102 protein-coding genes, 1 tRNA gene and 3 pseudogenes (2 of these 106 cut by a window edge) are annotated in these 115,343 nt (G+C 61.8%); 66 read left to right on the top strand and 40 right to left on the bottom strand.

Translation table 11 applies throughout. From position 1 onward, the window contains the following. A protein-coding gene (locus LMTR3_RS12470) for a hypothetical protein (RefSeq protein WP_065745294.1) crosses the window boundary here: on the top strand, positions 1 to 224 show its 3' portion. It extends 40 nt beyond the left edge of the window; only the last 224 of its 264 coding nucleotides appear in the window; its start codon lies off the left edge, out of view; the stop codon is at positions 222 to 224. A gap of 7 nt (positions 225 to 231) precedes the next feature. Here the strand turns inward: LMTR3_RS12470 and LMTR3_RS12465 are convergent, their stop codons facing one another. Continuing rightward, complete coding sequence (locus tag LMTR3_RS12465) at positions 232 to 1,143, bottom strand: alpha/beta hydrolase family protein (protein WP_065745293.1); 912 nt, start codon at positions 1,141 to 1,143, stop codon at positions 232 to 234. Positions 1,144 to 1,328: 185 nt separating this feature from the next. Between LMTR3_RS12465 and LMTR3_RS12460 the strand changes: the two genes are divergently transcribed. Genes LMTR3_RS12460 through LMTR3_RS12450 form a run of 3 tightly spaced genes read left to right on the top strand, consistent with a single transcriptional unit; the run spans position 1,329 to position 4,866 of the window. Next, positions 1,329 to 2,717 (top strand): class II 3-deoxy-7-phosphoheptulonate synthase, encoded by a 1,389-nt coding sequence (locus LMTR3_RS12460; RefSeq protein ID WP_065745292.1) that lies wholly within the window; start codon positions 1,329 to 1,331, stop codon positions 2,715 to 2,717. A gap of 1 nt (position 2,718) precedes the next feature. Continuing rightward, positions 2,719 to 3,072: a diacylglycerol kinase gene (locus LMTR3_RS12455; RefSeq protein ID WP_065745291.1), complete on the top strand. Its 354-nt coding sequence runs from the start codon at positions 2,719 to 2,721 to the stop codon at positions 3,070 to 3,072. 45 nt (positions 3,073 to 3,117) lie between these two features. Beyond that, positions 3,118 to 4,866 carry an NAD+ synthase gene (locus LMTR3_RS12450; protein WP_065745290.1) on the top strand — a complete coding sequence of 583 codons (1,749 nt, stop codon included), beginning with the start codon at positions 3,118 to 3,120 and terminating at the stop codon, positions 4,864 to 4,866. 12 nt (positions 4,867 to 4,878) lie between these two features. On the opposite strand, the gene LMTR3_RS12445 is transcribed toward LMTR3_RS12450, so the two are convergent. Both LMTR3_RS12445 and LMTR3_RS12440 read right to left on the bottom strand, forming a co-directional pair. Next, positions 4,879 to 6,051 (bottom strand): DUF2865 domain-containing protein, encoded by a 1,173-nt coding sequence (locus LMTR3_RS12445; RefSeq protein ID WP_065745289.1) that lies wholly within the window; start codon positions 6,049 to 6,051, stop codon positions 4,879 to 4,881. Between the two features lie 170 nt (positions 6,052 to 6,221). Further along, complete coding sequence (locus tag LMTR3_RS12440) at positions 6,222 to 6,530, bottom strand: hypothetical protein (RefSeq protein ID WP_065745288.1); 309 nt, start codon at positions 6,528 to 6,530, stop codon at positions 6,222 to 6,224. 300 nt (positions 6,531 to 6,830) lie between these two features. Between LMTR3_RS12440 and cysS the strand changes: the two are divergent. From cysS to LMTR3_RS12420, 5 genes and pseudogenes are all read left to right on the top strand, one after another. Next, positions 6,831 to 7,970 (top strand): annotated as a pseudogene (gene cysS, locus LMTR3_RS12435) (cysteine--tRNA ligase); the annotation flags it as partial. A gap of 24 nt (positions 7,971 to 7,994) precedes the next feature. Beyond that, on the top strand, positions 7,995 to 8,519 hold the full coding sequence (locus LMTR3_RS40205) for a CysS/YqeB C-terminal domain-containing protein (protein ID WP_502686632.1): 525 nt from the start codon (positions 7,995 to 7,997) through the stop codon (positions 8,517 to 8,519). 117 nt (positions 8,520 to 8,636) lie between these two features. Next, positions 8,637 to 9,149: a GNAT family N-acetyltransferase gene (locus tag LMTR3_RS12430; protein ID WP_065745286.1), complete on the top strand. Its 513-nt coding sequence runs from the start codon at positions 8,637 to 8,639 to the stop codon at positions 9,147 to 9,149. Continuing rightward, positions 9,146 to 10,744 (top strand): citramalate synthase, encoded by a 1,599-nt coding sequence (gene cimA, locus LMTR3_RS12425; protein WP_065745285.1) that lies wholly within the window; start codon positions 9,146 to 9,148, stop codon positions 10,742 to 10,744. Before LMTR3_RS12430 ends, cimA begins: the two co-directional genes overlap by 4 nt. A gap of 128 nt (positions 10,745 to 10,872) precedes the next feature. Then, positions 10,873 to 11,250, top strand: coding sequence for a VOC family protein (locus tag LMTR3_RS12420; protein WP_065745284.1), 378 nt, complete (start codon positions 10,873 to 10,875; stop codon positions 11,248 to 11,250). Positions 11,251 to 11,261: 11 nt separating this feature from the next. Here the strand turns inward: LMTR3_RS12420 and LMTR3_RS12415 are convergent, their stop codons facing one another. Beyond that, complete coding sequence (locus LMTR3_RS12415) at positions 11,262 to 11,867, bottom strand: LOG family protein (RefSeq protein ID WP_065745641.1); 606 nt, start codon at positions 11,865 to 11,867, stop codon at positions 11,262 to 11,264. 212 nt (positions 11,868 to 12,079) lie between these two features. On the opposite strand from LMTR3_RS12415, the gene LMTR3_RS12410 reads away from it, so the two are divergent. The 13 genes from LMTR3_RS12410 to LMTR3_RS12350 all read left to right on the top strand — a co-directional run bounded on the left by LMTR3_RS12410 (position 12,080) and on the right by LMTR3_RS12350 (position 27,353). Next, positions 12,080 to 14,068 carry an ABCB family ABC transporter ATP-binding protein/permease gene (locus LMTR3_RS12410; protein ID WP_065745283.1) on the top strand — a complete coding sequence of 663 codons (1,989 nt, stop codon included), beginning with the start codon at positions 12,080 to 12,082 and terminating at the stop codon, positions 14,066 to 14,068. A gap of 57 nt (positions 14,069 to 14,125) precedes the next feature. Then, complete coding sequence (locus LMTR3_RS12405; protein ID WP_057842401.1) at positions 14,126 to 14,824, top strand: phosphatidylserine decarboxylase; 699 nt, start codon at positions 14,126 to 14,128, stop codon at positions 14,822 to 14,824. A gap of 73 nt (positions 14,825 to 14,897) precedes the next feature. Continuing rightward, on the top strand, positions 14,898 to 15,779 hold the full coding sequence (locus tag LMTR3_RS12400) for a CDP-alcohol phosphatidyltransferase family protein (RefSeq protein ID WP_065745640.1): 882 nt from the start codon (positions 14,898 to 14,900) through the stop codon (positions 15,777 to 15,779). Positions 15,780 to 15,907: 128 nt separating this feature from the next. Next, on the top strand, positions 15,908 to 16,627 hold the full coding sequence (locus LMTR3_RS12395) for an RraA family protein (protein ID WP_065745282.1): 720 nt from the start codon (positions 15,908 to 15,910) through the stop codon (positions 16,625 to 16,627). Positions 16,628 to 16,845: 218 nt separating this feature from the next. Then, the gene (locus LMTR3_RS12390; protein ID WP_065745281.1) at positions 16,846 to 17,814 is read left to right on the top strand and encodes a Bug family tripartite tricarboxylate transporter substrate binding protein; all 969 of its coding nucleotides are present in this window, start codon (positions 16,846 to 16,848) and stop codon (positions 17,812 to 17,814) included. 191 nt (positions 17,815 to 18,005) lie between these two features. After that, positions 18,006 to 18,779, top strand: coding sequence for a motility protein A (locus LMTR3_RS12385; RefSeq protein WP_065745280.1), 774 nt, complete (start codon positions 18,006 to 18,008; stop codon positions 18,777 to 18,779). A 33-nt stretch (positions 18,780 to 18,812) separates the two neighbouring features. Next, the gene (locus tag LMTR3_RS12380) at positions 18,813 to 19,640 is read left to right on the top strand and encodes an OmpA/MotB family protein (protein WP_028349766.1); all 828 of its coding nucleotides are present in this window, start codon (positions 18,813 to 18,815) and stop codon (positions 19,638 to 19,640) included. 158 nt (positions 19,641 to 19,798) lie between these two features. Then, entirely contained in the window at positions 19,799 to 21,700 is a 1,902-nt protein-coding gene (locus tag LMTR3_RS12375; RefSeq protein ID WP_065745279.1) for a potassium transporter Kup, read from the top strand. 156 nt (positions 21,701 to 21,856) lie between these two features. Continuing rightward, positions 21,857 to 23,782 carry a potassium transporter Kup gene (locus tag LMTR3_RS12370; RefSeq protein WP_065745278.1) on the top strand — a complete coding sequence of 642 codons (1,926 nt, stop codon included), beginning with the start codon at positions 21,857 to 21,859 and terminating at the stop codon, positions 23,780 to 23,782. Positions 23,783 to 24,244: 462 nt separating this feature from the next. Then, positions 24,245 to 24,544, top strand: coding sequence for a hypothetical protein (locus tag LMTR3_RS12365; RefSeq protein WP_245319836.1), 300 nt, complete (start codon positions 24,245 to 24,247; stop codon positions 24,542 to 24,544). 256 nt (positions 24,545 to 24,800) lie between these two features. Further along, the gene (locus tag LMTR3_RS12360) at positions 24,801 to 25,031 is read left to right on the top strand and encodes a hypothetical protein (RefSeq protein WP_065745276.1); all 231 of its coding nucleotides are present in this window, start codon (positions 24,801 to 24,803) and stop codon (positions 25,029 to 25,031) included. A 59-nt stretch (positions 25,032 to 25,090) separates the two neighbouring features. Further along, positions 25,091 to 25,993, top strand: a complete 903-nt coding sequence (locus tag LMTR3_RS12355; protein ID WP_176721865.1) for an encapsulin — start codon at positions 25,091 to 25,093, stop codon at positions 25,991 to 25,993. A gap of 100 nt (positions 25,994 to 26,093) precedes the next feature. Further along, positions 26,094 to 27,353 carry a patatin-like phospholipase family protein gene (locus LMTR3_RS12350; protein ID WP_065745639.1) on the top strand — a complete coding sequence of 420 codons (1,260 nt, stop codon included), beginning with the start codon at positions 26,094 to 26,096 and terminating at the stop codon, positions 27,351 to 27,353. Between the two features lie 75 nt (positions 27,354 to 27,428). Here LMTR3_RS12350 and LMTR3_RS12345 read toward each other — a convergent pair whose 3' ends face one another. From LMTR3_RS12345 to soxC, 9 genes are all read right to left on the bottom strand, one after another. Further along, positions 27,429 to 30,782 (bottom strand): AAA family ATPase, encoded by a 3,354-nt coding sequence (locus LMTR3_RS12345; RefSeq protein ID WP_065745274.1) that lies wholly within the window; start codon positions 30,780 to 30,782, stop codon positions 27,429 to 27,431. 257 nt (positions 30,783 to 31,039) lie between these two features. After that, complete coding sequence (locus LMTR3_RS38440) at positions 31,040 to 31,210, bottom strand: cupin domain-containing protein (protein ID WP_176721864.1); 171 nt, start codon at positions 31,208 to 31,210, stop codon at positions 31,040 to 31,042. 182 nt (positions 31,211 to 31,392) lie between these two features. Continuing rightward, on the bottom strand, positions 31,393 to 31,644 hold the full coding sequence (locus tag LMTR3_RS12335; RefSeq protein ID WP_065745272.1) for a hypothetical protein: 252 nt from the start codon (positions 31,642 to 31,644) through the stop codon (positions 31,393 to 31,395). Positions 31,645 to 31,833: 189 nt separating this feature from the next. Then, a complete protein-coding gene (locus tag LMTR3_RS12330; protein ID WP_065745271.1) occupies positions 31,834 to 32,526 on the bottom strand; it encodes a cupin domain-containing protein in 693 nt (230 codons plus the stop codon). Between the two features lie 179 nt (positions 32,527 to 32,705). Then, positions 32,706 to 34,016, bottom strand: coding sequence for a tetratricopeptide repeat protein (locus LMTR3_RS12325; RefSeq protein ID WP_065745270.1), 1,311 nt, complete (start codon positions 34,014 to 34,016; stop codon positions 32,706 to 32,708). Then, positions 34,013 to 34,888 (bottom strand): hypothetical protein, encoded by an 876-nt coding sequence (locus tag LMTR3_RS12320; RefSeq protein ID WP_065745269.1) that lies wholly within the window; start codon positions 34,886 to 34,888, stop codon positions 34,013 to 34,015. Before LMTR3_RS12320 ends, LMTR3_RS12325 begins: the two co-directional genes overlap by 4 nt. A gap of 82 nt (positions 34,889 to 34,970) precedes the next feature. Beyond that, positions 34,971 to 36,191 carry an MFS transporter gene (locus LMTR3_RS12315; RefSeq protein ID WP_065745638.1) on the bottom strand — a complete coding sequence of 407 codons (1,221 nt, stop codon included), beginning with the start codon at positions 36,189 to 36,191 and terminating at the stop codon, positions 34,971 to 34,973. Between the two features lie 65 nt (positions 36,192 to 36,256). Further along, positions 36,257 to 36,835, bottom strand: a complete 579-nt coding sequence (locus tag LMTR3_RS12310) for a c-type cytochrome (RefSeq protein ID WP_245319873.1) — start codon at positions 36,833 to 36,835, stop codon at positions 36,257 to 36,259. Beyond that, positions 36,807 to 38,045: a sulfite dehydrogenase gene (soxC, locus tag LMTR3_RS12305; protein ID WP_065745267.1), complete on the bottom strand. Its 1,239-nt coding sequence runs from the start codon at positions 38,043 to 38,045 to the stop codon at positions 36,807 to 36,809. Before soxC ends, LMTR3_RS12310 begins: the two co-directional genes overlap by 29 nt. 240 nt (positions 38,046 to 38,285) lie before the next feature. On the opposite strand from soxC, the gene LMTR3_RS12300 reads away from it, so the two are divergent. Further along, positions 38,286 to 39,032 carry an AraC family transcriptional regulator gene (locus LMTR3_RS12300; protein ID WP_245319835.1) on the top strand — a complete coding sequence of 249 codons (747 nt, stop codon included), beginning with the start codon at positions 38,286 to 38,288 and terminating at the stop codon, positions 39,030 to 39,032. Between the two features lie 21 nt (positions 39,033 to 39,053). Here LMTR3_RS12300 and LMTR3_RS12295 read toward each other — a convergent pair whose 3' ends face one another. Genes LMTR3_RS12295 through LMTR3_RS12285 form a run of 3 tightly spaced genes read right to left on the bottom strand, consistent with a single transcriptional unit; the run spans position 39,054 to position 42,025 of the window. Continuing rightward, positions 39,054 to 40,589: a tripartite tricarboxylate transporter permease gene (locus LMTR3_RS12295; protein ID WP_065745265.1), complete on the bottom strand. Its 1,536-nt coding sequence runs from the start codon at positions 40,587 to 40,589 to the stop codon at positions 39,054 to 39,056. Positions 40,590 to 40,592: 3 nt separating this feature from the next. Continuing rightward, positions 40,593 to 41,075 carry a tripartite tricarboxylate transporter TctB family protein gene (locus LMTR3_RS12290; RefSeq protein WP_065745264.1) on the bottom strand — a complete coding sequence of 161 codons (483 nt, stop codon included), beginning with the start codon at positions 41,073 to 41,075 and terminating at the stop codon, positions 40,593 to 40,595. Further along, a complete protein-coding gene (locus LMTR3_RS12285; RefSeq protein ID WP_065745263.1) occupies positions 41,072 to 42,025 on the bottom strand; it encodes a Bug family tripartite tricarboxylate transporter substrate binding protein in 954 nt (317 codons plus the stop codon). The genes LMTR3_RS12290 and LMTR3_RS12285 overlap by 4 nt, the downstream gene beginning before the upstream one ends. Before the next feature lie 420 nt (positions 42,026 to 42,445). Here LMTR3_RS12285 and LMTR3_RS12280 point away from each other — a divergent pair, with 420 nt between their 5' ends. The 11 genes from LMTR3_RS12280 (at position 42,446) to LMTR3_RS12230 (ending at position 56,066) form a co-directional block, all read left to right on the top strand. Beyond that, positions 42,446 to 43,987 (top strand): L,D-transpeptidase, encoded by a 1,542-nt coding sequence (locus LMTR3_RS12280; protein ID WP_065745262.1) that lies wholly within the window; start codon positions 42,446 to 42,448, stop codon positions 43,985 to 43,987. A 112-nt stretch (positions 43,988 to 44,099) separates the two neighbouring features. Continuing rightward, positions 44,100 to 45,023, top strand: coding sequence for a complex I NDUFA9 subunit family protein (locus LMTR3_RS12275; protein WP_065745261.1), 924 nt, complete (start codon positions 44,100 to 44,102; stop codon positions 45,021 to 45,023). Positions 45,024 to 45,163: 140 nt separating this feature from the next. Then, entirely contained in the window at positions 45,164 to 45,397 is a 234-nt protein-coding gene (locus tag LMTR3_RS12270; protein WP_065745260.1) for a metallothionein, read from the top strand. Between the two features lie 406 nt (positions 45,398 to 45,803). After that, positions 45,804 to 47,312: an amidohydrolase family protein gene (locus LMTR3_RS12265; protein ID WP_065745259.1), complete on the top strand. Its 1,509-nt coding sequence runs from the start codon at positions 45,804 to 45,806 to the stop codon at positions 47,310 to 47,312. 374 nt (positions 47,313 to 47,686) lie between these two features. After that, positions 47,687 to 49,657 (top strand): AMP-binding protein, encoded by a 1,971-nt coding sequence (locus LMTR3_RS12260; protein ID WP_065745637.1) that lies wholly within the window; start codon positions 47,687 to 47,689, stop codon positions 49,655 to 49,657. Then, positions 49,654 to 50,439, top strand: coding sequence for an ABC transporter ATP-binding protein (locus LMTR3_RS12255; protein ID WP_065745258.1), 786 nt, complete (start codon positions 49,654 to 49,656; stop codon positions 50,437 to 50,439). Before LMTR3_RS12260 ends, LMTR3_RS12255 begins: the two co-directional genes overlap by 4 nt. Positions 50,440 to 50,449: 10 nt before the next feature. Further along, a complete protein-coding gene (locus LMTR3_RS12250; protein ID WP_283809279.1) occupies positions 50,450 to 51,379 on the top strand; it encodes a branched-chain amino acid ABC transporter permease in 930 nt (309 codons plus the stop codon). 15 nt (positions 51,380 to 51,394) lie between these two features. Next, entirely contained in the window at positions 51,395 to 52,522 is a 1,128-nt protein-coding gene (locus LMTR3_RS12245) for a branched-chain amino acid ABC transporter permease (protein ID WP_065745257.1), read from the top strand. 131 nt (positions 52,523 to 52,653) lie between these two features. Continuing rightward, complete coding sequence (locus LMTR3_RS12240) at positions 52,654 to 53,973, top strand: ABC transporter substrate-binding protein (RefSeq protein WP_065745256.1); 1,320 nt, start codon at positions 52,654 to 52,656, stop codon at positions 53,971 to 53,973. Positions 53,974 to 54,050: 77 nt separating this feature from the next. Then, positions 54,051 to 54,890 (top strand): ABC transporter ATP-binding protein, encoded by an 840-nt coding sequence (locus LMTR3_RS12235; RefSeq protein WP_065745255.1) that lies wholly within the window; start codon positions 54,051 to 54,053, stop codon positions 54,888 to 54,890. Positions 54,891 to 55,037: 147 nt separating this feature from the next. Next, entirely contained in the window at positions 55,038 to 56,066 is a 1,029-nt protein-coding gene (locus tag LMTR3_RS12230) for a hypothetical protein (RefSeq protein WP_502686631.1), read from the top strand. Positions 56,067 to 56,105: 39 nt separating this feature from the next. On the opposite strand, the gene LMTR3_RS12225 is transcribed toward LMTR3_RS12230, so the two are convergent. The 3 genes from LMTR3_RS12225 to LMTR3_RS12215 form a co-directional block, all read right to left on the bottom strand. Next, entirely contained in the window at positions 56,106 to 57,125 is a 1,020-nt protein-coding gene (locus tag LMTR3_RS12225) for an N-acetylmuramoyl-L-alanine amidase family protein (protein WP_349643798.1), read from the bottom strand. A 303-nt stretch (positions 57,126 to 57,428) separates the two neighbouring features. Beyond that, positions 57,429 to 58,958, bottom strand: coding sequence for an SGNH/GDSL hydrolase family protein (locus LMTR3_RS12220; RefSeq protein WP_065745253.1), 1,530 nt, complete (start codon positions 58,956 to 58,958; stop codon positions 57,429 to 57,431). Positions 58,959 to 59,131: 173 nt separating this feature from the next. After that, positions 59,132 to 59,518, bottom strand: a complete 387-nt coding sequence (locus LMTR3_RS12215; RefSeq protein WP_065745252.1) for a transporter substrate-binding domain-containing protein — start codon at positions 59,516 to 59,518, stop codon at positions 59,132 to 59,134. A 588-nt stretch (positions 59,519 to 60,106) separates the two neighbouring features. Here LMTR3_RS12215 and LMTR3_RS12210 point away from each other — a divergent pair. The 3 genes from LMTR3_RS12210 (at position 60,107) to LMTR3_RS12200 (ending at position 63,091) form a co-directional block, all read left to right on the top strand. Beyond that, on the top strand, positions 60,107 to 61,831 hold the full coding sequence (locus LMTR3_RS12210) for a pyrroloquinoline quinone-dependent dehydrogenase (RefSeq protein WP_065745251.1): 1,725 nt from the start codon (positions 60,107 to 60,109) through the stop codon (positions 61,829 to 61,831). Positions 61,832 to 61,908: 77 nt separating this feature from the next. Continuing rightward, a complete protein-coding gene (locus tag LMTR3_RS36215; RefSeq protein ID WP_141686566.1) occupies positions 61,909 to 62,271 on the top strand; it encodes a c-type cytochrome in 363 nt (120 codons plus the stop codon). 37 nt (positions 62,272 to 62,308) lie between these two features. Then, on the top strand, positions 62,309 to 63,091 hold the full coding sequence (locus LMTR3_RS12200; protein WP_065745250.1) for a substrate-binding periplasmic protein: 783 nt from the start codon (positions 62,309 to 62,311) through the stop codon (positions 63,089 to 63,091). 198 nt (positions 63,092 to 63,289) lie between these two features. Here LMTR3_RS12200 and LMTR3_RS12195 read toward each other — a convergent pair whose 3' ends face one another. Further along, positions 63,290 to 64,666 (bottom strand): ABC transporter substrate-binding protein, encoded by a 1,377-nt coding sequence (locus LMTR3_RS12195; protein WP_065745633.1) that lies wholly within the window; start codon positions 64,664 to 64,666, stop codon positions 63,290 to 63,292. A 232-nt stretch (positions 64,667 to 64,898) separates the two neighbouring features. Between LMTR3_RS12195 and LMTR3_RS12190 the strand changes: the two genes are divergently transcribed. The 4 genes from LMTR3_RS12190 to LMTR3_RS12175 all read left to right on the top strand — a co-directional run bounded on the left by LMTR3_RS12190 (position 64,899) and on the right by LMTR3_RS12175 (position 70,627). Then, positions 64,899 to 67,091: a PAS domain S-box protein gene (locus LMTR3_RS12190; protein ID WP_084029548.1), complete on the top strand. Its 2,193-nt coding sequence runs from the start codon at positions 64,899 to 64,901 to the stop codon at positions 67,089 to 67,091. 785 nt (positions 67,092 to 67,876) lie between these two features. Then, positions 67,877 to 68,353, top strand: a complete 477-nt coding sequence (locus LMTR3_RS12185; protein WP_065745248.1) for a hypothetical protein — start codon at positions 67,877 to 67,879, stop codon at positions 68,351 to 68,353. A 262-nt stretch (positions 68,354 to 68,615) separates the two neighbouring features. Next, positions 68,616 to 69,905, top strand: a complete 1,290-nt coding sequence (locus LMTR3_RS12180) for a serine hydrolase domain-containing protein (RefSeq protein ID WP_084029547.1) — start codon at positions 68,616 to 68,618, stop codon at positions 69,903 to 69,905. Between the two features lie 242 nt (positions 69,906 to 70,147). Continuing rightward, on the top strand, positions 70,148 to 70,627 hold the full coding sequence (locus tag LMTR3_RS12175; RefSeq protein ID WP_065745247.1) for a Crp/Fnr family transcriptional regulator: 480 nt from the start codon (positions 70,148 to 70,150) through the stop codon (positions 70,625 to 70,627). Positions 70,628 to 70,702: 75 nt separating this feature from the next. Here the strand turns inward: LMTR3_RS12175 and LMTR3_RS12170 are convergent, their stop codons facing one another. After that, positions 70,703 to 71,320, bottom strand: coding sequence for a L,D-transpeptidase (locus LMTR3_RS12170; RefSeq protein ID WP_065745246.1), 618 nt, complete (start codon positions 71,318 to 71,320; stop codon positions 70,703 to 70,705). Between the two features lie 149 nt (positions 71,321 to 71,469). Next, positions 71,470 to 72,693 carry a vanadium-dependent haloperoxidase gene (locus tag LMTR3_RS12165; protein WP_065745245.1) on the bottom strand — a complete coding sequence of 408 codons (1,224 nt, stop codon included), beginning with the start codon at positions 72,691 to 72,693 and terminating at the stop codon, positions 71,470 to 71,472. Positions 72,694 to 73,337: 644 nt separating this feature from the next. Here LMTR3_RS12165 and LMTR3_RS12155 point away from each other — a divergent pair. Together LMTR3_RS12155 and LMTR3_RS12150 are read left to right on the top strand one after the other, a co-directional pair. Further along, complete coding sequence (locus LMTR3_RS12155; RefSeq protein WP_065745243.1) at positions 73,338 to 74,447, top strand: MBL fold metallo-hydrolase; 1,110 nt, start codon at positions 73,338 to 73,340, stop codon at positions 74,445 to 74,447. Between the two features lie 107 nt (positions 74,448 to 74,554). Further along, entirely contained in the window at positions 74,555 to 75,073 is a 519-nt protein-coding gene (locus tag LMTR3_RS12150) for an SCO family protein (protein WP_084029546.1), read from the top strand. A 68-nt stretch (positions 75,074 to 75,141) separates the two neighbouring features. Here LMTR3_RS12150 and LMTR3_RS12145 read toward each other — a convergent pair whose 3' ends face one another. Then, a complete protein-coding gene (locus LMTR3_RS12145) occupies positions 75,142 to 75,789 on the bottom strand; it encodes a vanadium-dependent haloperoxidase (protein ID WP_065745242.1) in 648 nt (215 codons plus the stop codon). A gap of 30 nt (positions 75,790 to 75,819) precedes the next feature. Next, complete coding sequence (locus LMTR3_RS12140; RefSeq protein WP_176721862.1) at positions 75,820 to 76,704, bottom strand: universal stress protein; 885 nt, start codon at positions 76,702 to 76,704, stop codon at positions 75,820 to 75,822. Positions 76,705 to 77,193: 489 nt separating this feature from the next. Between LMTR3_RS12140 and LMTR3_RS12135 the strand changes: the two genes are divergently transcribed. From LMTR3_RS12135 to LMTR3_RS12110, 6 genes are all read left to right on the top strand, one after another. Continuing rightward, entirely contained in the window at positions 77,194 to 77,412 is a 219-nt protein-coding gene (locus tag LMTR3_RS12135; RefSeq protein ID WP_065745240.1) for a hypothetical protein, read from the top strand. Between the two features lie 171 nt (positions 77,413 to 77,583). After that, complete coding sequence (locus LMTR3_RS12130; protein ID WP_065745239.1) at positions 77,584 to 78,630, top strand: cyclase family protein; 1,047 nt, start codon at positions 77,584 to 77,586, stop codon at positions 78,628 to 78,630. Positions 78,631 to 78,687: 57 nt separating this feature from the next. After that, positions 78,688 to 79,140: a GNAT family N-acetyltransferase gene (locus LMTR3_RS12125; protein ID WP_141686565.1), complete on the top strand. Its 453-nt coding sequence runs from the start codon at positions 78,688 to 78,690 to the stop codon at positions 79,138 to 79,140. Between the two features lie 198 nt (positions 79,141 to 79,338). Further along, entirely contained in the window at positions 79,339 to 79,617 is a 279-nt protein-coding gene (locus LMTR3_RS12120; protein WP_051379298.1) for a rhodanese-like domain-containing protein, read from the top strand. A 7-nt stretch (positions 79,618 to 79,624) separates the two neighbouring features. Beyond that, positions 79,625 to 80,797, top strand: a complete 1,173-nt coding sequence (locus tag LMTR3_RS12115; RefSeq protein WP_065745237.1) for an aminotransferase — start codon at positions 79,625 to 79,627, stop codon at positions 80,795 to 80,797. A gap of 3 nt (positions 80,798 to 80,800) precedes the next feature. Beyond that, a complete protein-coding gene (locus tag LMTR3_RS12110) occupies positions 80,801 to 81,907 on the top strand; it encodes a polyamine ABC transporter substrate-binding protein (RefSeq protein WP_065745236.1) in 1,107 nt (368 codons plus the stop codon). Between the two features lie 489 nt (positions 81,908 to 82,396). Here LMTR3_RS12110 and LMTR3_RS12105 read toward each other — a convergent pair whose 3' ends face one another. The 6 genes from LMTR3_RS12105 to LMTR3_RS12080 all read right to left on the bottom strand — a co-directional run bounded on the left by LMTR3_RS12105 (position 82,397) and on the right by LMTR3_RS12080 (position 88,846). Then, positions 82,397 to 83,332 carry a lipid A biosynthesis lauroyl acyltransferase gene (locus tag LMTR3_RS12105; RefSeq protein ID WP_065745235.1) on the bottom strand — a complete coding sequence of 312 codons (936 nt, stop codon included), beginning with the start codon at positions 83,330 to 83,332 and terminating at the stop codon, positions 82,397 to 82,399. Between the two features lie 22 nt (positions 83,333 to 83,354). After that, entirely contained in the window at positions 83,355 to 84,632 is a 1,278-nt protein-coding gene (locus LMTR3_RS12100; RefSeq protein WP_065745234.1) for a beta-ketoacyl-ACP synthase, read from the bottom strand. A gap of 88 nt (positions 84,633 to 84,720) precedes the next feature. Continuing rightward, entirely contained in the window at positions 84,721 to 85,917 is a 1,197-nt protein-coding gene (locus LMTR3_RS12095; RefSeq protein WP_065745233.1) for a beta-ketoacyl-ACP synthase, read from the bottom strand. Then, positions 85,910 to 86,383 carry a 3-hydroxyacyl-ACP dehydratase FabZ family protein gene (locus LMTR3_RS12090; protein ID WP_065745232.1) on the bottom strand — a complete coding sequence of 158 codons (474 nt, stop codon included), beginning with the start codon at positions 86,381 to 86,383 and terminating at the stop codon, positions 85,910 to 85,912. The genes LMTR3_RS12095 and LMTR3_RS12090 overlap by 8 nt, the downstream gene beginning before the upstream one ends. 10 nt (positions 86,384 to 86,393) lie before the next feature. Further along, a complete protein-coding gene (locus LMTR3_RS12085; RefSeq protein WP_028346689.1) occupies positions 86,394 to 86,687 on the bottom strand; it encodes an acyl carrier protein in 294 nt (97 codons plus the stop codon). A gap of 233 nt (positions 86,688 to 86,920) precedes the next feature. Further along, positions 86,921 to 88,846, bottom strand: a complete 1,926-nt coding sequence (locus LMTR3_RS12080; RefSeq protein ID WP_065745231.1) for an FAD-binding monooxygenase — start codon at positions 88,844 to 88,846, stop codon at positions 86,921 to 86,923. Between the two features lie 195 nt (positions 88,847 to 89,041). Between LMTR3_RS12080 and LMTR3_RS12075 the strand changes: the two genes are divergently transcribed. The 3 genes and pseudogenes from LMTR3_RS12075 to LMTR3_RS39975 all read left to right on the top strand — a co-directional run. Then, a complete protein-coding gene (locus LMTR3_RS12075; RefSeq protein ID WP_065745630.1) occupies positions 89,042 to 89,509 on the top strand; it encodes a MarR family winged helix-turn-helix transcriptional regulator in 468 nt (155 codons plus the stop codon). 214 nt (positions 89,510 to 89,723) lie between these two features. Further along, positions 89,724 to 89,876, top strand: a pseudogene (locus LMTR3_RS39980) (glyoxalase superfamily protein); the annotation flags it as partial. Positions 89,877 to 89,909: 33 nt separating this feature from the next. Then, positions 89,910 to 90,056: pseudogene (locus LMTR3_RS39975) on the top strand (ClpX C4-type zinc finger protein); the annotation flags it as partial. A gap of 532 nt (positions 90,057 to 90,588) precedes the next feature. Here LMTR3_RS39975 and LMTR3_RS12065 read toward each other — a convergent pair. Next, positions 90,589 to 91,056: a MerR family transcriptional regulator gene (locus LMTR3_RS12065; RefSeq protein WP_065745229.1), complete on the bottom strand. Its 468-nt coding sequence runs from the start codon at positions 91,054 to 91,056 to the stop codon at positions 90,589 to 90,591. Between the two features lie 98 nt (positions 91,057 to 91,154). Here LMTR3_RS12065 and LMTR3_RS39130 point away from each other — a divergent pair, with 98 nt between their 5' ends. Both LMTR3_RS39130 and LMTR3_RS12055 read left to right on the top strand, forming a co-directional pair. After that, positions 91,155 to 91,874: a hypothetical protein gene (locus LMTR3_RS39130; RefSeq protein WP_245319834.1), complete on the top strand. Its 720-nt coding sequence runs from the start codon at positions 91,155 to 91,157 to the stop codon at positions 91,872 to 91,874. A gap of 60 nt (positions 91,875 to 91,934) precedes the next feature. After that, entirely contained in the window at positions 91,935 to 92,258 is a 324-nt protein-coding gene (locus LMTR3_RS12055; RefSeq protein ID WP_065745228.1) for a YnfA family protein, read from the top strand. Between the two features lie 81 nt (positions 92,259 to 92,339). On the opposite strand, the gene LMTR3_RS12050 is transcribed toward LMTR3_RS12055, so the two are convergent. From LMTR3_RS12050 to LMTR3_RS12035, 4 genes are all read right to left on the bottom strand, one after another. Further along, the gene (locus LMTR3_RS12050) at positions 92,340 to 93,380 is read right to left on the bottom strand and encodes an alpha/beta hydrolase (RefSeq protein WP_084029607.1); all 1,041 of its coding nucleotides are present in this window, start codon (positions 93,378 to 93,380) and stop codon (positions 92,340 to 92,342) included. Positions 93,381 to 94,318: 938 nt separating this feature from the next. Further along, complete coding sequence (locus LMTR3_RS12045) at positions 94,319 to 94,669, bottom strand: hypothetical protein (RefSeq protein WP_065745227.1); 351 nt, start codon at positions 94,667 to 94,669, stop codon at positions 94,319 to 94,321. Between the two features lie 129 nt (positions 94,670 to 94,798). Next, a complete protein-coding gene (locus LMTR3_RS12040; RefSeq protein WP_065745627.1) occupies positions 94,799 to 95,383 on the bottom strand; it encodes a peroxidase-related enzyme in 585 nt (194 codons plus the stop codon). Between the two features lie 215 nt (positions 95,384 to 95,598). Then, entirely contained in the window at positions 95,599 to 97,362 is a 1,764-nt protein-coding gene (locus LMTR3_RS12035; protein WP_141686563.1) for an ATP-binding protein, read from the bottom strand. A 454-nt stretch (positions 97,363 to 97,816) separates the two neighbouring features. On the opposite strand from LMTR3_RS12035, the gene LMTR3_RS12030 reads away from it, so the two are divergent. The 10 genes from LMTR3_RS12030 (at position 97,817) to LMTR3_RS11985 (ending at position 108,624) form a co-directional block, all read left to right on the top strand. After that, positions 97,817 to 99,718 carry a putative bifunctional diguanylate cyclase/phosphodiesterase gene (locus LMTR3_RS12030; protein WP_065745226.1) on the top strand — a complete coding sequence of 634 codons (1,902 nt, stop codon included), beginning with the start codon at positions 97,817 to 97,819 and terminating at the stop codon, positions 99,716 to 99,718. Between the two features lie 86 nt (positions 99,719 to 99,804). Continuing rightward, a complete protein-coding gene (locus LMTR3_RS12025; RefSeq protein WP_065745625.1) occupies positions 99,805 to 101,064 on the top strand; it encodes an MFS transporter in 1,260 nt (419 codons plus the stop codon). Between the two features lie 162 nt (positions 101,065 to 101,226). After that, entirely contained in the window at positions 101,227 to 101,952 is a 726-nt protein-coding gene (locus LMTR3_RS12020) for a TetR/AcrR family transcriptional regulator (protein WP_245319833.1), read from the top strand. A 34-nt stretch (positions 101,953 to 101,986) separates the two neighbouring features. After that, positions 101,987 to 102,856: an amidohydrolase family protein gene (locus LMTR3_RS12015; protein ID WP_065745224.1), complete on the top strand. Its 870-nt coding sequence runs from the start codon at positions 101,987 to 101,989 to the stop codon at positions 102,854 to 102,856. Between the two features lie 14 nt (positions 102,857 to 102,870). Next, positions 102,871 to 103,878 carry a Bug family tripartite tricarboxylate transporter substrate binding protein gene (locus tag LMTR3_RS12010; RefSeq protein ID WP_065745223.1) on the top strand — a complete coding sequence of 336 codons (1,008 nt, stop codon included), beginning with the start codon at positions 102,871 to 102,873 and terminating at the stop codon, positions 103,876 to 103,878. Positions 103,879 to 103,934: 56 nt separating this feature from the next. After that, positions 103,935 to 104,660, top strand: a complete 726-nt coding sequence (locus LMTR3_RS12005; protein WP_065745624.1) for a PIG-L deacetylase family protein — start codon at positions 103,935 to 103,937, stop codon at positions 104,658 to 104,660. Then, the gene (locus tag LMTR3_RS12000; protein WP_065745222.1) at positions 104,657 to 105,349 is read left to right on the top strand and encodes a 4-carboxy-4-hydroxy-2-oxoadipate aldolase/oxaloacetate decarboxylase; all 693 of its coding nucleotides are present in this window, start codon (positions 104,657 to 104,659) and stop codon (positions 105,347 to 105,349) included. The genes LMTR3_RS12005 and LMTR3_RS12000 overlap by 4 nt, the downstream gene beginning before the upstream one ends. Positions 105,350 to 105,356: 7 nt before the next feature. Continuing rightward, positions 105,357 to 106,202, top strand: coding sequence for a substrate-binding domain-containing protein (locus LMTR3_RS11995; RefSeq protein ID WP_084029606.1), 846 nt, complete (start codon positions 105,357 to 105,359; stop codon positions 106,200 to 106,202). Between the two features lie 142 nt (positions 106,203 to 106,344). Continuing rightward, a complete protein-coding gene (locus tag LMTR3_RS11990; protein WP_065745623.1) occupies positions 106,345 to 107,295 on the top strand; it encodes a catechol 2,3-dioxygenase in 951 nt (316 codons plus the stop codon). Positions 107,296 to 107,415: 120 nt separating this feature from the next. Continuing rightward, positions 107,416 to 108,624 carry a cytochrome P450 gene (locus LMTR3_RS11985; protein ID WP_065745220.1) on the top strand — a complete coding sequence of 403 codons (1,209 nt, stop codon included), beginning with the start codon at positions 107,416 to 107,418 and terminating at the stop codon, positions 108,622 to 108,624. Positions 108,625 to 108,756: 132 nt separating this feature from the next. Here the strand turns inward: LMTR3_RS11985 and LMTR3_RS37450 are convergent, their stop codons facing one another. Beyond that, positions 108,757 to 109,068: a hypothetical protein gene (locus LMTR3_RS37450; protein ID WP_141686562.1), complete on the bottom strand. Its 312-nt coding sequence runs from the start codon at positions 109,066 to 109,068 to the stop codon at positions 108,757 to 108,759. Between the two features lie 390 nt (positions 109,069 to 109,458). On the opposite strand from LMTR3_RS37450, the gene LMTR3_RS11975 reads away from it, so the two are divergent. Then, on the top strand, positions 109,459 to 110,670 hold the full coding sequence (locus LMTR3_RS11975) for a transporter substrate-binding domain-containing protein (protein WP_245319832.1): 1,212 nt from the start codon (positions 109,459 to 109,461) through the stop codon (positions 110,668 to 110,670). Between the two features lie 345 nt (positions 110,671 to 111,015). Here the strand turns inward: LMTR3_RS11975 and LMTR3_RS11970 are convergent. Continuing rightward, a tRNA-Gln gene (locus LMTR3_RS11970) sits at positions 111,016 to 111,089 on the bottom strand. Between the two features lie 189 nt (positions 111,090 to 111,278). Next, positions 111,279 to 111,983 (bottom strand): TetR/AcrR family transcriptional regulator, encoded by a 705-nt coding sequence (locus LMTR3_RS11965; RefSeq protein ID WP_065745621.1) that lies wholly within the window; start codon positions 111,981 to 111,983, stop codon positions 111,279 to 111,281. Positions 111,984 to 112,124: 141 nt separating this feature from the next. Here LMTR3_RS11965 and LMTR3_RS11960 point away from each other — a divergent pair, with 141 nt between their 5' ends. Continuing rightward, positions 112,125 to 114,413, top strand: a complete 2,289-nt coding sequence (locus LMTR3_RS11960; protein ID WP_065745218.1) for an arylsulfatase — start codon at positions 112,125 to 112,127, stop codon at positions 114,411 to 114,413. Positions 114,414 to 114,588: 175 nt separating this feature from the next. Here the strand turns inward: LMTR3_RS11960 and LMTR3_RS11955 are convergent, their stop codons facing one another. Together LMTR3_RS11955 and LMTR3_RS11950 are read right to left on the bottom strand one after the other, a co-directional pair. Continuing rightward, positions 114,589 to 115,155, bottom strand: coding sequence for an invasion associated locus B family protein (locus LMTR3_RS11955; RefSeq protein ID WP_065745217.1), 567 nt, complete (start codon positions 115,153 to 115,155; stop codon positions 114,589 to 114,591). A gap of 56 nt (positions 115,156 to 115,211) precedes the next feature. Then, positions 115,212 to 115,343, bottom strand: the end of a protein-coding gene (locus tag LMTR3_RS11950; protein ID WP_065745216.1) for a multidrug efflux RND transporter permease subunit. Its footprint extends 3,015 nt past the window's final position; only the last 132 of its 3,147 coding nucleotides appear in the window; the start codon falls outside the window, past its right edge; its stop codon occupies positions 115,212 to 115,214.

Genomic DNA, 115,343 nt, shown 5'->3' with positions numbered 1-115,343 from the left:
TGCGCTACGCGTTGGAGACCACGCGCGCCACGGCAGCGTGCCCTTTCCACTGGGATGTGATTGTTCGCGTCGGCGATGACGCCGCCGAGAGTCATGCTTTCGAGCGCGCAAGAAAAATTGTCAGGAGCGATGGCACCCATTGGCCGGTGGAAGCTGTCAGGAGCGAGTTCGCGCGTCAGCTTGGCGAGGCCGCGGACGGCCAATGTCCCCGATGCGAGGGCTGATCGCAAGTTACGCGCGGACCTCCGCCTGGATCCATTCCGCGGCCCCGCTCCACAGCGTGTCGCGATGCTCGGGCCGGAAAAATCCCATATGCCCGATCTTGCTCACGCCGGTATCCGCAGGTCTCACCGTAATGACCTCAGGCGCGGTCGAGGTAAATCCCGAACACAACAATTCGACCGCCGGCGGCGTTGCCCAGGGATCGTCGGACATGCAGAGTGCACGCAACGCGCCTTGGTATTTCGGGAAATTCTGCACGGCTTCGAGCCTGGCATCGTCGAACAGATAGCGCGGGCTCATCACCCAGCCGACCCATTGCAAAAATGCATCCTTCGGCAGATCCATGCCGAGACCGGCCTTGCCGGGCATGTAGCCGAGCGCGCGGGTCAACGGGGCGCCGACAAAATTGAGCAGGGCATAGACGCGGTAGCGCTCCGGCGCCGTCATCAGTTTCCAGTAGCCGGCTTGTGCGGCGATCAGGAGTGCACGCGAAATCTCCGAATTGTTCGGCAACAGGCCGAGCGCCTGGCCGCCGAACGAATGCCCGACATAGGCGCAGGGCAGCGCCTTGTAACGCTCCCGCATCCAGGCGACCGCCGCGGTGATGTCCTGGGCTGCCCAGTCCGACATCGAGGCCTTGAAGCCGACCAGCGATTTCGGCCTGATGGAGCCGGTCAGTGCCTGCGGCCTGGAGTCGCCGGTGCCGCGATAGTCGTAGGTCAGAACCGCGCAGCCGCGGTGGGCGAGGTAACTGGCAAAACCGCGGTAGAGCTTGCGGGGAACGGCGGTCGCCGAATTGACCAGGACCGCATGGCGTTTGGCCCCGCGGGGCAGAAACAGCGTCGCGGCAAGGGGATATCCATCGGTCGCGGGCAACGTGATGTCGTCGCAAAATATGTCGTCCAGCCCCGGCTCGGCCACCGTGTTCTCCTGCCAGCTTTGCGAGCGGCCATAACAAATGCGAATTCGGATTTCGCCGCAAGAGCTTGTCAGGACTACCGGAAATCTAACTGGCGGTCGGCCCGCGGCCTGTGTATAACCCGGCCTTCGCGCCGAAGTTTTAACGAAGGCGGATAAGTTGCGGTTTTTGCTCAGGAGTTAACGTCATGTCCGAGCGGTGGACGCCCGATAGCTGGCGCACCAAGCCGGTGCTGCAGGTCCCCGATTATCCCGATGCCAAGGCATTGGCCGACGTCGAGGCGCAGCTTGCTACGTTTCCGCCGCTGGTGTTCGCCGGCGAGGCCCGTAACCTGAAGAAGGCGCTCGCCCGCGTCGCGGCCGGCGAGGCCTTCCTGCTGCAGGGCGGCGATTGCGCCGAGAGCTTTGCCGAGCACGGCGCCAACAACATCCGCGACTTCTTCCGCGTGCTGCTGCAGATGGCTGTGGTCCTGACCTATGCCGGCGCGCTGCCGGTGGTGAAGGTCGGCCGCATTGCCGGGCAGTTCGCAAAGCCGCGCTCGTCGAACACGGAAAAGGTTGGCGGCGTCGAGCTGCCGAGCTACCGCGGCGACATCATCAACGACATCGCCTTCACCCCGGAAGCGCGCATCCCCGATCCGCAGCGCCAGTTGATGGCGTACCGGCAGTCGGCGGCGACGCTGAACCTGCTCCGTGCATTCGCGACCGGCGGCTTTGCCAATCTCGGCAGCGTGCACCAGTGGATGCTGGGCTTCCTCAAGGATTCCCCGCAGTCACGCCGGTACAAGGAGCTGGCGGATCGAATTTCCGACGCGCTCAATTTCATGCGCGCCTGTGGGCTGGACCTCGAAAGCCATCCCGAACTGCGCGCCACCGATTTCTACACCAGCCACGAGGCGCTGCTGCTCGGCTACGAGCAGGCGATGACGCGGGTGGATTCCACCACCGGCGACTGGTACGCGACGTCAGGCCACATGATCTGGATTGGCGACCGCACCCGCCAGCTCGACCACGGCCATGTCGAATATTTCCGCGGCATCAAGAACCCGATCGGCCTGAAATGCGGCCCCTCGCTGAAGCCGGATGAGTTGCTCAAGCTGATCGACATCCTCAATCCCGACAACGAGCCGGGACGGCTGACGCTGATCAACCGCTTCGGCTCCGACAAGGTCGGCGATCATCTCGCGCCGCTGATCCGCGCCGTGCAGCGGGAAGGGCGGGTTGTGGTCTGGTCTTGCGATCCGATGCATGGCAACACCATTACCTCGACGTCAGGCTACAAGACCCGGCCGTTCGACCGGGTGCTGTCGGAGGTGAAGTCGTTCTTCGCGATCCATGCCGCCGAAGGCACCCATGCCGGCGGCGTGCATCTGGAGATGACCGGACAGGACGTCACCGAATGCATCGGCGGCGCGCGCGCCATCACCGACGAGGACCTCAACGACCGCTACCACACGGTCTGCGATCCCCGCCTCAACGCCGAACAGTCGATCGATATGGCTTTCCTGATTGCCGAACTGCTGAAGCAGGAACGCGCCGGGAAAGCTCAGCCGATGCCGGCCGCAGCGGGACTTTGATTTGCTGCGACTCTGGCGGGCCACGATCAACACGCGTAACGGCCTCGCTTTTGCGATCCGCTCGGAGCAGGCCGTCCGCGAGGAAATATTCGCACTGGTGCTGTCGGTGCCGCTGGCCTGGCTGATCGGCACGACCACGATGCGCCGCGTGGAACTGGTCGCGGCCGTGGCCTTTGTCCTGGTGGTCGAGCTGCTCAACACCGCGATCGAAAAGCTCGCCGACCGCCTGACCACCGATCACGATTTGAAGATCGGCCAGGTCAAGGACATGGGGTCGGCGGCGGTCGGCGTGGCGCTGTTGATGGCCGGCCTGTTCTGGCTGTTCGCCCTCGCGGAACGCATGGGCGCGATCTAAAGGCAGCAATTGCAGTTTGCTCTTGTGCAAGGCACCATCGCTCCCATGACCGACACCTTTACGATCACGCTGGCGCAGTTGAACCCGACGGTCGGCGACGTGCCAGGCAACGTCGCCAAGGCCCGCGCGGCGCGCGACAAGGCCGCGGTCGATGGCGCCGACCTCCTGCTGCTGCCCGAATTGTTCATCTGCGGCTATCCGCCGGAAGATCTGGTGCTGAAGCCAGCCTTCCAGGCCGCCTGCCGCGCAGCGGTCGAAGAGCTGGCGCGCGAGACTGCGGGCGGCGGGCCCGCTGTTTTGATCGGCACGCCCTGGGTCGAGGACGGCAAGCTTTATAACGCCTGCGCGCTGCTCGATCAGGGCCGCATCGCCGCGTTGCGCTTCAAGGCGAACCTGCCGAACTACGGCGTGTTCGACGAAAAGCGCCTGTTCGCGCGCGGTCCTGCCGCCGGGCCGGTGACGGTCCGCGACATCCGCGTCGGCGTTCCCATCTGCGAGGACATCTGGCTCGAAGAGTCCGAGGAATACGAGAACGTCGTCGAATGCCTCGCCGAGACCGGCGCGGAAATCCTTGTCGTGCCGAACGGCTCGCCCTACGCGCGCGACAAGAACGACCTCCGGCTGTCGATCGCGGTCGCCCGTGTCACCGAGAGCGGGCTGCCGCTGGTCTATCTCAACCAGATCGGCGGGCAGGACGAACTGGTGTTCGACGGCGCGTCGTTCGCGCTCAACGCCGACCTCTCGGTGGCGGCGCAACTGCCCGCGTTCGAAGAAAGCATCACTACGCTGCGTTGGACCAAGGGCGCCGACGGCTGGCGCTGCTCGGGCCCCGTAGTGCCGCTGCTCGAGGGCGACAAGGGCGATTACGCCGCCTGCGTGCTGGGCCTGCGCGATTACGTCCGCAAGAACGGCTTTCCGGGCGTCTTGCTCGGCATCTCCGGCGGCATCGATTCCGCGCTGTGCGCGGCGATCGCCGTCGATGCGCTCGGCGCCGATCAGGTCCGCGGCGTGATGCTGCCGTTCCGCTTCACCGCGCAGGTGTCGCTCGACGATGCCGCGAAACTCGCCAAGGCACTCGGCATCCGCTACGAGGTGCTGCCGATTGCCGATGCGGTGAACGGCTTCGAGAAAATCCTGTCGGGCCCGTTCGCCGGCCTGCCGCGCGACATCACCGAGGAAAATTTGCAGGCGCGCACCCGCGGCACGCTCTTGATGGCGATTTCCAACAAGACCGGCGCGATGGTGGTGACGACCGGCAACAAGTCGGAAATGTCGGTCGGTTACGCCACGCTCTATGGCGACATGAACGGCGGCTTCAATCCGATCAAGGACATCTACAAGACCGAAGTGTTCCGGCTATCGAGTCTCCGCAACGAGTGGAAGCCGGACGGCGCGCTCGGACCGTCGGGCGAGGTGATTCCGGTCAACATCATCACGCGCCCGCCGACGGCGGAGCTGCGCGAGAACCAGACCGACCAGGATTCACTGCCGCCCTACGAGATGCTGGACGGCATACTGGAGCGTCTGGTCGAGCGCGAGGAGCCGTTGGCCACGATCATCGCGGCCGGTTTCCCGGCTGAGATGGTGACGCGGATCGATCGCCTGCTCAACATCGCCGAATACAAGCGGCGGCAGGCCGCGCCCGGCGTCAAGGTGACGGAAAAGAACTTTGGCCGCGATCGCCGCTATCCCATTACCAACCGCTTCCGCGACAACGGCAAGGCGCTGCCTGCGCCCGACGAGAAACTGGTCGCCCGCGCCGGCCGCGCCTCGGCGGATGCGTTCGAAGGGTAGGGCGTTTGGCGCCTACTGCTTCGGCGGGATGAAGGTCGGGCCGACGGTGCGGATCGGCTTGTCCTTGTCGTTGGTCGGCGCGCTCGTATCGGCCGGGGCCGTCGCCGGTGCAGGCGCGGCGGCAGTGGTGCCTGCTGGCGCGGCACCCTTCTTGGGCGGCGGCGCGCCTTTCGACTGCCCGCGCTGCTGCATCCGCCTCGCACTTTCCTCGGTGACGATGATGTCGCCCTGCTGTTCGACCGCCGCCCTGTCGTCGACGGACTTCAGCGCTTCGGACCAGGTCTGGCCTGCAGGCTTGCAGGAGCAGGATGCGTTGAACTCGGTGCGGAATTTGAATGCGTTGGGCAGCGATGAATAGGGCTGGCCGTTGATCGAGACCGCCTGGTTGATGTCTTCGCCGGGATTGCGATAGGCGAACAGGTTCGCCTCCGCCGCCGGGCACAGCGCCTTGCAGGTCCTCTCATCGTCCTGGAAGCGGGCTTGCACGGTGGCAAACGAGACCGGGAAATAGGCGCCGTCGCAGGTGCGGACGCAGACGGTGCGGTAGGTGCCGGATGGCGCGCCGAGATCGGCGCTCGGCGGCGGCAGCGTGTTGTTGTTGTTGCCGAACAGGCTGTCGATGAAGTTGCCAGGGCCGCGCGCGGCAGCGGCATATTGCGGGCCGCAATTGTTCTGCGCGAGCGCCACCAGCACCGAGCGGCGCTGGTTTTCGCGGTCAGCGCCGCCGATGCCGCCGCTGCGCAGCCGCTCCAGGCTGGTGGTGATCTGGTCGAGATTGGCGCGCATCTGCTGAATCTGGTTGTTCACCGGGCCGCACTGGGCGGAGCGGCCGCTGAACAGCGAGAAGAAGCCCGAGCTGTCGCAGCCCATGCGCTTGGCTTGCAGCGTGACCCGGTCGAACTCGGCCTGCTGCTTGGACTCGGCTTCCTGGTAGCGGCGGATCTGTTCATCCTTGGCGGGGTCGCCGGTGCCCGCGCCGCGGTCGATCGTCGCCAATTGTCCTTCGAGCCGGATGCAGATCGGATTGGCCTGCGCGCCCTGTTGGGTCGGGGCGTCCTGGTTCATCTGCGCCATGGCGTCGTCGTTCGTCTGCGCCAGAGCGGGTGCGCTCGGGGCGGCGATGCCGAGCAGGATGGCGCAGGTCAAAATTCGAAGGGAGAGGGAAGCGTTGCGAATTTCCAGCATATCCGGCCATTGAGAGCTGATCCGCGCGGCTCAAAAAGCCTGATGACGCGGCCAAGGCGGCGTTCTGCGGCCAAGGCCGCATCCAATAGCTGCTTCTCGGGGCAGCGTCACGTCGTTTCCGGGGCGCGGGTGTGGCAAACCGGCGCTTGAAATCGCAGGATTAGGTCTCTCTAGCGCTGGCAGGTAATGGCGACGTATTCGCCGCACGCCGGGCCTGAGCACTTGTTGGCGCCGCCAATCGGAACCGCGCCGGTGATTTCGTCGGGCTCGACGCGACGATAGGTGACGGCCTGTGCAAATTCCCGTGACTGACAATAGGAGCGGGCGGCGTGGGCGCCACATTTGTCGCCCCTGGCGAGGCACTCGTCCACGCCGTAACCATCGGCCTGGTTGGCCACGATGAAGACGCGGCTGTCGGCGGCAGCGGCCGAGGCGGCGAGCAGGAAGGCACAGGCAATGAGTGCGGAGGAAAGTCGCATGGATGGCACCGGCGGCGAAGGAGACCGCCCTCAGAAATAGGCCCAAAGTGTTAATAATGATTAACCATGAGGCCGAGGGCGGCTGCGAATGGCGGGGTTCGGCGGCCTGATCGCCCCCAAATCGGGCACAAGCAAGGCCTTGACGGCGTGCCTGGGATACCGCAATGGTGGAACCATGAACGGTCTCCTCGCCATCTGCGCCATTTGCCGCGAGATTATTAGCTAGCGATTCGCTGGCTGAGGCCGTCTTTTCTCAAAAATGAGATTACTGGACGCCCGGCCGCAAGGGATGGGTACGCCATGGAATTGCGTCTGTACGATACTTTGACGAAGGAGAAGCGGCCGTTCGTGCCGCTCGATCCGAAGAACGTCCGCATGTATGTCTGCGGACCGACAGTCTATGACTTCGCCCATATCGGCAACGCGCGCCCGGTCATCGTGTTCGATGTCCTGTTCCGTCTGCTGCGCCATCTCTATGGCGAGGCGCACGTCACATATGTCCGCAACATCACCGACGTCGACGACAAGATTAACGACCGCGCCGCGCGCGATTTTCCAGGCCTGCGGCTGAACGAGGCGATCCGCAAGGTCACCGAAGTGACGGAAAAGCAGTTTCACGACGACGTCGACGGGTTGGGCAGTTTGCGGCCGACGGTCGAGCCGCGCGCGACTGAGCATATCGCCGAGATGCGCGCAATCATCGAAAAGCTGGTCGCTGGCGGCTTTGCCTATGTTGCCGAGGACCATGTGCTGTTCTCGCCGCAGGCGATGAACGCAGCGAATGCAGTGTTGCCGCGCTATGGCGCACTTGCCAATCGCTCGCTCGACGAGATGATCGCCGGCGCCCGCGTCGACGTTGCGCCCTATAAGCGCGACAATACCGACTTCGTGCTGTGGAAGCCGGCCAAACCGGGCGAACCCTCGTGGCCGTCGCCATCGGGCATTGCTGTGCCGGGCCGCCCCGGTTGGCATATCGAGTGCTCCGCGATGGCGTGGAAGCATCTCGGCGAGCGGTTCGACATCCACGGCGGCGGCATCGACCTGGTGTTCCCACACCATGAGAACGAACTCGCGCAGAGTTGCTGCGCGTTTCACGCCGATCGCATGGCCAATGTCTGGATGCACAATGGCTTCTTGCAGGTCGAAGGCGAGAAGATGTCGAAGAGTCTCGGCAACTTCATCACGATCAGGGAGCTGTTAAAGTCGGACAAATTTGGAGGACGCAGATGGTCGGGCGAGGTCCTCCGCCTAGCAATGCTGAAGAGACATTACCGTTCACCGATCGATTGGACGGTTGGCTCGCTGGTGGACGCGGAAAAAACGCTCGATAAATGGCGATCTAGAGCTTGGTATATCCGAGGGGCTCTAGGTGATGAGCCGTCGCGCGAGATTGTTCCGACGGAGTTTGTTCATGCTCTTCTCGATGATCTGAACACTCCTGAGGCCATTTCGATATTGGAAGCCATGTCTAATGCGCTGTTCGATTCGAAAGTTCATCCCTGGTTCGTTACGGCATTAGAAATTCTCGGATTGGATGGATACGTTCTCAGAGACTTGCGATCGTTTAATCGCGCTGAGACAAATTTCGACAGAGTGCTCACGAAGTTTTTGTCTGAGACTGAGCGTCATGGCGGTGCACGGTCGGATAACTGGAAGCTCAGCTTCAAGGATGCATTAGGTCTTGCCCATATGGGCAGAAAAATCGAACGGCTATTAGCAACAAATTTGTCGTCTAATGATTGGGATGACTTGCGGCGAGAACTGGCAAGAATTGATCCTGAAGTAAGAATTCACACGCTGCGACGGCCACCCAAGAAGAGGTCACTCGACCGGATTAACGCGCTCTTATCGAAGCGGGCGGCTGCCCGAGCTCGAAAAGATTTCGGAGAATCCGATCGTATCCGCGACGAGCTTGCAGCCATGGGCGTTGTTCTGAAGGATGGCAAGGATGCCAATGGCAACCCGATCACCACTTGGGAGATCGCGTGATGGACAAGCCCGATACTCCGTTTCCAAAACACTGGCGCTATTACATCTTCATCAAGTGGGCGCTGATCGTTGCTGCGGTCGTGCTGGCCCTGCGACTGTTCGGAGTGCTGTGACGCGATGGGACAGGCATTGCCAAAACCTGGCTTGCGGCCGTTTCTGCCGGCGGATGTTCCGATGCTGGCGGCGATCTTCGTTGCCGCCATCGAGGGGCTAACCGGCGACGACTATAGCGAGGCGCAGCAGGAAGCCTGGGCGCAGGCAGCCGACGACGAAGCCGCGTTCGGCAAGAAACTTGCCGGGCAGTTGACGCTGATCGCGACTATCCAGAACGCGCCGGTCGGCTTCGCCTCGCTGAAGGGCGCTGACCATATCGATATGCTCTACGTGCATCCGAGCGTAGCCGGGCAGGGCGTGGCCTCGATGCTGGTCGATGCGCTGGAAAAGCTGGCGGGCGCGCGGGGCGCGAAAAGCGTGACGGTCGATGCCAGCGATACAGCAGAGCCGTTATTCAGAAAGCGCGGCTATACCTCCAAGCAGCGCAACACGGTTTCGCTCAACGGCGAATGGCTCGCCAACACCACGATGCAGAAGGCGCTGGCGACAAGCGCCGCGCCGGGAGCGCCGACATGAGCCGCGAACGCCTCTATCTGTTCGACACCACGCTGCGCGACGGTGCGCAGACCAACGGCGTCGATTTCACGCTGCATGACAAGCAGATCATCGCGCAGATGCTCGATGAACTCGGCATCGACTACGTTGAAGGCGGCTATCCCGGCGCCAACCCGACCGACACCGAATTCTTCGCCGAAAAGCCAAAACTCCAACATTCCAAGTTCACCGCGTTCGGCATGACGCGCCGTCCCGGCCGTTCCGCTTCGAACGATCCGGGGCTGGCGGCACTGATCGAGGCCAAGGCCGATGCGATCTGCTTCGTCGCAAAGTCCAGCGCCTATCAGGTGCGGGTGGCGCTCGAGACCACCAACGAGGAAAACCTCGCCTCGATCTGCGACAGCGTCGCTGCTGCGAAGGCTGCCGGGCGCGAGGTGATGGTCGACTGTGAACACTTCTTCGACGGCTACAAGGAGAATTCCGATTTCGCGCTCGCCTGCGCCAAGGCCGCCTATGATTCCGGCGCGCGCTGGGTCGTGCTGTGCGACACCAATGGCGGCACCATGCCGCATGAGATCGAAACCATCGTCGGCGCTGTTACCAAGCACATCCCGGGCAGTCATGTCGGCATCCACGCCCATAACGACACCGAGCAGGCGGTCGCCAATTCACTGGCCGCGGTGCGCGCGGGTGCGCGGCAGATCCAGGGCACGCTGAACGGGCTCGGCGAACGCTGCGGCAACGCCAATCTTTGTTCGCTGATTCCGACGCTGCGGCTGAAGAACGAGTTCTCCGACGCGTTGGAAATCGGCGTCACGGACGAGAAGATGGCGACGCTGATGAAGGTGTCGCGGACGCTCGACGACATGCTCAACCGCGCGCCGAACCGCCACGCGGCATATGTCGGCGAAAGCGCCTTCGTGACCAAGGCCGGCATTCATGCTTCTGCGATGATGAAGGATCCGCACAGTTACGAGCACGTGTTGCCCGAGTTGGTCGGCAACCATCGCAAGGTGCTGGTGTCCGACCAGGCCGGCCGCTCGAACGTCATGGCCGAACTCGACCGCGCCGGCATCGCCTATGACAAGAGCGATCCGAAGCTGGCGCGCCTGGTCGATGAACTGAAGGAGCGGGAAGCGGCGGGCTATGCCTATGAGTCCGCCGACGCTTCGTTCGATCTGCTGGCGCGGCGCACGCTCGGCCGGGTGCCCGAGTATTTCAAGGTCGAGCAGTTCGACGTCAATGTCGAGCAGCGCTACAACGCCAACGGCCAGCGCGTCACAGTGGCGCTCGCGGTGGTGAAGGTCGATGTCGCCGGCGAGCATTTGATTTCGGCCGCCGAAGGCAACGGCCCCGTCAACGCGCTCGACGTGGCGCTGCGCAAGGACCTCGGCAAGTACCAGAAGTACATCGAGGGCCTGAAGCTGATCGATTATCGCGTGCGTATCCTCAATGGCGGCACGGAAGCGGTGACGCGGGTGCTGATCGAGAGCGAGGATGAGAACGGCGATAGCTGGACCACCATCGGCGTCTCGCCCAATATCATCGACGCTTCGTTCCAGGCGCTGATGGATTCGGTGATCTACAAGCTGGTGAAATCAGGCGCGCCGGCGTGAGGTGAAAAAGAATGTAGCCCGGATGAGCGAAGCGACATCCGGGGCCGGTGCCTGAACGATTCCCGGATGTCGCTTCGCTCATCCGGGCTACAGGATCCGCGACGGGGGGAGAGAGTGGGGACCATTCGATGATCGATCACATCTCCGTCGGCGTCAGCCAACTCGAACGCTCCGCACGCTTCTATGAAGCAACCCTCGCAGCCCTCGGCCTCTTACGCCTCGTCACCCGTCCCGCAACCATCGGCTTCGGCAAGACTTACCCCGAATTCTGGATCAACCTGCGCGCCGGCATGGCGCCCCTGCCGCCCGAGAGCGGCACGCATATCTGCCTTCGCGCGAAAACAACTGCCGATGTCGATGCGTTTCACGCAGAAGCGCTGAAGTCGGGCGGCCGTTCCGACGGCGCGCCGGGAATTCGGCCGCATGATCGCGTCAAATATTACGCCGCCTTTGTCATCGACCCCGATGGCAACCGCATCGAAGCGGTAACGTTTCCGACCGAGTGAGCCGAGGAGGCCTAAAGCCTCCGCGCCACTTCCGGCGCAAGCTCCTTTGTCGCCGCCGGCGTACGGGCGGCGTGGGCACTCAGGCGCGGCAGGATGTCTTCCACGCGGTCGGCTGTCAGCACGTCAATTGGGAACGCCGGGCGGATAAATTCGGTCGCGCGCATATGCGCGAGCAGCGAGAGCAGCGGTTCCCAGAAGCCGTCGATGTTGGCGAGCAGCACCGGCTTGGAGTGGCGGCCGAGTTGCTGCCAGGTCATCTGCTCGACCAGTTCCTCCAGAGTGCCGATGCCACCGGGCAGCGCCACGAAGGCATCCGAGCGTTCGAACATCAGCCGTTTGCGCTCGTGCATGTCGGGCGTGACGATCATCTCCTGGACACGCGACAGCGCAAGTTCACGCGATTTCAAAAAATCCGGGATGATGCCGGTGACGAGGCCGCCATGATCGAGGGTGGACTTGGCGATCTCGCCCATCAGCCCGACCGATCCGCCGCCATAGACGAGGCGGATACTGTTCTCGGCAAAAGTTTTTCCCAGGGCTTGGGCAGCTTCGACAAAACGGGGATTGGAACCAGGGCCGGAGCCGCAATAGACGCAGACAGTTTTGATTTGATCCATGATCATCATGTGGCACTGCACCCAGTAAAGCTCAAGTCCGGTTGACTTCGGTCATGCAGCAGAAATAGGCCCGAAATCAAACCAAACGGGGGAAAGATTTATCTTTCAAGGCTGTACGGGAGAGTTAAACGCTTTATATGACGCACATATGCAGATCATCAGAAACCATCTGACGGCGGCCGGTGCGCCATCTTGCGTTGGGCGCGACAGCGATGGCTGATTCTGATTCGCACACGGATATCGCCCAACTGCCGGCCGACAACGCTCCCGAAAAGGCGACCCTGATCGGGACGCTGGTTCACCTGTGGCCCTATATCTGGCCCGGCGACCGCGCCGACCTGAAAATGCGCGTGGTCTGGTCGATGGTGCTGCTCTTGCTCGCGAAGCTCGCGACGCTGACGGTGCCATTCACCTTCAAATGGGCGATCGATGCGCTCAACGGCATGGGCACGGCACCGGTCGAAGCCTCGAACTGGATGCTGTGGCTGATCGCCTCGCCACTGCTGATGACCGCAAGCTACGGCGCGGTGCGCGTGCTGATGGCGGTGCTGACGCAGTTTCGCGACGGCATCTTCGCCCGCGTCGCCATGCATGCGGTGCGCAAACTCGCCTACATCACCTTCGTTCACATGCACGAATTGTCGCTGCGCTTTCATCTGGAGCGCAAAACGGGCGGCCTGACGCGCGTCCTGGAGCGCGGCCGCACCGGCATCGAGGTGATCGTGCGGATGGTGATCCTGCAGCTCATCCCGACCATCGTCGAGGTCTCGCTTCTGATGGCGGTGCTGCTGTGGCAGTTCGACTGGCGCTATGTGCTGGTCACCGCTATCACGGTCGTGATCTACATGTACTACACCTACATCGCGACCGAATGGCGGATCGAAATCCGCCGCAAGATGAACGACTCCGACACCGAAGCGAATACCAAGGCGATCGACTCGCTGCTCAATTATGAGACGGTGAAATATTTCAGCGCGGAGCAGCGTGAGGCCGAACGCTACGACCGTTCGATGGAGCGCTACGAGCATAACAGCGTCAAGACCTATACCTCGCTGGCGGTGCTCAACACCGGCCAGGCGGTCATCTTCACCATCGGCCTCACCGCGACGATGCTGATGTGCGCGCTGGGCGTGCGCAACGGCACCAACACGGTCGGCGATTTCGTCATGGTCAACGCCATGATGATCCAGCTCTACCAGCCGCTGAACTTCATGGGCATGGTCTATCGCGAGATCAAGCAGGCGATCATCGACATCGAGAAGATGTTCAACGTGTTGTCGCGCAATCCGGAGATCAAGGATGTCGAGGGCGCCGCGCCGCTCGTGGTCAGCGCCGGCAATGTGCGTTTCGAGGACGTGCGCTTTGCCTATGATCCGGAGCGGCCGATCCTCAAAGGCTTGAGCTTCGAGGTCTCCGCCGGCAAGACGGTCGCGATCGTCGGTCCCTCAGGCGCCGGCAAGTCGACGATTTCGCGGCTGCTGTTCCGCCTCTACGACGTCTCCAGCGGCAAAATCCTGATCGATGGGCAGGACATCAGGAACGTCACGCAGGCGAGCCTGCGCGCCTCCATCGGCATGGTGCCGCAGGATACTGTGCTGTTCAACGACACCATCCGCTACAACATCCGCTACGGCCGCTGGGACGCCGGCGATGCCGAGGTGGAAGAGGCGGCGCAACTGGCGCAGATCGACAGCTTCATTCGCAACTCGCCCAAGGGCTACGAAACCCAGGTCGGCGAACGCGGCCTGAAACTGTCGGGCGGCGAAAAGCAGCGCGTGGCCATCGCGCGCACGGTCTTGAAGGCGCCGCCGATCCTTGTCCTCGATGAGGCCACTTCCGCGCTCGATAGCCACACCGAGCACGAAATCCAGGAAGCGCTGGAGCGCGTCTCACGCGGCCGCACTTCGCTGGTGATTGCCCATCGGCTGTCGACGATCGTCGGCGCCGATGAAATTATCGTGCTGGATCAAGGGCGCATCGCCGAGCGCGGCACCCATGTCAGGCTTTTGGCTGCCGGCGGGCTTTATGCCAGCATGTGGAATAGGCAGCGCGAAGCCGAGGCGGCGCGGGAGAAGCTCGCGCAGATCGACGACGGCAACGAAGCGCCGAACCGCGCCCCGCCGCCGGTCGATGATCCGCTCAATGAGCCGGCCGGCGATCAGCCCAAATCCAAAGATCCCTTGGCAACTGCCGCGGAATAATCCAAATACGGCGCTACTTCCAAGGCAGCGAAGTCGGCCAGATAACAGCGAGCCCTAATGTCGATTGCGAATTCCATCCGCGCGCAGATCCCACCGATCCACCCGGAGGGTTATCCGTTCATCGGCGGCTTTGCGCTGGCGAGCCTGATCCTGTTCTGGCTCTGGACGCCGCTGGGCTGGATCGGCACCATCGTGACCGTCTGGTGCGCGCTGTTCTTCCGTGATCCCGTCCGCGTGACGCCGGTGCGCGACGGCATCGTGGTGTCGCCGGCCGATGGACGCGTCTCGATGGTTGCTCAGGTGCTGCCGCCGGCCGAACTCGGCCTCGGCGACCGGCCCCTGCCGCGCATTTCGATCTTCATGAGCGTGTTCAACTGCCACGTGAACCGCAGCCCGGTGACCGGCCGGATTGACCGTATCGCCTACCGGCCCGGCACCTTTATCAATGCCGAGCTCGACAAGGCCAGCGAAGACAATGAGCGCAACTCGCTGGTGATCTCGACCACGAACGGCCGGATCGGCGTGGTCCAGATCGCCGGATTGGTGGCGCGGCGGATTGTCTCATTCGTGCGCGAAGGCCAGTCGATCGGCGCTGGCGAGCGGTTCGGCCTGATCCGTTTCGGCTCGCGTCTGGACGTCTATCTGCCCGAAGGCACGAGATCGCTGGTTTCGGAAGGCCAGACGGCGATTGCCGGCGAGACGATTTTGGCCGATTTCGGCTCGACCGAGCAGGGCCGGACTTTTCGCGCCGATTAACCACTTCGGCGCCTAAATGGCCAAGCGGCTGCCGATGGCAAACCGGGCCGGCGCTTGCTATATAGTGGCTGGCATGCTGATCCCGGACCCCAAATACCCTGAACTGCGCCGCCGCCGGTTTCGCCCGATCCCGGTGCGGATGCTGGTGCCCAACGTCATCACCTTGCTCGCGATCTGCGCCGGGCTGACAGCGATCCGCCTGTCGATCGAAGGGCGGATGGAGCTCGCCGTCGCGGCGATCGTATTCGCGGCGGTGCTTGACGGGGTCGACGGGCGCGTGGCGCGCATGATCAAGGGCCAGTCGAAATTCGGCGCCGAGCTCGACAGCCTGGCGGATTTCGTCAATTTCGGCGTCGCGCCCGGCCTGATGCTGTATTTCTGGCAGCTCCAGGAGTTGAACAACGGCGGCTGGATCGCGGCGATGGTGTTTGCGATCGCAGGCGGCCTGCGGCTTGCACGCTTCAACGCCAGCATCGACGATCCGAACAAGCCTGCCTTTGCGGCGAACTATTTCACCGGCGTGCCGGCGCCGGCCGGCGCGATCCTTGCGATGCTGCCGTTCTATCTGGCGTTTCTCGGCGTCCCCAAGCCGCCGGCAATGCTGACCGCGGCCTATACGTTGCTGATCGCGTTCCTGATGGTGTCGCGGCTGCCGGTATTTTCCGGCAAGACGGTGAAGATGCGCGTGCCGCCGGAAATGGTGCTGCCGGTCTTTGTCTCTGTGGTGTTCTTCGTCGCGCTTCTGATCGGCTACCCCTGGCACATCCTGTCGATCGGCTCGGTGCTCTACCTCGTAAGCCTGCCCTGGGGCTGGAAATCCTATCGCAACCACGAGCGCAACGCCGCCCTTGCCGCACAGCCGGCTCCGACGGCTGAAGCCACGCCGTCATCTCCGGCGACATTCTCGCCGACCCCCAGCGACACCGAGGACGAACGGCCGGCGCGGCTGAACTGAGCGTCCTCGCCACTCTCCGATATGGCTGCCATGAGCCGCTGCCGATTGGGTTCTCACCCAATCTCGGCTATAGGGCTTAGCGAAGTGCGGCCTCAAAGAGCCGGGCCGAAAAATCAGGAGAGAACGCTGTGAACAAAGCCGTTACCGCCCCGCTGCCTGCTTCCGTCCTCGAGGCGCTGGCGCGCTACGACACCCCGACGATCTGCAATGCGATGGAGATCGTGGCGCCGGAGCGCCGCCTGATCGGCTACACCACCAAGCCGCTGGTCTGTCCGTTCCCCGACCTGCCGCCGATGGTCGGCTACGCCCGCACGGTGACGATCCGCTCGGTGCTCAAATCCACGCTTCCCGCCGACGAGCAGGCGAAGCGCCGCATCGCCTATTACGAATATGTCGGCACCGGCTTCGGCCCGCGCATCACCGTGATCCAGGATATCGACGGCGCCGATGTCGGCTATGGCGCGTTCTGGGGCGAGGTGCAGAGCAACGTGCACAAGGCGCTCGGCTGCCTCGGCGTCATCACCGACGGCTCGATTCGCGACATCCCGCAATGGGCGCCGGGCTTCCAGGCCTTGGCCGGTTCGATCGGACCGTCGCATGCCTGGGTCCATGCCGAACATTGGGGTGGCGAGGTGCGCGTCGCCGGCATGACGGTGCATTCGGACGATCTGATCCACGCCGACCAGCACGGCGCCATCGTGATCCCCATCGACATCGCGGCAAAGATTCCGGAGGCCGCCGAACTCTGCGGCCGGCGCGAGACGCCGATCCTGGAGATCGCGCGCAGCCCGGACTTCACGCTGGAGAAACTGAAAGAGGCGCTGAAGCGCTCGGCGGAGATTCACTGATCGTGCTGCGTCATAAGCCCTTCATGGTGAGGAGCGCCAACGGGTCCGCGCGTAGCGCGGCCCGATGACAGGCTCCGCGCGTCTCGAACCATGTGGCCCGTCTGTGGCCCTACATCCTTCGAGACGCCGCTACGCGGCTCCTCAGGATGAGGGCTTCGAGCGGCTATGACGCGGTAGAACCAAGCCGGAGTTCTAACAACTAGGCGAGGGGGAGCGCTATGAGACGGTTCTGGGCGGCGCTGTCATTATCGTTGCTTCTCGGTGTCGCAGCCGTGCAGGCGCAAACCTATCCCTCGCGGCCGATCACGCTGATCGTGCCGTTCCCGCCGGGCGGATCGACCGATACTGCCGCGCGGATCATGGGCGAGCGGATGCGGGCAACGCTCGGGCAGTCGGTCGTGATCGAAAATGTCGGCGGCGCCGGCGGCAGCATTGGCGTCGGCCGCGTCGCCCGCGCTGCGCCTGACGGTTACACCTTCGACATCGGCCAGTGGGACACCCACGTCGGCAGCATCATCTACAAGCTCGACTACGATCTCGAAAAGGATTTTGAGCCGATCGCGCTCGTCTCGAACAATCCGCAGCTCATGGTCGCCAAGAAAGACCTGCCGGCAAATACGCTCGCCGAACTCGTGGCGTGGATGAAGGAAAACCCCGGCAAGATCAATTTCGTCAACCAGAATGCGGCGGCGAACGTCACCGGCGTTTTGTTCGAGAGGCTGACCAAGCAGAAGGTGCAGTTCATTCCCTATCGCGGCGCCGGGCCTGCCATGACCGACCTCGTCTCGGGCACGGTCGATCTCTTGGTGGTGCAGGGCGCGGTGGCGCTGCCGCAAATCCGCGCCGGCAAGATCAAGGCGCTCGCCAACCTTTCGCCGACGCGCTCGGCCTCGATGCCGGACATTCCGACTGCGGACGAGAGCGGCGTGCCCGGTCTCTACATGTCCGGCTGGTTCGGCTTCTGGGCGCCGAAGGGCACGCCGAAGGAGATCATCGCCAAGCTCAATGCGGCGACAACAGAGGCGCTGGCCGACCCTGCGATCCAGAAGCGTTTCACCGAACTCGGCCTCGACGTCGCGCCGCGCGCGCAGCAGACGCCGGAAGGACTGGCCGCCTTCCAGAAGGCCGAGATCGAAAAATGGTGGCCGATCATCAAGTCAGCCGGCATCGGCATCCAGGCGCAGTGAGCCCGAGTCGGCATGGTTAGCAAATCCTTGAGATTGTGCCGCCCGCCGCCCCGCATTTTTACGATCCCTGTTCGAGTTTAACCTTTACGGCTCTTTAATTGCGCGGTCGTAGGGTTCCTCTGCGCCAGCTCCGAATGGAGCGCGCGACCGGTCAGGATGGCCGGTAGTTCGCGTATGCGTTGGAGTTCAGAATGGATATCACCACGCTCGTTGGCCTGATCGTCGGCATTATTGTCCTGTCGACGCTGATCTTGATGGGCGGTGATTTCCGGATGTTTTACGACATCCATGCCGTCATCATCATCTTCGGCGGTTCGTTCGCCGCAACCCTTATTCGGTTTCCGCTCAGCGCAATCCTGCACGGCATGCCGCTCGGCGCGAAATTCGCCTTCACCATGAGCCGGCTCTCGGCGCGCGACCTGGTCGACGAACTGGCGCGCATTGCGGAAATTGCACGCAAGCAGGGTCCGGTCGGATTGGAAAAGGTCGAGACCGACGAGCCGTTTCTCGCCAAGGGCATCCGCTATGTCGCCGACGGCTACGACCTGGAATTCATCCGCGACAACATGGAGCGCGATCGCGACAATTTTCTGATGCATCTGAACGAGGGCTCGAAGATCTATCGGGCCATCGGCGACTGCGCGCCGGCATTCGGCATGATCGGCACGCTGCTCGGCATGGTGCAGATGTTCTCGAACATGTCGGATCCCTCGAAGCTCGGTCCCTTCATGGCGGTGGCCTTGCTGGCAACGCTTTACGGTGCGCTGGTGGCGAACCTGATCTGCCTGCCGATCGCCGACAAGCTGCATGGCAAGCTGATCGACGAGGAAACCAACCGCACGCTGATCATCGACGGCATCCTGATGATCCGCGATTCCAAGAGCCCGGCATTGGTGCGTGAAATGTTGTTGGCCTATCTGCCCGAAAAGCACCGCCACGAGGAAGGCGAACTGGTTCCGGCCTGATCGGCTGATAGCATCAAGGCGCGGACATAAAGCATGGCCAAGAAAAAACGCGAAGAGGCGCATGGCGGTCACGGCTGGTTCGTGACGTTCGCCGATCTGATGGCGTTGTTGCTGTCGTTCTTCGTGATGCTGGTTGCGTTCTCCAGCCAGGACCAGCAAAAGCTCAAGATCGTAGCCGGCTCGATGCGCGAGGCATTTGGCGTGCAGACCGAGTCGCGGCATTCGGGAATCGTCGAATCCGACGGCCTGCCGACGCGGCCGAAGCTGAAGAATGTCGAGCATATTCCGCCCGAGGATGCCTCCAATACCCCGACGCCCGACGACAAGGATCGTCAGCGCGAAAACGGCGCCCGCTTGAAAGTCGATCGCGAGTTCGCGCTCGCCGCAGCTTCGTTGCGCCAGGCGCTGCAGGACATGCCGGAACTGACCGAAATGTCCAAGAACATCATGTTCGAGGAAACCAAAGAGGGGCTCAATCTGGAAATCGTCGACCAGGATGGCCGCTCGATGTTCGCCGACGGCTCCAAGGTGCCCTACGACCGCACCCGCCGGCTGATCCAGAAACTGGCGGTGCCGCTGAAGGCGACACCGCTGCGGCTCAACATTGTCGGCCACACCTCTGCCGGCTTCCTGCCGTCACGCGGCGAATATGGCGCCTTCGATCTGTCGGCGGACCGCGCCAACGCCGTGCGCCAGATCCTCGAACGCGAAGGGCTGCCCGCATCCCACATCTACGCGGTCGGCGGCAAGGCCGACAGCCAGCCGCTGTTTCCCGACGATCCGACGCTGCCGGCAAACCGTCGCGTTACCATCACGTTGATGCGCGAAAATCCACCGCTTCCGCCCAACCTGAAGCCGTAGCACCGCGAAACTACCATAATACCAGCGCGGTGCTGTGGCTACTTTGCGCCAGTCTCGCATCGCGCGTGGTGCTATGGTCGCGCGATGATTGACAGGCAACGCGGAAGCGCCGATAGCCGCCCGGATCAAATCAACGACGAGAACGTTCCTTCTCCATCATGACTGTCAGCGTCACATCTACCGAAGCAGCCCATGATGGGCATGCCACCTCCGGCTTTTGGGCCCTGACGCTGGGCAGTATCGGCGTGGTGTTCGGCGATATCGGCACTTCGCCGCTGTATGCGTTCCGCGAGGCCGCCTCGCACGCCGCGGAAGGCCAGCCGGTATCGCGCATCATCGTGCTCGGCGTGCTCTCGCTGATCCTGTGGTCGCTGCTCATCGTCGTCACCGCCAAATACGTGCTGCTGCTGTTGCGCGCCGACAACAACGGCGAGGGCGGTACGCTGTCCCTGATGGCGCTGGGTCAACGGGCGCTGGGCCGCCGAAGCTGGCCGTTGCTGGCGCTTGGCGTGGTCGGCGCTTCGATGTTCATCGGCGATTCCATGATCACGCCCGCGATCTCGGTATTGTCGGCGGTCGAAGGTCTTAAGCTCGTCACGCCCGCGCTCGAACATTACGTGGTGCCGCTGACGATCTTCATTCTGGTCGTGCTGTTCTCGGTGCAGAGCAGCGGCACCGCGCGCGTCGCCTCGCTCTTTGGGCCGATCACGATGGTCTGGTTCGTTACGCTGGCGGTGATGGGCCTTGTCCACATCAGCGACGATCCCACGGTGCTCTACGCGATCAATCCCTGGTATGCGATCCAGTTCATGCTTTCCCACGGCGTCGTCGGACTGGTGACGATGGGCCTGGTGTTTCTGGCAGTGACGGGCGGCGAGGCGCTCTATGCGGACCTCGGCCATTTCGGACGCAAGCCGATCCAGACCGCATGGCTCGGTTTTGTATTGCCGGCGCTCCTGATCAATTATTTCGGCCAGGGCGCGCTCGTGTTGTCGGATCCATCGGCGATCACGAACTCGTTCTACCGGATGGTCCCGGAGGTCCTGCTCATACCTCTCGTGATATTGGCGACTGCAGCGACCGTGATCGCGAGCCAGGCGGTGATCACGGGCGCCTTTTCCTTGATCCGCCAGGCGGTGCAACTCGGCCTCTTGCCGCGCTTCGAGGTCCGTTACACCTCCGAAGCTCATGCCGGCCAGATCTATCTGCCGCGCGTCAACCGGATGCTGCTGATCGGGGTCGTGTTGCTGGTGCTGTTGTTCCGCACCTCGAGCGGTCTTGCGTCGGCCTATGGCATCGCCGTCTCTACCACCATGGTGGTCGACGGCATCATGGGATTCGTCGTGATCTGGAAGTTGTGGAACTGGCGCGCGGCGACGGCGGCGGCGGTGATCGTGCCTTTCGTCGTCGTCGACATGAGTTTCTTTGCCGCAAACCTCCTGAAGCTGTTCGAGGGCGCATGGGTGCCGCTGCTGTTCGGCGTTGCGGTGGCGGTGATGATCTGGACCTGGCGTCGAGGCGCCACGATCCTGGTCGCCAAGACGCGGCGCATTGAGGTGCCTCTGGCGGACCTGATCAAGAGCCTGGAAAAGCGGCCGCCCCATATCGTCAAGGGCACGGCGGTATTCCTGACTTCCGATCCCAGTTTCGTGCCGACCGCGCTGATGCACAACCTCAAGCACAACAAGGTGCTGCACGAACACAATGTGATCCTGACCATCGAAACTGCACAGACGCCGCGCGTCGACCCATCCGAGCGGGTCAAGATGGAAACCATCAGCGAGAAGTTTTCCAAGGTGCGGCTGCGGTTCGGCTTCATGGAATCCCCGAACGTGCCGAAGGCGCTGGTGATCGCGCGCAAGCTCGGCTGGCAGTTCGACATCATGGCGACCTCGTTCTTCGTGTCGCGGCGGTCGCTAAAGCCCTCGGCGCAGTCGGGCATGCCGCTCTGGCAGGATCATATGTTCATCGCGATGAGCCGGTCGGCGAACGACGCCACCGACTACTTCCAGATCCCGACCGGGCGGGTCGTGGAGGTGGGTACCCAAGTAACTATCTGATTTCAGATGGAGAATTGGCTGCAGCCTTTGCCGCCATCTATGCGGAAGGCGCATACCGGAGGCCCGGATTCCGGCTAACCTGTCAATTCGTCCCGGGAGTATAGGGCTGCGCTTCTGCACTTGTGCAGTGCGGTAAGGAACCGAGGCCCCCATCTCATGTCAGTCCAGTTTGCGATCCCCGCGGCGGAAACGCCCGCGGCCAACGGTCATGGCGAAGCGCATTCCACCGCCACCTTCAAGGCGCTGATGCTCGGCAGCATCGGCGTCGTCTATGGCGACATCGGCACCAGCCCCTTGTACGCGCTGCGCGAAGCGGTGGTCGCCGCCAGCGAGACTGCGGCCGGTGTCACGCCACTGGCCGTGCTCGGCGTGCTCTCGCTGATCCTGTGGGCGCTGATCGTGGTGGTGACGCTGAAATATGTCGTCATCCTCTTGCGTGCCGACAACAATGGCGAGGGCGGAACGCTGGCACTGATGGCGCTGGCGCAGCGCGCAGTCGGCAAGGGCGGGGCGGCGATCGTGCTGCTCGGCATCATCTCCGGCGCGCTGTTTTACGGCGACGCGGTTCTTACGCCGGCGCTGTCGGTGTTGTCGGCCATCGAAGGCATCAAGCTCGTCACCGTCACCTTCGAACACTATGTCGTGCCGCTGACGGTCATCATTCTGGTGGCGCTGTTCGCCGTGCAATCCCGCGGCACCGCGCGCGTCGCCGCGTTCTTCGGACCGGTGATGTGCGTCTGGTTCGCCGTCATCGCGGTCGCAGCCGTGCCGCAGGTCATGCGGCATCCCGAAGTGCTGCAGGCACTCAATCCGCTCTACGCCGTTTCTTTCATGCTCCATCACGGCATGATCGGTTTCATCACGCTCGGCGCGGTGTTTCTTGCCGTCACCGGCGCGGAGGCGCTCTATGCCGATCTAGGCCATTTCGGCAAGCGGCCGATCCAGACCGCCTGGCTCTTCATCGTGCTGCCGTCGCTGGCGATCAATTATCTGGGGCAGGGCGCGCTGTTGATCGCAGACCCCAAGGCGATCGAAAACCCATTCTTCCTGATGTTTCCGGACTGGGCGCTGATCCCGATGGTGGCGCTCGCGACGGCCGCGACCGTGATTGCGAGCCAGGCCGTCATCACCGGCGCCTATTCGCTGACGCGCACGGCGATCCAGCTCGGGCTGCTGCCGCGGTTCGAAATTCGTCATACCTCGGAAGCACATTCCGGCCAGATCTACATCCCGCGCATCAACCTGCTGCTGTTCGTTGCGGTGATTTTGCTGGTGGTCCTGTTCCGCTCGTCGAGCGGGTTGGCCTCGGCTTACGGAATCTCCGTGACCGGCACCATGGTGGTGACGGCCATGATGGGTTTTGTCGTGGTTTGGCGGGTCTGGAAATGGTCGCCGATCGCGGCCGCGGCCCTGATCGCCCCGTTCCTGTTTCTCGACGTCATCTTCCTTGCCGCCAATCTGTTGAAGGTGCTCGAGGGCGGCTGGGTGCCGCTCGCGCTCGGCGGCATCGTGATGCTCCTGATGTACACGTGGCGCCGCGGCAGCCGGCTGTTGTTCGAGAAATCGCGCAAGCTGGAATTCCCGCTGGCCGAGCTGGTAGCGATGCTGGAGAAGCGTCCGCCACAGCGGGTCCCGGGCACGGCCGTGTTCCTGACTTCCGACCCCGAATGCGCGCCGACGGCGCTGATGCACAGCCTGAAGCACTACAAGGTTCTGCATGAGAAGAACGTCATCCTCACCATCGAGACCGCGCCGACGCCGCGGATCGACGATGCCGAGCGGGTGCGGATGGAGCAGCTCAGCGAGACCTTCTCCCGGGTGACGCTGCGGTTCGGCTTCATGGAATCGCCCAACGTGCCGAAGACGCTGGCGATCGCCCGCAAGCTCGGCTGGCAGTTCGACATCATGTCGACGTCGTTCTTCCTGTCCCGCCGCGCGCTGAAACCCGCCGCGCATTCCGGCATGCCGCGCTGGCAGGATTTGCTGTTCATCCGCCTCAGCCGCGCCGCCAACGACGCCACCGACTATTTCCAGATCCCGACCGGACGTGTCGTCGAAGTCGGAACGCAGGTCACGATCTAGGGCGAGAACCCATAGGTCATGATCGTCGGCCGATGGTGGGCGTTGAAGCTCATTTCGGATTCATGCCGGACATAGTGTTTGACGCGGGTCAAAGACGATTTCACGCGGCGACCGATTACCTCACCTTGTCACCCAGCAACGGACATCGCTCAGGGCCGTAGGTCCGCTTTGGGCCGGCCAAAAGCGGAAGTCACGAATGGCTACTCCATACTATCGTCAGCGATTAATATCTAACATGAACTGGTTCACAAATGCACAAGAGGGCCAAACGTAACCGCGCACGATATGCAAGCCCGGGCTCTTAGCGGATGCGCTAGTGCGATCAGCAGGTCCGAGAAGCGTCGAACATCGACGTCCACCGCGCTTTCCAATGATCCCAAAAACGATTAATCTCCTTCTCTTCACGCAATTCAGAAACTTGATCGGAGAATAAGCCGCACGATAAATTAGATGGAGGAACCTATGGTGAAGAGAGCGATTACGCTCGGCGGCGGTGGTCCCGCAGCCGGCCTGCACATCGGGGTTCTCGAAGCTATTGCCGCTGCCGACATAAAGCCGAAGATAACGTTTGATGTGTGGGGATTGTCCTGCATCGGCGCCCGGGTTGGCATTGTTTACAATCAATTCGGCGATGACGTTGAAAACAAAGACAGGGCCGAACTGACCTATCAATTCTTCAAGAATGGAGTTTTTCGGGAGGACGAACTATGCGCGCTTTCCGATAAACACCGTCTTCGAACCGGATTGACGCAAGCCACATAAAGGCTCTGAATAACTTCGTCACCGACCGCGACAACTATAAAGGCTTCCTCTGGGACCCGTACATTCCCGACCAAGCAGGAAGACCCAACGATGTCCCTGAACAGGCTTAGGTCGCAGAACTATCAACGTATCGAGCTGATCACGCGGACAGCATCCGCCGTCCTGATCGACGGAGCAAGGATCCTCGAAAGCATTTCGAGGTTCCGCGCTACCTGGAGCTGTAGGTCAACGTTACGTCTGAGTAGGAGCGAGTATCATGCCAAACCTCAAATATCACGTTGTGAGCACGGACAGAGGTCAGCTCCAGATTTTTTACGGCAGCAAACCGCCAGATACTGAGCCGAAGAACGAGCTTGAAGCCGACGAAAGGGCCTTCAGGGAGCGATGGGTCCCCCGGACCTGGACGATCGTGCATTCCTGTAACGATGAAGAAGCAGCGAAAACGAAGCTCCAGGAAGAGCGCGCGAAATTGTCTGATCAGAAGTAGGAGAAGCGAAGGGCCAGAATTGAAAGCCATAGCCCTGGATGGACCAGGAAGGAGCACACATGGGTGACGCTCAACGATTGGGAGTTGATTGGACACAGCAGCAGTGGGGGACCATCGACGCGGCAGTCGCATCGGAAGTAAAACGCGTTCGGGTCGTGGAACGAATGATTCCGACGACGAAAGTCGGTGCAAACGACAAGACAGTCGCCGTTGATCGGATCGACGCCCTGACGCGCACCATCGATGACGTGACAACGATCCCGTTACCCGAGATCTCGGTCCGGTTCCTCTTGGATAAGCAGCAGGTTCAGCAACCCGAGCTCACGCGCGCACTTTCACTGGCTCGCCGGGCCGCGAGCGACTTTGCTCGCATCGAGGATGAGGTACTTCTTCGCGGCCTTGCATTCGTTGCTAACGCCTATCGCCCAGATGGTCGCGCCCTGCCGAGGCACGCTGATATTCAACGCGGGCAGGACCGCGCGGACTACGATGGCTTGGCTGGTAGTGCTCGCAATGTCGCCTACGGCCCGCGCCGTCAGTCGCATCAGGTAGTGAATGCTACGGGGGGCGTATCCGATTACGGACACCTCATCGTTTCGGCCGTAGCCGAAGCGATTGTCATCCTGGAAGCGGCCGGGCACATGGGTCCATATCACCTGATTCTCGGACGCGATGCTTTCATCGCCGCCCTCACACCGAACGCACCCACGCTGGTACTTCCAAAGGACCAGATCGAGCCTCTTTTGGCCTCGCCCATTCGACGTTCCCCGGCGCTTGATGCGGAAGAAGGAGTGCTTGTTTCGGTCGGGGGCGATCCCGCAGACCGGGTCGTTGCTGTAGAACCAACGCTACGCTTCATCGAAACGACCGCGCAGGATCAGTACCGCTTCCGAGTCTATGGCGTGCTCGCGATGCGTCGCAAGGAGCCAGAAGCTGCGGTGCGCCTGTTGTTCCCGCCATAGCGCCGTACACCGCAGTGCGAGCGACAACTCTTCGCGTAATTCAAAACTCGATCGGAGAATGTTCAAATTGAACCACGCAACAGATTAGATGGAGGAGCCAATGGTGAAGAGAGCAATTGCGCTTGGCGGTGGTGGGCCGGCAGCAGGGCTGCACATCGGGGTTCTGGAAGCTCTTGTCGCCAACGATATAACGTTTGATGTGTGGGCATTATCCTGCATCGGCGCCTGGGTTGGGATCGTTTACAATCAGTGGGGTGACAACGAAGATAAGGTCGAAAAGACTTATCAATTCTTCAAGAACGGCGTTTTTCGAGATGACGAAAGCTATAAGCGCTTTCCCATAAACACCGTCTTCGGACCGGATTGGCGAAGCAACATACAGGCTCTGAATAGCTTCGTCACCGACCCCGACAATTATAAAGACTTCCTATGGGACCCGTACAAGATGATGGATGTCTTCCAGGACTCCATGGAGCTCGTGTCCAATCAGATGCCCGGTAAAAAGAAAAAGTTTAAAAGACTGGATGAAGGAGACTTCAATAGATGGATTCTCAACCAGGCAATGGCGACCAATCCCTTCGTCCGTTATCTCACATCGATGATGTACCTGTCCAATGTCAACGGCCTGTCCAGGATCAACTATCCTGACAGCGAGTTTATGAAGAGCATAAATTTCGCGGAGCTGGAAAAGCAGGGAAAGCCAGCTATCTTTCACAACGCGTGGAATCTCGACGAACAGAAGCTCGCGTTGTTTTCCAATTGTGAAATGAAAAACACTAAAGAGTACAAGGGGTCTATCGATGCACGCTCTCTATGTGCGTGTTCGGCCCTTCCCTTCGTCGAGGGAACCGTAGAGATCGACGGAGTTACATACTGCGAAGGAGCTTTGGTCGACACCGTCAACTTCTGGAGCTTACTCGAGGAGCACCCCAATCTAGACGAAATATGGGTGAGCAGGATCGTCGATTCGAAGCAAATCCGAAAACCGGAAAATCTTCATGATGCCTTGGCAAATCTTTGCCAATTGTTTGCAGCGACAGTTGGCGAAGATGACGTCAAGCTGTTCAAATACCATGTCCGGTATGACAATCCGGGAACAGGGAAAGAATGGAACGGCACAGTCGTCGAGATTCACGTGCCGGGGCACATCAATTTCAACTGGAATCACAGCAATCTGGATAACGGGCGAAAGCTGGGGAAAGCCGCTGCGGACCAAGCGATTGCAGTGTATGGCAGGGAGATAAAGCAAAAGCCGCACAACAAGCCATATTTTATAAACGAGGATCCGGAGAAAGACGGGGCGGGGTGGCGAGCGGTGCAAGATAAGTATCATGAATATCGAAAGCGAGCGGCTGTGTAACGCCAAGGCAAAGTAGCTCTTTGACCAACTTGGCGAGCCCGAGTTCGAGTTCAGTTTCGACAACTAAAGTCCAAGTCACCTCAACCGGTCGAGCAAAGCCTTTGCCTGCTTTAGATCCTGAGTGTCAAAACCCTCGGTGAACGAGGCATAGATCGGCGCGAGGAAATTGAGCGCTTCCTCGCGTCTGCCCTGATCGATCCACAGCGCGGCACGGTCCGTTGCGGCTCGAAGTTCAAGCGTCTTGGCGTGTTGGCTTCTTGCCGTGTTTAATGCCTGGTCGAGCAGTGCCTGCGCTTCGGCTTCGCCGCCTGGTCCGCCGCGGACGACCAGCACCCGTGCCTTCAGCCGATACAATTCGGCCTCCAAGATTCGTTCACTGTTGCGGCCGGTTGTGGCGAGGCCGTGCTCGATCAATTTCAGCGCGGCCTCGTAGTCGTGACCAATCAACAATGGCGGACACAAAAGCACGTAGAGCGCGGTGATGGCCAGCTGATAACCTGCGCTACGATATTCGTCCAATGCGGCACGGATCTCCCCGAGTGCGCTGGAAGGATCGAGCGACGCCACGCATATGCCCCGAATGGCGCGCGCCAAGCGCCATTGCCGGAATCCATGCTCCTCCGACAGGGCGATACAGCGTTCGGCATGACGTTGCGCAGTCAGGAATTCGCCACGAAGGGCATGAAGAATGCATGCATAGTAACAAGCATATGCTTGCGAGTGCGGATGACTGATGGCGTCGGCGCGCTGAGTGGCAGCGTCCATTCGCATAATTGCCGTATCGGCGTGGCCAAGCAGCCAGAGAGCCCACGACATCAGCGCCAGATCGGCCACGCCGGCATCCTGGCCGGCCGCACGCGCCGCCAGCCTGTCCTCCTCGCTGCTCGCCTCGAACGCTTCGTAGGCGCGTTCGATCACTTCATGGGCACCGGTGAGGTGTCCCATGAAAAGGCGGATCATCGCCTGCCCGCGCATCGCGTTGAGCAACGCCGGTCGATCGTCGCGCGCTTCGGCGAGTTGGAGCAGGACCGCGATCGTTTCCTCGGCCACCGGCAACTCACCGCGCATTACGCTCGCGGTGGTCAACCAGAACATCACCTGGAGTTTCTCGGGAGGGTTTCCAAGGCGCTCGCACAGCTCACGCGCGCGGGCAAAGGTTGCCATCGCCTTGTTCGAGGCTGGCCCTTGCGTAGCGATCAGGCAGGGCCCGAGAGCGAATTGGAAGTCAAGTTCCAACCTGTCCTTTCGCGCGCTGTCAGGCAGATAGCCCGACGCCTCGATACCTCGTTGCAAGTGTACGATGGCCTCAAGGTTCGCCGAGCGCATGGCGGCCTTCTTGCCCGCCTGCAGCCAATATGCCACCGCCTTTTGGAACAGCCCGGCCTCCGTCAGATGGTGCGCGAGAGTTTCGGGCTGAGCCTCCACAATTTCCGGGAACCGTTGCTCGAAGGCGTCCGCGATCGTGGCGTGCAGCGCTGCGCGTCGGCTCTTCAGGAGTCCCGAGTAGGCGGCGTCCCGCACAAGCGCGTGCTTGAAAGTATAGACCGCCTGGGGTATCTCGCCCCGGCAGAATATCAACTCCGACCGAACCAACTGGTCAAGCGCCTCCTCAAGTCTCTCTTTTGGCAACCCAGCTACGGCGCTCAGCAGTTCGTAGGAGAACTCGCGACCCACCACAGCGCCGATCTGAGCCACCTCCCTCACCGGAGCCAATCGATCGAGCCTCGCCATCAGCGATGCGTGCAATGTCGTCGGAATCGCCATCGAGGGCAGAGGACGGTTAAGGACGTAGTGATCGTCCTGCTCATGTAACAGCCCGGTTTCGAGCACCGTCTTGGTCAGTTCCTCCACGAACAGGGGCACGCCATCGGTGCGGGCGAGGATCTGGTCCATTACCTCTTCCGGGAGCGTCTTGCCGGCGGTGACGCGCTCGATTAACGCCGCCCCGTTGCGTCGGTTCAGCCGCGTGAGCGAGATCGTCGTCACATGCGCATGACCTGGCCAGGGCGGCGCGAACTCGGGCCTCGCGGTGATGAGCAGCAGCACTCGAAGCCGCGGTACCTGTTCCAAGGTCATCGTGAGAAGCTCCAGCGACGTCGGATCCGCCCAATGGACATCCTCAACAATGAGAAACACGGGCTGTCGCGCCGCCAAGCCATTGAGTTGAGCCAAGAACGCCGCCAATGTCATCTCCTTGCGCTTCTGCGGGCTCAGCTCTGGCATGCGGTAACGGTCACTGGGTGGTACCGACAGAAGGTTGGCCAAAGGTAGCACTACGCGGTCGGCATCAGCGCCGGACCGCGCGAGCAGCGCTTCAAGCTTGGCGAACTTCTCTGCCGGCGGGTCACTCCGCTCGAACCGGGCAGCCCGTTCGAGCTGGCGGATGAATGGATACAGCGCACTGTTAGTGTGGTGCGCCGAGCAGAACTGGCGCACTGTAATGTGCGGTTCGGCGTGGAGCCGCTCGTCAAGCGCTAAAGCAATGTGCGACTTGCCGATACCGGGCTCTCCGGTGAGCATCACCGCGCAACCTTCGCCACGCTTGGCGTGCTGCCAGCGACGCAACAGCATCTCGATTTCCTCGTCACGCCCAATTGGCGGCGCCAATCGGGTTTTGTGCTGTGCCTCGAAACGGCTTTCGACTTCGGTCGTTCCCAGGACCTGCCAGGCTGGTATTGGCTCCGCCCATCCTTTGAGCGCGACAGGGCCGAGATTGCGGTATTCGAAATGCCCATCAGTGAGCCGATGCGTACTCTCGGAAATCAGCACGGTACCGGGATTGGCGAACTGCTGCAGGCGCGCAGCCAAGTTCGGCGTCTCGCCAATGACCGTCTGCTCTTGAGCCGAGCCTTCGCCGGTCAAATCGCCCACGACCACCATGCCGGTAGCGATGCCAACGCGAACCTGTAGCTCGGTCGCGGGATCTGTCCGGAGCTTGGCTACGGCATCGACCAGTGCCAGCCCGGCGCGTGTCGCCTGTTCGGCATCATCCTCGTGCGCCTGAGGATAGCCGAAATAGGCGAGCACGCCATCTCCCATGTACCGCGCGATAACACCGTCATTCTGGGCGACAACCTCTGCGATGCAGCGGTGATAGGCGCCCATTACGGCCCGCAAGTCTTCCAGATCAAGGCGAGCCGAAAGTGCCGACGAGCCGACCAAATCGCAAAACATGACTGTAAGTTGACGCCGCGCGGCGTTGTCCGCCGACGCCGGCTTGGTGCCCGTTCGAGGTATTCGCGGAACCTCTCCCTGAAGTTCTGCGATCGCGCGCAGCATCTTGCGGCGATGCCCCAGCAGGACGCCCAGGTCCTTTAGATCCTGCTCCGTGAGATATCGAACGACCGAGAGGTCGATGGCGTTTTCGCGGAATCGCTCCGTGTACCCGCTCAAACCGATCGATGCTAGCCACTCTGCAATACCTGTCATGGTAGACCTATGGCGTGTACAATGAGAATAGCACATGGAAGAGCCTTGCGAAGGCACATCTGTCGACGGAGGCGCCGATCGCCAGACTTCTCGCCCAATGTAATACAGTGGCCCCGGCGAAAAGTGGACGCTGCCAAGCGCGACGTTTGTTAAGGGTCCAGAAAAGGACTCATGCACCGCAGCAGCTCGTATCCTTATTCAATTACCGCGTCGGGGCTCAGTTAAGCAAATCCCGCCAGCTTAAGCTGGGCGGACAGCTAATTCTTGCGCGGATCGTCAGCCGGGTTGACGTAGTCAATACCCGGGCCGGTGAATTGCACTTGGAGAACTGCTTCTTCGTTGCCGGTCCATGCGCAATGCGCGTGTTTGCCGGTTACGCCCACAATGCGCCCGGCTTCAGTATTTGGCTTTTTTCTCGAACTTTTCACCTTGGCTCGTTTCGATAGCACCACTGATTATCGTTACGACCTCGGAATAGGGGTGAGTGTGCGGGGGCATTTGGAAGTTTGCGGGAAAGTTCATGCGTAAGATGATGGTGTCTCCAGCCTTCGTCTGGTCGCCTACCAGAGTGGCGATTTGGACGCCCTTGGGAAATGCCGGATTCTCGGCGTCAGAACTCGGGCGCTCCCTCACGCGCGGTTCGCGCCTGATGACGCATGTGCTGCCAGATAGCGAGGCCGACCGATAGCGCCGCACAGAGCAATAACGCGCCGGAAATCGGCCGCGTGAAGAACAGCGGCGGGTCTTTGTCGTCCGTCATGATCGCCCGAATAAGGTTGATCTCGATCTGATCGCCGAGGATGAGGCCGAGGATCAGCGGCGCCAGCGGAAATCCGCACCTCACCAGCGCATAGCCGAACACGCCGAAGATCAGCGGGACATTCGCTCTGCATGGTGTTGTTGAGCGCGTAAGCACCGATCACGCAAAGTACCAGCGCAAGCACCGCGAGCCTCACGCGGGTGATCTGAAGCATGAATAGTGCGCCCGCGGAAGCGGTGGCGAAGAGCTCAATTCGGGTTCGAGGAGCTTTTCTTTTTTTGTTGTTCCCGGTTAGGCTACTGGTTTGCCGGGTAGCTGACAGACATCCGGATGCAGCAGCGGCGCCTCTTTCATCCAGATTTTCGCACCTTGCGAACCAACTCTCGCGTTCAGGTCGACGCCGGCGGGCAGGCGGCCCCAGCTCTGCGGCTCCAGCGCTTCGCCCCCGATTGTTAGTCCCCCCGATAGAACGAAAAACTCCAACCCGCGCGTGTTCGCAACCCTGATGGTTTCACCTGGCTCCCAGTCCTCAAGACGCACCTCCTCGTGGCCATCCTCGAACAGAACGGTTGCTCTCATTGCGCCAGAGCGCGGCTCGACCTGTTCTCCCTGACCTGGTCGACGCACGATCTGAATCTGGTCCCCATCACGGAACTGCCACAGCCTGACGAAAATGGTGCAGCCATCCTTCGAGGCGGGGACATGCGAGGTGCCCGGAGGATTACGAAAATAGGTGCCCGCGGGGTAATCGCCATGCTCGTCCTGAAAGGTACCTTCCAGGACGACAATTTCTTCTCCACCGCTGTGCGTATGACGCGGGAAGACGCTGCCGGGAGCATAACGTACAATCGATGTAGCGCGCGCGACTTCACCGCCGATGCGGAATAGCATGCGCCGATCAACGCCGGCCGACGGACTGGCTGCCCAGTCCACTTTCGCGGCATGAACGAAAACTGGCTTTGATAGGTCATCGTTAATGCGCATCGCTGCTCTCCCTCATGGTAGCACCATCCAAAACTTGGCGCTTCACTACTTCGGCTCTTTCACCGTTGCTCGCGACTAGCGAACACAGGTTCGAATTCATGAACCGGTCTAACGACCCGCCTCCCTTCAATTTCTCGCTGCTCCAGCAGTTCTCGCAGGAAAGCTGCAGCGGGACCGCTTTAGATTCCGGCGAGCGGAAGTCCGCTCGCCGCATTCTGAGGTCGTCGTGAAGCGATCAGGCGCCGCGCTTCGTCGGCGCGACCACTGCGCAGCAAGGCGCAGGTCACGGAATATTCCAGGAGGTCGCGCTGCGCGCGGCTACCTCCGACTCTTTCATGGGCCTGCAAAACGGGCTTTAGTTCATCGACGACCCGTGTCCAGTCGCCCCTCGCCAAACCGTCGAAGCCGCGCGCGATAGGTACCAGTGTGTCCGCAGCGGGTCCCTTTGGGTTCTCGATGATCCTCGCAAGTGCCTCCGCATCGCCAGCCATTGCAAAGGCAAGTGCACTGTGCATATCGGCAAAGACGATCCCTGAATTGGGAAACCACTTCGCCGCATACTGGCTGATTTCTCTCCACAATTCCAGAGATCGCGGCTCACCTGCCATCTCGGCCCGTGCAAGGAACGAAGCGCAGTCGGTGAGGACATTTATCTGCGGGCCCCACGAACCGCCCGGATGCAGCGCTTCGCGATAGATCTTCCATGCCTGATCGCGCCTGCCGGTTTCCAACGACCAGAGGGCAAGATGCCAGCTTATATGGCAATGCAGTTGTCCCTCTCGCGGGTAGGCGGCATTCCATTGGTCGAGATAGGCGAGCCCTTCTTCGCGCTGCCCCTTCTCGTAGAACAGATGGGCCTTGATATGCGCAGCGTGTGCATTGCGAGGAAAACCGCGAAGTGCGGCTTCGATATTCCTAAAACCACTCTCGAGCTTATGCAGCTCGATTTCGGCAAACGCGAGCACTGTTCGAAACCACCAGTCATCGTCATAGTGCGTGGCCAGCGGCTCCAGCAGTGCTAGCTGCTCCACCTCGCGCCCGGACCTACCGGAGAAGCCAATCAGACCGAAAACACCGGTGGCCGGCGCCAGCACCATGGCGTCGCGGGGCCAGTCCTTGACGTGTTCGGTTATCATCGAAACAGCTTCAGCGCCCCGACCGCCCAGGATCTTGGCAAAGATCGCAATATGACTTTGCTCGCGCGCTGTCGTAGCTTGGGCGAGCGCCAACGCGCGTTCCAGCGGATCTTTTGCTTCGTGGCCCCGACCGAGAACCTGCAAGCTCCGCGCAAGCGCAATGTGCGCAAGGGCAAAGTTTTCATCGGCCGCTATCGCCTCACGGAAAGCCTGGTCAATGCCGCAGCCGGCCGATAACAGCTTGTCAACACCGACGATATAGGCGTCGCGGGCATTGCTGGAGCTTGTGCTCAACTTGTTCCCGTATCGGTCTTCAAGAGCGTTCGCGAGATTTCTCATCGGGTTCGCAGTCATTCGGATGTTTCCCTATCGGCAGCCGCCTGCTTGGATTGCGCCTGCTTACGGCGCCGCTCATCGCCTAGTTTGAGCAATCGCTCTCGATCTGCTGGGTTGACCCGACCGTATCGAGCCCGCCAGACGGTCCCTCCTTCGTTCCAGGCAAATGGCGCCTTGACAGTTGTTCGCGGCGCCTTCGATGTCTCAAAAAGGGCGAGCGCCTGGCGCACGATCTCGCGCTGCATGTCGGGTCGCCACGGATGCCCGCACGGATTGCCCAGCGGAAAATCCGTGAAGTAGAACCGTGGAACGCCGCAATGCTCGACAACGTCCAGCGCCGAACCGATAATGACGGTTGGAATTCCATTCGCTTCGAGATGACGAGCCACGAGGCTCATGGTCTGGTGACAAACGGGGCAAAGGGGGCAAAGGATTGCAGCATCCGCTCCATCTTGTCGAACGCGCGCCAGGATTTCAGGCGCATCCGTGGTCTTCGTTTTTCGCTGGCTGTATTCCGTCGGCACACCGTGAAAGCGCGGGGTCAGTCCGGCGATGATTCCATCGGCGACTAATTCGAAAGCGGTTTCTATCGGCAAAAAGCTGCCCCGATCATTGGTGTGGGTCGACTCCTTGTCCCACGCAACATTGTCGGTAAACAGCTTCTCCGGCGGCGGCGAAACGACGCCTGACCACACGCGCTTCACCCCATCAAAATCCAGCGGACTGGCCGTGGTAATCAGTGCGATGCGCAGGTCCGAAAGTGGCTTGGCAGGCAGGGTGAAGGGGACTTCGTCAAAGGTCGCCCAGACATAGTCGTTGGCGTATCCGAGAGCACGGTAATAGTGGCGCGTTCGCTCCATATATTGCACTGGGGCGTCTGCTTCGTTCATGTCGCATCTCCTCGAAGCGTTTCTTGCGCAAGCCGGCTGGCTTGAACACTTTGTATCGGCAAGGCGGCAAGCGCCGTGCTGGTCAGGTTGGCTGTATGTTGCCTCGATACGAAAACCCAATTAGCGCCAACAACGCGATCAGTAGTGGTACGAACGAGAGAGCCAAGACAGTCGACCAGCCGAAGGACGACAGCAGCCCGCCGGAGAGGAATGAACCGACCGTCATCGTGCCAAAGACGACGAAGTCGTTGAGCGACTGGACTCGCGCCTTTTCCTCGGGACGATGGCATTCGAGAACCATGGCCGAAGCACCGATGAAGCCGAAATTCCAACCGATCCCGAGCAAGATCAGCGTCGCCCAGAAATGCGCGACGTCGATGCCGAGCAGACCCACCGACGATGAGGCAGCGATGAGCGCCAGCCCGACGGCGACGACAGCGGATGAACCGAACCGCGTGATAAGGCGTCCTGTCCAAAAGCTGGGGGCGTACATCGCGATGACGTGCCACTGCAGACCAAGATTGGCTGACTCCTGGGACAACCCGCAGAACTTCATCGCCAGCGGGGCTGCCGTCATGATGAAATTCATGAGCAGGTAGGAAACTACCCCACAGATCACTGCCAGGATGAAACGCGGTTGGTAGGCGATCACAGCGAGCGGCCTTCCAGCGCCTCGCTCAGTTGCAGTTGGCCGAGGAAGCTGAACGCCCGCCAGGATGACTGCGGAGAAAGCCGCAAGCGTCGCTTGGCCAATAAACGTCGCCGCGAAGAGGTAGGGCTCCCACAGGTTCATGGTGTGCGTCACAAGCTGTGGACCAATCACACCAGCGAATACACCGCCGGCCATCACGGCGGAAAGAGCACGGGGCCGCCGTTCCGGCGCTGCGCAATCGGCAGCAGCAAAACGGAAGGAGAGCACCACTGCGGCGTAGGCGCCCCCGAAGAAAGTCGACATGCAGAATAGCGGGAACGACGCCCGGAGGACCGCAAGAAACGCGATCAAGCCCGCGAGGATGCCGCTGCCCGCACCGAGCAGGAATGTTGCACGCCGGCCATACCGTTCGGCGACGGCACCCGCCGGTAGTGTGCAGAGGGCCATGCCGACGACAAAAACGGAAACCGGCAGCGTCGCCAGCGTCCTGCTGGGCGCCAGCATGTCGCCAACAACAGCCCCGGTTGCGTAGACGACCGTAGAATTGGCGCCCGCGAGCGCCTGAGCGACAGCAAGCCTTACGACATTGCTGCGCTCTCGGCGAACGGCTGTCGCCGCCTCATGGTTGAGCGCGGGAAAATTGAAGTTCATGCTGCGACTGCTCCGCCAGTCAATGAGATGCCCCGCGATCGAGCTCGGCATCGGCGTAGATTCGGCTATTTGCAATCCGCCTTGCATTTCAAGCCCTCGGTGTCGGGTCGCCCATCGGCAATGAAGCCGTCAGCGTTGGGCATCTTCACCTTCTGCAATTCCTGCGCGTCCATGATCGCTTGCCGCGGTACGATGTCGTTGACGTACAGCAGGTAAGCCACCACCGAATAGACTTCGTCCGCCGTCAACGAGTTCGGCGCCGTGAATGGCATGGCTCGATTGACGTAGTCGAAGATCGTTGTTGCATAGGGCCAATAACTGCCAACCGTCTGAACGGGCTTTGGCGTGGCAAGCGTACCTTTGCCGCCCACTAGCCGGTCGAAACCTTTCGCTGGATTCTGTCCCTTGTCGCCATGACATGCGGCGCATTGCTCGGCATAAATCTTCTCGCCTTGCTCGACGGTACCCTTGCCTGGCGGCAATCCCGCGCCGTCCGGCCGCACGTCGATGTCCCACCCGCGGATACGTTCCGGAGTAGCCGGCGTTCCAAGGTCAAGCCGCGCTTGCTGCGCGAGCGCAGAACTGGCGACGAAGAGCAGGGCAACAATGGAGGCGCTAAGTGCTCGCATTGGTGACGACTCCATCAGCAGCAACCTTCCAGCCTTGAATTGCATTGAAGTGGTACCGGGGATTTGTTCCCCGCGCGGCAATCAGGCTCGAACGGGTGGGCTGCATCCAGCCCTTGTCGTCGTAAGCTCTGCTCTGGATCTCCAGAGGCTGACCCTGCCAGTTGAATGGCAGTCGGAAACGGGTCAGACATTTGTCGAGGACCGGCTCCTGGAGTGTGGCCCGCCGCCATGTGGCACCGCCGTCAACAGAAACGTCGACACGCGTGACGTGGCCGCGTCCCGACCAGGCGATTCCAGAGATTTCGTAGAACCCCGGGGCCTTGAAGCTGCGATCGGCATTCGGGAAGGTCACCACCGACTTTACGTCCATCTCGAATGCGAATTGATACGCCTTGCCGTTCGCAAGCAGGTTGGTGTAACGCGCGGTCTCTTCTCGCGTATGCCATGGACGATCGCCGATCTTCAGGCGACGCAGCCATTTCACCGACATATTTCCCTCGAAGCCCGGAAGGAACAGCCGGACGGGATAGCCTTGCTCCGGCCGGAGCATCTCTCCGTTTTGGGCATAGACGATCATCGCATCGTCGAGCGCTTTTTCGATCGGCACACTGCGCGTCATGGCGGCAGCATCGGCGCCTTCGGCCAGGATCCATCTGGCATCCGACTTCAGTCCGACCTCTCCCAAGATCGTCGAGAGCGGCACCCCGGTCCATTCGCAACAGGACAACAGCCCGTGCGTGCGCTGGACAGAATGGTAGCCGGACTTTCTCCATTCGGTGGAACTGTTGCCGGAGCACTCCAGGAAGTGAATACGGGTGACCGCAGGAAACCGAAGGAGATCGTCCATCGTTAAGATCAGCGGCCGATCCACCAGGCCGTGGACAAGCAAGCGATGCTGATCAGGTGCGATTTCGGGCACGCCGGCGTGATGACGTTCGAAGACGAGGCCACTCGGCGTGATGATGCCGTGCAGGTCCTGCAACGGCGTAACGCTAAAGGCCTCGGTGTCGGTGGCGCGAGGCTCCCGAATGCGGCGCACGACATCCTTCTCGAATTTCGACGGCAGTCCATAGGCCGGCGACAGAATCGGCCTACCCTGTTCATGCATCCATTCGGGAACGTCCGGCGGAACGGTGCCGGCTCGGGCCTCGCGGGAATTGGTGGACAAGCCGCCGATTGCGATAGCCGCCCCCGATGCCAGGATTCTTCGTCGGCTTACGCTCATTGCGCTTTCCCTCCCTTGGTCTCGGTACCGCCTGCGTAGTGCGCTGGACTGAACGGCGGCACTTGCACGCTTGGGGCCCGCCAGCAGCCGCGCTGCTTTCACTCCCCTCAGCCTAAGAACAAAGCACTGGTGTTTCCCTCTACAAAATGCCAATTTATATCGATGAAACGTCACAGATCGCGCAAGAACGTCGGCTGGAAGCCACTCGATAGCCCGCGAGGTCTTGGATCACCCGAGCCTATGATCGTCCGGGTCCAGTCGCTTCCTGCGAGAAGCTACTTTGCCGAGCACAGCCACACCTGGAATCAACTCGTCTACGCGATTTCCGGCGCGCTCACCGTCAACGCTGACGGAAGGAGTCTCGTCATTTCCCCAGAACAGGCCGTCTGGCTGCCGACCGGTACCAAACACTCGGTCGGCTCCCTCATGGGAGCGGAGTTCCGAAGCCTCTGGGTAGCCGATGACGCAAGCCAAGGAATGACCTCCGGGACGGCGGTCATTCATGTATCCACGCTTCTGCGGGCACTCATCATAGAGGCCGCATCGCTCAAACAAGAAGATCGTCACTACGCCGACCGCGTTACCGCACTCATCCTCGAGCAGTTGCGACGGGCAACGCCCATCTCGGGAGCCCTGCCATGGCCTACCCACCCGGCCTTGCTTGCACTTTGTGAGAGCCTCTATGCCGATCCTGCCAATCCTCGTCACAGTGACAAGTGGGGGCTTGAGATCGGGATGTCGCCGCGAACGCTGACCCGGCGCTTTGAGAGCGAAGTCGGCATGAGCTTGCGCACCTGGCGTCAGCGTCTGCGCCTTTTCAAGGCGATCGAAATGTTGGGCAGCGACCTTCCGATCACGGAGATAGCACTACGCCTTGGCTATTCCTCGGCGTCAGCATTCATATTCATGTTTCGCTCGGAAATGAGAGTTAGCCCTCTTCAATATAGACGCAATCTAAGCCACGTAGTTGGTAGCGGGGCTGCATGAAGCGCAAGATCGGACCCGGCGTCAGAACTCGGGCGCTCCCTCACGCGCGGTTCGCGCCTGATGACGCATGTGCTGCCAGATAGCGAGGCCGACCGATAGCGCCGCACAGAGCAATAACGCGCCGGAAATCGGCCGCGTGAAGAACAGTAGCGGGTTGTCGTCCGTCATGATCGCCCGGATGAGGTTGATCTCGATCTGATCGCCGAGGATGAGGCCGAGGATCAGCGGCGCCAGCGGAAATCCGCACCTCACCAGCGCATAGCCGAACACACCAAAGATGAGCAGGACATACACGCTCTGCATCGTGTTGTTGAGCGCGTAAGCACCGATCACGCAAAGCACCAGCACCACCGGTGCAAGCACCGCGAGCCTCACCCGGGTGATTTGAAGCATGAATAGCGCGCCCGCGGCCACGATCAGCACCATCAGCAGGTGCGCCAGAATGTATGCGGCGTAAATGCCGTAGGCGAGGGCGGGTTGCTGGGTGACGAACAGCGGCCCCGACTGGATGCCATGGATCGTCATGGCGCCCAGCATGACGGCGGTCACGGCGTCGCCCGGGATGCCGAACGCCATGATGGTCACCAGCGAGCCGCCGACATTGGCATTGTTGGAGGACTCAGAGGCGATGATGCCCTCGGGGATGCCCGTGCCGAACCGCTCGGGGTGGCGCGAGAACTTCTTCGCCTGGTCGTAGGCCAGCATATTGGCGGCGCTGCCGCCGATCGCCGGCAGCACGCCGATCAGGATGCCGACGATCGTCGACCACAAGAGCAGGAACGGACGGCCGAGGATTTCGCCGATCACCTTGAGGTGGGAAACCCCAAGGGAAACTCCAAGACTCGGCTGCGCGGCCAGAACGGACTCGGGCGTCTTTGGCACTGCTAGCTTCTCGATATCGGACATGATCTGCGCGAACGCAAAGATCCCGATCAGCACCGGCAGGAACGGGAAGCCGCCGCTGATGAACTCGGACCCGAAGGTGAAGCGCGGCACGCTGCCGATCGGGTCCGTGCCGATGACGGTGATCAGGAGGCCAATGGCGGTCGACAGCAGCCCCTTGATGAATGAGGACTCGGCCAGGCCCGCCACCATCGCCATGGCCAGCACGAACAGCGAGAAATACTCCCACGGTCCGAACTGAAGTGCGATGGCCGCGAGCGGTCCGGTCACCAGGATCAGGAACAGCCCGCCGAGCAGCCCGCCGAATAACGACGACCACACGCCGAGCCAGATCGCCCGGCCCGGCGCGCCAGCCCGCGCCATCGGAAAGCCGTCGAAGGTCGTGGCGATCGCCGAGGGCGTGCCCGGAATTCCGAGCAGACACGCGGTGACCAGGCCGCCGGCGGAGCCGCCGACATAGACGCCGGTCATCGCGGCTAGCCCCTGCAAGGGATCGAGACCATAGGTGAACGGCAGGATGACGATAATCGTCATCGTGATGGTGACGCCCGGCAGCGCGCCGCCGATCACGCCAACGAGCGTGCCGGCGAACAGCGGTACGAGATAATTCCACTGCAGCACCGTCAGCAGCCCATGTCCCAGAAGTTCGAACATGGCCTACCAGTCTGTCCAGCTACCGCGAGGAAGCAGCACCGTGAGATACCGCTCGAAGACCAGGTACGTCACCGCCGACGTGCCAATCGCTATTGCCGCGAGGACCGCCCATTGCCGCCAGGTCGTAGGCCTCTCGAGCGTCGCTTGCAGCGCGGCGACGAACAGGACGGTGGCGATGCGATAGCCAAGCAAAGGCAGAAATACCAAGTAGAGCGCGACAATGACGAAGGAGAGCGCGACCAGGCCATAGGCCCGTTGCGGCTGCGCCGGCGCAGGGACGTCGGCCGGCTCAGCGCGCCGCGCGAGCAGGTCCTGCACGATCAGCGCAGCGCTGGTCACGGCCATGAAGATCAGGACGATGCGCGGATAGAAGCCGGGACCGACCGGCACCAGCGGTAGCTGCGGCAGTCCAAACGATTGCACAAGCAGGGTCAGACTGACCGCGAGGAAGATCAATCCGGCGAGGCTATCGCGGCCAAGTCTCATTTCTTGGCGAGACCGAGATCGGTCATGATCACCTTGCTCTCTTGGTCGAGCTTGTCGAGGAATGGACCGTATTCGGCGGCGCTGAGATGAGAGACGCGCGTGCCTTGCTTCTTCATTGCGTCCGCGAACTCCGCCTCCTTGGCGGCTTTTCCGCAGGCCTCGTCCAGCTTGGCGCGCACCGCGGCCGGCGTGCCCTTTGGTACCACCAGGCCGCGCAAAACCGCGTAGACGATATCCATGCCGAGCTCCTTCAGCGTCGGCACGTCAGGGGCTTCGGGATCGCGCTTCTCGGCAGCAATGGCAAGAAACTTGAGCTGACCTGCATCGACCTTGCCTTTCTGCGTCAGGTTGGCATCGGTCAAATCGACATGACCGCCGAGAATGGCATTCATGCGCGGCGCAAGGCCTTCGTAGGATACGTACTTGAACTTGACGCCCGCCGCTTTTTCGACGAGCGCCGGGAAGATGTGGCTGGTCGATCCGAGGGTTGCCCCTACGGTGATCTGGCCCGGACGCTTCTTGGCGTCCTCGGCAAGCTCGGCCCAGCTCTTCCATGGCGTCTTGGGGCTCGCCGTCAGGACCGATGGCGTCGCAGAGAGCAGGCAGATCGGCTCGAAGTCGCTGTATTTGACGTCCGTGACGCCGGCATAGTGCACAAGATGAATGTAGTCGTGCACCGCATAAAGCGTATAGCCGTCCGGCGGCGAGCCCTTGGCTTCGCGCGCCCCGACGGTGCCGGAGGCGCCCGTGACGTTGGCGATCACGATTGGCTGACCGATGTGCTTCTGTAGAAGCGGCGCAAATGGACGGAAGATGTTGTCCGTATCGCCGCCTGCCGCCCACGGCACGATCATCTTGATCGGGCGCTCAGGATAGTTCTGAGCCGCGGCCGGCATGGCCATCGCGGCCAACGCTGCTGTCGCCGCCAAAATACGGAGCACGGTCCTCATGACGCTTCTCCCTATCGCTGTTGATTGTTTTTTTCGATCATAGCAAGACGCCAGGACTTCGCAAACAATGATGCGACAAGGATGGTCCGGTAGCGTGTGCGGCGCACCGCCAAATCCAAATTCGGGTTGAAACCACCGGTGCCCTCGAGGCGCTCCGGAGTATCCTAAGCGGCTGCCTGGTCTGTTGCGGTGGCACGACGTGCGCGGGGGAAATCCGTTTGGAGCCAATTTCAGCCGCAAGCCAGCCTTCCTCCTGCTTCCTCCTGCGCGGGCTGTCGTATATGAGAGATTTGCCACCGGAATGTGCCGATCGTCCTTTAGGACCGAATTGGCGGCGTGGATGGCGGCGGCGGTTAGTTAGTCCAAAATCCGACACTTCATCGATGTAAGCGCTGACAGGCATTTCAACCGGGGCGTGGCATGGTAACTCGATTTGCGACGGCGCAATACACAGTGGCGATGCGGCGCTGGGGACCTCCCGCCATTGCGGCGCTCGTGGCGATGGCAGCATTGACGGCGTTGACCGCCGACGCCGCGGCGAGACAGGCGCGCCCCGCGGCACCCATCGAGGAGACGGCGCCGCGCGATGTAGGCGAGCCGATCATGGCGATCGTGTCGATCAAGACCCAGCAGGTCACTCTCTACGACGCCGACGGCTGGATCCTGCGCGCGCCGGTGTCGACCGGCACCACGGGACGCGAGACGCCGGCCGGCGTCTTCACCGTCGTCGAGAAGAACAAAGACCATCGCTCGAACATGTATGACGATGCCGAGATGCCGAACATGCAGCGCATCACCTGGAACGGTATCGCGCTGCACGGCGGGCCGCTGCCCGGGTATGCGGCTTCGCATGGCTGCGTGCGGATGCCCTACGGCTTTGCGGAAAAGCTGTTCGACCAGACGCGGATCGGAATGCGGGTGATCATCTCGCCGAACGACGCGGCTCCGGTCGAGTTTTCTCACCCCGCGCTGTTCGGGCCAAACGCGAAGGCCGTCGCAGCCGCGCCAGTGCGTGCCGAGACGCTCGTCCGCGAGGCCGCTGAGGCCGCCAGGACGGCCGACGAGGCGAAGAAAGCCGCGGTGACAGCGGCGCGCGAGGCGGCATCGCTCACGGCGTCGCTGCGCAAGCTGGAAGGGCTCAAGAAGCGCGCCGACGCCGAGCTCGCGTTAGCCGACAAGGCGCTCGGCGCCGCAAAGACGGACGAGGCCAGGGCGCGAGCCGAGGACCTCAAGCAAAAGGCCGCCGCCAAGGCCGCGGACCTGGGGACGCGGCTCGATACCGCCCAGGCCGATGCGAAGTCGAAGCCCACCGCCGCCGAGGCCAAGGACGCCGCCAAGGCGGCCGCGACCAGGAAGGCCGACGCCGCCAAGGCGGCGAGCGAGGCGAAGCTCGCGCTCGAGCCGGTCTCGGTCTACGTCAGCCGCGCGACGCAGAAACTTTACGTGCGGCGCAACACGCATAAGCCGGCGCCGGACGGGGGCGGCGAGGTGTTCGATGCGTCCATCGAGGTTCCGGTCATGATCCGCAATCCCGAGAAGCGGATCGGCACGCATGTTTTCACGGCGGTGGCGCATAGCGACAAGGGCCTGCGCTGGACCGCAGTCACGATCGACAACGCCGATGACGCCAAAAGCGCGCTCGACCGCATCTCCATCCCGCAGGATGTGCTCGATCGCATCGCGCCGACCGCATTGCCGCGATCCTCGATCATCGTCTCGGACGAGCCGCTGAGCCGCGAGACCAACTATCGCACCGAGTTCGTCGCGGTGCTGAGCAACCAGCCGCAGGGCGGCTTCATTACGCGCCAGCCGACGCCCGATGTCATTGCAAGCGGCAACGACTGGGGTGCCGACGGCTTCTTCCCCTTTTTCACGCCCAATTCGAACCCCCAACCTGGCACTACGCGCCGGCGCGGCGGGCAGTACTATCAACAGGTGCAACCGGGCTGGCCGTCGTGGTAAGACACGGCACGCCGCGTGCATGCCGTATGCTCGCTGACTGGCAGTTATTCCTCGCCGCAGGGTTCGAAGCCGTTATAATGGGGAGGTTGCGACATGAGTTGGCGAATGGGCCATGGTGGCAACAAACGATCAGATCGTCACCGTGTTCGGCGGAACCGGCTTTCTGGGCCGCCGCATCGTTCGACAACTGCGCTCACGCGGATTTCCGGTTCGGATCGCGTCAAGGCATCCGGACCACGGCTACACTTTGCCTGATGCTGATGATCCGCAACTTCAATCCGTAGAGGCCAACATTCACGATGAGCGGTCGGTCGCGGATGCGCTTGCCGGCGCTTACGGCGTTGTGAATGCGGTCAGTCTCTACGTCGAGCACGGATCAGAGACCTTTCATTCCGTTCATGTCGAGGCCGCCCGGCGGGTAGCAGTTCAAGCGCACGGGGCTGGAGTCAAAAGACTCGTCCATATTTCAGGAATCGGGTCCGATGCCGCCTCACCATCACGCTACATCCGAAAGCGCGGCGAGGGCGAGCAGGTGGTGCGGGCCGCGTTCGCCGAGGCAACGTTCATCCGTCCGGCGGTGATGTTCGGACCGGACGACGCGTTTCTCGTCGTCATCCTCAAGCTGCTCCGCCAGCTTCCCGTCTATCCGATGTTCGGCCGCGGCGTGACCAGATTGCAGCCGGCCTATGTGGATGATGTTGCGGATGCGATTGGCCGGATCATGCAGCGCGCCGAGACGCCGGGGATATTCGAGTTCGGCGGGCCTCGCGTCTACTCTTACGAGGAGCTGCTGAGAGCCGTGGCGCAGCAAGCCGGACTTGCGCCTCGACTGCTTCCAATCCCGTTTGTCGCCTGGCATGCACTGGCATGGGCCTCCGAAACGTTCCGGATTCCACTGCTCACGCGCAATCAAGTGGAGCTGATGGAAATCGATACGGTGTCATCGCCGGATATGCCTGGATTTGCGGAGCTTGGGATATCGCCGCACTCGGTCGAGACAATACTCCAGAAGATGCTGTCGAACTCCGGAGGATGAGATTCCTCGATTGCGCCGCGTCAACGGACGTCGGGATGGTCGATGTTGCGCTCAGGATGAGGAACCAACCCTTGGAGATACCGTTATTTAATTCAATCAATGCGAGGGGGGCGACCGCGTCATAAGCGAAGGCGGATATCATGGCTACATGTGAAACCTGCGGCAATGACTATGACAAGTCCTTTCAGGTCACAATGAACGGCAAGGCGCATACCTTCGATAGTTTCGAGTGCGCCATTCATGCGCTCGCGCCGACCTGCGATCATTGCGGCATCCGCATCGTCGGGCATGGATTGGAGAAGTCCGGCACGTTCTTTTGTTGCGAGCATTGCGCCGAGGGTGAAGGCGTCAAAGGCCTGCGTGATCGAATCTAGGTCCGGGCAGTTGGCGCGGGCAGGGTCCCTCCATCCGTCCGCGAAGGACGATGCTTCGTTTGCAACGCGCGGCTTGCGCTCGCTCGGGCGAACCTGCCAGTCGCAATGGGTGCTTTGGGACAGCATGACTGCCGGATAACTTTACTTGCGCCATTGAAAATTTGAGCATTGAATTCCGCGAAGATGCGCCACTACCGCAAGTAGTTTTCAAGTGTGTCTGTACCCTCACAGAATGACTTGATGAAGAGACACGGCCTCGGCGTGAGGCGAGTGTGATGGCCTCATGCATGGTTGAACGGAGGTATGCCTATTTCGTCCGCCTGACTGATCGGGAGCGGCCAAACGCGCGAAGCTGATGCACGCACCGACCAGCGCCGTCGTAGCCCAACAAACAGGGAGAAGAACAATGAGCACCTGGCTTAGCGAGCGAGAGCAGCGTCTTGTCGCGGGCGCGGAGGCGGCATCGGCGGCAACGCCGATTCCCACGCAGATTGTTTCCAACGGCGAGTATCTGCCGCCCCCGCAGAGCGCTGTGCAAAAGAAGGTCGAGGCACGGATCAACGAGCTCGCCGACGCGAACGGCAAGCACCTCGGCTTGAGCCGCCGGCAGTTCCTGCACACGAGCTGCGGCATGGCGGCGGCATTCCTCGCCATGAACGACGTCTACGGCAATGTTTTCCAGGTCGCGCCTGCGGAGGCGCGAGAGCCCGAATTGATGCGGGCGCGCGCGCAAGGCCTCGCCGACCAGTTCATTTTCGACGTTCAGACCCACTTCGTGCGTGATGACTTCGATCACAAGGAGCTGTTGGGGCTGGCGGACTTTGCCAGCCAGCACTGGAATCCGAAGATGAAGGAGGAGGGCGTGTCCTCGCTCGCCCGCTACAAGTTCCAGAACTATGTGAAAGAGATCTACTACGACAGCGACACCAACATGGCGCTGTTGAGCGGCGCGCCGTTCGACGATCCGAGCTGGTGGCTTCTTTCCAATGAGCAGATCGTCAAGGCACGCGAACTCATCAACGACTTCGCCGGATCGCGGCGCCTCTTGGCGCACAGCGTCATCACCCCAAAGCAGCCCGGCTGGATGGAGGAGGTCGACAAGGCGATCGAGGTCTACAAGCCGGATTCCTGGAAGTCCTACACGATCGGCGATCCGCTGGCGCCCTCCAAGTTCCCATGGCGGCTCGACGACGAGCAGGTGATGTATCCGTTTTACGAGAAAGCCGTAAAATCCGGCATCAACACGCTGTGCATTCACAAGGGGCTGCTGCCGCCCGATTACGAGAAGTCGTTCGCCGGCGTGTGGGAATATGCAACCGCGTGGGACATCGGAAAGGCTGCCAAGGATTGGCCGCAGATGAACTTCGTGATCTATCACTCGGCGCTACGGCCGTTCACCGAACTGCCCGACAAGGCGTGGGCCGAGTTCGAGCAGACCGGCCGCATCCAGTGGGCCACGGATCTTGCGGAAATCCCGCAGAAGTTCGGCGTCACCAATGTCTATGCCGAGCTCGGCACGTGCTTTGCCAACTCGGCGGTGGCGCATCCGAAATTCTGCGCCGCGTTGGTCGGCACGTTGATCAAGGGTATGGGGGTAGACCACGTGATGTGGGGCACCGACTCGGTCTGGTACGGCTCACCGCAGTGGCAGATCGAGGCGATGCGCCGGCTCGAAATCCCGGAGGACATGCGGAAGAAACACGGCTTTGCGCCGCTCGGCGACGCCAATAGCGCCACCAAGCAACTGATCTTCGGGGGCAACGCCACAAGGTTCTACAAGATCAAGCTGAGAGCGGCCGACAACACCAGGATGCCGGCCTATTCCGAGGACCGCCTCGCTTCGCTCAAGAACGAGTACACGCAGGCGGCCAAGGCGCCGTCGAACCTGCGCTACGGCTACGTTCGCGCTGCGTAGTGTCGAGCGGTCGCGCCGGCGGAGTGGACGAGCTCCGCGGGCGCGGTCGAGGCGCGGCTGCAGTGAAGGGCGTAGATCGACAGAGGCAATTTTGGTTTCGGATGAAAACCAAACGCTTCGTGCGATATCTGCTTTTTGGCTCCAATAGCCACATCCCGTCCGTTGTGCCCCCACAACCCGGCATCGGATGATTGCGTCGCAACATGCGCCGACACAATTGGCCGCATCCGGGACTGCCAAACCGGGCTTGTAGGACTTTCGATCAATTGTATTCTCAAGGGGAGCATGCGGAACTCGCATGGCTGCTGCCTGAAGGGCGCAGATCACCATAAGCAGGCGCGAACCAACGTGCCGGTTTTTGGGTGGAGACCGACATGGCCGATGGCGGATCGTTTGACACGTTCCCCAAATTGCTACTGCGAAACGCCGCGAAATTTGGCAACCGTCCGGCGTTTCGCCATAAGGATCTTGGCATCTGGCAGACATGGACTTGGACCGAGGTCGCCGGGATCGTACGTGCTTATGCCGCGGGTTTGCAGCGGATTGGATTGCAGCCAGGCGATACGATCGCCATCGTCGGCTCCAACCGGCCGAAGCTCTATTGGACCATAATGGCAGCGCAGGCGCTGCGTGCGATTCCGGTTCCGGTCTATTCGGATGCGGTGGCTGACGAGGTTGCCTACGTCCTTGCCCACGCCGACGTGAAGCTTGTTGCAGCGCAAGATCAGGAGCAGGTCGACAAGGTTTTGTCCGTATCCGACCGGGTGCCGCATCTCCGCAAGATTGTTTATGACGAACCGCGAGGACTCCGCGACTACGATCACAGCCGGTTGGTCGCAATCCAAGATGTCATCGAAGACGGCCGAGCCGCGCTTGTGGGCAACGCTGCGCTTGGCGAGCAGATCGATGAAATCATCCGTCAGGGTGAAGGTTCTGACATCTCGATCATCCTCTATACCTCGGGAACAACCGGCGCGTCGAAGGGCGTCATGCTGTCGGCGCGAGGGTGCATCGACGCTGTAACGGATACTGTCAGGTTCGACAGGTTGACCGAGAACGACGTGGCGCTTGCTTACCTGCCGCTCGCCTGGGTGGGAGATCATTACCTCAACTATGCGCAGGGCCTTGCCGCCGGTTTCTGCATGGCGTGCCCCGAGAGCGGTGAGACGATCGAGCAGGATTTGCGCGAGATCGGACCAACCTTCTATTTCGCCCCGCCGCGCGTTTTCGAAAACATGCTGACTCGGGTGACGATCCGCATGGAGGATGCTGCGCATATCAAGCGGCGCATGTTCGACTACTTCCTCCGCATTGCGCGACGGCATGGCGAATCGATTTTGACCGGAAAGCCGGTGCCGGTGTCAGGCCGGCTACTCTATGCGCTCGGACGCTTGATACTCTACGAGCCCCTTAAAAACGTCCTCGGCCTGTCTCGCGTGCGCGTTGCCTATACTGCAGGTGAAGCTATTGGTCCGGATCTTTTCGCGTTTTACCGCTCGATCGGCCTGAATCTGAAGCAGCTCTACGGTCAGACTGAAGCATTCCTCTACGTCACGTGCCAGCCTGACGGGGAGATCTACTCCGATACTGTTGGACCGGCGGCGCCGAACGTCGACATTCGCATTGCGGAATCAGGCGAGGTGCAATTCCGTTCTCCCGGCATGTTTGTCCGATACTTCAAGGATCAGACGAAAACTGCGGAGACCCTGACGCCTGACGGTTACGTCAAGACCGGTGATGCCGGCTTCTTCGACGAGAAGACGGGACATCTGAAGATCATCGATCGCGCAAAGGATGTGGGCCGGCTGGCCGACGGAACGATATTTGCGCCGAAGTATCTCGAGAACAAGTTGAAGTTCTTTCCAAGCATCAAGGAAGCGGTCGCCTTCGGCGATTCCAGGGAGTTCGTTTGCGCCATTCTCAATATCGACCTGACTGCGGTGGGGAGCTGGGCCGAACGCAACAACATTGCCTACGGCTCCTATCAGGAACTGGCGGGGCATCCGCTGGTCTACGACCTGGTGGTAAAGAGCGTTGAAGAAGTGAACCGCTCCCTTGCGGAGGAAAAGGTGATGGCTGGCGCACAGATTCGCCGCTTTCTGATTCTGCATAAGGAGCTAGACGCAGACGATGGCGAATTGACACGCACGCAGAAAGTTCGCCGCGGATTTATCGCCGAGCGTTATGCGCCATTGGTCGCAGCGCTTTACGACGGTTCGCATGAAGCCGACATCTCCACCGAGGTCACTTTCGAGGATGGCCGCAAAGGCGTGATCGCGGCGCGGGTAAAGATCCGCGACGTGCCGGCAGTTGGCGCGACGGAACCCTTGGGGAGGGCCGCATGAGGATGCCGGACACGAGCGAAGTCCTGCTTCAGGTCGAGGGGGTATCGCTGGCGTTTGGCGGCGTGAAAGCGCTGAGGGATGTTTCCCTTGACATCAGGAAAGGTGAAATTCGCGCCATCATCGGACCGAATGGCGCCGGAAAGACTTCGATGCTCAACGTCATCAACGGCTTCTATCATCCCAATCGCGGTGCCATCACCTTCAAGGGACGAACCCGCGCCCAGATGCAGCCGTTCGAGGCGTCCCGTGGCGGCATTGCGCGCACCTTTCAAAACGTCGCCCTGTTCAAGGGAATGAGCGCGCTCGACAATATCATGGCTGGCCGCACATTGAAGATGCGGCGGGGCCTTCTGTGGCAGATGCTGCGCTACGGCCCCGCGCTGGCGGAGGAGATCGAGCATCGGCACCGGGTCGAGGAGATCATCGATTTTCTGGAGATTGAGGCGATCCGCAAGGTGCCGGTCGCGCGCTTGCCATACGGCCTGCAGAAACGCGTCGAACTCGGCCGCGCGCTAGCGATGGAGCCCGATCTCCTTCTGCTTGACGAGCCGATGGCAGGCATGAACCTCGAAGAGAAGAAGGACATGTCGCGGTTCATCATCGACGTGAACGATCATTACGGCACGACCATCGCGCTGATCGAGCACGACATGGCGGTGGTGATGGATCTCTCCCATCGCGTGGTGGTGCTCGATCATGGCGTGAAGATCGCCGACGGCACGCCGGATGAGGTCAAGAACAATCAGGCAGTCATCGAGGCCTATCTCGGCGTCGCGCACTAGGGAGCATGCTGTGATCGCATTGGGTCAATTTCTCGAGGTGCTGATCGGCGGATTGATGTCCGGCGTCCTGTATTCGCTGGTCGCGCTCGGCTTCGTGTTGATCTTCAAGGCATCCGGCGTCTTTAATTTTGCGCAAGGCGCAATGGTGTTGCTCGCGGGGCTGGCGCTGGTTCGTTCGCTCGATCTCCTCGTGGCTAGCGGCTTCCCGCTTTGGGCTGCGATCGTCCTCGGCATCGGCTTTGCCGCGGTAATCATGGCGATAACGGCCTGGCTGATCGAGCGGTTCGTGATCGGACCTCTCGTCAATCAGGATGGCCTCACATTGTTCATGTCCACCATCGGCGTGACATTCGTCCTCGAGGGTGCGGCGCAGATGATCTTCGGTTCCGATGCTTATCCTTTGCGGCTGTTTCCGACGGACGCCTGGTTCCTGTTTGAAAATGTCTTTCCCGGTGGAATTCTGGTCAACAAGCTGGATGTCTGGGGCGGCGTAATCGCCGGCATTCTGGTCGCGGGCCTCGCGATCTTCTTCCAGCGTACCAAGACCGGTCGCGCGCTCAGGGCGGTTGCCGACGACCACATGGCCGCGCAGTCGGTCGGGATTCCAATTAGCTGGATCTGGTTCGTGGTCTGGCTTGCCGCCGGTCTCGTTGCGCTGGTTGCAGCGACCGTGTGGGGTACCAAACTGGGCGTGCAGTTCTCCATCACGTTTCTCGCGCTGAAGGCCCTGCCGGTTCTGATCATTGGGGGCCTTACCTCGGTCCCAGGGGCCATCGTCGGCGGGCTCATTGTGGGTGCGGGCGAGAAGCTCGCCGAGGTGTTCCTGGGGTCTCATATTGGTGGCGGTATCGAATATTGGTTCGCCTATGTGCTGGCGCTGGCCGTGCTGCTGGTGCGGCCGCAGGGGCTGTTCGGGGAGCGGATCATCGAGCGTATCTGAGACGAGGAGTTAGTTGTGCTTTATCGTGAGGCTGGCCAATTCAAGACGACCTACGCGGAGGATATGGCGATCTTCCCGATCCGCCAGGACCGTATGGCGCTCGCGATCTTGCTTGGTATCGCCTTCATTGGCGTGCCGCTGCTGGCCGACTTCGACATTTGGCCGTTCGGCAGCGACTATCTGCTTCGCGCCATTCTGCTGCCCTTCCTTATTCTCGCGCTGGCCGCTATCGGCGTAAACATCCTCGTCGGCTATTGCGGCCAGATCTCGCTCGGCAGCGGCGCGTTCATGGCCATCGGCGCCTACTCCGCCTACAAGTTGGGGACCGGCGTTCATATTCCGCTCGCCTGGCTTGACTTCGCGATTTCGATCCCGCCGTTGCCCGTACTGCTATCTATTTTGCTCGGCGGGCTCGCGGCGGCGGTTGTCGGCATCCTCTTCGGCATTCCCAGTCTGCGGATCAAGGGCCTCTATCTGGCGGTAGCAACACTCGCAGCGCAGTTCTTCTTTGACTGGGTGTTCCTGCGGGTGTCGTGGTTCACCAATTATGCGCCGTCGGGGTCGGTCAGTGCACCGACACTGGATTTCTTCGGCCTGAACGTAGGCACGCCGATCGAGCGCTATATGCTGTGCCTGATCTTCGTAACGGTGTTCGCGGTTCTGGCGAAGAACCTCGTTCGCGGCAATCTCGGCAGGCAATGGATGGCGATCCGCGACATGGACATAGCCGCGGAGCTCATCGGTATCCGGCCACTCTACGCGAAGCTCACGGCTTTCGCGGTCTCTTCATTTATCATCGGCGTGGCGGGCGCCCTTTGGGCGTTCGTCTATCTGGGCTCGTGGGAGCCGCTCGCCTTCTCGATCGAGCGTTCGCTGCAGCTTCTGTTCATGGTGATCATCGGCGGGTTGGGTTCGATCATGGGGTCATTCATCGGTGCGGCCTTTATCCTGATCCTGCCCATCATGCTGAACCTACTTCCAACCCAGCTCGGTGTGCCGCTGTCGACAGAGACGATTACTCATCTGGAATTCATCATCTTTGGCTCGTTGATCTGCTATCTTCTCATCAAGGAGCCACATGGGTTTGCCCGGCTCATATCGATTGGCAAGGAGAAGCTCAGACTTTGGCCGTTTCCCTACTGAAGGGGCGGGCAGGGCGAAGCAAGCCGAAGATCGCAATGCGGAGCGGCGGTCGTTGGCAATAGGAGGCAAGAAAGCCCGCGATAACAAGACCCGGTACAGAAAAAACGGGCTGAACGAGGAGGAGAGTTATAATGGTACGCAACAAACTATTACTTGCTGCAGCGATACTTTCAGGCGGGGCGTTTGCCTCTCCTGCTGCAGCGCAGAGCGAGCAGTTCATCCCGATACTATCCTACCGAACGGGCGCGTACGCCGTGAATGGCGTGCCGTACGCAAACGGCGTGGCCGACTATTACAACCTTGTCAACGAGCGCGACGGCGGCATCAACGGCGTCAAGCTCTTGGTCGAGGAATGCGAAACCGGCTACGCCACCGACAAGGGCGTTGAATGTTACGAACGCCTCAAGGGGAAGGGCCCTACCGGCGCGGCCTTCGTCAATCCGCTGTCGACCGGCATTACATTCGCCCTCACCGAGAAGACCACGACTGACAAGATCCCGATTATCACCATGGGCTATGGCCGCGCCGATTCCAAGAACGGCGCCGTGTTCGCCTACAATTTCCCGCTGCTCGGCACGTACTGGTCCGCGGCCGATATCGCGATCCAGCACGTCGCCAAGGAGGTGGGCGGCTTCGACAAGCTGAAGGGCAAGAAGATTTCGCTGCTCTATCACGACAGCCCATACGGCAAGGAGCCGATCCCGATGCTGCAGGTGCTGGCCAAGAAGTACGCCTTTGAGTTCACGCCGATCCCGGTTACGCATCCCGGTGTCGAACAGAAGTCGCAATGGCTATCGATCCGCCAGAACCGGCCGGACTATGTCCTGGTCTGGGGCTGGGGCGTCATGAACGGGACGGCAGTCAAGGAAGCTGCGGCCGTTGCCTATCCGCGCGACAAGATGATCGGCGTTTGGTGGTCGGGCGCAGAGCCGGATGTGCAGCCCGCAGGCGATCAAGCCGTCGGCTACAAGGCGCTGATGCTTCAGCATGGTGCGGGCAAATTCCCCGTGCATGCCGACATCGAGAAGCACGTCTATGCAAAGGGCAAGGGCGCGTCGGAGCCCGGCAAGGTCGGCGAGGTTCTCTACAACCGCGGCATGGTGAACGCCATGCTCGGGGTGGAAGCGATCCGCAAGGCGCAGGAAAAGTTCGGCAAGAAGCCGCTGACGGGCGAGCAGGTCCGTTGGGGTCTTGAGAACCTCAGCCTCCCGGACGCGCGTCTCAAGGAGCTCGGTTTCGAGGGCATGTTGAAGCCGATCAAGATTTCCTGCTCCGATCACGAGGGTGCGCGGGACGGGCGCGTGCAACAGTGGGACGGCAAGGGCTGGAAGGTCATATCCGACTGGTACACGGCCAACCAATCCGAGACCGAACCGCTCGTTGAAGAGGTTTCCGCGAAGTATGCCGCGGACAAGAAGATTCAGCCTCGCGACTGTTCGAAAGAGAGCTGAAAACATCTCGGAGATCCGGAAGGAGCGTTCGCTTCCTTCCGGGTATTCCGGAAGCTGTAACAGTTTGGAGGGAGCAGGTGTCAATTCCCAAGGCCGCCACGACGATAGAAGCGGCGGCGCCGTTCCTGTCGGTCAACAATATCGAGGTCGTGTACGATCACGTCATCCTGGTATTGAAGGGCGTATCGCTGGATGTGCCGCGGGGCGGAATCGTCGCGCTTCTCGGCGCCAATGGTGCAGGCAAGACAACGACTCTGAAGGCGATTTCCAATCTGCTACATTCAGAGCGCGGCGAGGTCACCAAGGGGTCAATCCTGTTTGACGGTGTCGAAGTACAGTCGCTGTCACCAAACGATCTGGTGCGGCGCGGCTGCATTCAGGTGATGGAGGGGCGGCGCTGCTTCGCCCACCTCACTGTCGAGGAAAATCTCCTGACCGGCGCATTCACGCGCGTGGACGGCAAGTCTGCGATCGCGGAGGATCTCGAGCGGGTCTATGCCTATTTTCCCCGTCTCAGGGAGCGGCGCGGTTCCACCGCGGGCTATACGTCGGGTGGCGAACAGCAGATGTGCGCAATCGGCCGTGCGCTGATGTCGCGCCCGAAGATGATCCTGCTCGACGAGCCATCGATGGGCCTCGCTCCGCAGATCGTCGAAGAGATCTTCGAGATCGTCAAGGATCTCAATGTCCGGGAAAATGTTACGTTCCTGCTCGCCGAGCAGAACACCAATATGGCGCTCAAATACGCCAGACACGGATACATCCTCGAAAATGGGCGGGTAGTGATGGACGGCGAGGCGCGGGCGCTCGCCGCAAATGAGGATGTCAAGGAATTCTATCTTGGCATCGCGGGGGACAAGCGCAAATCATTCCGCGATGTGAAGCACTACAAGCGACGCAAGCGCTGGCTCGCTTAGGCCATGCGGATAAAAAGCCATACTGCTGCGCCCGCGGCAGCCTTTGCTCTCGGAATCTTCTTCGCTGTGCCGGGTTCCGTTGCCACCAATACTGTCGTCAGCACGGTCGCGCCGCTCGTGGCGGCCGCCATCGGCAATCTCGGCTTCATGTCGCCTGCAATGGGCGAGCCGGCCGCACTCACAAAAAAACAGTCGGATGCGCTCAATACATACAACAATGCACGGAGCAACTTCGAGTCGATCCTGGGCCAGCGGCGCGCGCAGATCAATTCGAACCAGCGACTACCGAACTTGCCAGGACAAGCACTCTACCTTGCACGCAACAACATGATGAGCGCGTACAAGGATCTCACCGACGCTCTTCCGTCCAGGATAGGCAGGCCCAACAAATACGGAATCCCTCCGGCGTATTTTAGCGCCGACAACGAGCCGCTGCTCGACGAGTACAGGAGACTTTTCGACCTGATGCAAGCGCCGCCCGCCAACGCGCAAAACTCGGATACTCCATTCAAGGACGTTGTCGATCTGGGCACGGCCATTGCGCGAGCCAGGGGCCTTGATGCGGCCAATGCCGAAGCAGCAGGCCGTATCAGCCTGGGCCTGTTCTTTGCCGAGACAAATGGCAATCAGAACATCGGGAATGCGCGCTCGAACAAGTATAAGGGCAGCTTGCAAACAGGCGTACCCGAAGATCAAAACGGGCGAAGGAAATGGGCCGCGATAAAGAAGTCGATCGCAGCCTTTGATCCCGCACTGAACGCCCGCGACGACAAGGAAGAGGCACGGGCCGGCAATCAGGACCATCGGTACAACCACTGGACCGCCGTGCGGGATGGCCTCATGAACGCACACGCGGATATTTTCCCGCAAGTACCGGCGATCGTGAAAAAACTGCCGGATCCGATCGATCAAATGAAGCTGTTTGAACTCATCCAGATTATCCCGAGCCCGACCAGGTCCGCACTCGGGTCGCGCAACCTGGTCGACTATAGAATTTCCGACCCGAAGATCATGGCATACCTGCGAAACAACAGCGTTTTCACCTTCGGACAGGCTGACCGGGCCAAAACATCCGCGACCTACCGCGAAATTCTCGATGCGATGTGGCTGTTCAACGAAAAATTTGAACGAGCGCTTTCCAAGTTCGACGAAATCAAGAAGCAGTCAAAGGGTTGAAGCCGGCAGGCGGGGTTCAGATGGGACGCTACCGAGTCGTCAGAGTGGACCGAGCATGGCCCATCGGGGCTCGCAAAATTGCTTCACCGCCGCCGTGACACCGCTGCTGATGATGTTCCGCCGCTCAGGCGAACTCATGTTGAGCTCTTCGTCCCGGTTGATGATCGAGCCCGCTTCCAGCAGGACGGCAGCCATCCGGGTTTTTCTCAGCACGACGAGCTCATCGTACCGATAGACGCCGGTCTCCTTGTTCAGCAGCTCGCGCTGGTACCGGCCCATGATGGGCTGGGAATATTGCCTGGCATAGTCGAGGCCCTGGGCCTTCATTTCCTTGGCGATCAGTTCGGCGAAGGCGAAACTCGCCTTGAAGTCCGGGTTGCTGCGGGAGACGAAGACGGAATATCCGCTGAAGCGGTCGCTGAAATGGCTTTTCTTTCCCTCGAACTCCCAGTCCTCGAGGAATTTGTTGGGCACGGAGTCGTGGTGGATCGACAGCAAGAGATCTGCGCGCAGATCGTTGGCGGCGGCAACGCGTTTGAAGAGGCTGCGCCTCGCCTTGCCCTCGGTCACGAGTAACCTGGTTTCAGTAAAGCCCTCGGCCTTCAACTTCTCCTCGATCCGCTTCGCAAGGCGCAGATTGAAGACAAACTCAGAGACGTTGCGGGCGCTGATCGCGCCTTCCGATTCGGCGGTGTGTCCCACATCCAGAACGATCCGGAACTTGGAGGGATCGCACAGGGGGGCGACCGGTTTGAAAGCTGCAGAGGGCAAGGCGACCGGCCCCAGGGCGGCAAGCTTCACGGTGCGGCGCTTTGGCGAGGCGGCTGGCTTCGCCAAGGCGGTTCGCTTGCGCGAAGTGACATGCTTCGACGGCTTGCCTTGTTTTGGCGCATTGGCTTGCTTTGACGAGCCTTTGAAGACATCCGACAGCCAGCCCGCGTCGCTGACCTCGATCGGCAGAAGCATCATTGCGGCCATTGCGGCAATGATGATGCGGCCGCGGCGCCAAAATCGCGAAGCGATACCGCCGAGAACACGAATGAACGCGCGGGGCTTCATGCTCGCCCAGAGACCGAACCCGAAGGCGCGCTAATGCGAATGAGGCTTGCGTTGATGTCGACGAACGAAGTCCTGGCACAGCCGATGGAAAACATATCGTACCCCACCTACCGAATTCGACACGCAAAGGGTCGCAATCCAATGAGGGCGGATACAAGTCGGAGAGAGCGATTTCGGCATCCATTCGCGTGATTTCACGTCAGTGTTGTCATTGAGCCACATCCGGGTTTCCGATGCCGCGCATAGCTATGCACTGAAACAGGCTTTCGGCCATTTCCTGGAAGTCAGTCAAAAGCGATTGGCTTAGCGGCGCTGTTTTTTCGGCTTTGGCGATGCCGCCGGCGCCCGTGCGTTGGCATCGAGCGATGTTGATGCCACTGGCGTCTCACCCTTGGTCCCTTCGCGTCCAATTTCGCGTCGCGGCCAGGCAAAATCGTCGGCGCGACCGGCAGGGGCCGACAAGGGCTCACCTGTGATCAAGACCCGCGCCGCTTGCGCATCCATCATCACCCGCCGTGGCCCCGGACCGCCGAGCAATTGATCCGTGCCGACAGAGGAGGCCGTCAAGGGAACGATCGGCCCGGCCAGCGGACGCGGCGCCGGCTCATCCGGCCGCGCGCTGGCGTCGGGCGTTGCCGGTTCGGTCGGCAGCACAATCGGCGCGGAACGCGCAGCCAACAGGCGGTTGATTTCGCGCTCGGCATAATGCGCGAGCTTAAGCGCGCCGGCCTTGGTGAAGTACACGCCATCGGAAGAGCGCAGCCGGCGGGTCTGCCCTTCGAAATCGGGGCCGTGCTGCAAATAGCGGCCGGCTTCATCGACAAATCCGTCCCAGACATCGACATAGGTGATGCCGGCCTTGCCGGCCGCATCGCGATAGAGCGTATTCAGAAACGCCGTGTCGGCGGTCGACTTGGCGCCACGTACCACCGGCAGACCCACCCACAGCACAGGCACACCCTTGGACTTGAGGACGCCGATCATCCCCTCGATCTTTTCCATGTAGAGTTCGACCCAGCGTTTCTCGCGAAACTCATGGATGTCGTTCGGCGAGTGCGCGCTCTTCTCCGCTCCAGTGACCGCGCGCGCGCCACTGTTATCGGCGGCATCGTCCGGCGGCAATTCGGGATCCGGCGCCTTGGTTGCGCCATCGGGCTTCGCACCGGGTTTTGCGCCCGAAACCTTGCCATCAGGTTTGGCCTTGGCGTCCTTCTTGTCCCCAGCCTTATGGTCGGGTTTATCGACCGCCGGCTCGCGGATTGCGACGCGATCATCAAGCCCGAGCAAGACGACAATGGCGTCCGCTTTTTCGGTGGCGAGGATGCCTTTGGCAGCGGCGGCCCAATCGGCTGGATCACCCTTCGGCTGATACTTGATCAGGCCGGAAACCGTCTTGTGTTTGCGGATCACACCCATCTCAGGCTGATCGGCATAGTGGTTCTCAAGTCCATAGGCGAGCCAGTCCGCCATGGCGTCACCGAGCACAAGAATGTGGCGCTCCGATACACTGTTGCGTTTTTCGGGCGGCGGCGCCTTTGAAAAATCCTCGCGCGGCGCCGGAGGCGCTTGCCGCCCATTCCAACGAGGCTGCGGCGCGTACTGCTGCTGGTGCGGCGCAAACGTGTCGTTGCCAAACCAGCCGCCGCCGCGTTGTTCGTTACCAAACCAGCCGCCACCGCGTTGCGGTTGCGGCCGCTGCTCATATCCGCCGAAATTAAAGAACTGTGCGGAGGTGGGGCCGGCCAGGCCGAGCAACATTCCCACCATGACGGCCAGCGCAACCGGCCAACCACGCTCGGTAAAGATGCATTGCCTTTTTGGTTCCCTTGGCATGCTTCTGGACCGCACACACGCAGAACCTGCCGTTGCCAGACTAGCACAAAGGCCCTGTGGCGGGTCTCAGTTTACCGTGAAACGCGTCATCTCGGTGCGGAACATGCAAGCAACGGCCCATGTCCGTGGTGCGCGCTGAACGTCCCATAACAATACACCAATCATACCGCGCCTCACTGCGGAGCCCGCAGCTCGATGCCATAGCGAGCATAGATCCGCGCGATGCTGCCGTCGCTGCGTACCGCGAGCACGACGCCGCTGCGATGGTAGGGACGCGAAACCCGCGCACAGCCCGCGGGCGGCGTGTCCTGGCGGGCGATGACGTCGAGCACGAGGTCGCAATCGGCGCGGCGATACTGGATCACACTGACCACCCACTCCCGCGTCGGCTTGACACCGAGTTGCTGAGCAATTTTCTCGCCGAGTTCGATCTGAAATCCTGGGACCGCTCCGGACTTGCTTGCAAACGGCAGCGCGTTGGGGCTGGCGCAGAGCGTCAACGTGCCGCGCTCGATAACGGTTTCCAGCGAGCGGGCATCCGCCGGTGCGTTCCAGAGCATCAGCAGCGCGAGGCTTGCCGCGTATCGGGCGAGCCGATATCGCGGTTTCCAAGACGCGTAAAGCGCTCTAGCCCATCAAGCCCCCGAATGTAGGCCAGGATTGCGCTGATCATTTGAGCGAAATGGTCCCGGCAGGCGTTCGATCAGGGGTTTACAATACCGAAATCGATGCGGATTCCGTGAAACTACGCTAGACTGCAGCAAAGCCCGTGTAGGCCGGGAAGGAATTGGACGTGGTGCTGCGAATGCTCCACGCGCGCGGAGGGTAGGCCGACAGCCGATGGTGCGATGCATCAATTGCGGTATCGGCAATGTCGCTGTCAGCATCAACGTCGCCCGCAAAGGGAACACGATCGTGTCGGACAGTTGTTCAAGGAAGCGGCTGCTGAGATGCGAGCCCCCGTGGCCGGGAAACGGTTGGCTTGCGCTTGGGATGGAGGCCGAGCGGGGATGGGGCGTCTCATGAAAGCGGAAATCGGAATTGTCCGGCACGCGGCACAAAACGATCGCCTCGGGAGACGATCAAGTGCGGCGGGCCGGGCGGTGCAGTGACCAGCGCAACAACAAGACCAAGGGGAGGAAGTGCGGATGAAGAAGCATCTAGGTTGTTTTTCTCTACCCGTTGCAGTTGCGATCGGTGCGACGCTTGCCGCATCGTCAGCCTTCGCGCAAACGGTTGATACCGCGCGGATCGAGGCCGCCGGCCAGAATGACTGGCTGACCTATCACGGGTCGTACAAGTCGCACCACTACAGCCCGCTCGCTCAAATCAACACCGGCAACGTCGGAAACTTGGGTGTCGCCTGGATGCATTTTCCGGGAAGATCCACCCGAGGCGTACAGTCGATGCCGCTCGTGGCCGATGGCGTGCTTTACTACACCGGCTCCTACAGCCGAACCTTCGCGCTGAACGGCGCCACCGGCGAGCTGGTCTGGAACTACTTCCCGGAATTGGACGAGGCGTTGGTCAAGCGGCAGACGCACTCGCCCTACAATCGCGGTGTCGCCCTTGGAGAAGGCAAAGTCTACGTCGGCACAGTGGACGGTCGGCTCATCGCGCTGGACGCGAAGACCGGAAGGGTGGCGTGGGACACCAAGCTGATCGATTCCCAGAAGCTGACTGTCGGCTTCACCGGTGCGCCCCTCTATGCCAAGGGCTTGGTGATCATCGGCGCGCAGGGCGGTGAATGGCCCGGCCGCGGCCCGATCTTCGCCATCGAAGCCGCCACGGGGAAAAAGAAATGGGAGTTCCTGACGGTTGCCGGCACCGAGGAAGCCATGAAGACCTGGGGTGGTGACTCCTGGCGCACCGGCGGAGGCGGCGGCTGGATGCCCGGCACCTACGATTCCGAGACCAACACGATTCTGTGGGGCACTGCCAACCCGGCGCCGCTCTACGATTGGTCGGGCGCGGACTACAAGACGCAAGGCGCGCGTCCCGGCGACAATCTCTACACGAGCTCAGTGATCGGTCTCGATATCGATACCGGCAAATTGAAATTCTACCATCAGGAACTGCCGCACGACGCCTGGGACTTTGACAGCTCCGTCGGCGAGTTCGTGATGCTCGAGCGTGACGGCCAGAAGCTCATTGTCCATCCGAACAAGGGCGGCTTCATCTTTGTTTATGACCGCAATCTCGCCGTGAAGAACGTCTGGCGGCTCGTTCAGAACATCAATTTCGTCAAGGACATCGATCCCAAGACGGGCGCGCTGATCGGACGTCGCGACTTCCCTGCGGGGAAGGTCACCGACCCGCCGCTGTGCCCATTCATTGGTGGCGGCATCAGTTGGAATGCCGGATCGTACAGTCCGAAAACGGGCCTCTACTACAAGATCGGCCAGGAATGGTGCATGACGCTCGACATCCAGAAGACGACACCGGTGACCACTCCACAGGCCCAGCTTAACATCGGCGCTGATTTCAAGATGGCGCCTCCTCCGGGCGGCGAGATCTATGGTCATCTCGACGCGCGCGACCCCGTGACCGGGGTGAAGAAATGGGAGGTTCGCTACCCCGAGCCGCCGCTTGGGAGTGTGCTATCGACCGCAGGCAATCTCGTGTTCGTGCCTGATTCGCGCGGCATCATTCACGCCTACGATGCCGAAACAGGGACCGAACTGTGGAATCACAACAATGGCACCGGCCATCAGGGTGGCATCGTCAGCTACTCTGTCGGCGGCAAGCAATACATTGCCGTGACCGCGGGCTTCGGCGGCATGTTGGCGGACGAATATGCGCCAAACTTCGGCGGCATCTACAAGAGCATGCCGCGCGACGACGGCGCGCTCATCGTCTTCAGCCTCAAATAGGCTATCGCAAACGATATGCCGGGGGCGGGCGCAAGCCTGCTCCCCGTGCGCTGAAGCGGCTGGGTAGTTTCAGGGAAATGGAGCTCGACGTCTTGAAATTGCAATCGAAGAAGATCGCGCTGCTTTCGGCGATGCTGGGCGCGTCGCTGGCATATGCCGGGCCGGTTCAAGCGCAGTCTGCCACTCCCGCGCCCGACAACGGGACGTTGGATGTCGTGCAGTTGTTCGCAGGGACCTGCGGGTTTTGTCACTCTAGTGGCGGCCGAGCTGCCGGCAGGGGGCCGCAGTTGATGAATTCACCGCGGGACGACGATTTTTTGCGTGACCGCATAAAGAACGGCAAGGAAGGCGCGATGCCTGGATTCGGTGAGGCTTTCACCGACGCGCAGATCGAACAGATGATCAAATACATCCGGGCCTTGAAGCCGCGCGAGGGCTGAACCGCCGAGACCCGATCCATTCACACGGGGACACGGAATGAAGACAATTTTCCCGCTCTCGGCCGTTGCAGCCATGGCGTTGATCGGCCCGACGTTGATCGGTCCGGTGCAGGCACGATCGCTCGACATGATCCGCTCGACCGGCGCACTCGGATTATGTGCTCATCCCAACTCGCTTCCATTCGCGAGCAAGGCCGGCGATCCGCCAGGGTTTCAGGTCGAATTGGGACAGGCGCTGGCACGCGAGCTCGGCGTCTCGCTGACGCTCGACTGGATTATCACCCGGTACCAGATGCGCAGCGCCGGCTGTGACATTCTTCTGGATGTGATTGCCGATCGCGAGGCGCAAGGCGAGACCAACTTGAGGATTTCAAAACCCTACTATCGCACTGGTGTTGTCCTGGCCGTGCCGCAGGCCAGCAAGCTCACGTCGTTCAAGAGCCTCGACGCGCACACGAAGGTCGGGGTCCTAGTCGGATCCTTCGCAGCAATGATCATCAGTCAGCGGCGGGTACCGACATCGACCTTCGGGTTTGAGGTCGATGTCCTTGAGGCCGTCGCCAACCATGAGATCGACGCGGCGGCAGTCACGCCGACGGTGGCGAGCTATTTCAATCTGACGCATCCGGACAAGGCGCTCCGTATCTTGGATCGCGACGAGGGCGAGGCGAACCTGAACTGGGATGTCGCAGTTGGCATGGTCCGCCCCGATGACAATCTGCGCGAAGCCATCGACGCGGCGATCGAGCGGTTCCGGGCCGACGGCACAATCGATCGAATCTACAAGCGCTACGGGGTTGTGCTGCAAACACCGAAGTAATTGCGCGTCGTGCAGCGTTGTCGTCGCGACCTTTGCAGCGTTCTGTTGACAACGCTTGATCGGGCCAAGGGTCTCGATCGCATGGACCGACGGAACTGGTTGACTGGATTGTTGTTTTTTTGTGGAGCGCCGTCGGCAGTGGCAACGTTGCGCTGAAGTCTCACGCGGTCGCCACGCACGTAAGCGCCGGCGGCTCCGCTATCCGCGGATTGTCGCATTGGCCTTCTCGGCGGCGTTGGTCATCGCAATCTTTGCCGGTCGTGCACCCGAGACCACTTCATTCACGCCGATCATGAACGCGTCCAGGATGGGTCTCGAGAGCGAATGGAAAAGGATCGCCTTGGCGCGGTCGACATCGGCATTCTGCAAGTTGGTCAGCGCGGCCTCCGCGGCTTGGGCGCCGAATGCCTTCTTGAAGTCCTCGCCCGACCAGGCCGACACGCGTGTCGTCGCCAGCCCTGCTGCGGCGGTTCGCAGCGAAGTCGGCTTGCTTGTCGCCCACAGTAGAAACAAAAAAGCCGCCCGCTTGTGTCGTGATCTGGAATTGATGCACGCCTGCCAGTGCGACATGAAGGGCACGGACGGGCGACCGGCGACATGTGGAAAGGCGGCAAACAACGCCTGCCTCGCAACGACGCTTTTTGCTGGATTGGAGATGTCGGTAGCGAAATTGCTGCTGTCGATCGCTATCGCCGTCTTGCGCTGAAGGAAGTCGTCCAGCACGTGGTACCATTCGTAGCCGCTCACACCGCGAGATCCGGCTTGACGGAGCAGTTGACCGTACATCTCGATGGCCGCGATGGCCTCGGGGCTCGCGAAAGCGGCCTTGTTGTCCTTGACCATGTCGCCTCCGTAGGAGAACACGAAGCTCATGGCTGGCGGGGACGAATTGCCGCCGGCCTGCGCCCGCATGGCGATCCCGGACATTTCACTGGTCTTGATTGCGTTGGCGGCGGCGAGCAGCTCATCGAAAGTCCGGGGAACAGACAGATTCTTGGCTGCCAGCGCATCGCCGTTGATGAACAAGGTCACCGCCTCGGAAGTGATCGGGCAGCCGTAGCGTTCGCCGTTCCGCCACACCGGAAATGTGCGGGCTGTCTCGAGAAGGTCAGCCTCGTCATACCAGCCGAGATCGGTCAGCGACTTATCGGAATAGTATGCGTTCAGCGGCTCGAGCCATCCTGCCGAGATGCCCTGGCCATAGGCCGTGAACATGAAGACGTCAGGTGTGCTGCCGCCGCGGTTGAGCTGGATCGCCAGTGCACCCAGGTACGCGGTCTCCAATCGGAAATCGGTAACGACACTGATACCGGTGAGCTTGGTGAAATCCCACAAAAGCGGAGTGATCGCGTTCGACCAGGGATGGATCGCGCCCGCGAGCGTGATCGTCTCCCCCGCGAACTGTTTCCAATTTATCGCAGCGTTGGCATAGCTCGCGGCGACATCCTCTGCGACACCCCACCGCGGCAGCATGGCGAGGGCCGGCAAGGCCACCCCCGCGGCGCCCAATCCCTTGACGAAGCCGCGCCGGTTAGCCGGTCCTCGACCGTGTGGCGACTTTTCACCCGGAGCCATGAGCATCGCTCCTGCCTGAGGGCAGTCCTTCACAAGATGCGAGCGGGCGTCCCGTGACGTTCTGGCCCTTGCGAGAGAACTGACGGGCTGCCTGAGCCGGTGTAATCTATGCGGCCGAGCATGCCGGTTCCCACTTCATCTGCACGGGTCTGGCTGTGTCTCCATTATACTCGCAATACTTTGCGTCGGCATCACAAAACAGCCGCTCTCGCGAGCACCTAAGGCCCAGGTCATGTCAGTCCCTCTGAGCCAGTCCTCTCGGCGCTTTGCTCGTCCGCTGACTCTCGTGGTCGCGGTGCTGCTGCCTGTGGTTGCCGCGGCCGGGCTTCTCGCCATCCAATATCGTCAGGATCGACAAGCGGCAGATTTTGCGCACGAGCGCAGCCGCCAGGTGCTGGAGACTCTGGATCGGCTGCGGGGGGGCATCGCCGAGGTGGAGGCCCAAAGACGCGGGTATCTGCTGACGCTCGACCCCTCATATCTCAAGGCTTACGGCGTCTCCGACGAAAGCGTACGACGAGACGCGCAGGCGCTCCAGGCTCTGGTCGCGAACGATCCATTGCAGAACCATCGTGCCGGACATCTGGCGCTGACAGTTACAGCAAAGCTGCGTGAGATCGATGACATCGTCAAGACGGCCAGCACCTCCGGGCAGGCGGCGCTGGCGATGATCCGCAGCCTGGACGAGATAAGATCGCAAATCGACCAGATGGTGGACCACGAGCGTTTCCTGCTCGTGGATCAGGAGAAGCGCGCCGATGCACTCGAACGACGCAAGGCCTGGCTGATCGCGACCGCCATCGTCGTTGTCGCAGCACTGGCAGTGGTGGGGTTGGCGCTTGCACGCCTCGAAGCAATAAGGCGGCGTATGGCGATCGCGGAGAACATCGCGCTCCATGGCGATCTCCTGGCGCGCGACAAGAAGATCCGGCGCCTGGTCGACGCTAACATCGTCGGCATCGTCATTTGGGATCTCGAAGGTCGCATTCTCGAGGCCAATGACGCGTTTCTCCAAATGTTGGGCTACGACCGGGAGGATCTTGCCTCGGGTCGGCTGAACTGGACGGACCTGACACCGGCGGAATGGCGCGACCGCGACGCACGCGCCGCGGAAGAGCTGCGAAGGATGGGGACCGTCCAACCATCTGAGAAAGAGTACTTCCGGAAAGACGGCAGCCGCGTGCCGGTGCTGCTCGGCGGAGTGATGTTCGAACAAAGCCCAAATCAAGGCGTCAGTTTTGTCCTCGATCTGACCGAGCGCAAGCGGGCGGATGAGGCGCTGCGGCAGAGCGAGGAGCGCTTTCGCACCCTCGTGCAGTTCTCCTTCGACGTGTATTGGGAGACTGATGCGCAACATCGCTTCACTCACCAGGAGTTCGCGGAGAGCCTTGCCGACGCGCCAGCGCCGGGATCGGAGATCGGCAAGACACGTTGGGAAGTGCCTTACCTGGAGCCTGATGAGGAAGCGTGGCGCAAGCACCGGGAGACGCTCGATGCCCACCTGCCATTCCGCGATTTTGAGCTCGCGCGAGCTGCTCCCGACGGCAGCAAGCGTTACGTGTCCGTCTCCGGGCTGCCGGTGTTCGACAAGACGGGGCGCTTCGTCGGTTACCGCGGCGTCGGGCGGCACATCACCGAACGTAGGCGAGCCGAAGAAGCCTTGCGCGCCGTGCAGGCGGAGCTCGCGCATGCCAATCGCGTCACCACGATGGGTCAATTGACGGCCTCGATTGCCCATGAGGTCAACCAGCCGATCGCGGCGACGGTTACCAATGCCGGGGCCGCCCTGCGCTGGCTCAGCGCTCAACCGCCCAATCTCGGCGAGGTTCGGGAATCCCTTCGTCGTATCGTCGAGGACGGCAAGCGCGCCGGCAACGTCATCGACGGGATCCGGGCCCTCATCAACAAGGTGCCGCCGCGGAACGATCGGTTCGACCTCAATGAAGCCATCCTCGAAATGGTCGTGCTGACCCGGAGCGAAATGCTCAAGCATGGCATCTTGCTGCAGACCGACCTCGCGCCGGGCTTGCCGATGGTGAAAGGCGATCGCACCCAACTGCAGCAGGTGATTCTGAACCTGATCCTCAATGCCATTGAAGCCATGGAGGGCGTCGACGAGCGGGCAGGCGCACTGCGGATCAACAGCGAGAGGGAGGCCGCGGGCGGCGTACTCGTCACTATCAGCGATTCTGGCCCGGGCCTGAACCCGGCGGATGTCGAGCGCGTATTCGAGGCCTTCTATACGACGAAGCCCAAGGGCATGGGCATGGGCCTCGCGATCTGCCGGTCGATGGTCGAGGCTCACGGGGGACGGATGTGGGCGAGCGCGAACGAACCTCGGGGCGCCGTGTTTCAATTTTCGCTGCCGCTGGAACAAGACGAGAGCGTTCAAGCCCGGCAGATCCGGTCCAATCCGGCCGCGTGACGTTGCAGGTTGCGGGAAGCAAAGTGAGATCGGTTCACGGCCACGGCAGACGTTCCTGCGCTATGCTCGGAAAGGCCGCGATGGAGCAAACGCCGACAGTGCCGGATGCATGCCGCACAGCCCCGAGACAGAGAACACGGCAGCACCCCTGACCAACATTTTTGGAGAGCCGTAGTCCGCAAAGGGTGGCGGCAACGCCCACCACTGAACTCGTCAAAGCTCGGGCAAGCAGCTTTCTTGCCGAAGCTGTAGTTGATAGAATTGTATTTGAGTTGAGACGCCCGACCCTCCGAAACGAAATGCGTCAAATGGGTCCTGCGCCTTCTGTGTATAGCCTCGTTGTTGGCGGAACGGGAGGGTGCAATGGCTATCGATTATACTTCAGCTTCAGTTACGCGCGCGCTGCTATGCCGACAAAGCTCTTACGCTCATAAACGGGAACTCGCTTGATCTTCGACGCGTGAATGAGCCCTAGCATTAATGTCGGCTCGCCCTTCGGACTTGCGATCGCTGGATGTCCGCTTTGGAACATCGAGGCCGAGCTACCCGGCGGTTCAAGGTCGGTTCACCGGGATTCTGGACGATAGTGAAGGGCGGCTTCGACATGGAATTGCCCTGCCTCCGGCTGGTGAAGATCACGAAGATCAAACGCTGAACCTTTCTTCCGTCGCTAAGACCCATAGTTGTGTCCGAGCCTGCATGCTGGACGATCTCCAAAACTTCAGCCGCCGGCGAGGCATGGCAAGCATACCGCATTTTAATCCCAGCAAACGCAGGAGGAGCATATGCGCAAGTCTCTCGCCGTTTTCCTTTCTGGCGTGGCTCTGGTCACTGCGGCGCCGACCGCTCTAGCCGGAGAGCAGGTGCTAGAGTTCAAGCTCGTCACTAAGCCGATCGACTACAAGGTAACAGAGGCAGCAAACATCGAAGGCCAGTCAGTCGCGTCCGGCAGACTGTTCGGCGTCGCCATCTTCAAGGATGGCCGTATCGGGGTGAAAGAGTTCGTCAATTCCTCAGACTTGCTCAAAGGCTCGGGATCCTTCTACGGCTACAGCACCTACGCGTTCGAGGATGGCTCGATCACGGCGCGTTACACCGGCTCGGTCAAAGACGGCCGGTCAACTGGCGAATATACGATCCTCTCGGGAACGGGTGCCTATGCGAACGCTACGGGCACGGGCACTATCGAAAGCGCGCCGAACCCGTTCAAGGGCGTCAACCTCTTGAACATAAAGCTGGTCGTCAAAACGCCCGGTACGTAAGAGGCCCTACACACAGACGCGCTTCCGCAACCCAAGTGCCGTGAGGCGCGTCTTTGCTCATGCAGCCGTGCTCGCAACATGGCTCATGACCTCGATGATTTATGAGGTTTGCCCCCTGTCGAGCAAGGATCTGGGGAAAGTGGGGGCCCCACGAATGTCTCTGATGTCTGTTAGGGCGCCAATAGGCGACCTCCGAGACATTGCTTCCCATCTGAAGTAGCTGCAGAATGGCGCGTCAGAACAGGTCTACGGGAGGGATATCATGATCTCACGTCGTCTTGTCATCCGACTGCTTGGGGCCGCAGTAATAGCTTTCGCGCTCAGCCCCACCCCTGCGGTGCTGGCTTTTTCGCCCGAGGCGCGCAACGCCAAGCTCGATGAAGTCCTTCGGGGATTGGTCGAAGGCCGCAGCACGCCGGGTATCGTGGCGCTGATCCTCCAGGACGGCCGCCCGGTCTACAGCCGCAGCGTCGGCGTTCGCGAGGTCGGGAGTACCGCGCCGATCGGCGCAAACGACATGTTCCGAGTTGCCTCAATGACGAAGGCCGTCACCTCTGTGGCGGCGATGATCCTTGTCGAGCAGGGCAAGATTGGCCTGGATGATCCGGTCAGCCAGTTCCTGCCCGAGTTCGCCAAGTTGCGGGTGCGAGGGCCCGACGGCGCCGAGGGGCCGGCCAACAGGCCCCCGACAATCCGCGAACTGCTCACCCATACCGCCGGGCTCTCCTATAACTTCATCAATAATGCTCGGCTTGTGGATGCATATCGCGACGCGCGCGTGACCGACGGGCTGGATCAGCCCGAAGTAACCACCGCTGAAGCAATGCAGCGTCTCGCCTCTGTTCCGCTTGGCTATCAGCCTGGTACCGGCTGGGAATACTCGCTTGCGACGGACGTGCTCGGCGCCGTCATCGAGAAGGTGACAGGAACCAGTCTGGAATCTTTTGTCACCGAGCGCATTGCAAAGCCCTTGCGCATCGAGAGCTTTGTGTTCAACGCACCTGAGACCGTTCGCTCACGCTTCGTGCAGGTGACGCGACCCGCGCAGGTCACGGGCGCACTCGGCACAGGCTACGTTCCCGTAATGGGACCTGAGGCAGTGCCGTTCCCACCCACCAAGGGCACTGCCCGCCTCGACCCGAACCGCGCCTTCTCTCCGACTGCGTACAATTCCGGCGGCGCCGGCATGAGTGCCACTATCGGTGACTACGTGCGGTTCTTGCAGATGCTGCAGAACGAGGGCGAGCTTGACGGCGTGCGGGTGCTCCGTGCCGAGACGGTCCGGCAGATGACGCAGAATGCGACCGGCAACATGCCGACGATTCGCGGGCCGGGTTGGGGCTTCACGCTGGGCTTTGGGATCCTGACTGATCCCGCCGCAGCCAAGAGCCGTCTTCCGGCCGGTAGCTATGGATGGGGCGGCATCTATGGCACGCAGTTTTGGATCGATCCGACAAACCGCGTCATCGGCATAGTCATGACCCAGACGGCGATTATTGGCTCCGGTCCAATTTCGAATGCCGTCCGGGAGGCGTTCTATGCGGCCGATTGAAGATTCGACACCAAGTTAGGAATCGGTCGGTACCCGCAAGGCAGGGGGTGCGCTCCCTCTCCCGCTTGCGGGGGAGGGCTGGGGTGGGGTGTCTCCGCGGGCGATACTGCCCGAGTGGAGAGAGCCCCCACCCGGCGCTTCGCGCCGACCTCCCCCGCAAGCGGGAGAGGTGAAGCGCGTCTGCGGCCGAATCGATCTAACCAAAAATCGTCATGCGCTAGGAGCGGGAGTACATTTTGTCGATGGCTGTCAGCTCCCCCGATCTGAAAGCGTTCTTGCTCGCCACACCTTTCTTCGGTGGCCTTTCAGATGCAGGCCTCGATCTCCTGGTCTCGATGTTGGTCGAGCGCCGCTTCAACGCCGGTGCCACTGTCGTAGCGGAAGGAGAACCGGGGCGCTCCATGTTCATTGTTCACTCCGGCCAACTCGTGGTGAGCAAGCGGGCGGATGCCGGACGCGTCATTCGCATAGCGGGCCTCGAGTCCGGTGATTTCTTCGGCGAAATGACGCTTATCGAAATGCAGAACCGATCAGCCACCGTCGTCGCGGAGAGCCCAACCGTGCTGTACGAGCTCACAGCCAAAAAACTCTACACGTGCTACAAAACCGACATACACGCGTATGTGATGGTTATGCAGAATATCAACCGCGAGCTTTGTCGGCGGCTCCGACGCGCCGACGACCGCATTGCCAAGCTGCAGATGCTTCGCGCGAGTCAATGACGCTGGTTTCGCGCGCGGCGTGGGTGGAACGAAAAACTGCGAACGGCGCAATGGCGCCTCACGCCGCGCAACTCGCTACGCACTCCGACCCGGCGGGAGGACGACCACGATCGCGCCGAGCTTCACCCGATTCACGAGATCGATGACGTCCTCGTTGGTCATGCGGATGCAGCCGGACGAGATGGCCTGACCGATATATTCCGGCTGGTTGGTGCCGTGGATGCGGTACAGCGTGTCCTTGTTGCCCTCGTAAAGATAGATCGCCCGCGCGCCCAGCGGATTGTCCGGACCTCCGGCAACGCGCTTCGGGTAGGGGCCTAATCGAGCCTGGATCTCTGCCGTCGGGATCCAATCCGGCCATTCAGCCATGCGGCCAACGGTTGCGACGCCGGCCCAGGCCAGCGCTTCCTCTCCCACCGTCACGCCGTAACGGATCGCCTTGCCTCCCGGCAGCACGTAATAGAGATAACGCGCGTTGCTATCGACCAGGATCGTGCCCGGCTGTTCTTTGCGCGTGTAGTCGACGATATGTCGGCGATATGTTTCCGGAATGCTCGCCTGCGCATAACGCGCGTGGCCAAGTAACTGCCGGTCCCTTGGGGTCAAACTGGCATTTGATGACGGCGCAAGCGTCGCTTGCATGCAGCCGCCGAGTAACCCCACTAGTAACAACGCGAGCCCACGCCCCATCATCGCGTGTCCTCCAAAAGTCACCTGGACGCAATTTGTTTGCTCAAAAAGTGCAGAAATCAAGGCGAAGCTCCCGCACCGGTTGAAAATAGGTCACAGTCCGGGGCGAGAGCCGATAAATCGCTTACATCGGCATGATGCCGAACACGAGCCTACCGCGTCGGCTTCACGTAGTAGTTTGCCACGAGATGGTCGGCGATCTTGCGACCCATCGCTTCGCCGACCTCCAGCGAATTGCGGAAATGAATGCCACCCCAGATGCGCACCTCTTTGTGCTCCTGGGCCATCTGCGCAAAGCTGGCGAATTGGCGCGAAAGGCGCGCGTCGGAAGTATCGGTCACGGTGAAGTTCTCCGTCCCGCTGCCGAAAACTGTTTCAAGAACGCCTTGCACCGCACCCGCGTTGATCGCCGCCTGCGACGGGTATTCCGGATGCATCGGCGTGGTGTTCAGAGGCAGCCAGCTTGCGTCGCGTTCAGTCGCATCGTTGCCGTCCTGGTCGCCGTTACGGATCGCGGTGATCGGCCGCCAGAAATTGTATTGGAATTTGGCGTCCCAATCGACGACGAAGCAATTGGCGAAAGCCATGGACATCAGTGCGAACACTCGCGCGCTTTCTGCCACCGGGAGGCCATGACGAGCGGAAGCCTGCCGGGTAGCCTGGAACCATGCGGACCCAAGGTTGGCCTGTGTCCAGAAACGCACGGCGTCGGACTGCGCGTCGGTTCGCTTCGTGCTTTTGACTCCCCCGATTTCCTTGGTTTCGTTGTAATCGCGCGCGTAAAGCGCGCTGTTGAGGGCCGGGGGCGGAGCCGGGCGGAACTGACTCGCGCTCTCCATGCCCCACGGCTTGGCCGTTGCGTATTGAGGGAAGAGCGGCAGCGTGGTCGGCACCCATATGCCAGCCGTGGTGTGCGGGCGGTATGTGTCGGGCGTGTTTGTCGCGTCGCTCTGACGTTCGGCGAAAACGGCGGCCGCAACTTTCTCGCCTAAAGAAATACCGGCAACCCGCGCGGGGTTGTCCGGAATGGTTTTCATCGTCTCCGCGAAGGCTGCATCAATCCGCTCCTTCTGGCCGGGATACTGTCGCATGAGAATTTCGTGGGCCGCCGCCGCTGCCGCGGCTTCGGCCGAGGCGTTCGGGTCAATTGGAAGCTCCGGTATGTAACGCAAATATCGGTTCTGCACCGAGTTGACCGCGTCAGACATGGACACGTTTACCAGGGCCATGCTGCGCGTCCACGGATTACCGCCCACATTGGCCGCCTTCATCACGCTCATTGCGGTGTTGTTCCAGTCGGTGATGACGTCCGCGCGAACCGGTGTATTGGCTGAGATTAAGGCCAGGCCGACGATTGCAGATTTCAGAACGTTCATCGTTGCCTCCTTCGAAAGTGAGATTTCCGAACGACTGCCAATTTGGTGTGAATGTACCTCCATAATCATCTTGTCGTGCGCGCGAGCCGCATCCGCGCCCTGTCACGCGAAAACGTCGCCCAACGACCAGGAGTCCATTACAAGTTTCGCCAAGTCGCCCGATCGCGGCGCCACTTAGCGAACGTCGAGCCGGCGCTCAGCCGTGTCTGCTGTCGAAGCAGACATTGCGGACCAGCGCTCGTCAAAACTCGCAGTCGGGAGCTCATTCGCTTCAACCGCGAGGCCTTTCGTAGTCGTGCCGGCGGAGACAACGGTGCCGCCGGTCCAAGGTAAGTGCGACCTCATGGTGGCGGCGGTTGCGGCAACAGCGAGCAGAGCGACAGCCACGAACCCAGTAATCGTTCGATGCTTCGTCATCAGAACCTCCGGCGGTTCTCAAAGCCCCTTGACGTGGGTCACGGGAACTCCGCGAAGGTTCAACCGCAAATGAGACAAGTATGGTGCGCATGCACTCAGGTGAAACATCGCGTGACGTTCGCAAAGTTTGCGCCTGGCGTCCGCAGCCGCAGGGCCTGACTTCCGGGCAGTCGAGAAGATTGCTATATTGCACGCCAGTGGGGCCTCGAAACGATACGGAGGCCAACATGACCCGCATATTGGGACGGCGTGACTTCCTCGCAGGCTCCGCGGCCCTCGCGGTGAGCGGCAGCTTCACATGCGTCGAGTTCGCTTCGGCGGCACCGATCGAAGTGCCGATGGTCGATAAGCTGTCAATCAGGGTGCTCGTCGACTCCACCCACGATCTTTTCCTGCGCCCCGGCACAGTCAACGGCGTGAGTGTGCAGCCGACCCCCCTTTGGACCGGGTTTCCCAACGTGATTCATACGCAATGGGGCCTGTCGCTCTGGCTCGAATCCCAGCGCGGCAACGAGCTCCGCACCCTGATGCTCGATTACGGCTACACGCCTGACGTGCTTATCACCAACATGGGCCTCATGGGAGTCGACGTGAAGAAGGTCGACGCCTTGATCCTCAGCCACGGCCATTTCGATCATTTCGGCGGCCTGATGGGATTCCTCGATAAGTACCGTGGCGCACTGCCGGCGGACGTGAAGCTCTACGCCGGCGGCGAGGACAATTTCTGCCATCGCCTGGCCAGCGCGCCGGGCCAATTAACAGACTACGGCACGCTGGACCGGCGCGCTCTGGCGGCCCAGAAGGTCGCGACGGTTCTGTGCGAGCGCCCGACCGTGATCGCCGGCCACGCCTTCACCACCGGGCAGATCAGGCGTTCCGGCATCGAGAAGGTCTTGCCCAACACCATGGTGGAGTACGGGATCAAGGACGGGCTGGGCTGCGATGCCACCCAGTACACCCATTTCACCGCGGCGGAACTGCAGGGCAAGGTCGTCCCGGACGAGCATACTCACGAGCACGCGACCTGCTTCAACGTGAAGGACCGCGGCCTTGTCGTCATCACCTCGTGCGGCCACGTCGGCATTCTCAACACCGTCCGGCAGGCGCAGGAGGTATCCGGCATCAATAAGCTGCACGCCCTGATCGGGGGTTTCCATCTAGGGCCCGCGACGCCGGACTATACGGATCAGGTCGTCAACGAACTCAAGACATTCGAGCCGGACGTGGTGGTGCCGATGCACTGTAGCGGCCTAACGTTCGTCGATTCCGTGCGCAAGATCATGCCGGACAAGCTGCTGCTGGCCTCGGCGGCGGCGCGGCTCAATTTTGGCGCGTGATTGCGACCCGGCGGCGCCTTCTCGGCCTTACGGCCGGTCTCCTGCTGGCCGGCCGAGGATGGTCGTCGCGGGCGCAATCGTCCGAGGGAACGTCGGCTGCTCGGCTGATGGACGACCTGATGTGGAACCGCGGCCCGATCGGCGGGCCGTTCGCTTTGATCGACCATACCGGCAAACCTCGTACCGACGAGGATTTTCGCGGCAAACTTCTGCTGATCTACTTCGGTTACAGCTATTGCCCGGACGTGTGTCCAACCGATCTGCAGCAGATCGGTCTGGCGATTGATGGATTAGGCGCCGGAGCGGAAGCGGTACAGCCGATCTTCATCACACTTGATCCCGAGCGCGACACCGCTGCGCACCTCGCCGGTTACGTGCCACTATTCCACCCGCGGCTGATCGGCTTGACTGGCAGTGCGGAGCAGATTCGGCGCGTGGCGCTCGCCTTCAAGGTCTATTACGCCAAATACCCGCCTGACAGCCCGGACTACGTCATCGACCATTCTTCGTTCGTGTACTTAGTCGATGAAGCCGGAAAATACATCGGCTTCCTTCCGTCCGGCACCGCGGCCGACCGCATAACAGAAACGATCACTCTGCATCTTTCCGATAGGACGAAGAGATAACTTCTATGGGAATCGGGCGAGAACCCTGGATTCGCATCCGGGGCTTCGCGCGCGATCAACTCAAGAACTCAACGCGCCCGCTTGAGCGTATTCTCGATCATGTAGGCCGCGAGTTTTCGGCCCACGTCCTCACTGGCGCGGATCGCGAATCTATAGTGCACGCCGCCCCAGACGCGGACATTCTTCTGCTCCTCGGCCATATCGGCCAAGCTGGCGAACTGCCGCGTCCGCTTCGTATCCCGCACATCAGTTGCCGTGAAAGGAATGGCCTTCACGGGACTAAACACCGATTCCAGAACTGCCGACGCGATCGTCGCGTTGATCGTCGCCTGCGAGGGGTATTCGGGATTCATCGGGGTCGGGTTGAATGAGGTCCAGCCGGCATCTCGCTCAGTGGCATCGTTGCCGTCCTCGTCGCCGTTGCGGATCGCGGTGACCGGGCGCCAGACATTGTAGGTGTACTTCGCGTCCCAATTGACGATGTAGGCGTTCGCCAGACTCATGTTTAGCAGCGCGAACAGTCGGGCACATTCGGCGAGCGGCATCTCCTGCTTCATGGCGAACTCGCGCGCCGCCGCCTGCGATGCCGGGCCGAAATTAATGTTTTCCCAGAACTTAACCGCCTCGGTCTGCAGCGTCGGTGCTTCAATCGTACGGCCCCCAACCCGCCTTCGGCGAGCGAGCAAGCCCGCCATCGCGTTGGCGTCGGCGGCCAACCTGAGTTGGGATTGCGCTCTGGACGAGGGCTAATGTGCCAGGAGAACGGGGCGTGCCGAAGCGTTCTTAAGGATGTGGCGCGTGGCCCCGCCCAGAAGCATCTCGCGCAGGCGGCTATGGGAAAAGGCGCCCATGACCAGCAGACCGGCTTCATACTCTGTCCCCGCCGCGAGCAGCGTATCGCCCACCGAGCGCAATTCCGGTGCAACCACCTGCGCGGTCGCAGCGATGCCATGACAGCGCAAATAGGCAAGCACCTCCGCCTGCGAGGCTTGGCGATTGCTGGCGTCCCGATCAACGCTTATCACCCGCACAGATTTGGCGAGTTGCATGAACGGTATGGCAGCCGAGACCGCATGCCAGCATTCCGGGCTCTCGTCCCAGGCGATCATCACGCTGTCGGTCAGATCACTATGCAGGCGAGCCGGCGCCAACAGCACGGGGCGACGGGTCTGCAGCAGCGATTGCTCGGCAATGGCCCTGAGCGATTCCATCACGGTGGCGCTTGCGGCGACCATTAGGTCGAAGGCAGCGGCCCGTTGCACCGCGATTTCCACATACGATCCCTCGGCTTCGCGCCAGGATGCTGCGAGCGGGCCGCCGGGCTCGTCGTTCGCCGATAGCATCGGGATGCCGACTACCGCGCAGGCCCGCGCGAAAACCTCACGCGCATCGCGCGCAGTTCGCTCCCGTTCCTCGGCGTACCAGTTTACCGATGCGGCGGTCACCGTTCGTCCCATTTCGGTGACACTCAGGCCGCCACGCGTGACACCGCTACGCGTGTCCGGCGGCTCACTGATGAACAGCGCCTGGACGTGAGCTCCCAACGCCTTCGCGGCAGACAGGGCCGTTTCAATTTGACCGGTGTGACTGGCTGAGCCGGGAAGTGGAACCAGGATTCGCTTGATACTCATGACAGCCTCCTGCGTTGCCGCCGTTTGCGACAACAGACGGCATATGTGTGTTGAGCCGAAAGCGAAATCGCGCAATACCGCCATTGATAACTCCCGGAATCACGCCAAAGTTCCGGAGACCCGCAGGTGTGCCGGTTGCCGACCTCGGTCGTCGATGTCCGGTGGGTTCGAGCGTTGCAAAATGAGCGAGCGCAATCAGTCGATAACGCGGCGGCTTTGGCGAGAGCGCGGTCGGGAACGGCAACGTTCATGACCGCTGACTTCGCGGATTATTGGCAGAAGCATGTATCGTAGTAAGGTTCTGGCCCTAATGAGAGCCAGGATTATGAAACTAACCTATACGGATTCATGGGATGGACGGGTGATTATCGGGTTCACCGATGAGCGCGGTGAGCACGAATCGCTCTAAGCACAATAGAGACGGCAGACCTTATCGGTGCGTTGAGGACCTCGTTAGAGGAGGCGATTGGAAGTCCGGCCGCAGACAGCATGGCCCTTCCCAGCATTGAAAGAGTGGAGATCGTTGAGACTGCGGGAGAAGTGCTCTTCCGCGTTCATATGAATGATCGCATTTCCCATGACTATCCGGTTCCGAAAGGGACCGTTCTTGCGGATGAGCTTCGGATGCTGGCTGACCGGATGAAGGCGCGCAATTCGGCAAAGGCCACACATCCATCGCCCGATGCTCAAAAGGGCAAACTGAGTTAGCGGATGGCGCGTGCTCGCAAATCGCGACCTTTCTGCAATCTCTAAGGGATGTCTGCCTGGCTACCACGAGCGGCGGGTGGCGGCGCCGGCCGACAATCACGTTGATCGCACGGTCAGCTCAGGCCTAGACTGTCCAAGCTAAGCTATCCATGTCGTTCCAGGGAGGATTCCATGAAGGTAGTTTTGCGATTCCTGCTCGCCGTGACCGTTCTCGCATTCGCCGCCGGCGGCGGCTATGCGCAGGACGGTGGCATGAAGAAGTGGTCGAAAGGAAAAGGCTGGGGCTGGGTCTGGGGGCCTCAGGACGAGGTCGGAAACCTCAACGAGATGACCGATGCGTCACGTTTGGCCGCCTTGAAGCTCGTGACACAGGGCAAGGTCTACGATCTCGGCCTTCCGTACGACCGCAATTCGTACAAATGGCCCGGCCACAGCCCGGGAGAAATCATGAGCTTCCGCTCGCCCGCGGGCGTGAGGAGCCAGAAGGATCTGGCGTTTACCACGCCGGAGGGCGGCAATACGGGCATCACCGCCTGGCATAGCAACGCTATCTTCATGAACGACAACGTGGCGACCCAGATTGATGGGCTCGGCCACGTCACGCATGGACCGAAGAACGAGTTTTACAACGGTTTCACGTCCGACGAGTGGGGCGGCGACTTCGGCGTTCGCAAGGCGGACGTCACGACGATCCCGCCGATCGTCGCGCGGGGCGTCTTGGTCGACGTTGCGGGCTTCAAGAACGTGGAGGCCCTTCCGTCTTCTTATGAAATCACTGTCGCGGACATCGAGGGCGCGTTGAAGGCGCAGAACGTCGACGTCACCCCGGGCACGGTCGTTCTGCTGCGCACGGGAACCGCGCGCTATTGGGGCGAGAACGGCCGCGACCACGCCAAGATCGGCCAGCACGACTCGGCAGGCATCGGCCTGACAGCCGCGAAGTGGCTCGTCGAGGAGAAGGGCGCGCTTATGCTCGGTTCCGATACGTCCGGGCTCGAATATGGGCCGCCGAAGCCGGCCGACTCTCAGGCCGTCGGCGGCAGCTTCATCCCGGTCCACGTCTATCTGCTGGTCCAGCAGGGCGTCCACATCCTGGAGTTCAACAACCTCGAGCGGCTTGCCGCCGATCGTGTCTACGAGTTCGCCTACATCCTGACCACAAACGCCATCCGCGGTACCGTGGCCGGCACGACGCTGCGGCCGCTCGCCCTCCGTTGATCGAATGTAGCGCTGAGCTGGTTGGCGAGCTTCGGCAGGTCGTTTGACGCGAGGCAGATGACGATGGGGGCCGTTTACCGTCGAGCGATGCGCAAGGACGCGAACCGTCTGTACGACATTCGGCGGCGATCGATCATTGAGCTCGCGCTTCCAACGATGACGGCCGCCGAGGCGCAGGCGTGGGCGGCGAAGCTCACGCGCGCCGGAATGGAGCAAAAGCTGCGTGAGCTGGACGTATGGGTTGCCGAACTCGATGGCAGGGCGGCCGGGTGGGGGGCCTTTCGCGGCGAGTGGCTGGAGGGACTCTATACCGACCCGGATTTTGCCTGCCGGGGTGTTGGCGCGGGGTTATTGGGGGTGTGCGAGCGGCTGATGTGCGAGCGAGGCATTCGGGCGGTGCGGGCCGAAGCCAGTTCGAACGCGATGGCATTCTACCTTCGTCGAGGTTACCTGGCGAATGGTCCTCAATCGCCGAATGGGGCTTGGCCCATTGCGAAGCAGCTTCTATAGCCGCCTCCGGCGAAGCTGAGGCTGGAGGTTCGAACGGCGCTTTAAACCGTTCGCGGCGCTTGATTTTCACCGCGCGAGGGGCGACTTTGGCGCCCGCTTGGCCGGGCCTGTCGGAGCCCGCGCGGCGGGTTGTCAGGAGGATATTGCGTGGCGGACCATCAGGTGCACGATTTGACGCCGGAAGACGTTTCCAAGGGGATGGCGGAGGGACGCTATCTTCTGGTCGATGTCCGCGAGCCCAATGAGGTGGCGGTGGAGGCCTATCCGGATGGGGTGGTCGTTCCGCTCCAGAGCTTCGATCCGGCGGCCATTCCGGAACCGCAGGGAAAGCAGGTGGTTTTCGCCTGCCGCTCGGGCAAGCGCTCGGTGACGGCTTCGCTCGCGGCGCAGGCGGCAGGGCTGCCTTACGACAAGCATCTGGCAGGGGGCATCATCGGCTGGAAGGCTGCGGGATTGCCGACCAAAACCGGCGGCTGATCTGCCCATGACATCCATGAACAAGGTCTTTGCCGACCTTCCCGTCACCGTCTTCGAGGCGATGTCGCAGGCGGCGCGCGACAACAACGCCATCAATCTCGGCCAGGGCTTTCCCGACGATCCCGGGCCGGAGGACATCCGCCGCGCGGCGGCCGACGCCACGGTGAACGGCTACAACCAGTACCCGTCGATGATGGGCATTCCGGAACTCCGGCAGGCCATCGCGGCTCATTACGGCCGCTGGCACAAGCTCTCGCTCGATCCGATGACCGAAGTGATGGTGACCTCGGGCGGCACCGAGGCGCTGACCGCGTCCATTCTCGCCGTGGTCGAACCCGGCGATGAGGTCGTCGTGTTCCAGCCGGTCTATGACAGCTATTTGCCGATCATCCGCCAGGCCGGCGGTATTCCGCGCCTGCTGCGGCTCGAGCCTCCGGGCTGGCGGCTGACGGAAGAGATGCTGGCGAGCGTCTTCAATCCCAAGACCAAGGCGGTGCTGTTCAACAACCCGCTCAATCCGGCGGCCGTCGTCTATCCCCGCGAAGACCTCGAACTGCTGGCGCGGTACTGCCAGAAGTTCGACACCATCGCGATCTGCGACGAGGTCTGGGAGCACGTCATCTTCGACGGCCGCGAGCATATCCCGCTGATCACGATCCCGGGCATGCGCGACCGCACCATCAAGGTCGGCAGCGCCGGCAAGATCTTTTCGCTGACGGGATGGAAGGTCGGCTTCGTCTGCGCCGCGCCGCCGCTGTTGCGGGTGGCGGCCAAAGTGCACCAGTTCCTGACCTTCACCACCGCGCCGAACCTGCAGGCGGCGGTGGCCTATGGCCTCGGCAAATCAGACGAATATTTTTACGACATGCGCAAGGAGCTGGCGCGGAGCAGGGACCGCCTGACAAAGGGGCTGGAGAGCATCGGCTTTCCCGTGCTGAAATCGCAAGGCACGTATTTTCTCACCGTCGACCTGTCGCCGCTGGGCTTGAATGAGACCGACGTCGAGTTCTGCAAGCGCATTGTGAGCGACTACAAGGTCGCCGCGATCCCGGTGTCGGCTTTCTATGAACAGGATGCGGTGACGTCGGTGGTGCGGTTCTGTTTTTCCAAGAAGGACGAAACGCTGGATACCGCGCTGGAACGACTGTCGGACGCGGTGCACGGCCGCCGCAAGAGGTAGAGGATGCGCGCTCCAATCCGAGGCCCGCTTTGCCTGATCGGCGCAATTACTCTGGCGCTGTCGCTCTCGCCCGCATGGGCGCAGGAGCGCACGGTGAACTTCTACAATTGGTCGAACTACATGGCGCCGGGGGTGCTGGAGGATTTCACCAAGGAAACCGGCATCAAAGTGGTCTACGACACGTTCGACGCCAACGAGACGCTGGAAACGCGCCTCCTGGCGGGAAAGTCCGGCTACGATGTCGTGGTGCCGACCGGCTATTTCCTGCAGCGCCAGATCACCGCAAAAGTCTTCCTCAAGCTCGACAAGTCGAAGTTGCCCAATCTCGCCAATGCCTGGCCGGTGGTGACCAGCCAGCTTGCGACCTATGATCCCGGCAACAATTACGCCGCCAATTACATGTGGGGCACCACGGGCATCGGCTACAACGTCAAGACGGCCGCGAGGATTCTCGGGCCCGACGCCAAGATCGACAGTTGGGATATCGTCTTCAAGCCGGAGAACCTCGCAAAATTCAAAGACTGCGGCATCCATATGCTTGATTCCGCCGACGACATTCTGCCGGCGGCGCTGAGTTATCTCGGCATCGATCCGAACTCCACCAAACAGGCCGATCTGGAAAAGGCCGCCGATCTCGTCAGCCAGATCAGGCCCAACGTCCGCAAGTTTCACTCCTCGGAATATCTCGGGGCGGTCGCATCCGGAGAGATCTGCTTCGTCGTCGGCTGGTCGGGCGACATCATGCAGGCGCGCAGCCGCGCGGCGGAAGCCAAGAACGGCGTCGAGATCGGCTACACCATTCCGAAAGAGGGCGCGCAGATGTTCTTCGACAATCTCGCGATCCCCGCAGACGCCAAGAACGTCGCGGAGGCCTATGAGCTCATCAACTATCTCTACCGCCCGGATGTGGCGGCCAAGAATTCCAACTTCCTGTCCTACGCCAACGGCAATCTGGCGAGCCAGAAGCTGATCGATCCGAAGATTTTGAACGACCGCAACATCTATCCGGACGAAGCGACGCAAAAAAAACTGTTCGTCATCCAGGCCCGCGAGCCCGCCACGCAGCGCGTGATCAACCGGCTGTGGACCAGGGTGAAGACGGGGAGGTGATGCGGCACTCCGGTGCCCCATCCGTCATTGCGAGCGCAGCGAAGCAATCCATAGCGCCGCAAGTGGAACATGGATTGCTTCGCTGCGCTCGCAATGACGTGGAGGGCCTGTCCGCAAAGTCCCGAACATCGTTCCGTTCATCCGGCCCACAAACTTCTATTGCCGAAACCCGAAGCGGAATCTATAGCTCCTCGCCGGGAGCATCACATGACCAACATCCTCACCTTCTTCTCAACGCGCACGCTGCTGCAGATTATTGTCGTCCTGGCATCGACGGTTGCGATGAAGGCGTGGAGCCTCGGCCTGTTCGGCGGATAGGCCCCAACCGGGAGGTGAGAGATCGTTGCTCCTCGTCATTGCGAGGAGCGAAGCGACGAAGCAATCCATACCTCCGCGAGTGGAAGGATGGATTGCTTCGCGGAGCCTGTCATCGGGCGCGCATTCGCGCGACCCGTTGGCTCGCAATGACGGGGAAGGACGATTGCGCCGCTACCGCCACCGTCTGTGCAGCCACAGCCACTGGTCCGGATATTCCCGCACCCAGCCTTCAACCACGGATGTCACCGCCTGCATCGTGCCCTGGATGTCGATTTGGCCTGCGGCGTCGCGCACCGGCTTGACCTCTTCGGAAAGTTCGGCGCGGAAGCGGTGGTTAGGCAGGCGGATGATGCGCACGCCATGCACGGGGCATTCGACCTGCCGCAACAGCCGCGCCAGCGTCGGGTTGGCCTTGGTCTTGCGGCCGAAGAACGTCACCTCGACGCCGTTGCCCAGGTACTGATCGACCAGCATCGCGACGTGCTGGCCCCTTTGCAGCGCCTCGGCGAGCTTGAGCGGTGCCTCGCGGCCGGCCGGCACCAGCGTGCCCATCTTGACGGCGCGGATCCGTTCGATGGCGCGGTCGGCGGCCTCGATGTTCGGCCGGCGGAACAGGATGGCGCAATCGAGCCCGTGCGCGACGGCGCCGAGCGCTGGGATTTCCCAATTGCCGAGATGGCTCGCGAAGATGATCGCAGGCCTCCCGTCGTCGCGCAAGGAATCGAAGATTTCCTTGGTCCGCGGGGGGAACTCGATGCGGCTCGGCTTCTCCGGATGATCGAGGTCGTAATCCCAGATGTGGTCGAGATGGGCGAACTCGGCGCCGATGCGGCCGAGATTGTCCCACACGCCGGCCAAAATGGTTTCGATCTCTTCGGCCGATTTCTCGGGAAAGGCGGCCTTGAGATTCTCGCGCCCGATGCGGTCCTCGCGCAGCCTGCGGCCGATGAAGCGGGTGACCCGGCCGAGGAAATCGGCGGTCTTGTCCGGATCGAAATAGCGCGTGGTGCGCAACAGCGCGATCGTCAGCGCGCCGACGGCGGCTTCGGCCACCGGCTTGGCGGCGTCGCGCAGGCGCGCCCTGGTGCGTAGGAGCAGGCGGTTCATCTTTTAGGAAACGGCCAGCTCGCTACACCGGTTCGCGCGTCAGGATCAGCGAGGCGTTTTGCCCGCCGAAACCGAACGAGTTCGACATCACGGCGGTGACCTTGGCGTCGCGCGCCTTGTTGCCGACCACGTCGAACAGGATGGCCGGATCCGGAATCTCGTAATTGATGGTCGGCGGTATCCGCTGATGCTCCAGCGTCAGCAGCGAGAACACGGCTTCCACCGCGCCGGCCGCGGAAATCGTATGCCCGACCATCGACTTGTTCGAGGACACCGGAATCTTCGGCAGATGCTCGCCGAACACGACCGCGGTCGTGTTGTATTCCATCTTGTCGTTTTCCGGCGTCGCGGTGCCGTGCGCGTTGATGTGGTCGATCTGCTCCGGCTCGAGGCCGGCATCGGCCAGTGTCTTGCGCATGCAGCCGATGATCGGCTTGCCGTCCGGGCTGGAGCGGGTGCGGTGGAACGAGTCGGTGAGCTCACCGCAGCCGGCCACCACGCCGAGAATTTTGGCGCCGCGCGCGATCGCGGATTCATAGCTCTCCAGCACCATCGCGCCGGCGCCTTCCGCCATCACGAATCCGTCGCGGTTCTTGGAGAACGGCCTCGAGGCGGCTTGCGGCGGATCGTTCTGCGTCGATAGCGCCGACAACAGCGAGAATCGCACCATCGCTTCCGGGTTCACCGACCCGTCGGTGCCGACGCACAGCGCGGCATCGGCTTCGCCGCGGCGAATCGCCTCGACGCCGAGCTGGATCGCGGTCGCGCCGGAGGCGCAGGCAGTCGACAGCGAGATCGGTGAGCCCTTGGTGCCGAACGTTTCGGCGAGGTGGCTCGCGATCGAACCGAACATGAAGCGGCGATGGTAGGCTGTGAACCGGCCGCCGCCGCTGACGCGCAGCATATCCTCGTAGCCGAATTCGGTCCTGCCGACCGCGCGTCCGAGCTCGAGCCGCTGCGGCCATTCGACCTCGACCGGCGCAACTGCCAGAAACAGCGGTCCGGGAAAGTCGGCCTTGGCTCCGATCGCCGCCTGTTCGAGCGCTTCCCCGGTCGCCATCTCAGCGAGACGTTCGGAAAGGCCGGTCGACGAGAACGGATCGACGGTGACGAAATCCACGGTGCCGGCCATGGTCGTTTTCAGGCCGTCGATCGGAAAGCGCGTCACGGTGCGGATGCCGGATTCACCCGCGGTCAGCTTTGCCCAATTGTCCTGCTTGCCGGCGCCGAGCGACGTCACCACGCCCATGCCGGTGACGACGACGATCGGCCTGCCGAGTTTATCGCGTGGTGCTGACATGGTTCCCCCGATGTTGCGCCGTAACTGAAAGTACGCTCGCGCTCATTGCTTGCTCTGGCGCTGCCGAAAGTCGTCTTTCGGCCACGCTCTACTTGATGGCCTCGACCAGGGCCATGCCCTCGCCCTGCCAGTGACCGGCCCCCACCACGACAATCTGGTCCGGGCTGCCTGCCTTTTCAACCTCGAGCCCGGTCGGGTCGTTGGGCGGGAACAGCGCGCCACGGGAGATCGAGAGTGCGGCAAGCGCCAGCCCCAGCGGAAACTGCGTCTCCAGCGTGTGACCGAAGATCGTGCCGGTGGCGCGCACCGCAAAGCCGGGATGCTGGCGCAAAAACGCCTTTTCGTCCGACGTCACCGGCTCGACGCCGGTTGCCCCCGTGATCAGGGTGCCGCTGTCGCCGACGCCGAGCTTCGGCCACAGCGCCTCCAGCGATTTGGTCACCGCGCCCGGCTGCTTGCGCTGCGCGAGGTCGGCAACGACCTTGGTCAGTTTGGCGTAAGGCTTGGCGCCGCGGGCTTCGGCGTGCTCGCGGGCTTCCAGCACCAGGAAACAGCCGGCGGAGCCGAGCGCGAACCCGCTTCTATCCTCGCGTTGCCACACCGGCGAAAACTTTTCGGTCAGGTTGAAGTCGCCGAATTCGTAGAGGACCAAAAGATCGGACCGTTCGCCATTATGGGCCGCGCCGACCAGCGCGATGTCGCTTTGGCCGGCTTCGATCCGCGCCAGCGCAATCCGTGCCGCGTCGATGGAGGCTGCTTCCTCGCCCATGAAGGTGCGCGACGTGCCGCAGACGCCGTGGACAATGGCGATATTACCGGCAAGCAGATTGGAGAGCTGGGCCAGAAACAGCGTCGGCCGCAGATCGTTCATCAGCCGTTCGTTGAGAAAGCCGGGGCTGGAATTGCCCTTGGCGTCGGCGCACAGGATTGCCGCGTCGACCGCGATGTCGCGCTCGCCGCCGCCGGCGGCCACGATCATGTCCATCCGGCCGAGGATTTCCTTGTTGCCTTTGACGCCCGCTGAATCCAGCGCCAGTCCTGCGGCATAGGTGCCGATGCGCTGCCACGCCTCCATCTGGCGCTGGTCGCCCTTTTTCGGGATCTGCGCGTCGAAGGTAACAGGCGCCAGCGGATGCACGATGTAGGGTGCGAACCGCTTGTCGTCGACGTTGATCTTACCGGCGTTGAGCGCATCCCAATGCGCGTCGAGCCCCTCGCCGAGCGAGGAGACGATACCGATGCCGGTGATCCAGACTTCCTTGGCCGGAGACTTCTGCTCAGTCATGCGTTATCGCCTGCAGTGGGAAGCCGATCTTGTTGGCCATGGCGTCCATGTGCACGCGCAAGGCCGGGTCGGGGAAGGGGGCAAGGCCGAAGGTGAGTTCAGCGCTGCACCTCAACTCCTTGCCGACGCGTATTTTTGCCTTCGTGACGGCAAAGCCGGAGCCTTCGTGCTCGAGCTTCGCCTCGATCGTCAGCAACTGACCGGGACTGACGTAACCCCGCATCTTGGCTTCCTTCACGATGGCGAGGAACGGCATGCGCTCGAACTTCAGGACGCCAAGTATCAGCCATCCGGAGCTCTGTGCCATCGCTTCGGTCAGCAGGACGCCGGGCATGATCGGAAAGCCGGGAAAATGCCCCTCGAAGATCGTATGCGTCGTCGGAACCTGCGCCTCGACCGTGATCTTCTTCTCGTCGAGGTTCAGATCGACGATGCGGTCGATGAGTTGGAAGTAATCAAGTTGCATGGCGGGGCGATTAGGCGCCCGGCGCTGCGTTCTTGGCGGCGACCAGCTCGTCGATGCGATCGGCGAGATTTTGCAGCACGAAATACTGCTCGGTCGTGGCCTTGCCGTCGTTGACCTCCTGGGTCCATTTTTCGAGCGGCATCTTGATCCCGAACGCCTTGTCGATGGCAAAGGCGATGTCCAGGAAGTCCAGGCTGTCGATGCCCAGATCGTCGATGGCGTGGCTCTCCGGCTTGATCGTGTCGCGCGGGATGTCGCAGGTCTCCGCGATAATGTTGGCGATCTGATCGAATGTGGAAGACATCATTAAGCCTTTGATATACTGGAGAAAATCCGGAACGGCTTGGAGGAGGCGGGTGCACGGCCCCGGAAGGCCCATTCCCTCGGCCGGAGTCGAGTGCCCGTATATCGGAGCGGGGCGCTGAGTTCAATGGAGGGAGGCGAGGGGATCGCCGACCGATTTATGGGCAGGGACGGCCGTTTGGTTCCGGGGGAGCGCGCATTCGAGCGACCCGTTGGCTCATGCGGGTTACGCGCTTACCCCGCCCTTAGCATGAACCCATCAAAATACGCCGCAAGCGCCGCATGGCCATCGAGCGGGAGCACGTGCGCGACGTACTGGTCCGGGCGCACCACGACCATGCAGCCGCCGTCCCGATCGATGCCGCGCATCGCAAAGATGTCGTGACCGCCCTTGAGATCGGGGCAGAACATTTTTTCGTAGTCGATGAGCCCGTAGCGTCCTTTGCGCGGGAGGAGGAGCGGCGGCATCGCATCGATGGCGAGTTCGGTGTGGGCCTGCTGGAATATGGCGCGGACATCGATCACGGAGTCGATATCTGCGCCCGCAGGCGTGTGCCTCCTGACGGGAGATTTGGGGTTTTCGCTCAGGAAATCGCACAGCGAGCGAACAGGGGAGACGGCGGCCGCGGGATCGCCCGCGCCGGCAAAGATGAAGAGCCGGAAACGTCCATCCGCCTTCGTGATGTGGCCGAGGTGAACCGGCTTGGCGTCCGAGAGGCGAACGACCGGCGCGGAGTGAAAGCGCGTGCCGATCTCGAAGCCCTTGGCAAGATACTGATGATCCGGTTCGGCCGTAAGGACCGACGGGCGGTAGTGCGTCGCCGTGCCCGCGGTATAGCGGCCGTGACGCACGAAATAATCCTGGGTTTTCGCCGCATCCGCGCCCTTGTTGTTACCCTTGGCGGACGCAAGGATCTGGGCCCATTCGCGGTCGAAGTCGATCAACTCTTTCGCTACCGCCTGCCGTTCCGCCGAATAGCTGTGCAAGAGATGCGGCGCGCTGCGCCTTCGCAGCACGGCGGCGAGCTTCCAGCCGAGATTGAAGGCGTCCTGCATCGAGACGTTCATGCCCTGGCCGGCCTTGGGGCTGTGGGTGTGGCAGGCATCGCCGGCAATGAAGACGCGGGGCAGGCGCGTTGCGGTCTCTTCCGCCGGCACGTCGTCGAACTTGTCGGTCAGCCGCTGGCCAATCTCGTAAACCGACCACCAGGCGATCTCCTTCACATCGAGCGTATGCGGATTGAGAATCCGCCGCGCCTTCGCGATCAGATCATCCGGCGTGATGTTGCGGCTGGCGACCCGCTCGCCAGCGTCGAGATTGGCGAGTTCGACATAGAGCCGGACCAGATAGCCGCCTTCGCGCGGGATCACGATGATGCTGCCATCGCGAGCCGACTGGATCAGCACCTTGAAGCGGATGTCGGGAAAGTTGGTGACGGCAAGGACGTCCATCACGCCCCAGGCGTGGTTGGCGGAATCGCCGCGCAGCTCGCGCCCGATCGATTTGCGCACCGTGCTGCGCGCGCCGTCGCAGCCGACGACATAGCGCGCTTTGATGGTCTCGACCTCGCCCTCGTGCCCGGCATCGAGCCGTTCGAGGCGCACGGTCACGGCGTGATCTTCGAACTGCGCCGCCGGCGCGATCGAAAGATCCAGCAATCGCCGTGAATAATAGGGCTCGAGCTTCGCCGGCGATTTGCGCATGACATCGAGGTAGCAATCATGCACGCGCGCCTGGTTCAGGATGAGGTGCGGCATCTCCGACAGCCCGTCCTCGACGTCCTGAACCCGGCCGCTGCGCACGATGTTTTCGGGCTTGCGATCGTCCGGCTTCCAGAATGTCGTTTCGGTGATCCAGCAGGCTTCCTTCAGCACGCGCTCGCCGAAACCGAAGGCGTGAAACATCTCCATGGTGCGGCAGGCGACGCCGTCGGCCTGGCCGCGCAAGAGACGGCTCGGCTTCTGCTCGACGATGCAGGTCTTGATGTCGGCAAACGCCGAAAGCTGCGCCGCCAGCGTCAAACCCGCCGGTCCGCAGCCGACGATCAGGACATCGACTTCCGCCGGAACCAGTCCGGACATGCCGGAGGGGGCAACCCGCTCGACGGGGTCGGCGATTTCGGGGTCGCCCGGCTCGAATCCATTCAGGTGAAACTGCATCAGACCTGCTCCTCCCGTCCTCGGCCGACCCGGATTGATTTTGACCGATCGGATTACCCTTCATCTATGGCGTCGTTCACTTGACTGCCGGCGGATTCCGCGACCAAAGCGCACGGACGATATTGCTCAGCATGCTGATTATCAGTATGCTTGTCAATTCCAGGACCCGCCTTTGAGTTTGCCTTGGAGAATTTGGTGAGAGACAATAATGAGATGCCCGGCCATCTGGCGCGCCGCTTCCAGCAGATCGCGGTGGCCGTGTTCCTGGCAGAGGTCGAGGAGGCGGGCTTCGACCTTACGCCCGTTCAGTACGCTGCGTTGGCAGCCATCAAGATGAACCCGGGGATCGATCAGGTGACGTTGGCTGGCCTCATCGCCTATGACCGCACCACCATCACCGGCGTGGTCGACCGCCTGGTGCAGAAGGGTTTGCTGGTGCGTCACGCGAGCCCCCGCGATCGCCGCGCCCGCGAATTGCAAATCACGGAAGCGGGAAAGCGCACGCTGCGCGCCATCACGCCGGCCGTCGAGGCGGCCCAGCACACCATGCTGCGCGGCCTCACCGAAAAGGAGGGCGCGGAGTTGATGCGGCTGCTGCGCAAAGCGATTACCGCCGGCAACGAACTGAGCCGCGCGCCGTTGCGCGAGGCGCGGTTGGGGTGAAGAGAGACAGTACGGGCCGATGAAGGACGATGAGGCGCCTTCATCGTCGGGTTGACAATGACCGCGGCCGAGCCAAAATAATGACCGGTTGATACACCGGCCGCCTGCGCCCATCTGGGATGGTGAACGTATCTGATATCTCGGCCCTCGCTATTGGCGAGCGGGTCGGCAAGGCAGGCACCGATCTCCTCCGTTCGCCGATACGGGTGCTCTCATGCGCGATTTCCGCGATGCGAAAGCCATGGCGCGTTCCCTGCGCGATGCCTTGACTGCCAAGGCTGTGCAAACCACGCACAGCGAGTCCTTGGAGCTGATTGCGAAGGCGTTCGGCTACGACAATTGGAATATCCTGTCGGCCAAGATCGATGCAGCCCGGCCACCGTCCGGCTGGCCGGGCAGGCTGCGGAATCCGGCATCACAAGCCAAACTGCTCTATTGCTCGTTCTGCGGAAAGAGCCAGGACGAGGTGAGCAAGCTGGTAGCCGGGCCTGCCGTGTTCATCTGCGACGAATGTATCGACCTCTGCACCGACATCGTCGACGAGCAACTTCTTCGGCTGATCGAAGGCGACGAGGAGGGCGCTCGCGACATGTCGACCGACAGGCTGCAGCACTACGTCGCACACGCAGAGAAGGGAGCGCAGCGCAACCGGCTCGCGTTGCAACGGATCGTGCTCGCGCTTCGCGAAAAGGGGTCGGCAGCGGACAGCGAAATGTCGCTATCGCCTAGCTTCGCCCAGTTGAAGAACAAGACGCCGGACGAACTGCGGTCCATGCAGGCGTATTCGCACGCCCAGTTGAAGAGCTATGAGCAGGCGCTACGAACGGCGACGGCTATCGTCAACGAACGGACCCGGCAAACGCCCTCGTAGCGAGCGTAGCCCGGACGGAGCCAACGGGTCGCGCGAACGCGCGCCACGCGACGAGCGCAATTGCGCTCGCGCAGTGATGACCGGCTCCGCGAAATCCGCGGCCAGCGGTCCCGCATATCGCATGCGCTCATGCGGGCTACTTGCTGTAACTCAGCCCTCTTTCTGCGGTGCCGTGATGTCGGGGCGCAGGCCCGCTCTGCGTTGCGCTCTAAGAACACGCGCTGGTCTTCGAGCACCGGCCTCCTGAAGTGGCGCGCGTTTGCGCGCGCCCCTTCGACAGATCTTCGAGAATCACGCAGTCGGGTCCCGCGCCGCCTGCGCAGGATGCATCGCAGTTGGCCACGAAAGCCGCGATACTGCGCTCCAATGCCTTCAACTCCGTAAGCTTTGCACGCACGGCGACCAGATGCTCCTGTGCAAGGTCGCGCGCATGCATGCAGGAGCTGGCAGGGTCTTGCACCAGTGCCACGAGAGAACGCACCTGATCGATGGAGAACCCAAACTCGCGACAGCGCCGGATGAACGTCAGGCTCTTCACATCGGCAGCGCTGTAGACGCGCTGGTTGCCCGCCTGACGACCCGCTGAACGAAGCAGGCCGATTTCCTCGTAATACCGGATCGTCGGCGCATTCGTGCCGGTCTGTCGGGCGAGGGCGCCAATCTTGAGATTGCTCATCTATCTGATTTTCCGTCGCTTCTTTCTGCTTGAACCTCAAGTTACTTGAGGATGTAGGGTCCCGGCAAGCTCCGATCAACCGCACAAGGAGATTGCCGATGACGATGGTCGAAGCCCGGCCCATAGCCTGCACGCTTGCGTCCGGGGAGTTCAAAGACCGGCTTGCCTGGATTGCCGCCTTGAACAAGGACGCGCTCCGAAAATACGAGCGCCGCGATCTCGTATTGGAATTGAGTTACACGCCGGAAGCGCGCGAGCGTGTGCATGAGATGGTCCGCAATGAGCGGGCCTGCTGCGCATTCCTTGCGTTTGAGCTTTGCGAGACGGGAAGCGAAATCCGCGTCACGGTCACAGCGCCCGAAATGGACCGCGAGGCCGCAGACACTTTGTTCGAGCAGTTTGTGGCAAACGCGCCCGCACCGTCGTCATGCGCATGCGCCACGTCGGCATCCGCCGCAAAAACCTCTGCCAAGGAGCCACCGGGTTCGAAAGCCGCAGGCGTCACCGCCGTGACGCTTTCGACTGGCGCTGTCGCTTGTGGTGTATGCTGCGTCTTGCCGTTTGCGCTCCCGGTAACGGTTCTCGCTAGTGCCGGGCCTTTGCTAGCGTGGTTTGTCGGCATGCATGTGTGGGTCACCGTCCTTGCCATCCTGTCGGTCGTCGGCGCATGGGGCTGGATCGCGTGGCAGACGCGGCGCACGGCTCGCAAGCCAGCCACATCAACGCTCGTCATGATGGGGGCAGCGACTGCGTTACTGGCAGTCGCAGTGCTATGGCCACTACTTGAAAAGCCACTTATTCGAATGCTGCGGGTCTGACTCCGCGGTGATCTGATCCGCTGCCTTGAGTGGCAGCGGATGCCGTGAGAAGTTCGGCCTATGAAGAGTACTATCGTTTACGTTGGTGCCGCTGTCGCGGAAATCGCTGGCTGCTTTGCGTTCTGGGGCTGGTTGCGCCTCGGCAAGCCCATCTGGTGGCTGTTTCCCGGCGTCTTCTCCCTCATCGTTTTTGCGTATCTGTTGACGCTCGTCCAAACGGAGGCGGCGGGACGCGCCTACGCCGCCTATGGCGGCACCTACATTGCCGCGTCGCTTTTCTGGCTCTGGACGGTCGAGAGCGTGCGTCCGGATCGCTGGGACGTCGCGGGCGCTTCCATATGTTTGATCGGCGCCGCCGTCATTCTATGGGGACCGCGCGGCTAGCACGCGCAGCCCGGATGAGCGCAGCGATATCCCGGTCTAGCGGTCCCGCATATCGCATGCGCTCATGCGGGCTACCCACCGTCACGACCGCTTCGCTTCATCCAGAAATGCCTGCACTGCCTCGAACAGTTTGAGGCGATTGCGCTCCATGATGATGGAGTGCGTTCCTTCAGCCAGCGCCACGTAGCGTTTGCCCGGGGAGTTCACCAGAAGCGGAAACAGGGTCTGCGCCATGTAGGGCGGCGTGTCGCGGTCCCATTCAGCGCCGACCAGTAACGTCGGCACCGTGATCTTGGCGGGATCGTAGTAGGGTTTGCCGGCACCGAAGAATTCGGCGCCGTCCTGTACGACGCCGTTGGGGGCGCGAACGACCGGCGGATTCATCGCCGCGCCGACCGGATCGGTGGCGAATGTCGCGTCGGCCCAGGCGTCGAACCAGCCGGCGGGAATGAGGCTGGCCTTCTTGTCCTCGGGCACGCCGGTGTACCAGCGCTCCTTCGCCTGATCGCGATTCACCATTCGGTACGCGCCGAGCTTGCCCGAGCCGGTCTGAACGAGCGAGGGCGTCTGCCGGATCCAGGACGGCGCATAGAGCACGAGACGTTCGACCTTCGAAGCGTTCTGCGTGGTGTAGGTCGCCATCAGCGTCGTGCCCCACGACCAGCCGAGCAGGTTAAGGCGCGGAATGTTGCGGCGCTGCAGGACGAAATCGACGGCGGTGCCGATGTCCTTGACCGCGGTCTGGCCGGTCACGATGGGCGGATTGGCGTCGGGCTTGTCGGCCATCTCGGGAGGACGCGTCGACTTGCCGTAGCCGCGCAGATCGAGCAGCCACACGTCGTAACCGCGCGCGGCGATGTATTCCATCCAGGACAGGCCATCCAGCTTGAGATCAAACGCCGTCTCCGAAGGATAGGTCGCGCCGTGCACGTAAAGCACGGTCTGCTCCGGGTGGAACGAGGTCATGTCGGCCGGCCGCTTGTTACGGACGTAGATCTCGATGCCGGGATCTGAAGTCTTGACCATCATCTCGTCAGTCACCAGAGCCCTCGTCTGTGCCAGCGCCGGAATGGAAAGGAGCATTGCGAGAACAAAGCCTGCGGTCGCAATCGAAAGTCTCACCATAGCCTCCCTCGTTTTTTTCTGTTTTTCTGCCCACCTAACGTAACGGCAATTTGCGTCGACCGCGCATCTTAATTTTCGCGCGGCTCGACGCGCCTGACGGATAGTGATCGATCAGGGTCAAAGGGCGCTGCGCGATTGCGCGAATTTCAGTAACAATTTCAAGCTGATTTCCCCTGTCCAGTCGCGCGCGCAAAAATAAAACGCTTCGCGGCAAACCCAAATCACGCTTACAACTCCGGCCATCCCGTCCCGAAGAAGAGGGGCGTTGGCCATCGTCACGAACGTTGGGACGGGTTGCGGTGGACGCGGCAGCGTCGGGCGCGTGGATGTGATCGCAGGGCGGCTTTGTCGTGAGCGAATACAGCGCGCAGGACGTACGGCGCTTAAACGCCTCCGTTAGGTCTTCGGCTGGCAAGCACTTGGCTGGTCGAAGTCTCTGGCAGAGGAAGCTGCGTACGGCAAAACCGTGTGGTCCTGGCGCCCGTGGCTGGCGTCAAGCCGGCGGAGGTTTGCGAAACCCGACCGGGTTTCGATGAACCTTCAATCCGCCGGCGATGGAGGCAAGAGGAATTCGTCTCCAGGGAGAGCGCGGCATAAGCCGTCAAACCATCGCGCAGGGAATGCCGGGCTGCTCCGGCTGTACCTGTATGCTCGTGTGCGCACTTCCTAAGTGCATTTGCACACGAGACCGCGGGTGCAGCAAAGCACCCGGCATTCCCTGCGCCCTCTCACTTGTGGGGGGCGAACGATTTGCAAAAGCTCGGGCGCATCGTGTCGCGAGAACGCTAACGCACATTCAGTTGTCGTCACCCGCGAAGGCGGGTGACCAAGTATTCCAGAGACGTCGATGATAGAACCGAGAAGCCGCAGCGTACTGGATACCCCGCATTCGCGGGGTATGACAGCTTTTGTTGCTTGAACATCGAAACAGGAGCCTACCCCTGCGGCGCCACTGAAATCCTTGCGCAGTCGCGGCGGCCCATCAGGACGCAATCCTGGGTCTTGCGGAGATCGGCGATGCTCACGGCAAGCCAGATGCCGATCGCGGTCAAGGCCACGGTGAAGGCGAGCGCTGCGATGTTGGCGAGCATGCGGTGACGGAAGTCGTCGCCCTCGTCGCGCGACCGTTCGTAGCGGGACAGATCGTTCGCGGTTTGCGGCCCCTTGACTTGACGAGTGGCCTGGCTGGGCTCTTCCCGCCCGCCCGGCGGGTGGGCCGAGGTACGCGGCCGGAACTTGAGCACGACGTGCTCGTCGTCCGTGATAATGGGCCGCTCGGTTTTCACTGCGTTCGTCCGACGAAAAGTCCTGCCGCCTTTTTAGCACGGCGGCAGCGTTTCCAACATGAAATCTTGCCAGCCGCAGGACAGCCATCCATCTCCGCAACGTCTGATGGAACCGTAACGACGCCAGGCTCAGTCCTGTTTCGGCAGCCGCCCCATCATGTAGAACTCGTCGTTGGGGCGCATCGCAGTGACGTTGGCGAGCCGGTTCGACAGCGCGAAGAAGGCCGAAATGGCCGCGATGTCCCAGATGTCGTCCTCGGAAAAGCCGTGGCTGGCGACCTCGGCAAAATCGGCCTCGGAGACTTCGTTCGCCGCCCGGCTCACCTTCATGGCGAAGTCGAGCATGGCGCGCTGCCGCGGCGTGATGTCGGCCTTGCGGTAGTTGACCGCGATCTGGTCGGCGATCACGGGGTTTTTCGCCCGGATGCGCAGGATCGCGCCGTGGGCGATCACGCAGTAATGGCACTGGTTGGCGGCCGACGTCGCCACCACGATCATCTCGCGCTCGGCCTTGGTCAGCCCGCTGTCCTTCTCCATCAACGCGTCGTGATAGGCAAAGAAGGCACGAAACTCGTCGGGCCGGTAGGCCAGCGTCAGGAACACGTTCGGCACGAAGCCGGACTTCTCCTGCACCGCGAGAATTCGCGTGCGGATATCCTCCGGCAGCTTGTCGATGGCGGGCGGCTGAAATCGTTTGGCGGCAGGCTTGGACATGAAAGGGTTCCGGCTAAAGGCCGCGCGATGCGGCGTTGCCGGAACCATATAGAGCGTTTTCGAGCGAAGTGGAAACCGGTTCGCGTGAAGAAAACGCGTCAAATCAAAAATCTAGAGCCCCCGTTTCGATTCCATCGAAACGGAGAAATGGCTCTAGCGTTTTCGGGTGAAGTGGACACCATCCCCCGCGGAGCAATCGCGAAAACTGACATGCCTCAGCGCAGCGGCTTTTTCAGCAGCGAGAACCGGTCGGGATCGAGCCCCATCGAGGGCTGCAGCATCGGCGCTTCGACCGGCGTCATGACGCGGGCGGCGGGGCGGTCGCTGATCGAGGGATCGTTCGGCACGTCGCGGTGCGAGGTGGCGCCGCGCCAGCGATCCAGCACGGCCGAGACGAAATGCATGTCGTGGCCGGCGGAAACCGACGGCGCGGTGGCGATCGTGGCTTCGCTGCGCGGCAATTGATGCACCGGAACCTCCTTGAAGCGCAGCCGCGTCGGCAGCGCCACGCCTTCGCCGAAGGCCAGGACTTCGCGGGTGCCGAGCGAGGGCACGAACGACAACAGGTTGGCGGCGGCGTCCGAGACCGCCGAGCGCAAGAGCGCCTGGTCGCGGTCGTTGGCAAGGCGCATCGCAAACAGCGTGTTGCACTGGGAAATGATGGTGGCGTCGAGTTCGGCCGGACGCTGGGTGACGAGGCCGAGATAGACGCCGTATTTGCGCCCCTCCTTGGCGATGCGCGACACCGCCTTGCGCGTCGGCCCGAAGCCGATGTTGCGGTCGGCCGAGGCGTAACGGTGCGCCTCTTCGCAGACGAACAGCAGCGGCGACACGCCATCGCTCCACAGGCCGAAATCGAACGCCATGCGGCACAGTACCGACACCACGGAATCCACGACTTCGGCGGGGAAGCCGGCGAGCTGCATGATGGTCATCGGCCGGCCGTTGGCAGGCAGCCGGAACAGATGGCTGATGACTTCCGCCATAGTGTCGCCGCCGACATTGGCGTTGTCGAACATGAAGGCGTAGCGCGGATCGTTGCGCACGGTCTCGATGCGCGAGATCAGCTTGTGATAGATGATGCGCGAGGAGCGGTTCTCCAGCTTGCCCATCCGCTCGTCGATCAGCGAGATCAGGTCGACAAGGCGATACGGCACCGGCGTATCGACGGTGTAGCCGACCGACTTGGGCTCCATGCGCTTGAGCCCGAGCCGGTCGGAGTTTTGGTACTGGGTATAGATGCCCTTCGCCATCGGAATGACTTCGGCGAGGACGTCGAGTTCTTCCGGCACGCCCGGGCGGCCGCCGAACAGCACGTCGACGATCTCTTCGAAATTGAACAGCCAGAACGGCAGTTTCAAATTGCGCGGATTCATTACGACCGCGCGGTCGCCGAAGCAGCGGCCATATTCGTTGTGCACGTCGAGCAGGAAAACCCGCAGGTTCGGCCGCGCCTTCAGAATCTCGTTGAGCAGCAGCGACACGCTGGTCGATTTACCGACGCCGGTGGAGCCGAGAACCGCGAAGTGCTTGGAGAGCATTTCCTCGACGTCGACATAGGCGATCACCGAGCGGTCCTGCTGCAGGGTGCCGACATTGATCTGGTCCGACCCGCTCGGCGCATAGACGGTGCGAAGGTCCTGGGCCGTGACGAGGTCGACGGCGTCGCCGATCGTCGGATAATTGGTGACGCCGCGTTGGAATTTCGGGCGGTCGCCGCCGAAAATTTCGCCGAGCAGGTCGACCGATGCGGTCGCCATGTACTCATCAGAGCTTGGCTGATTCTCGCACGAAACCTCGGTAATCATGGCGATGATGGTGGTGGATGTCGCACAGCGAATACTGATGAAGCGGCCGACGGTGGCGCGCACTTCGGAAAGGGGCATCTGGCCTGTCGCCAGAAGTCCGACCCGGGCGAGGGAGCCGCGCACGGAAATCACACGTCCGAAGGATGTCACGGTGTTGAACCTGGATCTCATGAATTGGGGTCTGGCCTGCATTATGGACGGCCCCGACTAGCGAAACGGTTAAGCCGGCGAGGTTCCGTATCAGCTAAATCAGCGGCATCCCGGTCAGAATTCGTTTTTGCAGCGGAGTCCGATCCCACGCTCCGATTGCGAGTTAGGCTTGGAAAATCGGGGCTTTCTCGCATTTGCTGGGTCGCGCGCGCTCTGCTACGAATTAATCTCTCGTTTACCATTTCGAAGGAGAGAACCAGCCAAGGTCACCTCTCGATAGCCTGTTGGTGGCGATGGTGATTGGAGCCAGCCCGTGTATCGACGTAACCGATTGCTAACCGCAAGTTGTAACGCGCCTTCCATTTGTCCTTCGTACCAATATCGCTGGGCGGGAAAACTGGATTCCGGCTTGCGTCTGCATGACCGATCGCCAACCGCCTGCGGATTGGCGATTTCGCGCGGAGAAGCATCTCGGGTGAGCATCGAAAGCGACCAGAAATTGCCTGGCGGTCCCGCCGATAAGGCCGGGCTATTTACGCTGCTTGCTGTCTGCGCTGTCCTGCTCGCGGCGGCCGTACTCGCGCAATTTGCCGTCTCGACATGGAGCATTCGCGAACGCGTCCTGCTGGCGCTCGTCGCCGCTCTGGCCGCAGTCGCCGGACACTTGCTGCGGCGCGAACGATTGACTGATCGGCGGCTGGTGGCCGAGCGGCGCCAGCTCTCGATCGCCGTGAACAACATCCCGCAAGGTCTTGTTCTGTATGATGCATCCGCGCGGATCATCACTTGCAACCAGCCCTATCTCGACATGTTCGGATTGTCGCCCGACGTGGCGAAGCCCGGCTGCACCATGCAGCGGCTGATCGCCCACCGGAAGGAAACCGGATCCTTCGATGGCGACGTCGATGCATTCTGCGACGCGATCATTCAGAAAGTGTCGCTCGGCAAGGCCACGCGCCAACTTACGGAAGCGCCGGGCGGCCGGGCGATCGAGATCATCAACCGGCCGCTGAAGGGCGGCGGGTGGGTCGCTACGATCGAAGACATCACCGAGCGCAAGCGTGCGGAAGAGAAGATCGCGCATCTGGCGCACTACGACGGTCTGACAGACCTGCCGAACCGGATCCTGCTCCGCGAGCGGCTGGAACATTCACTCACGGTGATGCGGCCGGGCGAGCAATTGGCGGTGCTCTATATCGATATCGACGAGTTCAAGAGTGTCAACGACGCGCTCGGCCATCCGATCGGCGATGAACTGCTCAAAGGCGTTGCCGATCGCCTGCGCGGTTGCTTGAGGGAAACCGACGTGGCGGCCCGACTCGGCGGCGATGAGTTTGCCGTCATTCAAATGCCCATCAAGGATCGCTCGGAAACTACTCGGCTCGTTGATGAAATCCATTCGGCGATCAGGCAGCCCTTTGAATGCATGGGACACCTGATCACCACCGATGCCAGCATCGGAATAGCGCTTGCTCCCAGCGACGGGGTGGACCTCGACCAGTTGTTGAGGAGTGCGGACCTAGCGCTCTACGGCGCCAAGGGCGACGGACGGCGAACCTACCGCTTCTTCGAGGCCGGCATGGATCAGCGCGCCAAAACGCGGCGAAGCCTGGAGCTCGAGCTGCGCCGGGCGATCAGCGACGGCAGCCTCGAGACCTATTACCAACCGGTGGTCAATATCGAGGACGGCAAGATCTCATCCTGCGAGGCGCTGTTGCGGTGGCGGCACCCCGAACGCGGCATGATCTCGCCGGCGGAATTCATCCCGATCGCGGAAGACAGCGGCCTGATCAATCAGCTCGGCCTGTGGGTGCTCAATGCCGCCTGTGCCGAGGCCGTTACCTGGCCGGACCATGTCCGCGTCGCGGTCAACGTGTCGCCGGTGCAGTTCAGGAGCCAATCGCTGGCGCTGAACGTGGCCGCGGCGCTGGCCGCCTGCGGCCTTCCCGCGAGCAGGCTGGAGCTCGAAATCACCGAGGCCGTTCTCATTCGCGACGACGAGGCCGCGCTCGACATGCTGCATCAGTTGCGCAAGCTGGGTGTCCGGATCGCGCTGGACGATTTCGGCACCGGCTACTCCTCGCTCAGCTACCTGCAGCGCTTTCCGTTCGACAAGATCAAGATCGATCGCTCCTTCATCAGGGACATCGCAGGCCCCGGCGCGTCCTCGTCGATCGTCCAGGCCGTGGTGAATATCGCAGCCGCCAGCGACATGATGACGACGGCGGAGGGTGTCGAAACCGAACAACAAAGGAACTTGCTGTACATCCTCGGCTGCACCGAGATGCAGGGCTATTTGTTCAGCCCCGCGATATCGGCCGCCGAGGTGAGACGACTGTTGGTGACGCATAGGGGTAAGGCGATGTCGGCTGCTTGAAACGCCGGGCACGGCTTGCTATCGACGGAGAAGGAAAAAACAAGAAACAGAGCAGGGTGGACCGCGATGAATCGCGACAACGCATCTTGAGCGAGCCTGCGCGATCTTCCGCGCTCGCACCATTCCGCGTCAGGAACTACCGTTTTCAATGGCCGGCTGATCTGCTCACCTCGTGGGCGTTCGAGATGGAGCTGCTCATTCTCGGCTGGTATGTGCTGGTCGAGACCGGATCGGTCCTGCTGCTTACCCTGTTCGCCTCACTCGGCTACGTCGGTACGCTGGTAGCGCCGATGTTCGGCGTCGTCGGCGACCGCATCGGTCACCGCGATCTGTTAGGCGTGATGCGCGCGACCTACGCGATGCTGGCCGCCGTGCTGATGACGTTGGCGCTGTCCGGCCACCTCGCGCCGATTTTCGTTTTTATCATCGCGGCCGTGATGGGCATCGTCCGCCCATCGGATCTTGGCGTGCGCGGCGCGTTGGTTGCGACCATCATGCCGCATGGCCAGTTGATCGGGGCGATCAGCATCTCGCGCACCACGATGGATACCGCGCGCATCGCCGGCGCGCTGAGCGGCGCCGGCTTGTTTGCCTCGCTCGGCATGGGCCCGGCCTATGTGGCGATCGTCTGCCTCTACCTTACCGCAACCGCGCTGACGCTGTGCATCGTGGCGCCGGCAAAGCCGCAACTCGCGGGCGAGGCTTCCAGCGAGGCGTCGCAGCGCTCGCCGCTGCGCGATCTCAAGGAAGGGGTCGCCTATGTCTGGACCACGCCGCGGATGCAGGCCGCGCTCTGGGTGGCATTTCTGGCCAACCTCACGGCCTATCCACTTTCCAACGGCCTACTGCCCTATATCGCCAAGGCGATCTACGGCACCAACCAGACCGGGCTCGGCTATCTGTCGGCGAGTTTTGCGATCGGCTCGCTGGCCGGTTCGATCGTGTTGAGCCTGATCCGCGATATCCGGGTGGCGCGGCTGATGATCGGCGCGACCGTCGTCTGGTACGCGACCTTGCTGATCTTCGTGCAGATGCAGACCGTGCCGACCGCGATCGTGTGCCTGGTGGTGGCAGGCTTTTCGCAAAGCCTCGCCATGATCTCGATCGCCGTCATTCTGATGCGGACCGCGAGCGAGAATTTCCGCGGCCGGGTGATGGGCGTGCGCATGATGGTGATCTACGGCCTGCCGATCGGTCTGTTGGCCGCCGGCAGCCTGATCGACGAGATCGGATTTGCAGCGACCGGCACCGTCTACGCGGCGGCCGGTCTGGCGCTGATGCTGGCGATCGTGCTGCACTGGCGCGCCGATCTCTGGCACGTGCACGCGCCGGCGAATGCGCGATGATCTGACCCCGCCGGCCGGCGCGGGCGTCTCACTGCACCTTGATGTCAGCCGCTTTGAGCACCGTGCGACGCGTCATGGCGGCTGGGCGCTGCCAGGATGTTTGTTGACTAGACCTGATATTTTGTACAGATGTACAAAACTCGAGAACGGAAAGCAAATGCCATGACGCGAAACCCCAACATGCGGGAAGCCATCCTGAGCGCGGCCGAGCTGTTGTTCTCGACGCGCGGCTTCAATGCGGTGTCGATCCGCGACATTGCGCTGGAGGCGGGAGCCAATCCCGGCAGCATCACCTATCACTTCAAGAGCAAGGACGGGCTGCTGCTCGAAATTTACAAGCGGCATTGCGGCCCGATGAACAAGCGCCGCATCGAACTGCTGGTGGCTGCAAGGCGCGTGCGCGACATTCAGGACCGGCTGGAAGCGATCGTGCGCGCCTATGTGCAGCCGGCGTTTTCATCGAGCAGCGACCTTGCCGGCGGCGGGGCGCGATTCACGCGGCTGCGCGCGGTGATGTCGGCCGAAGGCAACGCGGTGGTGGGCCGCATCATCGCGGAAATCTTCGACGACACCACCAACGCATTCATCGATGCCATCGCGGAAAGCCTGCCGCATCTGCCGCGCACGACGATCGTCTGGCGGTCGCAGTTCCTGCTCGGCGCGCTCTATTACACCCTCGTCAATCCGGAGCGGGTGACGCGGCTATCCCGCGGTGAAGCCGACGGCACCGACATGGCGGAAGCGATCGAGCAAATCGTCTCGGCGACGGTCGCCTCGTTGCAGGCGTCCGACATCAATCACATCGACGGCGCGTCACGCCGGACCAAGCCAATGCAACCGTACGCGATAGGTATCGCTCGAAAGCGGAAAGAAAATCCACCCGACTAGGTACCCGCCCGAACCGAGCACTGCAGAAGGCACCATGAACAAGCCCACAATTCCCGGACCCGATCCCAACACGCGAACGCCGAAATTCAAGCTTCCGGCGCTGGCGTGTGACGCACACACCCATATCTTCGGCCCCGGCGACAAATATCCTTACGCGCCCGGCCGGCCCTATACGCCGCCCGATGCGCCGCTCGAGGATTTCCGGACGCTGCACACGAAGCTAGGAATCGGTCGCGCCGTCATCGTCAATGCCAGCGTGCACGGCACCGACAACCGCGTGGCGCTCGATGCCATTGCCGTCAGCAACGGGACGTTTCGCGCCGTCGCCAATATCGACGACACCATCACCGAGCGGGGCTTGCGCGAATTGCATGAGGGCGGTTTCCGCGGCTGCCGCTTCAACTTCGTCCGTCATCTCGGCGGGGTGCCCGACATGGCGGCGTTCCATCGTATCGTCGCGATGGTCGCGCCGCTCGGCTGGCACATCGACCTGCATTTCGACGCGATCGACTTGCCCGAATACGCCGAGATGCTGGCAAAATTGCCGGTGCGTTACACCATCGATCACATGGGGCGCGTCAAGGCATCCGACGGTCTCGACCAGCTTCCGTTCCGGACGCTGATCGATCTGATGAAGCGTGACGAGAAATGCTGGGTGAAGGTGTGCGGTTGCGAGCGGGTGTCCTCCGGCGGACCGCCGTTCCACGACGCGGTGCCGTTCGCGCGCCGCATCGTCGAGACGGCGCCGGACCGCGTGATCTGGGGAACCGACTGGCCGCATCCCAACGTGAAGGTGATGCCCAACGATGGCGATCTGGTCGATCTCATTCCGCTGTTTGCACCGGAACCGGAATTGCAGCAGAAGATTCTGGTCGATAATCCGGCGCGGCTGTTCGAGTTTTGAAGGGAGCGCGTGCGATGGCGAACAAACGAATCCAGTACAGCTTGAGCCGGCGCCGCGCGTTGTTCGCCGGCATGGCCGCGCTGGCGGCGGCAGCGCTGTTGCTGCCGCAAATCGCCCGCGCGCAAAGCTATCCGAACCGACCGGTGCGGCTGATCCTGCCGTTCGGCGCGGGCGGCGTCGCCGACGTCACGGCGCGGCTCGTTACCGAAAGACTCGGCGAAAAGCTCGGCCAGCGCTTCGTCATCGAGAACATGCCGGGCGCCGGGGGTATCAACGCGGCGCGCGCTGTGCTGTCCGCGCCCGCGGACGGCCATACGCTGGCGCTGTTCAGCAACGGCACCGCGATTTCCGTGTCGCTGTTCAAGAACCTGACGTTCAACCCGTTGACCGATTTCGTGCCGGTTTCGAGCATGGGTTATTTCGACTTCATCTTCGTCACCCAGGCTGGTTCGCCGTATCCGACGCTGGCTGACTTCATCAAGGCAGCGAAGCAAAAACCCGGCACGCTCAATGTCGGCACCATCAATGTCGGATCGACCCAGAACCTCGCCGCGCAATTGTTCAAATCGACCGCCGGCGTCGATGTTACGATCGTACCGTTTCGCAGTTCGCCCGAAGTGCTGATCGCGCTGTTGCGTGGCGATATCCAGATGGCGATCGAAAATTACAGCGCGGTGCGATCACATATTGTCGACAAGGCGGCGATCGCCGTGTCGTCTTCGGGGCCTGTGCGCACCACGTTCCTGCCCGACGTGCCGACGGTGAAGGAAGCCGGCGGCGGGGATTTCGAGGCCCGGTCCTGGAACGCTATCTTTGCGCCAAAGGGCACGCCGCCGGAGGTGATCAGGACGCTCAACGCCGCGCTGCGTGAAGTGCTCGAGATGGCCGACTTGAAGAAGCGCGCGCTCGATCTCGGCATCGAGGCCAAGGCCAGCTCGCCCGAGGAAATCCAGGAACGGCTGAAGGCCGACATCGACAAATGGGCTGACGTGATCGAGCGGGCAGGAATTGCCAGACAGTAGCCATGCTGCCGGGTGCGGCCGGCAACGTGCAACAATCGAAGGAGGAAATCCCGATCATGAGCAATGCTGGAAAAACGGGCCTTGTGGTTACGGCGCATCCCGGCGATTTCGTCTGGCGCGCGGGCGGCGCGATCGCGCTGCACGCCAAGAAGGGCTACCGCATCAAGATCGCGTGCCTCTCGTTCGGCGAGCGTGGCGAAAGCCAGTTCGCCTGGAAAGAGTCCGGCGCGACGATGGACAAGGTGAAGGCCGGAAGGCGCGACGAGGCGCAGCGCGCGGCGGAGATGCTGGGCGCGGAAATCGAGTTCTTCGACGCGGGAGATTATCCGCTGCGGCTGACGGACAAGCATTTCGACCGCATGGTCGATATCTACCGCGAGCTCAATCCGTCCTTCGTGCTGACCCATGCGCTGGAGGATCCCTATAATTTCGATCATCCGAACGCGGCGCACTTCGCGCAGGAAACCCGCGTGGTCGCGCAGGCGATGGGTCACAAGCCTGGCGCCAAATACACCTATTCGGCGCCGCCGGTGTTCCTGTTCGAGCCGCATCAGCCGGAGATGTGCAATTTCAAGCCGCAGGTGATCCTCAACATCGACGAGGTCTGGGATATCAAGCGCAAGACGTTCGAAATTCTCGCGGCCCAGAAGCACCTGTGGGCCTATTACGAGCGGGTCGCGCTGCAGCGAGGCGTGCAGGGTGGCCGCAACACCGGCAAGCCAATGACCTATGGCGAGGCCTATCAGCGGCTGTTCCCGATGGCGATAGAGGAATTGGCATGAAGACGGTCGTCGTCCGCAATATCAAGCGCACAGAGCCCGAGCTCGTGAAGCGGTTGGGTGCGCTCGGTGTCGCCACCGCGCACGAGGCTTATGGCCGTTTCGGCTTGATGAAGCCCTATCTGCGCCCGGTGTGGAGCGGAGCCGAGACGGCAGGCACCGCCGTGACTGTGCTGGCGCAGCCCGGCGACAATTGGATGATCCATGTCGCGGTGGAGCAGTGCCGGCCCGGCGATATTCTGGTGGTCGGCTGCACGGCTGACAATACCGACGGCATGTTCGGCGATCTGCTCGCGACCTCGCTGATAGCGCGCGGCGTAAGAGGCCTCGTCATCGATGCCGGCGTTCGCGACGCCAAATCGCTTCGCGAAATGGGTTTTCCGGTGTGGTCGAAGGCGATCTCGGCCAAGGGGACGGTGAAGGCGACGCTCGGTGCGGTCAATGTGCCGGTGGTGTGCGCCGGCATCAATGTGAAGCCGGGCGATGTGGTGGTTGCCGATGACGATGGCGTCGTGGTGATCGGACGCAAGGACGCCGCCGATGTCGTCCTCAAGGGCGAGAAGCGCGTCGCCGACGAAGAGGGCAAGCGCCAGCAACTCGCCGCGGGTGTGCTCGGGCTCGACATGTACAGTATGCGCGAGCCGCTGGCGAAGGCTGGGCTCGTCTATGTCGACGAGCTGGAGGAGGACTGAGGTGGCGATGCGCCTGCGCACCTTGCTCGGCGACCATCCCGGCACGACCGCGCTGAAGAACGGATCGATCGGGTCGGACCTGGTCGCGTTCGATTTCGCGCAGTATTCGCCGACCAACAAAGGCTTCAAGCCGATGGTCCGCGAGGGGGCGTTCGACGTCTCGGAGATGGCGATCGTCACCTATTTGATGGCAAAATCCTTCGGCAAGCCGATGGTGCTGCTGCCGGATGTTGTGCTGGCGCGGTTTCAGCACGGGTATGCGCTTTACAATGCGAAGGCGGGAAAGCTCGGGCCGCGCGACCTCAACGGCAAGCGGGTCGGCATCCGCTCCTTCACGACGACCACCGGCGCATGGCTGCGCGGCATCCTTGCCAATGACTATGGCGTCGATCTCGACTCGATCGAGTGGGTGACGTTCGAGGACGCCCATGTCGCCGAATTCGTCGATACGACCAGGCGGGCGCCTGCGGGCAAGCAGATTGTCCAGATGCTGATCGACGGCGAACTCGATGCGGTGCTCGGCGAGAAATCGGATCATCCGGATTTGAAGTCGCTGTTTGCCGATGCTGCTGCTGAAGAGAAGGCTTGGTTTGGGAAGCACGGGGTGGTGCCGATCAACCATATGGTGGTGGTGAGCCGGAGATTGTCGGACGAACATCCGGATGCTGTACGGGAGGTGCATCGGCTGCTTGCCGAGTCCGCCGCGGTCTCGCCGGCAGCGCCGCGCTTCAGCCGGGACGAAATGCAACGTTCGCTGCAATTGATTATCGATTACTCCGCGCAGCAAAAGCTTATTCCGCGCGCGTATGCGGTGGAGGAGTTGTTCGACGATGTAACGCGGGCACTTTGGTAGTCCCCGCACAGCCGTCATCATCCGCGAAGGCGGATGATCCAGTACGCCGAGAAGGTCGGGTTGACCGAAGAGCCTCGGCGTACTGGATACCCCGCCTTCGCGGGGTATGACCTCCTTGAATGTGGTCACACTGGAGCAAGCAATGACCCCCGAGCCGATCTTCGATCTCGCCCATCTCGGCCATATGGAGCTGCTGACGCCGAAACCGGACGAGAGCCTGAAATTCTTCGTCGACGTCATGGGCATGACCGTCAGCGGCCGGAAGGGCGAGTCGGTCTATCTGCGGGGCTGGGACGACTACGAGCGCTATTCGCTGAAACTGACGGCCTCGAAAACATCGGGCATGGAGCACATGGCGTTGCGCGCGCGTAGCCCGCAGGCGCTGGAGCGTCGCGTCGCCGCGCTGAAAGGCTCGGGATTCGACATCGGCTGGATCGATGGCGATATGGGGCAGGGGCCGACGTTCCGCTGTCGCGACCCTGATGGTCATATCGTCGAGCTCTACTACGAAACCGAATGGTATCAGGCGCCGCCCGAGCTCCAGCCGGCGTTGAAGAACCAGGCGCAGCGCTTTCCGGCGCGTGGCGTCAATGTCCGCCGGCTCGATCACCTCAATTGCCTGGCCGTCGACATCAAGGCGAACCGGCTCTTCTTCGAAAACTATCTGGGCTTGCGCACCACCGAGCAGATCGTGCTGAACGACGGCACGGAAGCGGCAATGTGGATGACGATGTCGAACAAGAGCTACGACTTCGCCTATACCCGCGATCACTATGGCAAGGCCGGACGCTTCCATCACGTCACCTACGCGCTCGACAGCCGGGAGGAAATTCTGCGCGCTGCCGATATTTTTTTGGAGAACGGCGTCCACATCGAGACCGGTCCGCACAAGCATGCGATCCAGCAGACCTTCTTCCTCTACGTCTACGAGCCCGGCGGCAACCGCGTCGAAGTCGCCAATGCGGGGGCCCGGCTCATTCTCGCGCCCGACTGGAAGCCGATTGTCTGGACCGAAGAGGAGCGCAAGAAGGGGCAGGCCTGGGGGCTGAAGACGATCGAGTCGTTTCACACCCACGGCACGCCGCCGGTGTGAGGCGACGTTTTGCCCGCCCTCGGTCAGCGGACGTCAAAAGTGGGAAAGATGACCGGCCTTGCGGCCGCGATGTTACGCACCATCTTGATGCGAACGTGCAAATGACGTCGTGAGCGGTCGATGGCAGAACTTGTGGATTTCTCCAGCGAGGCTTTTCTTCGTGATCCCCGGAAAGGCGTGGCCCTGTTGCGGTCATCCGGACCTGTCGTCGCGACGAAGTTTCCCATTCTAGGCCGGCTCTGGGTCACCACAACCTATGAGGCGGCGGCGCGCGTGCTGAAGGACAGCGCGACCTTCACGCTACGCAAGGAGGGAGGCTCGCTCGTCGGCTTGCCCTGGTGGATGCCGACGCTAATCGGGACGCTCGCCAACAACATGCTGACGATGGACGAGCCGGATCACACGCGGCTGCGCGACATCGTCGACGAGGCGTTCCGTCGCCGAGCCGTGATGGACATGGAACCACACATCCGCGCCATCGCCGATCGCCTCGCCGATGACTTGTTTGCGGCGGGCAGCCCCGCCGATCTGGTGCAGCGTTATGCGCGGATGTTGCCGCTTGCGGTGATCTGCGAACTGCTCGGTCTGCCGTCGGCCGACCGGCCGAAATTCATCGCCTGGGCCAATTCAATCGCGAATCTCACCAACGCGTTCGGCTTTCTGCGGTTGATCGGCGGAATGATGAAGATGCGGCGCTATCTGAAAGTGCGTCTGCAGGTCGCCCGGGAACAGGGCGGCGAAGGATTGATTGCCGAGCTTGTGCGGGTCGAGAAGGAAGGCGGGCGCATCACGCCGGACGAAATGGTCTCGATGGTGTTTCTCTTGCTGGGGGCGGGCTCCGAGACCACCACCCATCTGATCAGCGGATCGGTGTTCGAATTGCTGAAAGATCCTGCGCGGCGCGATTGGATGGCGGCGGACTGGAGCCGCGCTGGCCTTGCGGTGGAAGAATTTTTGCGCTTCGTCTCGCCGGTGCAGTTCTCAAAGCCGCGCTATGTGCGCCATGACGTCGATCTGGACGGCGTGAAATTGAAGAAGGGTGATCGGGTGATGGCGATGATCGTCGCGGCCAATCTCGACCCGCAGGCGAACGAGGGTCCCGAACGCCTCGATCTCGAGCGGCGGCCGAACCGGCATCTCGCGTTCGGGACGGGAATTCATTTCTGCCTCGGCCACCAGCTTGCGCGGATCGAAGGAATGTGCGCGCTGCAGGCGCTGTTCACGCGCTGGCCGCGGCTGAAGCTGGCGGTTGAGCCGTCACAAATTCATTGGCGGAAACGACCGGGCATTCGCATGATCGCGGAGTTGCCGGTGGTGGCGGGCGGGTGATGAGAGCGCGGCTAGCTGGGGAAGCTGGAGTCCCAGCCAGACTCGGAAAAAGCTTTATGCACCTACGCACCGACGGGAACCGCGAGAGCGCGCCGTCGAGCAGAGCGGTTCGAGATCGGGAATCTGCTCCCGTCACTCAGGAGGATGTGCGACTTCGCTTACTTCTTGAAGTTTGAGCAAGCCGTTCCAAGCCTTATCGGGGCCTCTGATATCGTCCCGCAGCTTCGCCTTCTCAAGTGTAACGAGATCACCGCAGAACTCGCAGGCAAATGGCGTTTCGCCGCGAAGCCATGGCATTGCTTTCTCATGCTCATGGCCGGAAGCAGGACGCGGAGGATTGGCGTTAGCATCGCGGCAAACTGCCATGACCAAACTCCAGAGATTACTGGACCGCATGCCTGAGGGGAGCGGACGACCTACCGTCAGTAACGAGTTGGTGCGCATGGGCCATCTCCTGAGCGATGGACGGCCTAACGGTAAACACAACAAACAAACTCGGCAATTTCGCTCCATGCCTTAGGGGCGAGCCCCTATGTAGAGTCCCGGAGGCCTCCCGTTTCGCTAAGCTGTCGCATTCACGCGGCGAGAGCTGCAGCCGGCGCATCTGGGTCATCGCGCACTTCCAGCATTGTTGCGCATGGTAGATGCCAGCAGGTGATCGCGGGGAAGGGCGCCAAGGCGAAGGGGCGGGCTAAGCGAAAGTTGAAGCCGATTTTCAATGCGTCACCCCTTTCTCGAAAGTTCCACACCGGGCTAGCTGGTCGGCGCCCGTCAGACGAAATGCCGCCAAATAGCAATGCTTTCGTCGGTCGATCTCGATAATTGAGGCCCGCTATGAGTTCGTTCGAGGAACCTGCTGCAGTTTCGCACCGCGGCGCGTCGCTGGATATCGCTCAAGAATCCGTTGGACGTTTTGAGCAGCGACATCGGGCCTCTCAAGGCGAACCAGCGATCTCGTCACTTCGGCCGGTCCTGCTATGCCTTCTGTTGCTGGCCGTGCTTGCACTCGGCTGCGGCGTGGTTCGAGCCCAAGGCACAATCCCTGACAGAGAGCTGGTAGTGGCGACCAAGGAAGCGCCGCCCTTCGCGATGAAGCAGCCGGACGGGAACTGGAGCGGTATCAGCATCGAACTCTGGAGAAAGATCGCTGCTGGAGCGGATCTACGCTTTCGCTTGGTCGAGACCCAGAACGTGCAGGACCTGCTGGATGAAGTTGCGAAGGGCACCCTCGACGCCGGTGTCGCAGCGGTAACTGTGACCGCCGGGCGCGCACGCAGCGTCGATTTTACCCAACCCTTCTACAACACCGGACTCGGGATTGCGGTGCCGATCCATGAAAGTGCTTGGGTGTCGATCGGGAGGGCGCTTCTTTCCTTCGGATTCTTCCAGGCTGTCACGGTACTGCTTTGTTTTGCGATGGCGGTCGGCTTCCTTATTTGGCTGCTGGAACGCCGGAAAACGGAACATTTCGGCGGGGGAGCCAAGGGGCTCGGCTCCAGCTTTTGGTGGTCGACCATTGCCATGACACAGGCGGGCGCTGCCCAGAATGCACCAGCAACGCTTCCAGGGCGGATCGTCGCAACCGGGTGGATGATCGCTTCCGTTATCGCCATAGCCGTGTTCACGGCAGGCATCACCTCCACACTCACGCGCCGAGGGCTCGAAGGCGCGGTTCACGGTTTCAGCGACCTGCGATCCGTGCGCGTCGGCGCCGTCGCCAACTCTGCGACGACCGACTACCTCACTCGTCAGCAGCTTTCCTTTCGAGCGTTTCCAGACCTTCAAAGCGGCCTATCTGCATTGAGCCGCGGCTCGATCGATGCCTTCGTCCATGACAAGCCGCTTCTGACCTGGGTCGCTCGGAAAGACTTCTCAGCCTCGGTTCGTATTGTAGACACCAGCTTCAGCAGCGAGAGCTATGCGATCGTGCTGCCGAAAGGCAGCACATTGCGGCCCATGCTCGATCTTGCCGTGCTCGATCAGATCGAAAGCGATTGGTGGCGACAAACGCTATTCCAAACCCTTGGAAATGCACGATCTCCCTAAGGTGCACAGTTGCGACCCCCATCGGCTTTCTGTGGTCTCTCAACTTCCGCGGGGGGCTTATCCGACCGGAACAGTCGCATGCACGACGGGCCGTTGAGGGTCCTATAACCGGCGAGATGGGAGTCGAGCGCGTGCGCAATGACGCGCTCGTGGTCGCCATTGAACACCGGTGAACTTCATATTTGGACGCCCGACATCCGATCGTTCTTCGACACGGTGGGGGCAGGACTGGCTCATCCGCTTCGTCGAGCATCGAATCGGCGATCCGGTCCAAGATCAACTCGACGGTTCATCGTCGGCGGCCAAAGCTCGTTCGGATCAAATCGTTGGTGGGATTGCCGAGTCTGGCTGGGGAACCTGGATTCGAACCAAGACAAACAGAGTCAGAGTCTGTTGTGCTACCGTTACACCATTCCCCAAGAATTGCTCAATGACATCAATGTCTTACATGGATGTCCGGGCAATCGGCTGGAGCGGGATTTTGCAAATCGCCGCTTTCGCTGGTGCGTCGTTCTACTCGCTCGATCCGGGCCTTGGCAAGCGCGGAAGGAGGGGCATTTTCGAACGAATTGCAGGGGGGCGGGGCAGCGCTTGCCGCGGTCCGCGCGTTACCGCTGCGAACGACGAGCCGGCTTTTTGCGCCCGCGCGGACTGCGATCCGTCGGCGCCGTCATCTCCGCCTGCAGCAACAGCAGCAGGCAACTGCCGAGCCGCTGCTCCATTTCCCGGTCGTGAATGGACAGTGGGCCGGGGTCGTTGAGGATGGCGTTGACCAGCGTTCCCAGCACGACCTGAAAGCCGAAGGCGATGGCGCGTGTCTTCGCCGCCTTGTTGCCCCGGCCCATCGCGCCAAGCAGGATTGGCGTGGCGTCCGCCACGTTGGCGCGCGCCAGTCCCTTGAAGGTCGACCAGCGGTCCGGCCGTGTGTCGTCGTGCTGGAGTGCGGCACGCAGCACGCCTTCGTGCTTGCGTATCCAGCCGATCGTTCCGCGCACGAGGAGGCGGCTGAGATCGGCAAGATCGGCATCGGCCAGCCTCTTGTCCTCCTTCATCCGCGACAGCCTGCTTTCGCCATCGCGCGCGGTAAGCGCCATCAGCGCATTGAAATAGGCGTCCTTGCTTTCGAACCGGCTGTAGAACGCGCCGACGGTGGCGCCGACTTGGCGGCACAGTGCTTCGATCGACAATTCCGCGAGGCTGTGGGTGCGCAGCATCTCGGCACCTGCCTGGAGCAGGGCGGCCGTGGTCTCGCGGCTGCGTTTCTGCCGCGACGGGGTGACGCCGGGAAGGTCGAGTTCGGCCGATGGCTGCATCTGGAACTTGCGTCTCCGCTCGAAGTAACCATAATGATAATTCGGATTATAGTTTTTGGCAATGCTCCGGCTGGCGCGTTGCCGTGAGCCGGGCGAACGGCGGATCAACCGCGGTCGCATCCAAAGACCGGGAGGAAAAGCATGGCGGCAGGTGGCGCAAAACCGTTCGGCGGCACGATCGGCAAGACAGTGGCCGGCTCAAAACCCTGGTGGCCGCAGGCGGCCAAGCCGCCGGAAGGCGCGCCGAACATTCTGGTGGTGCTGTTCGACGATGTCGGCTTTTCCGATTTCGGCTGCTACGGCTCTGCGATCCGCACGCCGACCATCGACAAGCTTGCCGCCGAAGGCCTGCGCTATTCAGGCTTCCACACCACGGCGATGTGTTCGACGACGCGTGCGGCGCTACTGACCGGCCGCAACCATCATTCGGTCGGCGTCGGCTGTCTCGCCAATTTCGATAGCGGCTATCCCGGCTATCGCGGCAAGATCGCGCGCGAGGCGGGGACGCTGGCGGAAATGCTGCGGCCGCATGGCTATCGCAATTACATGGTCGGCAAATGGCACGTCACGCCTTTGACCGAAAGCGGCGCGACCGGGCCATTTGACGGCTGGCCGTTGGGGCGCGGTTTCGATCGGTTCTACGGCTTCCTTGATGCCGAGACCGATCAGTTTGCGCCGGAGCTCGTATCCGACAATACCCATATCGATCCACCCGGCATCTATGCGGACGGCTATCACCTGACGTCCGATCTGATCGAGCAGTCGATCCGCTTCATCGCCGACCACACCGCCGACCGGCCTGATGTGCCGTGGCTTACCTGGGTGGCGCTTGGCGCCTGCCACGCGCCGCATCAGGCGCCCATCGATATCATCAAGAGCTACGACCCGATGTTCGCTCATGGCTGGGATGTCGAGCGCGAGCAGAGGATCGCGCGGCAGAAGGCGATGGGAATCGTGCCGCGGGAAACCCGATTGCCCGCGCGCAACGACGGCGTGAAGGCATGGGACGAGCATAGCGCCGACGAAAAGCGTGTGTTCACGCGCCTGCAGGCGGCCTTCGCCGGCATGCTCGATCACGCCGACCAGCATCTGGCCCGGCTGATCGGCTTTCTCGACAAGGCCGGCATCCGCGGCGAGACGCTGATCCTGGTCTTGTCGGACAATGGCGCCAGCCAGGAGGGCGGGCCGTGGGGCTTCGTCAACGCAATGGGGCCGTACAACTTCCGCCCCGAGCCGATGGCGGAAAAACTGCGGCGGATCGACGATATCGGCGGACCCGACTCGCACAGCAATTTTCCGCATGGCTGGGCGATGGCGTCGAACACGCCGCTGCGCCGCTACAAGCAGAACACCCATGGCGGCGGCATCCGCGATCCCTTCATCGTGAGCTGGCCGAAGAGGATTGCAGCGAAAGGCGAGGTGCGCCATCAATTCGTTCACGCCTGCGACCTGACGCCGACCCTGCTCGACCTGATCGGCATCAAGACGCCTTCGGAAGTTAACGGCGTTCCCCAGATGCCGCTCGAAGGCGAGAGCTTTGTACGTTCAATTGCCGATGCGTCGGCGCCATCAAAATCCTCGCCGCAGTATTTTGAAATGTTCGGGCATCGCGGCCTCTGGCATGACGGCTGGAAGGCGGTCTCCTTCCATCCCTCGGGCACGCCGTTCGAGAATGACAAATGGGAGCTGTTCCACCTTGCGCAGGATTTTTCGGAAACGGACGATCTAGCAGCCGAGCATCCTGAGCGGCTTGAGGCGATGATCAAGCTGTGGTGGAGCGAGGCCGAAAAGCACAACGTGCTGCCGCTCGACGACCGCTTCGGCCCGCGCTTTGCGGAGAACGCGGCGCGTTTCCACGGCGCGCGCAACAAGTTCACGTTCCACGCCGGCATGGGACACGTGCCGACCGACGTCGCGCCCGATGTCCGAAGCCGCAGCTACACCATCGAAGCCCATGTGGAAATCGGCGATGAAGGCGCCGAGGGCGTGCTGATCGCCCATGGCGATGCGACCTCGGGCTACAGCCTTTACATCAAGGACGGCCTGCTGGTGCACGATCTCAATATCGGCGGCGGCCATGAGATCGTGACCTCCGATCGCAAGGTGCCGTCAGGCGCGCACCGGCTCGGCGTGCATGTCGAGCGTCTGGTGCGCAAGGAGCCGCCGGCCAAGGGCTCCCGCACCGGCGTGACCGCCTATACGCTGCTGATCGACGGTGAGGCCGCAGGCTCGATCCAGACCCAGCTTGCCTTCAACAATTTCATCTCGTGGTCCGGCCTCGACATCGGCCGCGACCGCTCCAGCCCGGTCTCGCACTACGAGGCGCCGTTCGAATTCACCGGGCGGTTGCTGAAGGTGACCGTCGACATGCATGCCGACCAGAAGCTGGATGGCCAGGGCGTAGGTGCGGCGGAGATGGCGCGGCAGTAGCCGCCAATCCTAAGTTGTCATCGCCCGCGCATGCGGGCGATCCAGTATCCCAGAGACGCTAATAATTGAAACGATAAGCCGCGGCGTACTGGATTCCCCGCCTGCGCGGGGAATGACACCTTGTGTGCGGCGACGGCGTCACGCTGCTCTTCGCAACCGACGAAACCTGCCTGCCTTACTTGATCTTCTCATACGCCGCGGCGAAATCCGCCAGCGGCATGGGAATCGTGATTGTTTCCTTGGCCATATTCTGGAACGAGACCTTCAACTGCTTGCCGGATTTCAACGCGGCCAGCATGTCAGGCGAAATCTGGGCGTTGGCGTAACAGCCGCGTGCCTCGCAGGTCTGAACCTGCAGGTCGGACGTCATGCCATCGTCGACCTGGAGCTTGGCTCCGGCTGGCAGGTTGAGCCCGAGCGGCAATTGCACGATACCGACCGGTGCGCGGGTTTCGGCCGATACGCGGATACTGATCAGCACGATCAACTGACCGGTCTTGGTCAGGACGGCGCTTTGCTCGATCGCGCATTCGAGTGGCGCGCCGCGGCCGGCGCTGCTGCACCGCGCAACCCATCCGGGAGGCGCGGACGTATTGGCGCCCTCGGCCGGGCCGGCGGAGGGAGCTGGCGTTGCCTGCGCCGTGGGCGCAGTATTCTTGGTCTTGACCGCCTGGGCTTGGCCATGGCCGCACATGCCGAGTAGTGCTGCGGCAACAACCGCCAATTTGATTGAAATTTTCACTGAACGGCTCCGAATGAAACTACCTTCGGTAGTGTCGGTTGCCGGGCAAAGTCAAGTCATTCGGCCGCCTGCTTGACCGAGCCGTGTGCGTCCGGATGCTCATCATGGTGCGAACCGGTCGAACGGCTCCAGCGGGCAAACGCGTTCGAAAGCCGGTCGAGATAGAGATAGACGATCGGCGTCGTGAA

The organism is Bradyrhizobium sp. LMTR 3 (genome assembly GCF_001693485.1).
Classification (GTDB): domain Bacteria; phylum Pseudomonadota; class Alphaproteobacteria; order Rhizobiales; family Xanthobacteraceae; genus Bradyrhizobium.
This window is presented reverse-complemented; position numbering and strand designations above follow the sequence as displayed.

Coding starts and splice junctions, on each gene's coding strand:
- LMTR3_RS40205 (WP_502686632.1), top strand. CDS start 7,995: ATGTCTAATGCGCTGTTCGATTCGAAAGTTCATCCCTGGTTCGTTACG.
- LMTR3_RS12180 (WP_084029547.1), top strand. CDS start 68,616: ATGATCTCACGTCGTCTTGTCATCCGACTGCTTGGGGCCGCAGTAATA.
- LMTR3_RS12445 (WP_065745289.1), bottom strand. CDS start 6,051: ATGCTGGAAATTCGCAACGCTTCCCTCTCCCTTCGAATTTTGACCTGC.
- LMTR3_RS12315 (WP_065745638.1), bottom strand. CDS start 36,191: ATGAACTTCAATTTTCCCGCGCTCAACCATGAGGCGGCGACAGCCGTT.
- LMTR3_RS12215 (WP_065745252.1), bottom strand. CDS start 59,518: ATGCTCTGGAACGCACCGGCGGATGCCCGCTCGCTGGAAACCGTTATC.
- LMTR3_RS12295 (WP_065745265.1), bottom strand. CDS start 40,589: ATGTTCGAACTTCTGGGACATGGGCTGCTGACGGTGCTGCAGTGGAAT.
- LMTR3_RS12190 (WP_084029548.1), top strand. CDS start 64,899: ATGTCAGTCCCTCTGAGCCAGTCCTCTCGGCGCTTTGCTCGTCCGCTG.
- LMTR3_RS12270 (WP_065745260.1), top strand. CDS start 45,164: ATGGCTACATGTGAAACCTGCGGCAATGACTATGACAAGTCCTTTCAG.
- LMTR3_RS12230 (WP_502686631.1), top strand. CDS start 55,038: ATGTCGCCTGCAATGGGCGAGCCGGCCGCACTCACAAAAAAACAGTCG.
- LMTR3_RS12115 (WP_065745237.1), top strand. CDS start 79,625: ATGACATCCATGAACAAGGTCTTTGCCGACCTTCCCGTCACCGTCTTC.
- LMTR3_RS12125 (WP_141686565.1), top strand. CDS start 78,688: ATGACGATGGGGGCCGTTTACCGTCGAGCGATGCGCAAGGACGCGAAC.
- LMTR3_RS12090 (WP_065745232.1), bottom strand. CDS start 86,383: ATGCAACTTGATTACTTCCAACTCATCGACCGCATCGTCGATCTGAAC.
- LMTR3_RS39130 (WP_245319834.1), top strand. CDS start 91,155: ATGACGATGGTCGAAGCCCGGCCCATAGCCTGCACGCTTGCGTCCGGG.
- LMTR3_RS12370 (WP_065745278.1), top strand. CDS start 21,857: ATGTCAGTCCAGTTTGCGATCCCCGCGGCGGAAACGCCCGCGGCCAAC.
- LMTR3_RS12400 (WP_065745640.1), top strand. CDS start 14,898: ATGCTGATCCCGGACCCCAAATACCCTGAACTGCGCCGCCGCCGGTTT.
- LMTR3_RS11960 (WP_065745218.1), top strand. CDS start 112,125: ATGGCGGCAGGTGGCGCAAAACCGTTCGGCGGCACGATCGGCAAGACA.
- LMTR3_RS12175 (WP_065745247.1), top strand. CDS start 70,148: ATGGCTGTCAGCTCCCCCGATCTGAAAGCGTTCTTGCTCGCCACACCT.
- LMTR3_RS12000 (WP_065745222.1), top strand. CDS start 104,657: ATGAAGACGGTCGTCGTCCGCAATATCAAGCGCACAGAGCCCGAGCTC.
- cimA (WP_065745285.1), top strand. CDS start 9,146: ATGAGCCGCGAACGCCTCTATCTGTTCGACACCACGCTGCGCGACGGT.
- LMTR3_RS11995 (WP_084029606.1), top strand. CDS start 105,357: ATGCGCCTGCGCACCTTGCTCGGCGACCATCCCGGCACGACCGCGCTG.
- LMTR3_RS12020 (WP_245319833.1), top strand. CDS start 101,227: ATGACGCGAAACCCCAACATGCGGGAAGCCATCCTGAGCGCGGCCGAG.
- LMTR3_RS36215 (WP_141686566.1), top strand. CDS start 61,909: ATGGAGCTCGACGTCTTGAAATTGCAATCGAAGAAGATCGCGCTGCTT.
- LMTR3_RS12310 (WP_245319873.1), bottom strand. CDS start 36,835: ATGGAGTCGTCACCAATGCGAGCACTTAGCGCCTCCATTGTTGCCCTG.
- LMTR3_RS12095 (WP_065745233.1), bottom strand. CDS start 85,917: ATGACTGAGCAGAAGTCTCCGGCCAAGGAAGTCTGGATCACCGGCATC.
- LMTR3_RS12240 (WP_065745256.1), top strand. CDS start 52,654: ATGGTACGCAACAAACTATTACTTGCTGCAGCGATACTTTCAGGCGGG.
- LMTR3_RS12390 (WP_065745281.1), top strand. CDS start 16,846: ATGAGACGGTTCTGGGCGGCGCTGTCATTATCGTTGCTTCTCGGTGTC.
- LMTR3_RS12185 (WP_065745248.1), top strand. CDS start 67,877: ATGCGCAAGTCTCTCGCCGTTTTCCTTTCTGGCGTGGCTCTGGTCACT.
- LMTR3_RS12385 (WP_065745280.1), top strand. CDS start 18,006: ATGGATATCACCACGCTCGTTGGCCTGATCGTCGGCATTATTGTCCTG.
- LMTR3_RS12300 (WP_245319835.1), top strand. CDS start 38,286: ATGATCGTCCGGGTCCAGTCGCTTCCTGCGAGAAGCTACTTTGCCGAG.
- LMTR3_RS12150 (WP_084029546.1), top strand. CDS start 74,555: ATGGACGACCTGATGTGGAACCGCGGCCCGATCGGCGGGCCGTTCGCT.
- LMTR3_RS11985 (WP_065745220.1), top strand. CDS start 107,416: ATGGCAGAACTTGTGGATTTCTCCAGCGAGGCTTTTCTTCGTGATCCC.
- soxC (WP_065745267.1), bottom strand. CDS start 38,045: ATGAGCGTAAGCCGACGAAGAATCCTGGCATCGGGGGCGGCTATCGCA.
- LMTR3_RS11965 (WP_065745621.1), bottom strand. CDS start 111,983: ATGCAGCCATCGGCCGAACTCGACCTTCCCGGCGTCACCCCGTCGCGG.
- LMTR3_RS12170 (WP_065745246.1), bottom strand. CDS start 71,320: ATGATGGGGCGTGGGCTCGCGTTGTTACTAGTGGGGTTACTCGGCGGC.
- LMTR3_RS12450 (WP_065745290.1), top strand. CDS start 3,118: ATGACCGACACCTTTACGATCACGCTGGCGCAGTTGAACCCGACGGTC.
- LMTR3_RS12365 (WP_245319836.1), top strand. CDS start 24,245: ATGGTGAAGAGAGCGATTACGCTCGGCGGCGGTGGTCCCGCAGCCGGC.
- LMTR3_RS12440 (WP_065745288.1), bottom strand. CDS start 6,530: ATGCGACTTTCCTCCGCACTCATTGCCTGTGCCTTCCTGCTCGCCGCC.
- LMTR3_RS12140 (WP_176721862.1), bottom strand. CDS start 76,704: ATGAGTATCAAGCGAATCCTGGTTCCACTTCCCGGCTCAGCCAGTCAC.
- LMTR3_RS12430 (WP_065745286.1), top strand. CDS start 8,637: ATGGGACAGGCATTGCCAAAACCTGGCTTGCGGCCGTTTCTGCCGGCG.
- LMTR3_RS11975 (WP_245319832.1), top strand. CDS start 109,459: ATGAGTTCGTTCGAGGAACCTGCTGCAGTTTCGCACCGCGGCGCGTCG.
- LMTR3_RS12200 (WP_065745250.1), top strand. CDS start 62,309: ATGAAGACAATTTTCCCGCTCTCGGCCGTTGCAGCCATGGCGTTGATC.
- LMTR3_RS12010 (WP_065745223.1), top strand. CDS start 102,871: ATGGCGAACAAACGAATCCAGTACAGCTTGAGCCGGCGCCGCGCGTTG.
- LMTR3_RS12415 (WP_065745641.1), bottom strand. CDS start 11,867: ATGGATCAAATCAAAACTGTCTGCGTCTATTGCGGCTCCGGCCCTGGT.
- LMTR3_RS12345 (WP_065745274.1), bottom strand. CDS start 30,782: ATGACAGGTATTGCAGAGTGGCTAGCATCGATCGGTTTGAGCGGGTAC.
- LMTR3_RS12080 (WP_065745231.1), bottom strand. CDS start 88,846: ATGCAGTTTCACCTGAATGGATTCGAGCCGGGCGACCCCGAAATCGCC.
- LMTR3_RS12130 (WP_065745239.1), top strand. CDS start 77,584: ATGAAGGTAGTTTTGCGATTCCTGCTCGCCGTGACCGTTCTCGCATTC.
- LMTR3_RS12325 (WP_065745270.1), bottom strand. CDS start 34,016: ATGACTGCGAACCCGATGAGAAATCTCGCGAACGCTCTTGAAGACCGA.
- LMTR3_RS37450 (WP_141686562.1), bottom strand. CDS start 109,068: ATGCGCACCAACTCGTTACTGACGGTAGGTCGTCCGCTCCCCTCAGGC.
- LMTR3_RS12355 (WP_176721865.1), top strand. CDS start 25,091: ATGGGTGACGCTCAACGATTGGGAGTTGATTGGACACAGCAGCAGTGG.
- LMTR3_RS12360 (WP_065745276.1), top strand. CDS start 24,801: ATGCCAAACCTCAAATATCACGTTGTGAGCACGGACAGAGGTCAGCTC.
- LMTR3_RS12105 (WP_065745235.1), bottom strand. CDS start 83,332: ATGAACCGCCTGCTCCTACGCACCAGGGCGCGCCTGCGCGACGCCGCC.
- LMTR3_RS12065 (WP_065745229.1), bottom strand. CDS start 91,056: ATGAGCAATCTCAAGATTGGCGCCCTCGCCCGACAGACCGGCACGAAT.
- LMTR3_RS12330 (WP_065745271.1), bottom strand. CDS start 32,526: ATGCGCATTAACGATGACCTATCAAAGCCAGTTTTCGTTCATGCCGCG.
- LMTR3_RS12375 (WP_065745279.1), top strand. CDS start 19,799: ATGACTGTCAGCGTCACATCTACCGAAGCAGCCCATGATGGGCATGCC.
- LMTR3_RS12210 (WP_065745251.1), top strand. CDS start 60,107: ATGAAGAAGCATCTAGGTTGTTTTTCTCTACCCGTTGCAGTTGCGATC.
- LMTR3_RS12015 (WP_065745224.1), top strand. CDS start 101,987: ATGAACAAGCCCACAATTCCCGGACCCGATCCCAACACGCGAACGCCG.
- LMTR3_RS12380 (WP_028349766.1), top strand. CDS start 18,813: ATGGCCAAGAAAAAACGCGAAGAGGCGCATGGCGGTCACGGCTGGTTC.
- LMTR3_RS12255 (WP_065745258.1), top strand. CDS start 49,654: ATGAGGATGCCGGACACGAGCGAAGTCCTGCTTCAGGTCGAGGGGGTA.
- LMTR3_RS12260 (WP_065745637.1), top strand. CDS start 47,687: ATGGCCGATGGCGGATCGTTTGACACGTTCCCCAAATTGCTACTGCGA.
- LMTR3_RS12405 (WP_057842401.1), top strand. CDS start 14,126: ATGTCGATTGCGAATTCCATCCGCGCGCAGATCCCACCGATCCACCCG.
- LMTR3_RS12085 (WP_028346689.1), bottom strand. CDS start 86,687: ATGTCTTCCACATTCGATCAGATCGCCAACATTATCGCGGAGACCTGC.
- LMTR3_RS12320 (WP_065745269.1), bottom strand. CDS start 34,888: ATGAACGAAGCAGACGCCCCAGTGCAATATATGGAGCGAACGCGCCAC.
- LMTR3_RS12120 (WP_051379298.1), top strand. CDS start 79,339: ATGGCGGAGGGACGCTATCTTCTGGTCGATGTCCGCGAGCCCAATGAG.
- LMTR3_RS12195 (WP_065745633.1), bottom strand. CDS start 64,666: ATGGCTCCGGGTGAAAAGTCGCCACACGGTCGAGGACCGGCTAACCGG.
- LMTR3_RS12460 (WP_065745292.1), top strand. CDS start 1,329: ATGTCCGAGCGGTGGACGCCCGATAGCTGGCGCACCAAGCCGGTGCTG.
- LMTR3_RS12265 (WP_065745259.1), top strand. CDS start 45,804: ATGAGCACCTGGCTTAGCGAGCGAGAGCAGCGTCTTGTCGCGGGCGCG.
- LMTR3_RS12275 (WP_065745261.1), top strand. CDS start 44,100: ATGGTGGCAACAAACGATCAGATCGTCACCGTGTTCGGCGGAACCGGC.
- LMTR3_RS12225 (WP_349643798.1), bottom strand. CDS start 57,125: ATGAAGCCCCGCGCGTTCATTCGTGTTCTCGGCGGTATCGCTTCGCGA.
- LMTR3_RS11990 (WP_065745623.1), top strand. CDS start 106,345: ATGACCCCCGAGCCGATCTTCGATCTCGCCCATCTCGGCCATATGGAG.
- LMTR3_RS12220 (WP_065745253.1), bottom strand. CDS start 58,958: ATGCCAAGGGAACCAAAAAGGCAATGCATCTTTACCGAGCGTGGTTGG.
- LMTR3_RS12035 (WP_141686563.1), bottom strand. CDS start 97,362: ATGAGATCCAGGTTCAACACCGTGACATCCTTCGGACGTGTGATTTCC.
- LMTR3_RS12135 (WP_065745240.1), top strand. CDS start 77,194: ATGGCCCTTCCCAGCATTGAAAGAGTGGAGATCGTTGAGACTGCGGGA.
- LMTR3_RS12040 (WP_065745627.1), bottom strand. CDS start 95,383: ATGTCCAAGCCTGCCGCCAAACGATTTCAGCCGCCCGCCATCGACAAG.
- LMTR3_RS12350 (WP_065745639.1), top strand. CDS start 26,094: ATGGTGAAGAGAGCAATTGCGCTTGGCGGTGGTGGGCCGGCAGCAGGG.
- LMTR3_RS12165 (WP_065745245.1), bottom strand. CDS start 72,693: ATGAACGTTCTGAAATCTGCAATCGTCGGCCTGGCCTTAATCTCAGCC.
- LMTR3_RS12055 (WP_065745228.1), top strand. CDS start 91,935: ATGAAGAGTACTATCGTTTACGTTGGTGCCGCTGTCGCGGAAATCGCT.
- LMTR3_RS12005 (WP_065745624.1), top strand. CDS start 103,935: ATGAGCAATGCTGGAAAAACGGGCCTTGTGGTTACGGCGCATCCCGGC.
- LMTR3_RS12110 (WP_065745236.1), top strand. CDS start 80,801: ATGCGCGCTCCAATCCGAGGCCCGCTTTGCCTGATCGGCGCAATTACT.
- LMTR3_RS12280 (WP_065745262.1), top strand. CDS start 42,446: ATGGTAACTCGATTTGCGACGGCGCAATACACAGTGGCGATGCGGCGC.
- LMTR3_RS12100 (WP_065745234.1), bottom strand. CDS start 84,632: ATGTCAGCACCACGCGATAAACTCGGCAGGCCGATCGTCGTCGTCACC.
- LMTR3_RS12285 (WP_065745263.1), bottom strand. CDS start 42,025: ATGAGGACCGTGCTCCGTATTTTGGCGGCGACAGCAGCGTTGGCCGCG.
- LMTR3_RS12290 (WP_065745264.1), bottom strand. CDS start 41,075: ATGAGACTTGGCCGCGATAGCCTCGCCGGATTGATCTTCCTCGCGGTC.
- LMTR3_RS12410 (WP_065745283.1), top strand. CDS start 12,080: ATGGCTGATTCTGATTCGCACACGGATATCGCCCAACTGCCGGCCGAC.
- LMTR3_RS12420 (WP_065745284.1), top strand. CDS start 10,873: ATGATCGATCACATCTCCGTCGGCGTCAGCCAACTCGAACGCTCCGCA.
- LMTR3_RS12155 (WP_065745243.1), top strand. CDS start 73,338: ATGACCCGCATATTGGGACGGCGTGACTTCCTCGCAGGCTCCGCGGCC.